This window comes from Phycisphaerae bacterium, from assembly GCA_024102815.1.
Taxonomy (GTDB): Bacteria; Planctomycetota; Phycisphaerae; order UBA1845; family UBA1845; genus JAGFJJ01.
This window is the reverse complement of record JAGFJJ010000072.1, coordinates 1-115,343: the sequence shown is the minus strand read 5'-3', so window position 1 is coordinate 115,343 and position 115,343 is coordinate 1. Positions and strand designations below refer to the sequence as shown.

At 62.2% G+C, this 115,343-nt stretch carries 80 protein-coding genes, 1 tRNA gene and 1 pseudogene (1 of these 82 running past the window's edge); 41 read left to right on the top strand and 41 right to left on the bottom strand.

The window, feature by feature from the left end; translation table 11 throughout:
• Positions 1 to 1,079 carry the 3' portion of a DUF2088 domain-containing protein gene (locus tag J5J06_18520; GenBank protein ID MCO6439092.1) on the top strand. Its footprint begins 490 nt before the window's first position, so 1,079 of the gene's 1,569 nt are visible here — the last part of the coding sequence; its start codon lies off the left edge, out of view; its stop codon occupies positions 1,077 to 1,079.
• 127 nt (positions 1,080 to 1,206) lie between these two features.
• Positions 1,207 to 1,359, top strand: coding sequence for a hypothetical protein (locus tag J5J06_18515; protein ID MCO6439091.1), 153 nt, complete (start codon positions 1,207 to 1,209; stop codon positions 1,357 to 1,359).
• Positions 1,360 to 1,431: 72 nt separating this feature from the next.
• Here the strand turns inward: J5J06_18515 and J5J06_18510 are convergent, their stop codons facing one another.
• From J5J06_18510 to J5J06_18490, 5 genes are all read right to left on the bottom strand, one after another.
• Positions 1,432 to 2,676, bottom strand: a complete 1,245-nt coding sequence (locus J5J06_18510; protein ID MCO6439090.1) for a SpoIIE family protein phosphatase — start codon at positions 2,674 to 2,676, stop codon at positions 1,432 to 1,434.
• Between the two features lie 78 nt (positions 2,677 to 2,754).
• Positions 2,755 to 3,258: a DUF192 domain-containing protein gene (locus tag J5J06_18505; GenBank protein MCO6439089.1), complete on the bottom strand. Its 504-nt coding sequence runs from the start codon at positions 3,256 to 3,258 to the stop codon at positions 2,755 to 2,757.
• A gap of 66 nt (positions 3,259 to 3,324) precedes the next feature.
• Positions 3,325 to 3,696, bottom strand: coding sequence for a hypothetical protein (locus J5J06_18500; GenBank protein MCO6439088.1), 372 nt, complete (start codon positions 3,694 to 3,696; stop codon positions 3,325 to 3,327).
• Positions 3,697 to 3,819: 123 nt separating this feature from the next.
• Positions 3,820 to 5,295: an Asp-tRNA(Asn)/Glu-tRNA(Gln) amidotransferase subunit GatB gene (gene gatB, locus J5J06_18495; GenBank protein ID MCO6439087.1), complete on the bottom strand. Its 1,476-nt coding sequence runs from the start codon at positions 5,293 to 5,295 to the stop codon at positions 3,820 to 3,822.
• Between the two features lie 74 nt (positions 5,296 to 5,369).
• The gene (locus J5J06_18490; GenBank protein MCO6439086.1) at positions 5,370 to 6,125 is read right to left on the bottom strand and encodes a hypothetical protein; all 756 of its coding nucleotides are present in this window, start codon (positions 6,123 to 6,125) and stop codon (positions 5,370 to 5,372) included.
• Between the two features lie 488 nt (positions 6,126 to 6,613).
• On the opposite strand from J5J06_18490, the gene J5J06_18485 reads away from it, so the two are divergent.
• The gene (locus J5J06_18485; protein MCO6439085.1) at positions 6,614 to 6,973 is read left to right on the top strand and encodes a hypothetical protein; all 360 of its coding nucleotides are present in this window, start codon (positions 6,614 to 6,616) and stop codon (positions 6,971 to 6,973) included.
• Positions 6,974 to 6,980: 7 nt separating this feature from the next.
• On the opposite strand, the gene J5J06_18480 is transcribed toward J5J06_18485, so the two are convergent.
• Positions 6,981 to 7,538, bottom strand: coding sequence for a shikimate kinase (locus tag J5J06_18480; protein MCO6439084.1), 558 nt, complete (start codon positions 7,536 to 7,538; stop codon positions 6,981 to 6,983).
• A complete protein-coding gene (locus J5J06_18475) occupies positions 7,535 to 9,109 on the bottom strand; it encodes a type I 3-dehydroquinate dehydratase (protein ID MCO6439083.1) in 1,575 nt (524 codons plus the stop codon). Before J5J06_18475 ends, J5J06_18480 begins: the two co-directional genes overlap by 4 nt.
• Positions 9,110 to 9,324: 215 nt before the next feature.
• Between J5J06_18475 and J5J06_18470 the strand changes: the two genes are divergently transcribed.
• The 5 genes from J5J06_18470 to J5J06_18450 all read left to right on the top strand — a co-directional run bounded on the left by J5J06_18470 (position 9,325) and on the right by J5J06_18450 (position 15,189).
• Positions 9,325 to 10,002 carry an HAD family hydrolase gene (locus J5J06_18470; protein ID MCO6439082.1) on the top strand — a complete coding sequence of 226 codons (678 nt, stop codon included), beginning with the start codon at positions 9,325 to 9,327 and terminating at the stop codon, positions 10,000 to 10,002.
• A 239-nt stretch (positions 10,003 to 10,241) separates the two neighbouring features.
• Positions 10,242 to 11,471: a UDP-N-acetylglucosamine 2-epimerase (non-hydrolyzing) gene (gene wecB, locus J5J06_18465; protein ID MCO6439081.1), complete on the top strand. Its 1,230-nt coding sequence runs from the start codon at positions 10,242 to 10,244 to the stop codon at positions 11,469 to 11,471.
• Entirely contained in the window at positions 11,468 to 12,790 is a 1,323-nt protein-coding gene (locus J5J06_18460) for a UDP-glucose/GDP-mannose dehydrogenase family protein (GenBank protein ID MCO6439080.1), read from the top strand. The genes wecB and J5J06_18460 overlap by 4 nt, the downstream gene beginning before the upstream one ends.
• A gap of 50 nt (positions 12,791 to 12,840) precedes the next feature.
• Positions 12,841 to 13,794: a GDP-mannose 4,6-dehydratase gene (locus J5J06_18455; protein ID MCO6439079.1), complete on the top strand. Its 954-nt coding sequence runs from the start codon at positions 12,841 to 12,843 to the stop codon at positions 13,792 to 13,794.
• Between the two features lie 432 nt (positions 13,795 to 14,226).
• Complete coding sequence (locus J5J06_18450; GenBank protein ID MCO6439078.1) at positions 14,227 to 15,189, top strand: DNA-3-methyladenine glycosylase 2 family protein; 963 nt, start codon at positions 14,227 to 14,229, stop codon at positions 15,187 to 15,189.
• A gap of 33 nt (positions 15,190 to 15,222) precedes the next feature.
• Here J5J06_18450 and J5J06_18445 read toward each other — a convergent pair whose 3' ends face one another.
• From J5J06_18445 to J5J06_18420, 6 genes are all read right to left on the bottom strand, one after another.
• Complete coding sequence (locus J5J06_18445; protein MCO6439077.1) at positions 15,223 to 16,698, bottom strand: hypothetical protein; 1,476 nt, start codon at positions 16,696 to 16,698, stop codon at positions 15,223 to 15,225.
• 174 nt (positions 16,699 to 16,872) lie between these two features.
• A complete protein-coding gene (locus tag J5J06_18440; protein MCO6439076.1) occupies positions 16,873 to 18,258 on the bottom strand; it encodes a hypothetical protein in 1,386 nt (461 codons plus the stop codon).
• Between the two features lie 177 nt (positions 18,259 to 18,435).
• A complete protein-coding gene (locus J5J06_18435) occupies positions 18,436 to 18,882 on the bottom strand; it encodes an NUDIX domain-containing protein (protein ID MCO6439075.1) in 447 nt (148 codons plus the stop codon).
• Between the two features lie 146 nt (positions 18,883 to 19,028).
• Positions 19,029 to 19,979, bottom strand: coding sequence for a prepilin-type N-terminal cleavage/methylation domain-containing protein (locus J5J06_18430; GenBank protein MCO6439074.1), 951 nt, complete (start codon positions 19,977 to 19,979; stop codon positions 19,029 to 19,031).
• Positions 19,980 to 20,791: 812 nt separating this feature from the next.
• Positions 20,792 to 21,805 carry a DUF362 domain-containing protein gene (locus J5J06_18425; protein MCO6439073.1) on the bottom strand — a complete coding sequence of 338 codons (1,014 nt, stop codon included), beginning with the start codon at positions 21,803 to 21,805 and terminating at the stop codon, positions 20,792 to 20,794.
• Positions 21,806 to 21,870: 65 nt separating this feature from the next.
• Positions 21,871 to 22,437 (bottom strand): DUF2617 family protein, encoded by a 567-nt coding sequence (locus tag J5J06_18420; protein ID MCO6439072.1) that lies wholly within the window; start codon positions 22,435 to 22,437, stop codon positions 21,871 to 21,873.
• 290 nt (positions 22,438 to 22,727) lie between these two features.
• On the opposite strand from J5J06_18420, the gene J5J06_18415 reads away from it, so the two are divergent.
• From J5J06_18415 to J5J06_18375, 9 genes are all read left to right on the top strand, one after another.
• Positions 22,728 to 23,207 carry a hypothetical protein gene (locus J5J06_18415; GenBank protein MCO6439071.1) on the top strand — a complete coding sequence of 160 codons (480 nt, stop codon included), beginning with the start codon at positions 22,728 to 22,730 and terminating at the stop codon, positions 23,205 to 23,207.
• Positions 23,208 to 23,459: 252 nt separating this feature from the next.
• Positions 23,460 to 27,236: a protein translocase subunit SecD gene (gene secD, locus J5J06_18410; protein MCO6439070.1), complete on the top strand. Its 3,777-nt coding sequence runs from the start codon at positions 23,460 to 23,462 to the stop codon at positions 27,234 to 27,236.
• Between the two features lie 373 nt (positions 27,237 to 27,609).
• Positions 27,610 to 28,722 (top strand): LysM peptidoglycan-binding domain-containing protein, encoded by a 1,113-nt coding sequence (locus J5J06_18405; GenBank protein ID MCO6439069.1) that lies wholly within the window; start codon positions 27,610 to 27,612, stop codon positions 28,720 to 28,722.
• Between the two features lie 477 nt (positions 28,723 to 29,199).
• A complete protein-coding gene (locus J5J06_18400; GenBank protein ID MCO6439068.1) occupies positions 29,200 to 29,799 on the top strand; it encodes a helix-turn-helix domain-containing protein in 600 nt (199 codons plus the stop codon).
• Between the two features lie 280 nt (positions 29,800 to 30,079).
• Positions 30,080 to 32,401 (top strand): outer membrane protein assembly factor BamA, encoded by a 2,322-nt coding sequence (bamA, locus tag J5J06_18395; GenBank protein MCO6439067.1) that lies wholly within the window; start codon positions 30,080 to 30,082, stop codon positions 32,399 to 32,401.
• An 88-nt stretch (positions 32,402 to 32,489) separates the two neighbouring features.
• Positions 32,490 to 33,065, top strand: coding sequence for an OmpH family outer membrane protein (locus J5J06_18390; GenBank protein MCO6439066.1), 576 nt, complete (start codon positions 32,490 to 32,492; stop codon positions 33,063 to 33,065).
• Positions 33,066 to 33,173: 108 nt separating this feature from the next.
• The gene (locus J5J06_18385; GenBank protein ID MCO6439065.1) at positions 33,174 to 34,883 is read left to right on the top strand and encodes a glycosyltransferase family 39 protein; all 1,710 of its coding nucleotides are present in this window, start codon (positions 33,174 to 33,176) and stop codon (positions 34,881 to 34,883) included.
• Between the two features lie 116 nt (positions 34,884 to 34,999).
• Positions 35,000 to 36,139 (top strand): quinolinate synthase NadA, encoded by a 1,140-nt coding sequence (nadA, locus tag J5J06_18380; GenBank protein MCO6439064.1) that lies wholly within the window; start codon positions 35,000 to 35,002, stop codon positions 36,137 to 36,139.
• 45 nt (positions 36,140 to 36,184) lie between these two features.
• Positions 36,185 to 36,826 (top strand): PH domain-containing protein, encoded by a 642-nt coding sequence (locus J5J06_18375; GenBank protein ID MCO6439063.1) that lies wholly within the window; start codon positions 36,185 to 36,187, stop codon positions 36,824 to 36,826.
• Between the two features lie 36 nt (positions 36,827 to 36,862).
• Here J5J06_18375 and J5J06_18370 read toward each other — a convergent pair whose 3' ends face one another.
• The 3 genes from J5J06_18370 to rsmH all read right to left on the bottom strand — a co-directional run bounded on the left by J5J06_18370 (position 36,863) and on the right by rsmH (position 40,133).
• A complete protein-coding gene (locus tag J5J06_18370; GenBank protein ID MCO6439062.1) occupies positions 36,863 to 38,218 on the bottom strand; it encodes a PQQ-binding-like beta-propeller repeat protein in 1,356 nt (451 codons plus the stop codon).
• 456 nt (positions 38,219 to 38,674) lie between these two features.
• Entirely contained in the window at positions 38,675 to 39,022 is a 348-nt protein-coding gene (locus tag J5J06_18365; protein MCO6439061.1) for a winged helix-turn-helix transcriptional regulator, read from the bottom strand.
• 67 nt (positions 39,023 to 39,089) lie between these two features.
• Positions 39,090 to 40,133 carry a 16S rRNA (cytosine(1402)-N(4))-methyltransferase RsmH gene (gene rsmH, locus J5J06_18360; GenBank protein ID MCO6439060.1) on the bottom strand — a complete coding sequence of 348 codons (1,044 nt, stop codon included), beginning with the start codon at positions 40,131 to 40,133 and terminating at the stop codon, positions 39,090 to 39,092.
• A 339-nt stretch (positions 40,134 to 40,472) separates the two neighbouring features.
• On the opposite strand from rsmH, the gene J5J06_18355 reads away from it, so the two are divergent.
• The 4 genes from J5J06_18355 to J5J06_18340 all read left to right on the top strand — a co-directional run bounded on the left by J5J06_18355 (position 40,473) and on the right by J5J06_18340 (position 44,220).
• The gene (locus J5J06_18355) at positions 40,473 to 41,618 is read left to right on the top strand and encodes a DegT/DnrJ/EryC1/StrS family aminotransferase (GenBank protein ID MCO6439059.1); all 1,146 of its coding nucleotides are present in this window, start codon (positions 40,473 to 40,475) and stop codon (positions 41,616 to 41,618) included.
• 41 nt (positions 41,619 to 41,659) lie between these two features.
• Positions 41,660 to 42,610, top strand: coding sequence for an SDR family oxidoreductase (locus J5J06_18350; protein ID MCO6439058.1), 951 nt, complete (start codon positions 41,660 to 41,662; stop codon positions 42,608 to 42,610).
• A 115-nt stretch (positions 42,611 to 42,725) separates the two neighbouring features.
• The gene (locus J5J06_18345) at positions 42,726 to 43,265 is read left to right on the top strand and encodes a hypothetical protein (protein ID MCO6439057.1); all 540 of its coding nucleotides are present in this window, start codon (positions 42,726 to 42,728) and stop codon (positions 43,263 to 43,265) included.
• Between the two features lie 199 nt (positions 43,266 to 43,464).
• Positions 43,465 to 44,220 carry a carbonic anhydrase gene (locus J5J06_18340; GenBank protein ID MCO6439056.1) on the top strand — a complete coding sequence of 252 codons (756 nt, stop codon included), beginning with the start codon at positions 43,465 to 43,467 and terminating at the stop codon, positions 44,218 to 44,220.
• Positions 44,221 to 44,321: 101 nt separating this feature from the next.
• Here J5J06_18340 and J5J06_18335 read toward each other — a convergent pair whose 3' ends face one another.
• The 4 genes from J5J06_18335 to J5J06_18320 all read right to left on the bottom strand — a co-directional run bounded on the left by J5J06_18335 (position 44,322) and on the right by J5J06_18320 (position 50,384).
• On the bottom strand, positions 44,322 to 46,010 hold the full coding sequence (locus J5J06_18335; GenBank protein ID MCO6439055.1) for an AMP-binding protein: 1,689 nt from the start codon (positions 46,008 to 46,010) through the stop codon (positions 44,322 to 44,324).
• Between the two features lie 58 nt (positions 46,011 to 46,068).
• Positions 46,069 to 47,379 carry a PQQ-like beta-propeller repeat protein gene (locus J5J06_18330; protein MCO6439054.1) on the bottom strand — a complete coding sequence of 437 codons (1,311 nt, stop codon included), beginning with the start codon at positions 47,377 to 47,379 and terminating at the stop codon, positions 46,069 to 46,071.
• 93 nt (positions 47,380 to 47,472) lie between these two features.
• Complete coding sequence (locus tag J5J06_18325; protein ID MCO6439053.1) at positions 47,473 to 48,606, bottom strand: tetratricopeptide repeat protein; 1,134 nt, start codon at positions 48,604 to 48,606, stop codon at positions 47,473 to 47,475.
• Positions 48,607 to 48,896: 290 nt separating this feature from the next.
• On the bottom strand, positions 48,897 to 50,384 hold the full coding sequence (locus J5J06_18320; GenBank protein MCO6439052.1) for a hypothetical protein: 1,488 nt from the start codon (positions 50,382 to 50,384) through the stop codon (positions 48,897 to 48,899).
• A 615-nt stretch (positions 50,385 to 50,999) separates the two neighbouring features.
• On the opposite strand from J5J06_18320, the gene J5J06_18315 reads away from it, so the two are divergent.
• The 3 genes from J5J06_18315 to J5J06_18305 are packed head-to-tail and all read left to right on the top strand — an operon-like array spanning position 51,000 to position 57,441.
• On the top strand, positions 51,000 to 54,947 hold the full coding sequence (locus J5J06_18315; protein ID MCO6439051.1) for an alpha-mannosidase: 3,948 nt from the start codon (positions 51,000 to 51,002) through the stop codon (positions 54,945 to 54,947).
• Positions 54,944 to 56,047 carry a hypothetical protein gene (locus J5J06_18310; protein ID MCO6439050.1) on the top strand — a complete coding sequence of 368 codons (1,104 nt, stop codon included), beginning with the start codon at positions 54,944 to 54,946 and terminating at the stop codon, positions 56,045 to 56,047. The genes J5J06_18315 and J5J06_18310 overlap by 4 nt, the downstream gene beginning before the upstream one ends.
• Positions 56,044 to 57,441: a sugar porter family MFS transporter gene (locus J5J06_18305; GenBank protein MCO6439049.1), complete on the top strand. Its 1,398-nt coding sequence runs from the start codon at positions 56,044 to 56,046 to the stop codon at positions 57,439 to 57,441. Before J5J06_18310 ends, J5J06_18305 begins: the two co-directional genes overlap by 4 nt.
• 382 nt (positions 57,442 to 57,823) lie before the next feature.
• Here J5J06_18305 and J5J06_18300 read toward each other — a convergent pair whose 3' ends face one another.
• The 3 genes from J5J06_18300 to J5J06_18290 all read right to left on the bottom strand — a co-directional run bounded on the left by J5J06_18300 (position 57,824) and on the right by J5J06_18290 (position 60,638).
• On the bottom strand, positions 57,824 to 58,306 hold the full coding sequence (locus J5J06_18300; GenBank protein MCO6439048.1) for a hypothetical protein: 483 nt from the start codon (positions 58,304 to 58,306) through the stop codon (positions 57,824 to 57,826).
• A 491-nt stretch (positions 58,307 to 58,797) separates the two neighbouring features.
• On the bottom strand, positions 58,798 to 59,430 hold the full coding sequence (locus tag J5J06_18295) for a response regulator transcription factor (protein MCO6439047.1): 633 nt from the start codon (positions 59,428 to 59,430) through the stop codon (positions 58,798 to 58,800).
• Entirely contained in the window at positions 59,427 to 60,638 is a 1,212-nt protein-coding gene (locus J5J06_18290; GenBank protein MCO6439046.1) for a PAS domain S-box protein, read from the bottom strand. Before J5J06_18290 ends, J5J06_18295 begins: the two co-directional genes overlap by 4 nt.
• 422 nt (positions 60,639 to 61,060) lie before the next feature.
• On the opposite strand from J5J06_18290, the gene J5J06_18285 reads away from it, so the two are divergent.
• Both J5J06_18285 and J5J06_18280 read left to right on the top strand, forming a co-directional pair.
• Entirely contained in the window at positions 61,061 to 64,993 is a 3,933-nt protein-coding gene (locus tag J5J06_18285) for a hypothetical protein (protein MCO6439045.1), read from the top strand.
• A 39-nt stretch (positions 64,994 to 65,032) separates the two neighbouring features.
• A complete protein-coding gene (locus tag J5J06_18280; protein MCO6439044.1) occupies positions 65,033 to 67,231 on the top strand; it encodes a hypothetical protein in 2,199 nt (732 codons plus the stop codon).
• 26 nt (positions 67,232 to 67,257) lie between these two features.
• Here J5J06_18280 and J5J06_18275 read toward each other — a convergent pair whose 3' ends face one another.
• The 5 genes from J5J06_18275 to J5J06_18255 form a co-directional block, all read right to left on the bottom strand.
• On the bottom strand, positions 67,258 to 68,550 hold the full coding sequence (locus J5J06_18275) for an IS66 family transposase (GenBank protein ID MCO6439043.1): 1,293 nt from the start codon (positions 68,548 to 68,550) through the stop codon (positions 67,258 to 67,260).
• On the bottom strand, positions 68,505 to 68,927 hold the full coding sequence (locus J5J06_18270; GenBank protein ID MCO6439042.1) for a hypothetical protein: 423 nt from the start codon (positions 68,925 to 68,927) through the stop codon (positions 68,505 to 68,507). Before J5J06_18270 ends, J5J06_18275 begins: the two co-directional genes overlap by 46 nt.
• A 59-nt stretch (positions 68,928 to 68,986) precedes the next feature.
• Positions 68,987 to 69,427, bottom strand: a complete 441-nt coding sequence (gene tnpB, locus J5J06_18265; protein ID MCO6439041.1) for an IS66 family insertion sequence element accessory protein TnpB — start codon at positions 69,425 to 69,427, stop codon at positions 68,987 to 68,989.
• Positions 69,382 to 70,671 (bottom strand): group II intron reverse transcriptase/maturase, encoded by a 1,290-nt coding sequence (ltrA, locus tag J5J06_18260; GenBank protein ID MCO6439040.1) that lies wholly within the window; start codon positions 70,669 to 70,671, stop codon positions 69,382 to 69,384. Before ltrA ends, tnpB begins: the two co-directional genes overlap by 46 nt.
• Positions 70,672 to 71,268: 597 nt before the next feature.
• Positions 71,269 to 71,670: a hypothetical protein gene (locus J5J06_18255; protein MCO6439039.1), complete on the bottom strand. Its 402-nt coding sequence runs from the start codon at positions 71,668 to 71,670 to the stop codon at positions 71,269 to 71,271.
• 65 nt (positions 71,671 to 71,735) lie between these two features.
• Here J5J06_18255 and J5J06_18250 point away from each other — a divergent pair, with 65 nt between their 5' ends.
• The gene (locus tag J5J06_18250) at positions 71,736 to 72,176 is read left to right on the top strand and encodes a hypothetical protein (GenBank protein MCO6439038.1); all 441 of its coding nucleotides are present in this window, start codon (positions 71,736 to 71,738) and stop codon (positions 72,174 to 72,176) included.
• 189 nt (positions 72,177 to 72,365) lie between these two features.
• On the opposite strand, the gene J5J06_18245 is transcribed toward J5J06_18250, so the two are convergent.
• Positions 72,366 to 73,709: a hypothetical protein gene (locus J5J06_18245; protein MCO6439037.1), complete on the bottom strand. Its 1,344-nt coding sequence runs from the start codon at positions 73,707 to 73,709 to the stop codon at positions 72,366 to 72,368.
• A gap of 907 nt (positions 73,710 to 74,616) precedes the next feature.
• On the opposite strand from J5J06_18245, the gene J5J06_18240 reads away from it, so the two are divergent.
• A complete protein-coding gene (locus tag J5J06_18240; protein MCO6439036.1) occupies positions 74,617 to 75,573 on the top strand; it encodes a transposase in 957 nt (318 codons plus the stop codon).
• 591 nt (positions 75,574 to 76,164) lie between these two features.
• A tRNA-Val gene (locus J5J06_18235) sits at positions 76,165 to 76,238 on the top strand.
• 382 nt (positions 76,239 to 76,620) lie between these two features.
• Here J5J06_18235 and J5J06_18230 read toward each other — a convergent pair.
• Complete coding sequence (locus J5J06_18230) at positions 76,621 to 77,031, bottom strand: tetratricopeptide repeat protein (GenBank protein ID MCO6439035.1); 411 nt, start codon at positions 77,029 to 77,031, stop codon at positions 76,621 to 76,623.
• A 916-nt stretch (positions 77,032 to 77,947) separates the two neighbouring features.
• On the opposite strand from J5J06_18230, the pseudogene J5J06_18225 reads away from it, so the two are divergent.
• The 6 genes and pseudogenes from J5J06_18225 (at position 77,948) to J5J06_18200 (ending at position 88,327) form a co-directional block, all read left to right on the top strand.
• Positions 77,948 to 78,370: pseudogene (locus tag J5J06_18225) on the top strand (hypothetical protein).
• The gene (locus J5J06_18220; GenBank protein ID MCO6439034.1) at positions 78,354 to 78,842 is read left to right on the top strand and encodes a M4 family metallopeptidase; all 489 of its coding nucleotides are present in this window, start codon (positions 78,354 to 78,356) and stop codon (positions 78,840 to 78,842) included. The pseudogene J5J06_18225 and the gene J5J06_18220 overlap by 17 nt, the downstream one beginning before the upstream one ends.
• Before the next feature lie 313 nt (positions 78,843 to 79,155).
• Complete coding sequence (locus tag J5J06_18215; GenBank protein MCO6439033.1) at positions 79,156 to 79,728, top strand: hypothetical protein; 573 nt, start codon at positions 79,156 to 79,158, stop codon at positions 79,726 to 79,728.
• Between the two features lie 327 nt (positions 79,729 to 80,055).
• The gene (locus J5J06_18210) at positions 80,056 to 80,247 is read left to right on the top strand and encodes a hypothetical protein (GenBank protein ID MCO6439032.1); all 192 of its coding nucleotides are present in this window, start codon (positions 80,056 to 80,058) and stop codon (positions 80,245 to 80,247) included.
• Between the two features lie 835 nt (positions 80,248 to 81,082).
• On the top strand, positions 81,083 to 86,797 hold the full coding sequence (locus J5J06_18205) for a S8 family serine peptidase (protein ID MCO6439031.1): 5,715 nt from the start codon (positions 81,083 to 81,085) through the stop codon (positions 86,795 to 86,797).
• A 291-nt stretch (positions 86,798 to 87,088) separates the two neighbouring features.
• A complete protein-coding gene (locus J5J06_18200; protein MCO6439030.1) occupies positions 87,089 to 88,327 on the top strand; it encodes an aminotransferase class V-fold PLP-dependent enzyme in 1,239 nt (412 codons plus the stop codon).
• A gap of 203 nt (positions 88,328 to 88,530) precedes the next feature.
• Here J5J06_18200 and J5J06_18195 read toward each other — a convergent pair whose 3' ends face one another.
• Together J5J06_18195 and J5J06_18190 are read right to left on the bottom strand one after the other, a co-directional pair.
• Positions 88,531 to 88,998 (bottom strand): DUF1905 domain-containing protein, encoded by a 468-nt coding sequence (locus tag J5J06_18195; GenBank protein ID MCO6439029.1) that lies wholly within the window; start codon positions 88,996 to 88,998, stop codon positions 88,531 to 88,533.
• Positions 88,999 to 89,236: 238 nt separating this feature from the next.
• Complete coding sequence (locus J5J06_18190) at positions 89,237 to 90,736, bottom strand: aldehyde dehydrogenase family protein (protein MCO6439028.1); 1,500 nt, start codon at positions 90,734 to 90,736, stop codon at positions 89,237 to 89,239.
• A 545-nt stretch (positions 90,737 to 91,281) separates the two neighbouring features.
• Between J5J06_18190 and J5J06_18185 the strand changes: the two genes are divergently transcribed.
• Both J5J06_18185 and J5J06_18180 read left to right on the top strand, forming a co-directional pair.
• A complete protein-coding gene (locus J5J06_18185; GenBank protein MCO6439027.1) occupies positions 91,282 to 91,911 on the top strand; it encodes a sigma-70 family RNA polymerase sigma factor in 630 nt (209 codons plus the stop codon).
• Positions 91,912 to 92,217: 306 nt separating this feature from the next.
• Entirely contained in the window at positions 92,218 to 92,475 is a 258-nt protein-coding gene (locus J5J06_18180) for a hypothetical protein (GenBank protein MCO6439026.1), read from the top strand.
• Between the two features lie 127 nt (positions 92,476 to 92,602).
• Here J5J06_18180 and J5J06_18175 read toward each other — a convergent pair whose 3' ends face one another.
• The 3 genes from J5J06_18175 to J5J06_18165 all read right to left on the bottom strand — a co-directional run bounded on the left by J5J06_18175 (position 92,603) and on the right by J5J06_18165 (position 98,532).
• Complete coding sequence (locus tag J5J06_18175) at positions 92,603 to 94,849, bottom strand: serine/threonine protein kinase (GenBank protein MCO6439025.1); 2,247 nt, start codon at positions 94,847 to 94,849, stop codon at positions 92,603 to 92,605.
• 151 nt (positions 94,850 to 95,000) lie between these two features.
• Complete coding sequence (locus J5J06_18170; GenBank protein MCO6439024.1) at positions 95,001 to 96,851, bottom strand: CRTAC1 family protein; 1,851 nt, start codon at positions 96,849 to 96,851, stop codon at positions 95,001 to 95,003.
• 100 nt (positions 96,852 to 96,951) lie between these two features.
• On the bottom strand, positions 96,952 to 98,532 hold the full coding sequence (locus J5J06_18165; protein MCO6439023.1) for a glycosyltransferase family 39 protein: 1,581 nt from the start codon (positions 98,530 to 98,532) through the stop codon (positions 96,952 to 96,954).
• A 535-nt stretch (positions 98,533 to 99,067) separates the two neighbouring features.
• Here J5J06_18165 and J5J06_18160 point away from each other — a divergent pair.
• Complete coding sequence (locus J5J06_18160; protein ID MCO6439022.1) at positions 99,068 to 99,430, top strand: HU family DNA-binding protein; 363 nt, start codon at positions 99,068 to 99,070, stop codon at positions 99,428 to 99,430.
• Positions 99,431 to 99,628: 198 nt separating this feature from the next.
• Here J5J06_18160 and J5J06_18155 read toward each other — a convergent pair whose 3' ends face one another.
• From J5J06_18155 to J5J06_18145, 3 genes are all read right to left on the bottom strand, one after another.
• A complete protein-coding gene (locus tag J5J06_18155; GenBank protein ID MCO6439021.1) occupies positions 99,629 to 101,374 on the bottom strand; it encodes a peroxidase family protein in 1,746 nt (581 codons plus the stop codon).
• A gap of 429 nt (positions 101,375 to 101,803) precedes the next feature.
• Positions 101,804 to 104,827, bottom strand: coding sequence for a proline dehydrogenase family protein (locus J5J06_18150; GenBank protein MCO6439020.1), 3,024 nt, complete (start codon positions 104,825 to 104,827; stop codon positions 101,804 to 101,806).
• A complete protein-coding gene (locus J5J06_18145; protein ID MCO6439019.1) occupies positions 104,824 to 108,747 on the bottom strand; it encodes a UvrD-helicase domain-containing protein in 3,924 nt (1,307 codons plus the stop codon). Before J5J06_18145 ends, J5J06_18150 begins: the two co-directional genes overlap by 4 nt.
• 310 nt (positions 108,748 to 109,057) lie before the next feature.
• Between J5J06_18145 and J5J06_18140 the strand changes: the two genes are divergently transcribed.
• The 3 genes from J5J06_18140 to J5J06_18130 all read left to right on the top strand — a co-directional run bounded on the left by J5J06_18140 (position 109,058) and on the right by J5J06_18130 (position 112,190).
• The gene (locus J5J06_18140; protein ID MCO6439018.1) at positions 109,058 to 110,311 is read left to right on the top strand and encodes a matrixin family metalloprotease; all 1,254 of its coding nucleotides are present in this window, start codon (positions 109,058 to 109,060) and stop codon (positions 110,309 to 110,311) included.
• Positions 110,312 to 110,488: 177 nt separating this feature from the next.
• On the top strand, positions 110,489 to 111,715 hold the full coding sequence (locus J5J06_18135; GenBank protein MCO6439017.1) for a matrixin family metalloprotease: 1,227 nt from the start codon (positions 110,489 to 110,491) through the stop codon (positions 111,713 to 111,715).
• Between the two features lie 241 nt (positions 111,716 to 111,956).
• Positions 111,957 to 112,190 carry a hypothetical protein gene (locus J5J06_18130; protein MCO6439016.1) on the top strand — a complete coding sequence of 78 codons (234 nt, stop codon included), beginning with the start codon at positions 111,957 to 111,959 and terminating at the stop codon, positions 112,188 to 112,190.
• Between the two features lie 295 nt (positions 112,191 to 112,485).
• Here the strand turns inward: J5J06_18130 and J5J06_18125 are convergent, their stop codons facing one another.
• The 3 genes from J5J06_18125 to J5J06_18115 all read right to left on the bottom strand — a co-directional run bounded on the left by J5J06_18125 (position 112,486) and on the right by J5J06_18115 (position 114,932).
• Complete coding sequence (locus J5J06_18125; protein ID MCO6439015.1) at positions 112,486 to 112,968, bottom strand: hypothetical protein; 483 nt, start codon at positions 112,966 to 112,968, stop codon at positions 112,486 to 112,488.
• A 48-nt stretch (positions 112,969 to 113,016) separates the two neighbouring features.
• Positions 113,017 to 113,505 (bottom strand): hypothetical protein, encoded by a 489-nt coding sequence (locus tag J5J06_18120; GenBank protein ID MCO6439014.1) that lies wholly within the window; start codon positions 113,503 to 113,505, stop codon positions 113,017 to 113,019.
• A gap of 986 nt (positions 113,506 to 114,491) precedes the next feature.
• Entirely contained in the window at positions 114,492 to 114,932 is a 441-nt protein-coding gene (locus tag J5J06_18115; GenBank protein MCO6439013.1) for a hypothetical protein, read from the bottom strand.
• Positions 114,933 to 115,343: the final 411 nt, after the last annotated feature.

Sequence of the window (115,343 nt, the reverse complement as noted above, 5' to 3'; positions counted from 1 at the left end):
ACCACGGTGAGCCCGTGCAGGTCTGTCGAGGCGTGGTCGAAAGCGATCTCGTCATCTACGTCGACACCGTGCAGATTCCCCTCAATGGCGGGCACAAGTCCGTGGCCGTGGGTCTCGGAACCTACGAGTCCATCGCCAACCACCACGCTCCGAAGATGACGGCCGACTCCCCTCACGTCATGCAGCCCCAGGGCTCGTGCATGCACGACTGCATCGAGCGCCTCAGCCGGGTCATCCTCAAGCAAAGCCGCATCATGGTCATGGAGGCGGCCATGAACAATGCCACCTACCCGGCCCACGTTTCCTACCTTGGCAAGCCTCCCGCCAAGTGCAACGGCGTCGAGAAGACGATGCGGGCGCTGACGCCGCTCTCGATGAAACTGCTGCCCGAGCCCGTGCGCAAGTCCGTGCTTCGCGGCGTGCGCAGCGCCTACGATCCCATCGCCATCCATGCCGGATCAATCGACGCCGTCCACGCCCGAACCCTCCAGTCCATGCGCGATCAACTTACGCTCTCGGCACCGCGCCAATATGACACAGTCGTCTTCGGACTGGCCGACCTGAGCCCCTACGCCGTCGGGGCGCGGATCAATCCCGTGCTCGTCGTGAGCGATGTCCTCGGATATGTCTTCAACTGGTTCTACAATCGCCCGCTGGTGAAGCGCGGCGGCGTGGTCATCATTCTCAACCCCGTGTTCGAGATCTTCCACCCCGAGTACCACGTGGCCTATCAACGCTTCTACGAAGAAGTGCTTGCGGAAACATCCGACCCCTTCGCAATGCAGGAGCGCTTCCAGGAGTCCTTCGCCCGGGATCCGCACTTAATCGACTGTTATCGCAACCGATATGCCCATCACGGGTTTCACCCGTTTACCGTCTGGTACTGGGCAACCTACGCCCTGAAATACCTGTCGAAAGTGATACTGGTGGGTCCGCCGGACGACCGCGCCGCCAGGCGCCTCGGCGTGGGCTGGGCCCCGAACATCGGCCGCGCCCTGGATGAGGCACAAGCGCTTTCTGGCGGTAACGACGTGGCCGCGCTCACCATTCCGCCTTTTTTCTACGTGGACGTGAAATAGAATCTGCACAGAGGTCGCCCCCGTCTGGACGCACCTCCACCGCTCTCACGATTCGACCAGAACAATCGAAAGCGAAGATGCGGCTTCCTTTTCGGGAGGTCTTTCCTGGCATTTGCGGAGGACAATCATGAGCCCCACATTTGATCTGCTCGGCCTCGTCTCCATCCTCGCCATTCCCCTTCAGATCGTCTATCACGTGGTCTGGGGCCTCGGCGACTTCCTGGTCTTTAACGTGCTCCACCTGGGCCCGTACCTGCCCATCCCGACGCCGTTCGCATAAACGGAGACGGCGGCGCGCAGCGGAGAGCGCTTTTTTCTCACCTGGAGCAATCTGCGGAGGGGGATGCTGTCGCTATTGTGGGAGAACTTCCAACCCCACCACGGTGACGTCATCCTGGGGGTTGAGCGAACCGGTCTCGTTATCCAGCCAGCCCTCGATGCGCTGCATGGCCTCGTGGATCGTCCCCGCGCCCAGCGGGGCCAGTGACTGCAGGAAGGCGCTGCCGTCGCTGGGTGCCGACGGTGTCGACTGGCGGACCAGTTCCAGCCCGTCGGTGTAGAGCAGCAGCTTGTCGCCCGGACGAAGCCGCGCCTCGCCCGTGGGAAATTCCTCTTCCTTGAAAATGCCCAGCAATCCGCCCGCACACTTCAACTCGCTGACCGACCCCTCGGGCGAAATCAGCACAGGGTACGGGTGCCCGCCACGGGCGAATCGCAGCGTCAACGTGCGATGGTTGAGCAGCGCGTAGCAGGCCGTCACGAACTGGCAGTTGGGCAGTCCCTGCTCGGCCAGGGCGGCGTTGAGCTCCGCCATCGTGTCCGTTGGATTGACCACTTCGTAGTCGCTGCCGCGAACGCGTTTGGAGACAATCGCCCGCTTGATGAAGATCGTCAGCAGGCTCGCCGCCATGCCGTGTCCCACGGCGTCGGCCACGTAAAACGCTGTGTGGTCCTCGTCCACGCGGCAGATGTCGAAGATATCCCCCGAGACCCACGTCGCGGGTCGATAGATGCTGGCGAACTGCACGCCGTTGATCGGCTCGTGGATCTGCGGCAGGAAGTCCCGCTGCAAACGCGCCGCCAAGCGCATCTCCTGATCCACTTCGCGAAGGTGCTGGTTGAGCCGCTTGCCCAGCCGCTCCATCGCCCGCACTTCCTGGTCCATGCGCCGGAAGTGGTCGTGGTAACGCTCGATCATGGCGAACCGGCCCCGAAGTTCGTCAGGCTGGATCGATCGCCGAACCACTTCGACGAGTCCGCCCCGCTCGGCCAGTGCCCGGTGATCCCCGTCGGCCAGAATCACCGTCGCGATGCGCTGGTTTTCCACCAGACGCAGCAGGTCATCAAAATCGGCCTGCGGGGGCGCCAGAACCGCCGCACCGCCCGCCCCCATCGCATTCGCCTCAAACGTGGCCACACCGGAAACGTCCGCTTTCGGGGCAGGGAGCACGATTGCGTCAGGCGGGTTCAACCGCGCCGCCTTGAGCGCCTCGTGGTAGTCACGGGCCACGATCACTTCCCACCCGTCCTGCATGAGCAGGCCGCGCGTCTCCCGTGTGGGGGTCTCCGGGCTTGAATCGACCAGAAGGGCTTTCATGGTCCGTGGAGGCTCCGTGCGGCGCTCTCCCACGGGTCGTGCCGAGGCAAAGAGTCCGCTAAAGGAACCTTCGACGAATCAGGAGCCCCGGTTTAGCAGCGATTCAGGCAGGTCGATGTGGTCGCCGGGACGAATGCCCAGCTCATGGAAGACCCCGCCCCGCACCTCAATGGCCACGTGAAAAGGACCGGAAGGCAGGTAGCGGTACGGGCGGTCGTCCAGCGGGACCATCGTATAGAGGTTCAGCACTTCGCCCTCGGCCGACAGGTAGACGATGTCCAGCGGCACGACCGTGTTCTTCATCCAGAAGCTCGTCCGCGTGGACCCCGGAAAGACGAAAACCATGCCCCGCTCGGTGCCGTCCGCCAGTGGTGCCATCTGCTCTTCTTTCTGGAACATCAGCCCCCGGACCCGCTCCGGCTCGTCGTCGGCCACCCAAAGGCGGAACCTGTGACCTTTGATGGTCACGTCGACGGTACCCATTTCCTCATCGTACACGTGATGCGGCTCACGGGAGCAGGTGGGCATGGCCAGCAACATCCAGGCAAGTAGAAATACACCGAAGGTCAGCTTCGTGGTCATGGAGAATTCCGCCGAACGCGAGGCCCGGATCGCGGGCGTCGCGGCAGCGTAACCGATGTGCGGCGATCAGTCATCGCCCTCGCCCGAGGTGAGCGGAACGCCTTTGAGATCCGTCCGCCCGGCGCGGTAATCATCCAAAACCCGGCGCGTGTAGAGCACGTCCCGGACCGCCAGCACGCACAGCCAGAGGACCATGCCCAGCATTACCGCCCAGTAGGCGGCGTAGGGTCGAGGCCGGTCGGGGATGTCTACCACATAGATGCCGACGACGAACATCACGGAGATCACCAGCATGATCCCTGCGCCAAGCCGCCGCCAGGGACGATCACCCCCGATGGGCGCCCGGCCGGTCCACCCGCCGGACCACGGACTCAGGTAGCGCCAAGCAAACGCGGCGCCGCTCAAGATGAGCGCTATGGAAAACAGAAGCTTGGGCATCGGCGGGCGTCTCAGGAGAGAGACAAAACGTTGCCTTCGGGTCCCGATCCTGTCGGATTCTATCCCGTTTTCAGTGTCCCGCCCACCGAATCGACCGGATTCGTCGGTCCACCACGCTGAGAATCAGCGCATCTGCTCCAATCGCCGCTCGATCATCTCCCCGATCTGCCGGGGATCGGCTTTCCCCTGGGAGAGCTTCATCACCTGCCCGCGCAGAAAGGCCACCGCCCGCGTGGCCTTCTTGGGGTTCTCCAGGGCGTCGCGGATGGCCGCGTCGTTCTCGGCAAAAGCCTGATCCACCCACGCCTGTGCCGCCGAGGCATCCCGCACCTGCACGAGTCCCATCGACTCCGCAAGCCGCGACGGTGATTCGCCATGTTCGAGCATCGCTTCCGCCACCTGGTTGGCCGCCGTGCGACTGATCGTTCCCTCTTCGACGATGCGCGCCAGCTCGGCCAGTGATGCGGCACTGACACCCAATTCCGTTACGGGCACGTTGCGGTCGTTGGCCAGACGCAGCCAGACGTTGACGAACTGCTTACCGAGCAGCGCGGCCGGTGCTCCGGCGGAAACGGCGGACTCGAACAGATCGGCCGTGGGTCGATGATCCACGATCGTATCCGCGTCCTTGGGATCGAGCCCGAACTCGGCAACCAGACGCCGCCGTCGGGCCACCGACCGCTCGGGAAGTGCCGCCATCATGTCATGCAGCGCGGCCTCGTCGAAAGTCACCGGAACCAGGTCAGGATCGGGGAAGTAGCGGTAATCGTGGGCCGCCTCCTTGGGACGCTGGTATTCCGTCACGCCGCGGTCATCGTTCCACCCGCGATTCTCATTCGGCGCCACGCCGAGAACAAAATCGGGATCATCCCGCCACGCGGCGATGTGCCGTTCCATTTCATAGTGAATCGCGTTGCGCACCGAGCGGAAGCTGTTAAGGTTTTTGATCTCCACGATGGGCGTGCGGAATTCCTTGCCGTCCTTCTCGATCACCACGTTGACGTTGGGCTCGAAGCGCATCTGCCCGCGCTGCATGATGCCCTCGCTTACGCCCAGGTGCCGCACCAGCCGCTGCAACTCGACGCAGAACGCGTAGGCCTCCTCCGGCGAGGTGATGTCCGGCTCGGTGACGATTTCCAGCAGCGGCGTGCCGGCCCGGTTGAGGTCCACCAGCGTGCAGTCCCCCGCGTCGTGAATGTTCTTCCCCGCGTCCTCTTCCAGGTGAGCCCGCTTGATCCGCACCGTCCGTGATCCGCCGTCCACGTCGATCTCCATCCGCCCGTGCTCCGCGAGCGGCAGATCGTACTGGCTGATCTGGTAGTTCTTGGGCATGTCCGGGTAGTAGTAGCTCTTGCGGTCCCATTTCGAGCGGCGGGCGATGCGACACCCCAAGGCAAGCCCCGTGCGCACGGAGAATTCCACAGCTTGGCGATTGATCACCGGCAGCGTCCCCGGATGCCCCAGGCACACCGGACATACGCACGAATTCGGCGGCGCCTCATACCTCACCGGACAAGCGCAGAACATCTTCGTGGCCGTCTGGAGTTGAACGTGAATCTCCAGACCGACGATGAGGCGAATATCAGCGTTGGGAATCATACGGCATATCCTGTATCAGCATTCGTCGCGCGCAGGATGCTACCGTATTAGATTGGCGCAATCGACGCCATAAATCACGACCGGCTGGCAATCGCCGCGGCCAGGGGATTGACGAAATTGGGAACGACGGCGTCCGCCGCAAGCTGCTCGCCGATTTCGAAGAGCCGCTCCAGGGCGTCGCCCGGCGCGGCCGGCGGCTGCACGCCCCAGTACTTACGGACCGTCAGGTACACGGTCATGGGCACGACCTCGTGGGCCTCCCGCCGGACCTCGAACGTCGTGGTCCGCGACTTAACCTCCACGTAGGCCTGGAGATCGCACTCCGGCGTGAGGGCGATGCCGTAGTACGGCTGGGCATCGATGACGTGCGCGGCGTGCTCGCCGAAGAGCATCGCCGACGCGGCGTTCTCCCCCAGCAGCGTCTCGGCCACGAGTTGATCGTGATTGCCGCGATAGGCCAGATCGAATGCAAAGACAAGTTCGATGTGATCGTAGTCCAGGTCGCCGAGCGTGAAATGGTACGGCGCCTGGGAAAAGACCAGCTTGCCGAACTCGTGAACTTCGTCGAGGCTCTCGGGAGCAAATTGCCCGAAGCGAAGGTTATTGGCCTCCACCCGCACCCAGCGCCGCGAGCCGCCGTCCTCCGAGTCTTCCTCGACGATAACCCCCCCGCCTTCGCGGCGGCGGAGCTTGCGCAGGCCGGTGTATTTCTTCCGCAGGCGGTCGAAAAAGTGCAGCACCGTCTCCCGTTCGGGTCGGATGTCCATCTTCAGGTAGAGCCGACCGCTGACGTAGAAGTCGTCGCACACCGCCCCTAGGTTGTTGTGCATGGTAGGCCTCTATGGAAAGTGCCTTGTCTCCGGAGCGCCACTCCATTATTGAGCATTTCGACGACGAATTCAACGAGGAGCCGTCCAATCTCGTCCGGAAGCCCCCGTGGGAACCCGGTTGACGGTTCGGCTGTAAAATCGTTCGTATTCGTTCATCCGGCGCGTCTCTCCTGCCGGTGCCCCGCCGGGCACTCGCTGCCCACAGGATACATCGGCAAGTCGGTGCCGATATTGTTCAGGCGGCCGTCCCCGGCACCGATGACGAAACCGGGAGCGGCGACAGCACGACAACCGTTGTAGCAGCGGAGATCATGATGGCGGACGATCCAACCGCACGACAGGCCGGGGCCAGGAACACGTTGGCCGGGCTCGTATTCCCTTTTCTTGTGGCCGCATTCGGTGCGTGGTTTCTTTGGGATGGATACATCAACTACCCGCGGGAGAACGTCGCGGAGCTTTTTCGCCGTCAGGGAAAACCAACGGCGGGCATGCCGAGCGCCGACGCCGAGCTCACCCAGGCGGCCGCCATGCACCGCGCCGCCGCGCTGTCTGGCGTTTCAAGCACGGCCGACGTCCTTGATCGGCTGGGCGAACCCGCCTTGAAAACGGATGACCAGTTTTTCTACCCCGGCTTCGGCGGCGGCCTCCGCATCGACTTCAAGAACGGCTTCTTCCACACCGCGGAGTGGGAAGACGCTCCGCACAACGCGACCGATCTGGTGGTGCAGCGCTGGATCGGCATCGCGCTCGCCGCCGTGGCCGTCGGATTGCTGATCCGCCATGTGCTGGCCTCGGCCCTGAAATCCCGAACGACCGACGAAACAACCTCGGCGACAGCGGACACGTAACGCCGGCTCAAAGGGATACGGGCAGCAAAGCGACGATTTCTCCTGCAATTTCCGCGGGGGATTTGTCCGTCGTGCTCACCGTTTGATGAGCACAGGCACCATACAGCGACACGCGCTCCGGAGGGAAGTCCGCATCCGGCGCGCCTCCTGAGTTACGAAGGTGTGGTCGAAAGGTCTCCGTATCCGGATCAGCCGCCAGTCTCCGGGCGAGCGCCGCGCGATCCGCCTCCAGCCACACGACAAAACCGAGCCGCCGCAGCGTCTCGCGGCTCTCCGGATCGACCACGGCACCACCACCGACACTGAGAATCATGCCGCTCCGAAGCATATCGTCATTGCCGGCGATCTCTCGGATCACCCCGCGTTCGTGGCCGCGAAAGCCCGGCTCCCCCTCTTCGGCGAAGATCTGTGCGATTGTCCGCCCGGTACGTCGGACAATCATCTCATCCGTGTCAATCAACGGAAGATTCAGCAACCGGGCCAGCTCTTGCCCGACCGTTGTCTTGCCCGCTCCGCGGTATCCGATCAGCACGATGGGTCGCGCGTTGGGACTTGGAACCTTCATCCCCCTGCCGCCTCGGGTTCCGCCGCCGCCTTCGAGCGCGCCAGCTCGGCCATGACGCACGACCGTCCGCTTTCCTTGCTCGGCGACTTGCCCAACCAGAGGGCAAACTGCGCCATGGCTTGACGAACGAACATGTCCAGCCCGTCCAGCGTCGGTACGCCGGCCTCACGTGCCGTTCGCAGCAGTTTTGTTTCCAGCGGATGATAGACCAGGTCAAACACGAGACGGCAGTTCGATAGCGATCCTTCCGGCATGGGCGATGCGTCCACATCCGGAGCCATGCCCACGTTCGTGCAATTCACAAGAACCTCGCCCTCGCGAAGCTCCCGATCTTCCCAAGAGCGCGATTTGCACCCGAACGTCGCCGCCAACTCCTCGCGCCGCTCGGCCGAACGACCGTAGACCGTTGCTGTTGCGCCGAATTCACTCAAGCCGGCCAGCAGTGCCCGCGCCGCTCCGCCGGTACCCAGCACATCGACGCGCAGCCCGACGAGCTGGGTACGCTTGCGCCCCAGTGCCTCACACAGCGAGTCGATTGCCGCGTAGCAATCGGTATTGAAACCCTTGGCTTCACCGTCGCGGAGCACAACGGTGTTCACCGCGCCGATCGCCGCTGCCTGGCGGTCCGCACGATCGCCGAGCCAGCGCAGGGTCAGTTCCTTGTGCGGAAGCGTTACGCTGAATCCGCCAACGTTCAGCCAGTCGCGCTCCAGGCATCCGTCGAGAAAGCGGCGCAGATTCCCGGGGGTCGGGCGTACCAGCACCGGCACATACACCGCATCGATCCGCTCCTCGGCAAACCAGTGATTGAACAGCACCGGCCCCATCGAGTGCATCACCGGATCGGCCAGTACGCCGAAGACCTTCGTCTCGCGCGTCATCGCCGACCAGCGGAAGCGCTGCGTCATCTCCTCCAGGGTGAATTGGCCCTCGGCCGTGCGCCATTCGGGTCGCAACGCACAATAGGTTGCAAACGAGTTCAACTTGCGGGCCAGTAACCGTGTCCAGAGCCCCGCCTCCCCTTTGGCAATGGCCACGACCATGGGTCCGTTCTGCCGCATCAGATCCAGGGCGAGGAAGCTGTCATGAACCGAATCGCAGTTGTAGGCCATCTTGGCGGCGAGAACCTCCGGATCGAGCAGTGCCCGGCGGATGACGCCCGCCGCCTGATCCGGCGTGGTCATGCGGTCGTGCATGGAGAGGATCAGGCGCCGCTGGTGTCCGTTTGCAGATCGCTCTTTCCGATAGCTCTCCCGCGCCTCCGCGCTCCGCTCCCATTCCGCCAACTCGAAATCAATGAGCGCATCCGTGTCTCTCGTCGCATCGAGCAACCGCTTCATCCGCGTGGGCTGGTCGTCCGAGCAGCGCCCGCCTTCGCTGCTGGCGCGGCAGGTCACAATCCAATGCCGCCCCGGAAGGGTTCGCAGGTAATCCGCCAGCGCCATGGCGTCCCCTTGGTAGGAATCGATGCGCAGCTCGACAAGTTGCGCCCCAGCGGAGAACGCCCGCTCCGCCCGGCGGCGCAGCGCATCCAGATCATCGCCGGCAACTGATACAACAAGTTCCGTCATTGCAAATTACCCATCCAGAATCTGTATCGGCCGACCGGCAAGCCGGCATCTCCCAGGCCGTGACGTATCGCTCTGTATTTTAGTTCGCCGGGAAGGTTCAAGCGGTCCGATGGGGAAATACCGCAGGGCGAATCGCGAGACAATAGCTCCTCACTTCGGCCTGCGGCAACCCTCTCCTGGCACATTCGAATTTCAGGGGGTATCGTTCACTGATCATGATCAAGAATCCCCGGACGACCCCCGGCGTGATCTTCGACCTCGATGGCACGCTTCTCGATACCCTTGAAGATATTACGGCGTCGCTGAACGCTGTTCTGACCCGAATTGGTCGCCCCACCAAACAGGCCGGGGAGGTCCGCGACCTGGTCGGGGAAGGACTTGCCCGCATGCTCAGTCTTGCTTCGGGTCGGAACGAACAGACTGAGATCGACAGGCTTATCGAACTCTACCGCCCGGAGTATGCCCGACGAATGTTCGACGAAACCCGCTTCTATCCGGGGGCAGAGACCGCCCTGACGGAACTCGCCCAGGCCGGCGTGCCCATGTGCGTTCTTTCCAACAAGACGCACGATTTCACGGAGTCGCTCTGCCGCAGATTTCTCAACCCTTGGCCATTCGTCCGTTTCCTGGGGCAGCTTCCCGGCGGACCTCGAAAGCCGGATCCGACCACGGCGCTCGAACTCGCCGCGGCCATGGACCGCCCACCCGAGCTGGTCTGTTTCGTCGGCGACTCCGACGTGGACATCGAAACGGCGCACAATGCGGGCATGGCTGCGCTGGCGGTAACCTGGGGCTACCGCAATGTAGACATTCTCAAGAGCACCCGGCCCACCTGGATCATCGACGACCCGAGGGAAATCCCTCGCGTGATTCTAGGCCACGATTGGCACTGACCACGCGTGGCGACGCCTTTCTTCCGCCCAGTCAGCGGCCACAAGATACTGAGAACTCTGCTCTCGCCGCCCACCACGGCCCGATTCAGCGCGACTCCGTTGTGGTCGATAAAACCGCAACGGCGAGCCCCGTAAGAGGCAGGGAGTCCAATTGTCGTGGTTATAGGACCCTCTCCCGGCCCGCCAAATCACTGGAGCACGCGGTGGATAATCTTGTTTCACAGCAATCCGGGAGTGCGATGCGTGTCGTTTGCGTCTGCGGCGCTCGGCCGAACTTCATGAAAGTAGCCCCCCTCGTGGACGCCCTGCACCACGCGGACATCCACCCTACCCTGGTTCACACCGGCCAGCACTACGACGAGCACATGAGCCGCTGCTTCTTCGAGGAACTGGGCATCCCGCGTCCGGATATCAACCTCGGCGTGGGCAGCGGTTCCCACGCGGTCCAAACGGCCGAGGTCATGCGCCGCTTTGAGCCGGTCTGCCTCGAAACCCGCCCGGACTGGGTCGTGGTCGTGGGCGACGTCAACAGCACCATGGCTTGCGCGCTCGTCGCTGCCAAACTGAACATTCCCGTAGCCCACGTCGAAGCGGGACTTCGCAGCTTCGACCGCACCATGCCCGAGGAGATCAACCGAATCGTGGCTGACTCCATCAGCGATCTGCTGTTCGTCAGTGAACCCAGCGGCGTCGAGAATCTGCGTCGCGAGGGCATTCCCGATGAACGGATCCGCTTCGTCGGCAACGTCATGATTGATACGCTTCTCCGCCATAGAGAAGCCGCCGAGCAGTCCGCGATTCGCGAGAGACTCGGCCTCGAGCCACGCGGGTACGTCGCCGTCACCCTGCACCGGCCGTCCAATGTGGACGATCCCACTGCACTGGGCTCCATCCTGAACGCCCTGGAGAACATCTCCGCGGAACTCCCCATAGTATTCCCCTTGCACCCGCGCACGGCCGCCAACTTCAAGCGGTTCGGCCTGGGCGCCCGGCTCGCCGGCCTGCCACGGCTCATCCGCACCGAACCCCTCGGCTACCTCGATTTCCTCTCCTTGATGGCCGGTGCGGCGGCCATGCTGACGGACTCGGGCGGAATCCAGGAGGAGACGACCATACTCGGCGTGCCGTGCCTCACCCTGCGGGACAACACCGAAAGGCCGATCACGCTGACCAGTGGAACAAATCGCCTCGCTGGGACCCGGGCCGAGACCATTCTCGCGGCATGGGCCGACATGCGTGCCAATCCGCTTTCGGCGCGTATGATGCCCGAATTGTGGGATGGCCGAGCCGCCCAGCGGATCGTCCGCGAACTTATGGCGTGTCGCCAAGCACGGACTGCGACGTCTCGCGGCGCGCCGCGGATGGGGCCTGTTGCGGAACGGAGCGTGCCACCCACGATGACCGGCGTCCATGGCGGGTCGCCGGACGCAATGGCCGCGGTAGTGGCGGCCGGTGGAGTTGAATCATGAAGCTTTGCGTGGTCGGCACGGGGTATGTCGGGTTGGTCGCGGGCACCGGTTTCGCCGAATCCGGAAACCACGTCGTCTGCGTGGACATCGATGACATCAAGATCGCCGCCTTGAAATCCGGCAAGATCCCCATCTACGAGCCCGGGCTCAAGGAGCTTGTCGACCGCAACACCGCCCGTGGGCGGCTCGAATTCAGTACCGATCTCGACGAAGCCGTCAAACGCTCGCGGATCATCTTCCTCGCCGTGGGCACGCCTCCCGCACCCGACGGCTCGGCCGATCTCACAGCCGCCCTCGACGTCGCCCGCACCATCGGAAAGTCCATGGACGGCTACCGCATCGTGGTCATGAAGAGCACCGTCCCCGTCGGTACACACCGGTTGATCTCCGAAGCCATCGCCTCGCAGACCGATCATCCCTTTGATTACGTCAGCAATCCCGAATTCATGAAAGAAGGCGCGGCCGTAGAGGACTTCCTCCGACCGGACCGGGTGGTCATTGGGGCCAACAACCCCGCCGTCATCGAGATCATGCGCGAACTCTACACGCCGTTCCTGCGGCGCAACGAGCGTATCCTCATCATGGACCCGGCCAGCGCCGAGATGACCAAGTACGCCGCCAACGCCCTGCTGGCCACGAAAATCTCCTTCATGAACGAAATCGCCTGCCTGTGCGAGCACCTCGGGGCCGACGTGGAGTCCGTTCGCCGAGGCGTGGGCTCCGACCCGCGTATCGGCGACGCGTTCCTCTTTCCCGGCGTGGGATTCGGCGGGTCCTGCTTCCCCAAGGACGTGTCCGCGCTGGTCTCGATGGGGCAGGTTGCGGGAAGCCGCATGCACATCGTCGAAGCCGTCAACGACGTGAACACCCGCCAGCGGCAGCGCTTCGCCCGACGGGTCATCGACCACTTCGGCGAAAAATGCCCGAGGACGACCCTCGCCGTTTGGGGGTTGGCATTCAAGGCCCGTACCGACGACGTGCGCGAATCGCCGGCGCTCTCGGCCGTGCAGATGTTCCGCGAACGCGGCATGATGGTCCGTGCCCACGATCCCGAGGCCATGGCCAACGCCGCAAGGGAAATCGGTTCTGACAAGGGCATTGAAATGTGCGAAGACGAGTACGTCGCGCTGAAGGGCGCCGACGCCCTCGTCATCTTCACCGACTGGCCGGTCTACCGCACCCCCGATTTCGACCGCATTGAAGAGCTCCTGACTTCCAAGATCGTCTTCGACGGACGAAACCTGTATGATCCCGCTACGCTCGCTCGGCGCGGCTTCCATTACGTCTGTGTTGGACGACCGCGGGCGGAAGCTCGATAGGCGCGTGGACTACCGCCTGAACGCCATCCTCGCGAGCGCGGGAACCTCGCATGCCTCCTCGAATTCTCGTCACTGGCGGAGCCGGCTTCATCGGCTCGCACGTTTGCGAAGCCCTGATCGCCCGCGGCGATTCGGTCGTCGCCCTCGATAACTTCGACGACTTCTACGCCCTCGACGTCAAGCGCCGCAACATCGCGGATCTCATTTCCCACGACCGCTTCCGAATCATCGAAGGTGACATCCGCGACGCCGCGCTGATGGGCTCGATCTTCTCCGAGGGAATCGACGGCGTTGTTCACCTGGCCGCCCGCGCCGGCGTCCGTCCATCCATTGAGCAACCGCTGCTCTACGAAGACGTCAACGTGCGCGGAACGCTGGTCCTGCTCGAAGCCTGTCGAACGAGGCCGAAGTGCCGGTTCGTCTTCGCCAGCAGCTCCAGCGTTTACGGCAACCGCCGCGACGTCCCCTTCCGCGAGAGCGACCGCGTCGACGACCCCATCTCCCCCTACGCCGCCACGAAGAAAGCCGGCGAGCTGATCTGCCACACCTACCACCACCTCTACGGCATCCCCATCACCTGCCTGCGCTTCTTCACCGTCTACGGACCAAGGCAGCGCCCCGACCTTGCGATTCACAAGTTCGCCCGGCTGATCGAGTCGGGAAAGCCCGTCCCCGTATTCGGCGACGGCTCCATGACCCGCGACTTCACCTTCATTGCCGACACCGTCGACGGCGTGCTCCGCGCCTTGGATCGCTGCGACGAATACCGAATCTATAACCTGGGCAACGAACATCCCGTTTCGGTAATGGAATTGATCCGGGCTCTCGAAAACGCCCTGGGACGCTCCGCCCGCATTGAGCACCTTCCTCTCCAACCCGGCGACGTCGACCGAACCTACGCCGACGTATCCGTCGCTCGGGCCGAACTGGGCTACGACCCGGCCACCAACCTGGCCGACGGCCTTGCCTGTTTTGCCAATTGGATGCGAAAGCAGAAACTGTAACTCGATTATCCTCAGCGGATTACAAGTTCTTACGTGCAAATGCACCAAAACCTGTGTTCCTTCATTGCCCCCTAACGAGCGGGACGCATAATCCCGGCCCGCGGGATCGGAAGCGGCGTCGGACCCCAAGAGGAGCCCCGATCGAATTCGGCGCAGAGCTTAACGCCGCCGCGCTTCCCCTGAGTCGAATCCCCCGTTAGACGCTATCTGCCGCAGTGCGATGGCGGGGCGCGCTTCGTTCTTCGGACTCCATCCTGGGCCGGTACCCAGACCGGTTCAGACCAGACCCCAAGCCGATGACCGAACGACGCCCTCCTTCGCCTGCGGCAGAATCCTTGCCTCTGGCGTTACTTGCCCGGACCGATCACCATAGCCCCCTCGCGAGCCGGACGCCGCCGACATCGAACTTTGAGTGAACACCAGGAATCTCGCTTGGACCGCAAGTCCTTCGACATCCGCACGCCGAAGCCGTTCTCACTCGCCGCCACGGTCCTGGGCCATGGCTGGCACGAATGCGCCCCCATGAGCTGGAGCGAGGGAGGGCGGTGCTTCCAGATCATCCTCCGCAACGGCAAGGGCGCCATGCGCGTCTCTGTGGTCGAGGGCAAGCCGACTCGCCGCGACGCCGTTCTGAATGTCTCCGTCGACGGCGACGAACTCAGTGACGCCACCGTGGCACACATCGAATCCGGCGTCCGCCACATGCTCGGCCTGGACGAGAACCTCGACGAGTTCTACGACCTCTGCCGCGACCACCCCACGCTTCACGTGCTCCCGCGGATCGGCGCCGGGCGGACGCCTCGCAGCGTCTCCCTGACCGAGGACATCATCAAGACCATCCTCGGCACCAACGTGAACTGGAGCCAGGCCGTGAAGATGATCAACCGCCTCGCCCAGCTCGGCCCGATCGTCCGCCACTTCCGCTCGCTCAACGCCTGGCCCACGCCCCGCGAAATCCTCCGCGCCGGCCCGCACTACCTCAACGATGTCTGCCGCGCGGGCTACCGCACCGAGTCCATCCTCGAGCTCTGCAAAGACGTGGCCGAGAAACGCACCGATCCCGACGAACTCACCCGCCTCGCCACTGACCCGAACGTCAGCAGTCATGAACTTCTGTCACGACTCCGATCCATTCGTGGTATCGGCCCGACCAGCGCCAACTATCTGCTCGGCTTCCTCGGCCGCCATGACCGCCTGGCCATCGACACCTCGACCGTCGCCCACGTCTCCCGCACGCATCTCAAGGGAAAGAAAGCCACGCCGAAGCAGATCGAGGAAATCTACGACCGCTACGGCCGGTGGAAGAACAAGGTCTGGTGGTTCGAGCTCTGGCTGGAATGGGATACGGCAAGAAGGATTGTCGAAGAGGCAACGAGCAATGGGCGATCCTCCTAAGGTAAGCCCTACCTGATCACCGCCGCAATTCCTTTATTCCCCATCGCTTCGAATCGAAAACCGCAGCCGCGCCCACGGCGGATGTTGAAACTCCCAGTCGCGGTACGCTTCCTCGAGCATCGCGGCGATGTCCGGCTCGACGACGCTGTCGTGCCGACGGGCCCCGTTGATCCGCACGGTCACCGGCTTCGACCAGTCGACGTCGCCGGGTCGAAGCAGCACGTCGATCCCCCCGCAGTGATGCGTACGGATTTCAAATGACTGATCCCCTCGTTCCCCGACAATGCTCGCCAGCTTGTCCAGCAGGACGCGGTACGCATAGGGAACCGAATCGGTCGCCTGCGAACGCGCCTCGATTGAAATGACCTCCGCCTCCCACACGTCCCCCAGGAACTTAGTCTGCCGCACCCAGCCGGCATCACCCTGCGAAGGATAGCGAAACACCCTGGACACGTTGTCCGTCTGCATCTCCCGCGATCGACCCAGAAACGACGCCAGGGCCGCGGCACTTTCGCTCTCGGCTGCGGTCGATTCCAACGTCAATCCCAAGGGATAGTGCAGCACTTTCCACGGCGAACCGGTCTCTGCGGCCAGGAGTTCGATAGCACGTCCCGCGGCGGTCAAGCGGCCAAGCGAGGCATTTGGTGGCGGCGAGTCCGGTCCATCTTTGGTGCCCGAATCCGGCGTCTCCGCGCGAGCCGAAGCTCGCGGATCGCCTGGATCTGACAGCCCTCTTGCAACCGGCGTCGCAACCAACAGCGGTAGTCGATTCAGATTCGAGCCGGCCATCATCCGATACATCGTCGCTGGATACGGCAGGTCCGGGATCGATGCCACGAGGATGGCACCGGCAAACAGGTGCGGCTGGAACATCGCCACCTGCCACGCCGCCTCCCCGCCCTCCCACTCGCCGTGCAGAAAGATGCGATCGCTGTCGATGCGAAACCGCCGCCGCGCCTCGCGCACCACCGCCCGAAACTCCGCCCCCAACGTCCCCGACGCCGCGAACGTCGCCTCCGTCGGCGTGAAATAGGAAACATGAACGAACCGTTCCGTCGCCGACGCCGGCAACCACTGGGGAAACGCCGGCCGCATCGCCCAACCACTGCCCACGAAGAGCCGCCGCGACGACTTCTGAATCGTCACCAACAACGGAAACCGTCGTTCGATCGAATAGTCCTTTGGCAGCCTGTAGCTAACGTGAAGCGGCGAACCTCCGGCAATGGGAGCCTCGAACTTACCCTCGCTCGCCTCAGGTTCGGACCAAAGCTCGAGCTCAGCAAGCGCCGCCGCCACCTCATCCACGGCCCCATCCGCCACCCGGCGCACATCCTCAACCAGCGCCTTCCGCGCCCGCGCATCCTCCGTTTGAAAATACCGCGCAAGAACGTCGGCAAGCTTGGGGGTACCCTCATCGCCCGGGGCGCGCAAAGCGTCAGCCGACACTGTCGCCGCCCGCGAAGAAGGAAGCGGAATGATGCAAAGGAAAAGGAGGGAGAATCGGACCATCCACGGGCCTCCTGGAATTGACGGCGACACCTCGGCCTGGGAGCTGAATCGCCCGGCCGCTCTTCATTCTACCGAAGAGTGCGTGTTGCGGCCGCACAACCCCGAAACGCCGTCCGAAACCGAATTGGATGGGTGGATTCTTCGCGAGAGAACCTGCCTGCCGACGCCGACGCCTCAGGCAGCACGCGCGCCGACCGGTCGCCTGTAGATTCCAAACGCGACCTTCGCGCCAACAAGCAGAACAAGCGTCAGGACCACGAGCCCCCAGTCGCTCGTCGTCGGGACGGGAATGCACCCCAGATCGCAGGCAATGATCGGCGGTCCCTGGTCCGTCGGGCAGATCAGGCCGTTGTAGATCGGAACGCTCTCGCCATCACGATCGATCAGTCTGGCCGTAAACGGGTTGTTTCCCGAAAACAGGCAGATCTCGTCGCGGCGCGGACCGGCCAGGCGAAACGTAATACAGGCAAGCGTCGTCGTTTCCAGCGTGGCCGAATCCAGATCGAAAGGATTCACACTGACCGAATAAAAGACCTCCCCCAGGCTCTCGTTGACCTGCTCCGCCGCCTGGAAGGCGAAGGGCGAACTGGAATCGCACGCCCCCCCCGGCCGCATCTCCACGAACGTGTACCGTGTCGGGTCGTAACTCACGGAGAACTGAGCCGCCGCGATGGGCACGACCCCCGGGTGCACAACCACCCGCGCCGTCATCAGTCCCGACGGATACTCGCAGTCATCCTCAATATCCAGGCACAAGCTCGGACAACCGATGTTCTCTCCGACGCAATGACCCGACTCGCATACCTCGTTCGTCGTGCACGCTTGCCCGTCATCGCACGTCTGGCCCTCGTTCTGAGGATCGATCGCGCACTTGGCCGGAGCCGGATCTGACTGGCAGACGCCGGTCCCGCACGTCGAATCCAGGTGTGAGCAATCGACCGTCCCGGCCGGACACGTGCAACTGGCGCCAACCTCAATCGTCTGGCACGACAATTCGTCCGAGTTTCCCGACGGGCAATCTGCGCTGTTATCAATGGGAATGCTGTCCCCGAACTGGTTGGCCAGGACGGTGACCTGCGGGCTCAACCCGGCCAGCAGGCAAAGGTCGCCGCTCTGATTGGATTCCGGAACCAGCAAAAAACACGCCAGCGTCGCCGGCCCGCGCGCCGCCGCACCAATTCCGTTCGGATCGACCGTAACGGCCAGGAAGACTTCCCCGGTTATCGAGTTGATCTGTCGACCGATCAGATTCACGAAGGGAGATTCCGGATCGCACGAATTCCCCGGCAGCACCGAAATCAACTTGAATTTCGTCGGCTCATACGACAACGACATTTGCGCACCGGCGATCAGTGTCGAGCCGAAACCCAGGCGCACGGCCACGCGAACCGCGCTGCCTTCCACGTGACATTCCGTGGTGGCATCAAGGCATACGCTGTGCGCTGGACTCTGGCCCATGGCCGGAACATTGAGAGCGAGGACGAGCAGGAGTGCACAACAGACGACGGGAACGCCCGTGCGTGCGGACAAAAAGTCGCAGTCGCAATCTCCAATTCTCATGATCCCCCCCGTCGACATGCGAATAAACTGCCCTGCGGAATCGTACCGGCCGTATCGCCCGGTGTAAAGACTTGTGAACGCGGACGCTACGCTGGCACGGCTGGGCACGAATCGAGCGATTGTTAAAACGGGGTACTTAGTTGGATCATACCGATACTTCCACCCGGCCCGACGCCCTCAGGCCCGCAGCATCTCGGCCACAATTCGATTGGACGGTAGCCCGGGCGCGACCGCTTCGATTCCTCGAACGGCAACCCATTGCGTATCAGCCACTTCCGCCGGTGCAGGCCGCAAGATGCCGCCCGCTCGGGCGATCTCCCAAACGACCAGAATGTAACCTGCCTCCGGCAGGCGGACCGCCCCCAGACGCCGCCGCGGCTCCACGACAAGTCCCAGTTCCTCCAGGAATTCGCGGACGACCGCCTGCCGGGGCGTTTCATTCCGCTCGACATGCCCGCCCGGAAAACACCAACGCCCCCCACGAGGGATTCCCTCGGCCCGCCGGATCATCAGCACATGGTCGGTTTCAGGCGCGCGCAAAACGCCGATAACGCCGCGCCGGGGCAGGAAACTGCGCGGTTCGGTTTGCTGGGAAGAGCCCAAGGTTGTGTCGTAATGGGACATGCACGTTTCCGGCAGCTCGCCCAGGCAATCATGGGCCAATGTTCGAATTCGGCACAATGCCGGTCAAAGCAGAAAGGCGGCGGGACCTCTCTTGAAGCCCCGCCGCCTCGAGTTCATCTGAGACGATGATGATCTTCGATCGGACCTTACGGATAAATCAGCGTGTCCGTCGAAGCATAATCGTTGATGCCCGTTCCGTACGCACCCTGTCCCGGATACGGATTCGGATCCGCCTCACCCGGCGCTTCGCCGTGGATCATGTTGAACTTGTCGGCATCCCAATCGTTCGTCATCAGCGTGTAGATGTTGTCGCTGTCGATACCCACCGTCGGGAACCGCTCGAACGAAGCGTGGCCGTCTGCATAGAGGCAGTTCTGGCCTTCGCCGTTATTGCGGCCGCCGTGGTTGATCGAGTTGAACGGACGCCACAGCTTCGGGCTGTCCTTCAGCGTGATCGGCTTATTGTCCGAACCCGCGTTGCTCCAGATCGAATCCAGTGGGCTCTCCTGGTTATAGAACGGACCCTTGTCCGCCATGATCACCTGGCGGTTGTCCATGCCCTCGCGCGGCTGCGTGTCACGCGGGCCGAATGGCACCTGGTACCCGTAGCTGACGTTATCGTACGTCTCGAAATCGTAGTACAGCTCGATGTTCTCGGTGTCGTCCGGCGAGTCGGTGCTGCTCGGGCAGATGAACTGCTTCACCTGCACGTCGCCGGAGCGGACCATCATCCAGAAGGAACGCGTCACCGATAGTTGCGTGCTGGCATTCGGCTGGATCGAGAAGCTGCGGAATTCCCGCTTGAACCCGACCGGCACCTTGTTGTTGTTCTGTCCGGCGAAGTAATCAACCGCCTCGTTGCTCTGCGACAGAAGCCTGCTGTCGTACGGCGGAACCGGCCAACGCTCCTGGTTATCGTTGGCGTAGATCTTCGCCGAGGTGCCGAATCCCTTCACGTTCGACTGGCAGACCAGTCGCTTGCTCAGCTCCCGCGCCCGCGAAAGGCTGGGAAGCAGAATCGAGATCAAGAGCGCGATGATCGCAATCACGACCAGCAGCTCAATCAGCGTAAACCCGCCCAATTTCCTTTTTCTCACCGTCGTCTCTCCCACTTGAGTCAGTACCTTAAAGAAACAACAAGACCGAAATTTCGGAGAAACCCTATCGTAATCCGGTCTACCCGGCAATCCCCCGAAACGGCGATTGCCCGCTCCCCGATTCGATAGAGCGCTTAACGACCGCCCGACGCCTGCCAAGCGGCCGGTGTAACGACCAGCGAGACCTCGACTCGCGCAGCCGATGTCAAAGCTCGCTCGTGCGAGAGGCCAAGCCTCCGCAGCCCTTGATTGAAAAGACAATAACAACCGAGCCCGCTGTCCTCTGCGATGCTTCGACCCCGCGAATTCGGACCGGTCCCATCAAGGCCGAATAGCGGCAGCAAGCCCGACACGATACTCAGGATTTCGCCAGCGTTTTAATAGACTCCGCCGTGCCTACCACACGAACATCATCACGCCGGCGAGAGCGAGGAGTGAATCAACAAAAAAGGAATGATGGCGGCAAATCGAAATAATCTAAATCAAATTATGAAAATCAATGATATCGATGCAATCGACACCCCGCCGCCGAAGCGGGCTCTCCTGCACTTTCGCCATTAAGAAGTCTACTCGGACTCCTCGGGCTTGTCAACGATCTCGAGCCAAAACAAGTGTATTCCGGTCCAACCACCGTTCGACGGAAGCTTTGCATGGCGCGTCATCTGGTACCGTTCGCTGAGTTAAGGAAAGGACCGCCTCCCAGTTTCACACAGAGCGCCCAATCGATTTGTCAGGAATTGTCGGGGGAAAGAGAATCCGGTCCATGCGGGGAAGCCTCACGATTTCCCTCGGGGCGGAGTCGCATCGACCAACTACAGCCTGATACGTTGAAGATTGATGTTGTGAAGAAACGCTGTCCCCAGCCCCCTTGCCTCCGCCGGCTCCAGATACCGGACACCCTCGCTGCCCGTCGAAATCGGCGAGACCCCCCGCTCCGCGCGGATCTTGTTCAGAAGGGTCAGGGCCACCGCGTCCGCCGCCACGGGATCGGTCGATGCCATCATGCACCCGGTGTCAGCCACGTTCATTCCGGTCGCTTCCGGGCCGCCTTCATATACGACGCGCAGGCCGTCGACCAGGTTCAGCCGCAGCTTTGAGCGGATCTCCGGAAGGGAGACAATGTCGGCAATGTAGGGCGAACATCCGTTCCCGTGATAACGGGCGGGATGCTTCACCAGCGCGTGCGAGAGGTTCTTCAATGCGCAGGTCATGCCCGCGATGTTGTGCGATTTGATAAATGGAATGTTGATAAGAGCGGTAATTTGATTCAGGACGCGGGCAAGCTCATCGGCCCCGCTGCCAAAGTCTCTCGACTCGACCTCGAAACCACCGGCCGGTGTTAACAGCCCAAACTCCCGGATCAGGAACTCCGGTGCTTCGATGGCCACGAGCTGGCGAGGAGGCCATCCGGCTGCCATGAGCGAGCGAACGATCGTCGGACCGACGACCGCCGTCGTCCCCAGGGCTTGTTGTGCCGATCGATTGAATTTCAGCCCGATGATGTCGTCCTTGGCGAAAAGGCTCTCCCAGCACTGTCGCATGGACTCCCGCCCGGTAAGCGTTTTCAGCGACGCCGCGAGCATTTCTTCAATCAAGACAGGATGGACAATCGGGCCGGCGACCACCTGGTCGGATTGGACGAAGACAACCGTCGATCCGCCTGCACTCTGGGTGCTTTTCTGTAACGGGGGGTCGTCGCCCCGCGCCGTTCGCGGCCAAGGCAATCCGGATCCGACCAGACCTCCGAGGGCGGCGGCGGCCGTGCCACGGAGAAAAACACGGCGTGAAAAATCGGCGCGGTCCTTATCGGGCTGAGGTGCCTCCATGCATTGCGTATCGACGCCGCGGGCGCACCAGTCGAGAGCTCTCCCCGGGTTCCGGTTCGCGGGTGCTATTCGAGGGCGATCTTCCGCTCCCCAATCTCAAAAATAGACTGAGTCTTTAGAAGAGTAAGCTCCTCTGGAAAGGCGTGGAAGGCGTGAACGTGGAATTCGTGGTCTCGCGCGTCGTAGTCCACGAACGTGAATGGCGCCAGGCCGTCGTGGGACCACTGCGGGAACAGCTCAAAGAGCCCGCGATTCTGCGCGTAGTGGATGTAATCGCGGTGTGTCGCGGGGAAAAGCTGTGGCGACATCCGCTCGACCTGGGTCGACAGGATGTACCGCAAGTTCTTTCCAAAGCTCTGGTTATGGTCGCGCTCACCGCGGAATCGAAATGACGTAGCCAACCCGATTTTGGGCAAGACGTCCGGGTCTTCCGTGAGCACCTCCGTGAGAATGCGGTCCCCTGCCTGCACCGTCACGATATGGCTGAGCCCGACGATCCAGATTTCCGCAGAATAGCGTTCCTGTTCAACGCGCTTGACCCGCTCGATGTGGAAAAGCTCGGGGTGAAGGGCCCTCTGGAAAAGGCAGAATTGAAGGTCCTCAACGCGCTGTTGAATCTGTCCACGTTCCACGGAATCGTCACTTAGAAATAAAGCCTCATTGACCGTTAACTTCTGCAATTATAGGGGTTGGAAACGGCAAATCCATGAAATTCTCGCACAATCCCGTCAGTTACAGGAATGTAATAATCTCATCATTGCAACCATTTTTATCGGACGGCAAGCGCCGCGGGCCGCAGTCGATTGTCTCCGATTCGGACGATGTACGTCCGGTTGTAAACGGAGGATATCCTCGAGTAACGCCGCTTGTTGGGAGGGCGACCTCGCTTATAATGCCGCCTCGCCTTGGAAGGAGCGGCCGCTTGCGAGAACAACTCACAGCTATCCTGCTGGCCGGAGCACTTGCTCTGGTCGGAGCCATCGGCGGCAGCCGCCCGATCCAGGATGAGGCTGAATCTCCCGAAAGGAACCCGAAGGGCGCCGCAGAGTCGGACGCCGGCGATTCGGGTGCGGCGCCAGAAGATGCGGCATCTTCTCATTCTCCGGAGGCGAAGCAGCAATCGAGCCCGGAGAAGTCCAGCGATCCGGAACAGCAGAAGCAACCCATCCCTTCAATAAAGCTGGTCGTGGGCTCGTTCGACCGGATCGAGCGGCCGCAGCGCATTCCCACACAGCTCGACCCGTGTCCTCGCCCCCCGCACAAACTGGCCGGAGCGGTGCCGCACGATTTCCCGTTCACATCGTGCCTGTCCACAGACCAGCTCATGACGGCGCGGGTGCGTTCGTCGTCGGTTGTGCGACTTCGAGGCGAACTCCGGCCTCAGGCGCCGCCGGTGGTGTAATCCCGCGCCGCGCGGCCTTGTTCGCCGCGCACTTCGTCGAATGAGCAACGAAATACTCTCGTCCTCTTGATCCGAATTCGGTCAGCATTCACGTCCGGCGTTGCATGCCGGTACAGGTTAATTCGATCGGCGAAAACACGGTGAGCCAAATTTGTCGCAATTCCGATACGGCCGCGAGCGCACCGGCAGTGCCGACGTTTTGACACCACCTACAAACACCCGCAGGAGCGGGTGATCCAGGAGTGATAAGCGATGAACGATCCGAACCGTACGATGAAATGGCTGCTGGTCATCGGGCTGGTAGTCCTTTCCATTGTGATTCTCTATCCGCCCCAGGAGAAGCTGAAGGGCGGCATCGACCTCGTGGGCGGGACGAGCCTGCTGTTTGAGATTGACACGTCCGGACTGAAGGGCGCCGAGCTGGACAATCTCTCGGCGCGGGTCATGGAGATTCTCAAGCAACGTGTCGATCCGCAGGGCCAACTCAACCTCGAGTGGCGCCCGGTGGGAAACACTCGACTCGAGATTCGCATGCCGCGCCCGCCGAAGGAGGCCCTGGAGCGCCGCGACGCGTACAACGAGACACTCGAGCAGATCCAGGATATGAACATCGCGCGGTTCGACGTGGAGTCGGCGCTGAACGAGCCGGTAGGAGAGCGTGACCAGGCGCTTGATGGTCTCGTCCGCGACGTGGACGAGCGTAAACCCCTTATCGATGAGCTCAAGACCGCGTTTGACGCTTATCGCGCCGCCCAGGCCACGGGCGATCCCGAAGCCACGGACGCCGCGTCCCAGAAGTATGAAGTCGCCATGGGACGCCTGCTGCGGACCTCCCTCCCGGTCAATCGACTGACGGATATTCTTCCCCTGCCCGAGGGCAAGCGTACCGAGGAACTCGATCGTCTTCGCGGTGACTTCGTCTCGTACGGCCCGGCCATCGAGAAGGTCGTTACGGCCTACGACCAATGGGCGAAGAACAAGGCCGAGCTGGAAGACCCGTCCGATTTGAAGCGGCGGATTCGCGGAGCGGGCGTTCTGGAGTTTCGCATTCTGGCGGATCGCGACCCGGCATCTCCACAGAACACGACGGCGCCGGTCGAGCCGATCAGCAAGTACGTTGAGCAACTTCAGCAGCGCGGCCCGCGCCCCCGGGCGGGTGACCTTTACGAATGGTTCCCGGTGGAGAACATCCTGCGCTTCACCCATCTCAACTCCCTGGATGAAGTCGAGCAGGCCAAGAATGATCCGGGTCGCCCCATTCTCGAGGAATACGCCGGCAAGTACTACGTCCTCATGAACGCCGGCTCGCAGTACAGCATGCTCCAGAGCGGGAAGGCCGGGGCACGATGGTCGCTGATCCGGGCGATTGCCGACCAGGACTACATGACCGGGCAGAACGTCGTGGTCTTCTCCCTGGACCCTCGCGGCGGACAGCTCTTCAGCGAGCTCACCGGCAACAACGTCGGGCGCCAGCTCTGCATCATGCTCGACGGGCAGGCGATGTCGCACGCCCGGATCAACGAGCGGATTTCCACGACGTGCCAGATCAGCGGACGATTCACGCCGGAGCAGGTGTTCGAGTTGAAGCGCATTCTCGAGGCCGGTTCGCTTCCGGCGCGCGTGAAGGAGACGCCGCTCAGCGAGAACACCATTGGCCCGAGCCTGGGCGAGACGAATCGGCAGAAGGGCATGACGGCGTCGGTCGTTGCCTTGATCTGCGTCGTGGTGTTCATGCTCATCTACTACGGGTTCGTCGGCGGTGGCATGGCTGACGTGGCCCTGGCGCTGAACCTGCTGTTCGTGCTGGCGGCGATGGCCCTGATGCAAGCGACATTCACGCTGCCGGGCATCGCGGGTCTGATTCTCACCGTCGGTATGGCCGTCGACGCCAACGTGCTCATCTTCGAGAGGTTCCGTGAGGAACGGGATCGTGGCGTGGTGTTCAAGAAGGCGCTGAATACGGGTTATGACAAGGCCTTCTCGACAATCTTCGACGCCAACATCACCACGCTCATCACCTGCTTCATCCTCGGATTCGTGGGCAGCGAAGAGGTCAAGGGTTTCGCGATCGTGCTGGGTATCGGTATCGCCACGAGCATGTTCACGGCACTGTTCGTCACCCGCCTGGTGTTCAACACGCTGATCTCCGCGGGCTGGCTGAACGATCTGCGCATGCTTCGCCTGATCGGCCATCCCCAGATCGACTGGATGGGCTGGTGGAAGGCCTTTGTTCCCTTCTCCCTCACGGCCGTCGGACTGGGTCTGTTTCTCTTCATCGGAGAAGCGGCCGAGAACCGGGAGGCGCTGTTCGACATCGAGTTCCTGGGCGGGACGAGCGTGCAGGTCGACCTGAAGCCCGGCCAGGAGATGAAGGACACCGCGATGGTCAAGGCGATCACATCCACGGAGGGTGACGGCGCGGCGGCCTGGCTGCGGGATACGGCACAGGCCGTCGAACAGGCCAACATCTCCGCGTCAGTGGAGCCGGGCGTTTTCGAAATCACCAGCGACAAGCTCAATGGTGACACGCTGCTGACCATGGCCCGTCCGGCACTCGAACCGCTCGCGGAGCGGGAAGGTCTGGTGGCCAACGGCAACACGCTCAGGCTGATCGCCAAGAACGCCACGATGGACGAGAGCGTCGTGCGCAGCGCCCTGAACACGGCGGCCCGCGACGTTCGCCTGGCCGTGGACCGGATTCGCACGGCCAAGGTGCAGAGCGTCGGCGAACTCGGAAAGGGCAACGTCGCTCACTCCTTCGAGATCGTGACCACCGAGACCAACCGGAATCTCGTCGAGGAGGCGATCTTCGCGGCAATCGGTCCCAAGCTGGATATCCAGCAGGCCCTGGATTTCCAGCTGGTGACGGACAAGGAGTTGACGCGCGAACCGTTCTTCGTGGTCGAATCCCAGGACCACTATCTCTCCGATGTCATCGGTGGCGACGCCCCCTATGACATTCGCCGTTTCCGGGGCGGTGTGGCCATCCAGGTTCAGCTCGATCCTCGGGGTCCGGCGCTGACCACGGACGAGTTCGAAAAGCGCGTCCGGCAGGTCGGACTCCAACCGGAGTTCGAGCAGTTCCGCACCCTGGAATCGGCCATCTTCCCGCTCGGGCCGGCGGTCGATACGCCGGAGGGCAAGGGCTACCACGAGTTCGCGACGCTGGCCGTGGACGACCAGCTCCTCTACGAAGACGCACCGGAACTCTGGACGGAGAATCTGGCGCGAACGCGGCTGGCCCAGATCGAGGCGGCGCTGGGCAGCGAGAAGTCGTTCAGCAAGATCGTGGCTTTTGCGCCGCAGATCGCCGTGCAGACCAAGAACCGGGCGATCTTCGCGGTGGTGCTGGCGCTGGTGGCGATCTCGGCCTACCTCTGGCTGCGGTTCGGTTCGAAGGAGTTCGGACTGGCGGCGTCCGTGTGCCTAGTGCACGACGTAAGCATAACGCTGGGCCTGCTGGCACTCAGCCAGTTCATTTACAAGACCTTCATCGGCGAAGCGCTGATGCTCTCCGATTTCAAGATCGACCTGCCCATGATCGCGTCGTTGCTGACCCTCATCGGGTACAGCCTCAACGACACGATCGTCGTTTTCGACCGCATTCGCGAGAACCGCGGCAAGTCGGGCACCATTACGGCCTCGCTGATCAACATGAGCATCAATCAGACGTTGTCGCGAACGTTGCTCACATCGGGTACGACATTGCTTGTCGTCCTTCTGCTCTACACGCTCGGCGGTGACGGCGTCCATGGCTTCGCGTTCGCCCTGCTTGCGGGCATCATCATCGGTACGTACAGCTCGATCGGCGTGGCCGCCCCGCTGCTGCTCGTGCCGGTGTTCCTGCGGCGGATTGTGATCGCCATCATTACATTGGCGGTGATCGGCATCATTGCCGCCGAGGCAGAGACCTTCACGGCGCGTACGACGCTCATCGTGATCGTCGCGGCGATCGGGCTCTTTCTGCTTTATCGCGATTGGGCCAAGGAACGGGCCGGCGGAGGAAGGCTCTCGGCGGGCACGGCGTAGTGCGCAGTCGGACGTGAAATGACGAAGGGCGACCGGGCGCGTGATTCTGGGAAAAGCTGGGGTCCGCAGGTTCGCCTGAAAGTCTCACATGTGAGTGGATTGGGGCGCGGCGGCTCGAACGTCGCGCCCCTTTTTTTGCCCGATTCCTCGGCCGAAGCGCAGGATCGTCGAAGTGCGGCGGGTACACGGGATTGTCCGCTTGACCGGCCGAAACCTCGCATTTAGACTCGCGGGCTGCCAGGTGAAGAAGCGTCCGCGGGACGAAGATCTCCCGTCGTGCGGCGCAAGATCCTACCGCGCCGGCGTGCATGGACGCATCCCACCTCGCCACGTGAATGGAAATCGACTCGTCGCTCACCGAAGGGGGTTCATCATGCGTCAGGACGTCAAACTGGGCGTGCTGGTCGCGGCGGCCATCGTGCTGTTGGCCGGCGGGTATTATCTGTTTCGCGGGCAGGAAGAGACGCCCATTCCCGTAACCACGGGCGGTCCGCTGGCGTCGCAGACACCCAAGGAAAAATCCACGAAACCGGCAGCGACACCGCCCCGGACGACCAATCAGCCGACTTCCCCGCGGACCGCCCAGGGTGGCAGCACGACGCCCGGTGGGGCGCAGCCTGATGCGAGTCGCCGCACGACGCCGGTGAAGCCGACGCCCCGGCCGCAGCCCGGGAGCACGCCGTCCCATTCAACCGGCGTAGCGACGAATATGCCATCGCGAACCACATCAACGACGACGCCCGACGCCGCACGGCGGACGATGCCCGCAACAGTGGGAGAGTCATCGGCGGAACCGCAGCCCAATCCCGCAACACGGCGCGCAGCCACGTCTCGAACGACACGTCCGTCCGGGACGGCCAACGTCGAGCCGCAGAGACCAACCGAAACGCCCACTCCTGCAGCGAATGAATCGGCCGCGCCGAATCGGGTCGCAAGCGCCGCTCCGAGTTCGACGCAGCCCGCGTCCCCGGCCGAGTCGGACACGCCGGCGGAGCCGTCAGCCTTGCGCAACGAGGTGATCGGCGAGGCGGCGGCAACGGAGTCACACCGCGTTCAGCCCGGCGACACCTACCAGTCGCTTTCCATGATGTACTACGGGGACGCTCGATTCGCGGTGTTCCTGATGCGGAGCAACCCGCAGATCAGCGGCGGGCGATTGCAGCCCGGCCAGGTTGTGAAGATCCCCCCGCGTCCGGGTCAGCCCGCGCCGACCTCGACGGTACCGCCGTCCGTCGCAACGCGTCGAACACCGCCCGCTTCAACGGCTACGTCGAGGCCTACGCCCTTGAGGGGCGAATCCGCGACGGCAGGGAATGCGGCGCGAAGCTATACCGTCCGCGAAGGTGACAGCTTTTATGCCATCGCCCGGGATGTACTGGGAAATGCGGCGCGCTGGCAGGAGCTGTTCGAACTGAACCGCGATGCGGTCAAGGGCGATCCCAAGCGCCTGCGAATCGGCCAGGTGATTCAACTGCCTGAATCCTAGTGCCCTTTCGGTGGTCGACGGAGCCGAGCGAAAGTCCCTGCGCAAGAGCAGTGCCCCGCCTTCGCTATGTGCTGACGCGCGCGTCTTCTCCTGGACCACGAGCGTTTTGGATCCCTTCCGCAAACGCAGTCACAAGAGGATTCGCCGAGGCATGGAATCGTTCGATGTCGGGCCGGCGTCACATACTGCGCAATCACAAGTCCACCTCTTCCCCCAGTTTGCCACGCCACGAATATCACAGGCCTTCGTGGAAACCGCATCGTACGCATTCTAAAATCGCATTGACTTATCAGACGTTCCCTCCCCCCGGGGTCGATCTGTAACGGGCGCATGGTCTGCGGCGGCAGAACCAGCTCGCTCGTGTCTGTCGGTTGTGCCGGACGCAACAGTCGCGAGGTCCAACTGCCGAGAGAGCAGTGAAGGGTCTCCGAACAGTGCCGCCTGGAGCGCTAATCGGAGCCGCGGGGGTAGGGCAATATGACACGTCCCAAGCAGGTGCTGACAACGGGCGAGGTGGCCAAGATCTGCAATGTGGCCCCGCGGACCGTCTCCAAGTGGTTCGACTCCGGCCAGCTTCGGGGTTATCGCATTCCCGGCAGCAAGGACCGCCGGATCCCGCTGGAACAGCTCGTGCGCTTCATGAAATCCCACGACATTCCCATGAACGGACTGTCGCGCGGCCGGAAGCGCGTTCTCGTCGTGCTCGGACAGCGGGAATTGCGGGATACCGTTCGGCAATCGCTGACGCAGCGCGGGGAGTACGACGTCGAGGCGACGGAGTCCGCGTTCGAGGCCGGCCTGGTGGCGGGGTCATTCCTGCCGGATGTGATATTGGTGGATGTGTCCCTTCCGCAGATCGAACCTGAGCGACTCCGCCGGGAGCTCCGCGCCCACGAAGGGTTGCAGGACACGGAACTCATCGGGCTGGTGCGCGAGGATGAGGATGGACGGGGACATGCTCTTCTGCAACAGGGATTCTCGGCTTTCCTCAAATCACCGTTTCATGCCAGGGACCTGATCCGGTTGCTCGAAGCTCCCGAGCCCGCCTCGGTCGTGCCCCATTCTATCGAGCATTGACCTTTGGTTATGGTGCTGCGCGTCGGAGAAGAAATTCTCCACGACACATGCCTCCGCTGGACGGAACCGGCCGGGCCTGATCTGCGTCGAGACTGCCCGTCCCCCACCCAGGGCTTCCGCCTGATGCCGTCGCTGCTGTTGGCTGACCCGCCGGGCGCGGTTAACATGCTCCGACTTGTTTTCGCAGCCTTGACGTCCTCTGCGCGGTCAGGACACGGCTTTGAGAAGACCACCATCGGCAGACAGAAGGCGCCTCTTCCACTTGGCGCGGGCTGCGTCCGTGAGCGGTACGCCGATCCGGAAGCCAGGCACCTGGGCCGTTCGCGCCTTCCTCGGCGTCGCCGCCATCATGCTGTCCACCGGTACGCTTCGGGCCCAGGAAACCGTCGGCATCGTCCGGGCGGTTGAATTCATCGGCCTGGTGCGCACGGATGAAGCTCTGGTGCGCGACGTGGCGGCGATTCAGATCGGCGAGCCGATCAGCAGGGAGGAGCTCGACGCGGCGGTCGTGCGCCTGCTCCGCACGGGGCGCTTCACCACCGCCCGATACGACATCCTCCCCGAGGAAGACGGCGTCCGCATCCGTTTCGATCTGACCGAGCGGACCTTCGTTTCCGCCATTCGTTTCCAGGGCAACTCGCGGTTCTCCGACAATCGGCTGCGGCGGGAGGTGCCGGTCCAGGTGGATCAGGCAGTCGATCCTTTCTCGGCCCGCGATGGTCAGGAGGCCATTCTCCGGCTGTACCGCGAAGAAGGCTTCGCAGACGCTTCGGTGGAGTTTGATCGCGAGCAGTTGCAGCGAACCGGGGAGCTCGTTTATGTGATTGAGGAAGGGCCGCGCACGCGGATTCGACGCATCGAGTTCGAGGGCAACACCGCCTTCTCCGACCGTGTCCTGCGGCGCCAGATTCAGACCAAGAAGGCCTTCTGGATCCTCCGCACCGGCGCCTTCGACGAGGACGTTGTCGATGGCGACGTGGCCGCGCTGCAGACCTACTACCGCGATCGGGGCTGGCTGGACGCGCGGGTGAGCTATCGTCGCGAGCCGGTGGAAAACGGCATTCGCCTGGTCTTCACCATCGTCGAGGGCACGCGCTACGTTATCGAGGGCCTAACCCTGACCGGCAACACGGTGTTCAGCACCGAGGAATTGATGGCGCTGATCGAATCGCGCGAGGGGCAGTTCGTGAACCGTCCCCGGCTGGACGATGACGCCCAGGCCATTCGCCGCCGTTACGGCGAAATCGGGCACATCTACACCGAGGTCCGCGTCATCCGCGTGTTCTCGGAGCAGCCCGGCGCCGTCCGCGTGACATTCCAGATCGAGGAAGGCGACGCCTATCGCGTGGGCGAGGTCGTCGTGCGGGGAAACTCGCGCACGAAGGACAAGGTCGTCCGCCGGGAGCTCAACCTTTGTCCGCCCGATGACTTGTGGAACATGACGGAAGTTCGCGATGCCGAGCGCAGCCTGGTGGACTCGCGCATTTTCCGTTCGGCCCGGGTGCTGCCCGTGGGCGATGAGCCCGGCGTGCGCGACGCGGTGATCGACGTGGTCGAGGCGGACCGGCTGGGCGATTTCATCTTCGGTGCCGGCATCACCAGCAACAGCGGCGTGGTGGGCCAGATCGTGCTCGACCTCCAGAATTTCGACCTGTTTGACACACCGCGATCGCTCTCGGAGCTGTTCCGGTTCCGCGCCTTCTCCGGCGCCGGGCAGCGCCTGCGGCTTGAGCTCCGCCCGGGAACGGAGACCAGCCGTTTCCGAGTGGATTTCACCGAGCCTTACCTGTTCGACCGCCCCATCCGGTTCGATTACGGCGCGTACCTGTTCACGCGGGATCGCGAGGCCTACGCGGAGACGCGGGTTGGGACGACGGTAAGCTTCGGACGGCGTTTCGAGCGCGGCTGGTTTCGCAACTGGACAGGCGAAGTAACCTTCCGCGTCGAGGAAATCGAGGTCGACAGCGTCGACCTGTTCGCCGGTGATCAGATCCACGACGACGAAGGTCAGAGCTTTCTGACCAGCGTTCGCTACACAATGGTTCGCGACCGGACCGACAATCGGTTCGTTCCCACCGTGGGCGACCGGCTCCGGCTCAGTTACGAACAAGTCGGGGCGCTCGGTGGCGACCACGTCTTTGGGGAAATCCGCTCGCGCTATTCGCGTTACTTCACCGTGGCGACCGATGCCGAGGAGCGAAAGAGCGTTTTGGAGCTGTGGGGAGAGGGCGGATACCAGATCGGCGACGCGCCGGTGTACGAACGTTTGTACGCGGGTGGAATCGGCTCCATTCGCGGGTTCGAATTTCGCGGCATCGGCCCGCGGGACGGCTTCGACGACACCAACGTCGGTGCCGATTACCTGATCCTGCTCGGGGGGGAGTACAGCTTTCCCGTCTATGGCAAGAATCTTCGCGGCCATGTTTTCCTGGACAGCGGGACGGCTGGTTCGGGATATCGCGCGGCCGTTGGGGCGGGCGTACGCTTTACGATTGATGTGCTCGGGCCGATTCCGCTGGAATTCAACCTCGCGGCACCCGTACTGCGCGATTCGGAAGATGAAGAGCAGATCCTCAGCTTCGTGATCGGCGGTATCTTCTAGGCTGAGCATCAGGCCGCGGCACCCCTGTACGCTCCGCGCGCCGCGGCAGTCCCCACACGAATTTCATTCTCCTTGAAAGGAACGGGTCATGATCGCATGGACAATGGCAATGGTTCTGGGTGTGGCAAGCGTCGGCCAGGCCGGCGAAGTGCGTGTAGCGGTGGTCAACATTCCCCAGGTCTCGGAGCGCTACCAGAAGCGCATTGACCTGGAAAGCCAGTTTGAAGCCAAGCGCAAAGAGACAAGCCAGAAGCGCGACGAACTTCGCGAGAGGATCGACCGCGCAACGCGTTCGCTCCAGGAAGAGCTCAAACCCGGCACCGATGCCTATCGGGACCGCGCCAAGGAGCTGGCCCTTCTGCGGGCCGAGATGGACTTCTTCATGGAATCGGAGAGCCAGCGCATCGAAATGGAACTGGCCAACTCGCTTCGCCTCATTTTCGACGACATCCTGGCCGCAACGAAGCAGGTCGCCGAGCAGCGGGGCATCGATATTGTCCTCTCGGCCGACACACTTCCGTCGGGCCAGGCGGAAAACCCCACGCAGATGCGTCAGCAGATCGTGCTCCAGAAAGTCCTTTACTGGAAACCTTCGCTGGACATGACGGCGGAAGTCGTCCAGCGGCTGAACGAACAGTACCGGGCACAATCCGGAAACCGCTAGACGTTGACCTGCAGCCGACTCGGGCCCCTCTTGCCCCAAATTGAACCAGGGCCGCTGCGCGTCCGATAAACGTGCATGCGCGCACCGGACGATTGCGGTAGAACAACGATGGGGACTGAAGCCGGCGAATGCCCCGCGCCGGATGCCTTCGCCCGGAAGATCCCCGCGACGGCCGGGGGCGAGAGTCCGCCGGAAGTTCGACGCGAGCGCGATCGCGCAGCGGAGCCGACCTCACGACATTACCCGCTGAGTTTGCTCGTCCTTGCCGCGATGCTCGCGACTGTCACCGCCGGATTTGTCGCCTCGGCGTCGCGCGTGGTGGTCACACCGGACTCCGCGGCCTACATCGATCTGGCCATCGGCATCATCGAACGGGGCGATCTCTCCGACGACCGATTCCAGTTCTACACGCCGGGGTATCCGCTCTTTCTGGCCAGCGTGTTCGCACTGTTCGGAAATTCGAGCGGGATAGCCCTGCTGCTGATCCAGCACGCCATGGTTGTGGGGTGTGCCATTCTGGCGACGTGTTTGGCATGGCTCGTTCGCCCCGGCCGGGCGCTCGCCCTCGCGACTGCTCTGTTCGTTGCGGCAAGTCCGTACCTTGGCGGCTACGCGAATGCTGTGCTCTCCGAAGTCCCTTATACGCTGCTGCTCACCGGTTCGATTCTGGCACTGGCGTGGCACCTTCAGAAGGGCGGAACGCGGGCGCTGCTCACGGGTTCCGTGCTCGCAGGGCTGGCGACGTGGTTGCGCCCGACGGGACAGCTCATGATTCTGGCGTGCGCCGGTGTCGCTGTGGGGCGGATCGTTAAGGAAACGGAGACGCTCGCGAGGATCGGCGCCGCCCTGCGCGCATTTTCGATTCGATTACTCGCCGCGACCGCGCCCGCAGCCACGCTGTTGCTCGCCATTGCGCTGAACAACTACCGCACGCAGGGTGTATTCGATCTGACCTGCAACGATGATATGTGCTATTACGTCCGGGCGTTCGCCGTGGAGCACTTGCCTCCGCCCGACAACGAGGCCATGATTTCGATTCGGAACGCCCTGGAAATCACAGGCGGATCAGGCGACGCGATCCGGGATGACTACCAACACCCTTGGGCGGTCATCGCCGCCTGCCGGCAAGTGTACGGCATGTCCTATCCGCAGGCCGGGCGGCTCATGCGCGAAGCGGCGACACCCGCCCTGTACTCCGAACCGCGACGACTGTTGCGGAACACACTCGTCTACAGTTACCGAAACCTGATGATCCCCGACGGCAGGTACCTCATGATTCCTGGCCTTTCGACGGAACCGTCCGAGCGAGGCACAGGCGGGCGTGCAGCGGTTCTTGACGCCGATCACTATCGCCCGTTTGTGGAAGAGCGCATCGGCGCCGAGCGGCTGGGAAGATACCTCGAACTTCGCTCCGATCCGACGCCGACCACCGCCATCTGGTCGAAGCTCGCGGCCGGGTACCACCGCCGCATTGAATCCGGTCCGCCTTGGCTCGGCCTGCTGGATACGCCGTTCGAAGAGCTTCGCCTGCTGATTGTCGCAGGCGTCGCCTGGCTGCTCTGGGCGAGACGGTGGGGTGTGATGGCGCTCCTTGGCTTTGTCATTTGTTACCACATTGTCCTGTCGTCCTTCTTCGGCGGCGTGGAGCCTCGGTACGCAATCCCGCTGCAACCACTTTGGGGCGTGCTTTCCGCGCTCGGCATCTTCGCAATGGCGGGGATGTTCACGCGAGTCTTGGCCTCAACGGGCTACTTGATTCGAAAGTCCCCGGCATTTTCGCCCTCCGGGGCACCGCGCGGACATGCCGCCGCTGAATGAAGCCTCCCCACCGATTGGAGCCCCACACCCTCTTTTTTTGCAGATTCTCGGCCCCGCGCTATACTCTGGTACGGGTTGTGCATCGACGTTTCGGGCGTCGTAGGGAGTCACTCTAAATGCTGTTTCAGCCCTCTCTGCCTGCAAAATACCGCGAACGGACGGATGAGGAACTGCGCGAGGCGATCGCCCATCGCAAACGGCAACTCGGCTCGCGACTGGTCATCCTCGGCCATCATTACCAACAGCAGGATGTGATCGACTTCGCCGATTTCACCGGCGACAGCCTCAAGCTCGCCCAGGTCGGCGCCGCCCAGAGGGATGCGGAGTTCATCGTCTTCTGCGGCGTGCACTTCATGGCGGAGTCGGCCGACATCCTGACCGAGGACCGCGTCAAGATCATTCTTCCCGATCTTACCGCGGGGTGCAGCATGGCGGATATGGCCGCCATCGACGATCTGGAGGACGCCTGGACCTTCATCGAGGAGTGCCAGGCTGATGTCATTCCGGTGACCTACGTCAATTCCGCGGCATCGATCAAGGCATTCTGCGGTCGGCACGGCGGCGCCTGCTGCACGAGCAGCAATGCCTCGTCGATTCTTCGTTGGGCGCTGGAGCGGGGCGAAAAGGTGCTCTTCCTTCCCGATCAGCACCTGGGCCGCAACACCGCTTACGCGATGGGCATCCCCCTGTCCGACATGGCCGTCTACGATCCCAAGCTTCCGCAGGGCGGTCTCACGCGCGGCCAGCTTTCCGCGGCGCGAATCCTGCTCTGGAAAGGCCATTGCAGCGTACACACGCTGTTTACCCCGCAGCAGTGCGACGAGATCCGCAAGGTCGATCCACAATGCAGGATTCTCGTGCATCCGGAATGCACGTGGGAGGTGGTGCAGAAGGCCGACCTGGCAGGCAGTACGGAGTTCATCATCAAGACCGTACGCGAGTCGCCGCCGGGCAGCCATTGGGCCATCGGCACGGAGATCCATCTTGTCGATCGCGTGATTCGCTCGAATCCCGACAAAGCGGTTCGTTCGCTGGCCGGTGTGCAGTGCCTCTGTACAACGATGTTCCGTATCGATTTGCGACACCTGTGTTGGTGCCTGGATGAACTCGCCGAAGGGCACGTCGTGAATCAGATCAAGGTCGACCCAAGGACGCGAGCGGAGGCGCTGGTCGCCCTCGAGCGCATGCTTGCCAACGTTCCGGCGCATCCTGTAGCCATCAAGGCGGATCGGCCGATGCAGACCATAGAGGCGTAGGCCACGTTTCCTTCTCGGGACCGCCGTGGCGGATGAAGGGATGCCATGTCACAGAAAGACAACCACGACGTCCCGGAGAAGCTCGGCGGCAAACCACAGGCCGAGCTGGCCCGACACTTCTCAGCGACCATGACCGACTCTCCCACTGGCGCGGGCGAGCTTGATGCACGACCCTGGACGGAGCTTCCCGGCGGGGTCGTGGACGGCGGAGAGATCATCCTGCTGGCCATCAAGCCATCCATGTGGCGACCGGCGACCAGCGCCGGCGGCTGGGTCATTGCGGCCTGCCTCCTGGCCGCGTTGTGCGCCTGGTTCGATCAGCCGCTGCCGGGATTCTCCGTGATCGTGACCATTCAGGTCGCCATGCTGCTCGGGGCGCTGCCGCTGGGGATCGCCATCTTGCGCTGGATCGCCACGTGGTACGTGCTGACCAACCGCCGCGTGCTGACCGTCGAGGGCGTGCGCTCACCGAGCATCCGCGCGTGCCTGCTTGTCGAGCTTCGCAATACCTACCTGCACGCCGAGCCAATCGAGCGGCAGCTGGGTCTCGGGACCATCACACTCGTGACGAACCGCGAACACGAACCCCCGCAGCGCTGGCGCTCGATTTCCTCACCGGAGGAAGTTCACGAGCGCATTCGCCGGGCGATCGAGAACGCGATCGATCATCAAGGCTCGGGAACGTAGCACAAACTGTCAAAGTCCTCCCGGTGCCCTTCGCGATTATTTGGCTATGCAGAACACATGGTCGCGCCCGCGGATTAACAGCAGACCTTCCGAGATCGCAGGCGTAGCCATACAGACCTCCCCCATCTGATTTGACGCCAGGACATCAAAGGTGCGAGAGGCCGCCATGACGTCCACCTGGCCGTCTTCGTTTGTCACGTAGATTCTCCCATCCGCCGAGACAGGGGAAGCTGAGTAGGTTGCTTTCCCTCCACCGGGCAGGCGCTTACGCAGCAATTGCTCCCCTGTCTTGGCCTCGAACCCAGTGAACGCCCCGTTGTCGGCGGCCACGTAGAGCACGTCGTTGACGACGATCGGGGTGGGCATGTAGGAGCCCTTGTTGGGTCGGTACCAGAGCATTCCTTCCGGCGTCTCTTCGCCGCTTTCCTTGGGCGTAATGTCACCCGTCGCCTCCGCGCGAATGGCGTAGATTGGACTTCGTCCGTGGCCGTTGGTGATGAAGACTTTCGCGCCCGCCACAACAGGTCGCGGGACGGGAACATCCCCGCCGCCGCTGAGGTACCAGAGTTCCTTGCCGGTCTTGAGGTCATACCCGGCGATCTTCTTGAATCCGTTGCAGACGACTTGCGTTCGCTCTCCCGTTGTCACGAGCGACGGCGTGCACCAGGAAGGATCGTCCCCTCGATCCACGTGAAGGAGTTCCCTGCCATCCGCGGCATCGAAGACCGCCCAATAGGATTCACCGTGCACGTCGCACTGGACAATGATCTTGTCGTCATGCAGAACCGGCGAAGCGGCGTATCCCCATTGCATGTCAGGCATGCCGACAGGACCGGCGTTAAGCGGACCAAGGTCCTTGCTCCAAAGCAGTTTGCCATCCATGTCATACGCGAAGAGTCCCTCGGCACCGAACAGGGCAACGACCCGCTTTCCGTCGGTCGTCGGCGTGCTGTTGGCGTGCGAGGACTTGAGGTGCCGCTTGAACTTGGGAACACCTCGATGGGCCGTTCGATCCCATAGCACCTTGCCCGTGCGCTTGTCCAGGCAGAAAACTCTCCACTCCCATTCGCCTGCGTCCTTCGCCGAATCTCCTGTTCCGCCAAGCCAGCCCGTATCAAGGCTTGCTTCTCCATCGACGGGCACGGCCGTTGTCACGAACATGCGATCGCCCCAGACGATCGGCGAAGAGTGGCCCAGTCCGGGGATCCGTGTCTTCCATTTCACGTTCTCGCCGGTATCGACGTTCCACGTGACTGGAGGGCTCCCCGTGCCGATGCCTGAGCCGTTCTCCCCGCGGAAGGAGGGCCAATTCTGTGCCGCAGCGCTCCATGTAAAGACAACAATGGGGAGTGCCCCGAAAAAGGCTGCCCAGCGCGTGTGATTGCCACCCATAATCACTCTCCGTGAACTGAAACAGTTGTCCCCCGGCCGAACGTATTTCTCCGCGGGCAAGCCTATGTGGTGGCAGAGTGGGTGTCCAGAAATCGGCCGGACCTGTTCGCATCGTTACAGCGCGGGAGCGCGAGCGAATCCGGAGCACGATCGAGAGCGCGATTGCCCAGCAAGATGTTCATGGCCGGGATGCCCGCGGCTGCGCGAGTTGTGCTCAGGCTGAGTTCTGCGCAATCCACTCTTTGACCTTGGCTTCGATTTCGTCGCGGACGCGGCTTTTGGGGAGACTTCGAGGCCAGGTGCGTGCGTTATGCTTCGTTACGAGGGGCCAACGCCGCGTCGTCGTCCTTGCACCCGCATCGACAGCCGCCCGCGAGCGTGAGCCCGGCGATAAACGCCGATACCATGAAATAGCCCAACATGACAATAACCGATATCCTCCTCCATTCTCCAAGATCAGCAGCAACCCGTCCCTCGGACCTCCTTGAGCCGCGCGAGGTCGCTCTGGAGCACGTCGATTTCCCGCAGGCACCTCCGAACGCAATTGAGCAGCGTACGCTCTATTCCCGCCGCCCCGCGCGCGGCACGGTAATATTTCCACCGCCCATCCGACCGCACGCGGACGAGCTTCGCTCGGCGCAGCGCGGCCAGGTGCCGGGAAACGGTGGGTTGTGGCTGATCGAGCACCGCGACCAGATCGCATACGCAGACCTCCCCCTCAAGCATGAGGTTGAGCAATCGAATGCGTGTCGGATCGGCAAAGGCCCGAAACAAGGCGCTCGTGGATTCCATCGTCGCAGACATATTCGCTTAGGCGAATATATATGGGCCCGTACATTGCGTCAACAGAACGCTCGTCTCCGCACCGCTTTCACGCGCGCTTGGCGCACCGCAATTGTGCCGAGCGGCTGCGGGGGTTCGATCCGCGTTCGGCGGACGATGGGCGGAGGGGCTCGAGTTGCGCAGACGCGTAGAGCCCCGCTGTAAGACCCTCTTTGAAAAACCGCTCCACGCGGGCGTGCTCGCCGCTGTGAAAGCTCAGGATGCCGATTCGACCGCCTGATCGCGACGCGTAGGGCACAGCACGCAGGAACTGCTCCAGTCCGTTGAACTCGTCATTGACCAGGATACGCAATGCCTGAAACGTCCGCGCGGCCGGGTGCAGCGTGCCCGGATTCTCGGCCGCAATCTGCTTCCACTGCCTGGGCGTGAGCCCCTTCACGGCGAGAACCAACCGTGACAGTTGCCGGGTCCGCTGGAGCGGCTCGCGGATGCGACCGTCGGCGATACGCCGGGCAATCGCCTCCGCGTCGGGCTCATCCGCGCATTCCACGAGTGCTGAGGCCAACTCCTCGGCAGGCAGGTCTCGCAGCAGGTCGGCCGCCGTTCGCTTCAGGCGCAGGTCCATACGCATGTCGAGCGGCCCGTCGGACTTGAAACTGAAACCCCGAGCCGGATCATCGATCTGCATGCTCGAGACGCCGAGGTCGGCGAAGACCACGTCAAAACCGTCAAGGCTCTCGGATCGCATGACCTTGCCCAGCCCGGCGAAGTGAGAACGATAAAGTCGCACGGGAGGGGACATTGGTTGGCTCTCGGCCGAAGCAGGCGCTGCATCATTGGCGTTTGCGGGCGCTTCGCTCGAATCCGCCGCCTTGCCGCCCGGTGTCACGATCTCGGCCGCCAGCCGACGCGCGGTGCGTTCCAGCTCCGCTTGGTCGACGTCCAGTCCGACCAGACGGCCGGTCGGGCCGATCCGTTCCAGGAAGCGTTCGGCGTGCCCGCCGTGGCCCACGGTGCAATCGGCGATCGCATCTCCGGGCTGGGGATCCAGCGCCGCGAGCACTTCCTCGACCATGATGGGCACATGTCCCCCGGCCGGGGTTCGACCCTGGGCGCGGATATGCTCCTGCATCTCAGGATAGCGCCGCGGGTCGAGCTCCTTGTAGCGCTGCTCGAAGCGCCGGGGATGCGTCCCACCGTACCGGGGTCGGCGACGGCGGAGGGGCTGGTCGGCGGATTCGTCGGGACGCGGCGACACAACGGGGCTCCTACAGGTAATAACGCGCTGGGGCGCTCAGTCCGGAAGGCGATTTTCTGTGATCACGCCGCGCGTTATAGTAAATTTGGGGGATTGCGCCCTGAGAGCGGGCGGCGGTCAAGCCCGCGCCAAAGTGTTCGATCCCGAGACAACGATTGCGCCGACCGGATTCGACGCGGCGACACCCGGACATTGGACCTGAGGACGTTTTCGATGCAACAAGTTTCGATGCTCGATCTTCGCGGAGAGTACCTGCTTTTTGCCGAGGAACTGCGTCCGGTGGTGGACGACGTCCTGTCGGGGGCGGCGTATATCAACGGCCCGCAGGTAACGCAGTTGGAGGAGGCGTTGGCCCGATTCTGCGGTGTCGGGCACGGCGTCGCGGTCAGCAGCGGAACGGATGCACTGCTGTGCGCCCTGATGGCATTGGACATCGGCGCCGGAGACGAGGTCATCGTCCCGTCGTTCACGTTTTTCGCCACGGCCGGGGTCGTTCACCGGCTCGGTGCCAGGCCGGTTTTCGCCGACATCGACGCCCGAACGTTCAACCTCGATCCGAAAAGCGTGGAGAACGCGGTCACGCCGAGAACAAGAGCGATTATCGCGGTCCACCTGTTCGGCCAGTGTGCCGATATGGACGCGATCAATGACGTCGCCCGGCGCCATGGACTGCGGGTCATCGAGGACGCCTGCCAGGCGATCGGCTCGACATATCACGATCGTTCAGCGTGTTCGCTGGGCGACGCAGCCTGCCTGTCTTTCTACCCGACGAAGAATCTGGGCGGGTTCGGCGAAGGAGGCATGATCCTGACGGATAACGCTGAACTGGCGGGACTTGCCCGCCGCCTGCGCAACCACGGCGAGGTTCAGCGCTACCACCACGACCGCGTCGGAGGGAACTTCCGGCTGGATACGCTCAAGGCAGCGATCCTGCTGGTGAAGCTCCAACGACTGGAAGAATTCAACGAACTGCGGCGAAGCAACGCCGCCCGGTACGACGAGCTTCTGAAGGGCCGTGAGGTCGTCACGCCGTACGTCGCGGCGGGAAGCAAGCACGTCTACCACCAGTATTCGATTCTCAGCGACCGGCGCGACGCTCTGGCGAATTACCTCAAGGAGCGGGGTATCGGCTCCGGCGTGTATTATCCGGTCCCGCTGCATCGGCAGGCGTGCTTTGCCGATTTAGGATATCGGACGGGCGACCTGCCCGTGACGGAAGCGATCTGCGAGCGGATTCTTTCGCTGCCCTGCCACCCGCTGCTGTCGGCGGGTGATGTGGCGTACGTCGCCGAGGCGGTTCGGGCATTTTGCGATTCCGCCGCTACGGAGCGCGTGGAAGCCGTGGGACGCGCCGGCTGAATTTGCCGAACGCATTCAGTAGTGCCAAGGGGATGACATCAATGCGCGTGCTGGTTACAGGTGGTGCCGGGTTTCTGGGAAGTCATCTGTGCGACCGGCTGCTCGAGGACGGGCACGAGGTCGTCGCCGTGGACAATCTGTTCACCGGATCGAAGCGCAACATCAAGCACCTGCTGGGCCGGACAGACTTTGAGTTCATCCGCCACGACGTGGTCCAGCCGATCCTGCTGGAGGTGGACTGGATCTTCAATCTGGCCTGCCCGGCTTCGCCCATTCACTACCAGTACAATCCCGTCAAGACGGTCAAGACGAGCGTGATGGGCACGCTGAACATGCTGGGTCTGGCCAAGCGTGTCAGGGCCCGTGTGCTTCAGGCCTCGACCAGCGAGGTCTACGGAGATCCTACAATCCATCCCCAGCCGGAGAGCTACTGGGGGAACGTGAATCCGATCGGGCCGCGGAGCTGCTACGACGAGGGCAAGCGCGTGGCCGAGACGCTGATGATGGATTATCACCGTCAGAACGAAGTCGAAACGCGCATCGTGCGGATTTTCAATACGTATGGTCCGCGCATGGCAGTGGGCGACGGTCGCGTGGCATCCAATTTCATCGTGCAGGCCTTGCAGAACCAGCCGCTGACCGTCTACGGCGACGGCACGCAGACGCGCTGCTTCTGCTACGTCGATGATCTGGTGGCGGGGATGATCGCCCTCATGAAATATGAGGGCCCGGACGCGCACGAGCCGGTGAACCTGGGCAGCACGGAAGAGCGGTCCATGAATGACCTGGTGGCATGTATCGGAGAATTGCTGGGGCGCAAGCTGGAGGTTGCTCGGAAATCCCTGCCGGAAAACGACCCCGTGCGACGCCGTCCGGACGTGACGCGCGCCCGGAAGATTCTGGGCTGGGAAGCTCGAACGCCGCTGGGGGAGGGGCTGCTGCGCACCATGGAGTTCTTCCGGGAACAGCTTTCCCGTCCGGCGAGCAAGTGACGGGCGATTGCAGGCTCCCGGAAGCGTGATAAGCTAAATGGTGTCGATACCGCGGGTGTTGCCGCGGTCGGCGATCTATCCATGCACTTCAGTCGAGGGGATTACCATGTTCACGATGATTCGCAGAAGTTTGGTCGTTTCAGGACTTGTGGCGGGATTTCTGTCGTGGGTCGGCGCGGCCCGGGCGAACGACATGGAAGTCGCCAAGAAGATGGATGAAGTCAAACTGACGCTGGGACAGGCGGTCGAGGCGGCCGAGAAATCCATGGAAGCACAGGCGACGGCCGCAACCGCGCACCTGCAGGACGGAAAGCTGATCGTTGACGTTCACCTGATGGTCAACGGGATGTGCAAGATCGTCCCCGTGGATGCCGAGGGGAAGGTGGGCGAGGCGACTGATCCGGAACAGAAGATCGAGCGCGCCGCTCATGGACGGGACCCGGGAACGCTTGCCAAACTGATGGCCGATTCCAAGGTCACGCTGGTTGACGCCATCAAGGCGGCGGAAGAGTACAAGAAAGGGCGCGCTGTTCTCATCAAGGCACGCTGGCATGGGAGCCTGGTACAGCTCCAGGCCATTGTCATTACGGACCGGATCGAGACGGTCATTATCGATCCTAAGACCGGCAAGGTGAAAGTGCCGGCCGCGGGCTGAGTTACTTTTCCGTCTCGAAAAGGCCAAATTGGCGGCAATAACCGAGAGATCCAGGGGTTTCCCTCGGTTCACATTCTGTACCGAGTAGGTCTCCTACTGCCTGGGTTTCCCTCGGTTCCCCACAACGAACCTGCCGCCGAATCCTGCCGATGAATCAGCAAGCGGCATTCGTTTGCTACTCAATAGGGAGAATCCATCCATGATTCGACGTCTGAGCCTGACAGCAATCATCGCAGTGTGTATGGCGATGCCGGCATATGCCGGCGGCGGCGCAACGACAACCCTCAACGCCGACGAGGCGATGGCCCAACTCAAGGAGGGAAATCAGCGTTTCGTTTCCGGCCAATCGAAGAACCCCAACACGGATGCGGAGCGAATTGAGCAGACCGGAAAGCATGGTCAGGCACCGTTCGTAACCGTGATTACGTGTTCGGATTCGCGTGTTCCCGTGGAGCGCTTATTTGACCAGGGGGTCGGGGACGTCTTCGTGATTCGCGTCGCGGGCAATGTCTGCGGCGTGCACGAAGCCGGTTCGATCGAGTATGGACTGCACCATCTGAACACGCCGCTGCTGGTCGTGTTGGGACATACGCATTGCGGTGCGGTATCGGCCGTCGTGCAGGGCGCGGAGGTGCATGACAACATCCCGGCGCTCGTATCCGGGATCAAGCCGGCCGTGGAGTCCGCCCGCAAGGAGAATCCGGGAGCCAGCGGCGATAAGCTCATTGCCGCAGCGGTCACGGCCAACGTGTGGCAATCCATCGAGGATCTGCTCCGCATCAGTCCGCAAACGCGAGAGAAAGCCCTACAGGGCAAGACGAAGATCGTCGGCGCGATCTATGACATCGAAACGGGCAAGGTGGAGTGGCTCGGCGAACACCCCCGGCTGGCAGAGCTTGTGCGCGGGCAGCGCGAACACTACTCGTCGAAGGTAGAGTCGCACGGAAATCACTGAGGAAGATGCGCGACGTCCGCGAAAGTGAGGCGCCGCGTGATTATCCGATGTGACGATTCTCGGGAGGTCGAGGGCTTTTCCTCGGCCTCCCGTTTTCTTGATTATTCCGCGCGGCGCGCCGCCCACGCCGCAAGTGTTTCACGATGGATCTTGGCATTGTGGCGAACATCCACCGGGAGATCGCGGTGGAAGAGGACCGCGGTCATGTCACGGGTCCGCGGATTCTCCCGGGCGAGCGCGAGCAGTTCTGCCTTCCACTTCGATTTCTCAGTGGCCGATTTTCGACGGGCTCGGGGTTCGACGATGAGGACAGGTTTCTGCCGGCCTCGCTCGCCGATACCCACGAGTGCCGAGCGGTGAACATCCGGATGCTCGTTGAATATCGCCTCACACTGGTCGGCGTAGAGTGTACCGGTGGGCGTTACCACGCGCTGAGATTTTCGCCCGCAGAACCAGAGCCGGCCCTCGGTGTCGCGATAGCCGACGTCGCCAATCCGATGCCAAACGCGATCACCGTCGATGATCTTGGACAAGGCATCAGCACGCGGATGACCGAAGTAGTGCCGCGTGACCATGGGGCCGGCCACGACGATCTCGCCGAGTTCGCCTTCGGGAACGACAAGACCATCAGTCCATGTCTCGATCGGTTCGTCAACGACCCTGATGATCTTTACGTCGACTTCAGCGAGCTCGCGACCTACGCAGATACCCGCACCTCGGCGCGTGCGGTCGGCGCAATCTGCGAGAATCTCCCTTCCGCCGATCGAGCTGACGGGCAGCGACTCGGTGGCACCGTAGGGCGTGAAGACGTCGGCATCGGGTGAGAGCATGCGGTGTAGGGCGGCGATGGTCGCGGGAGGTACGGGCGCGCCGGCGATCAGGATACGTCGCAGTGACGGCAGTTTGGCACCGGCGGCGGACCCGTAGGCGGCGACCTTTTTCCAGACAGCCGGCGATCCGAAGGTGCTGGTGACGTTCCAATCGAGGAGCGTGCGGACGATCTTCGCGGGATCGGCGCGGCCGGGGCGGGATGGATCCATCGGCGGAATCACGCTGGTCATGCCCATGGCGGTCGAGAACAGCGCGAAGAGCGGGAACGCGGGGAGGTCGATTTCCCCCGGCTCGATTCCGTAGCAAGATTGAATCATGCGCACCTGGGCATCGAACATGCCGTGTTCGTAAACCACGCCCTTGGCCGGTCCGGTGCTGCCGGAGGTGAAGAGAATCGCGGCTGTGTCGGTCGGCGCGGTTCTGAGCAAATCGAACCGGTCGTCACAACGACTTGCGATCCGAGAGAGTGACGCTGCGCCGGGGAGCCCATGGGCAGCGACGGTTACCATTGCGCGGACGCTACGAAAGACCTCGGGGCGGAGTCCGCGCATGACGTGGGCCAGAGAAATGCCGACGAAGCCGTGTATGTCGACGGAGCGCAGGCAGTCGAACATGCGGCGAAGACCCATGCCGGGGTCGATCATGACCGGGACGGCTCCGATCTTGAACAAGGCGAACGTGACGGCGATGAAGTCGAAGCCGGGACGGATCATGACCAGGACGCGCCCGCCGGGCTCGAAGCCGCGCACAACAAGGGCATTGGCATAGCGGTTGGAAAGCGATTCGAGCTCGGCGAATGTAAGCTGCTCGTACCGGCCTCTTGCGGAGCCCGTGGACTTGCGGCCAATGACGACCGCCGACTGATCCGGAACGAGCTGCGCCATGCGCGGAAGATGGGCGGCGATGTTGCAGGTGAGGCCCGGCGAGGCCTTTGTCGCGAGCTCTTGTTCGACGACCATGCCTGATTCAAAACGGACTTGGTCGAGCCGTCAATTCCCCCGAGAGCGAGATTCCGGACTAGCGCCCGATGCAGTACAGGCTCTTCATCCCGCGCAGGAAGATCGTATCGGCAACAATCGCCGGGGAAGCGGAAAAGGAGTCGTCGAGGCGATTCGTGGCGAGCACCTCGAACGACTTGCCGTGCCGAAGCACGACGGCAGTCCCGTTACGCCCCACGACATAAATGCGATCGGCCGCGCCGACGAGGGAAGCGTACACGCCGGTGATGTCGTCGAGGCGTTGGGGTTCGTAGTGGGGCTTGCCCGTTCGGGGATCGACGCAGGACAGTACGCCGTTGTTCTTCTTCAGGTAGTAGAGCAACTCTCCGTGGAGAAGACCGGAGGGGACGTACGACGTGTCCTTGTCCGTGCGCCAGACGATGCGATCGCTGTCGGTGATGTCGCCGCGGGCGCCGCGATAGCGAATGGCCAGCAATTGGGGATCGCGGAAACCGGTCATGGCGAAGAGAAGTTCGTCGTTGAATAACGACGTAGGTATGGCGTTCAGGCCGAGTCCGCCGCACTCCCACACGACCTCTCCGGTGTCGATGTCGTAGGCGCGGATCCGCCTCGTGGCGCTGATCACGACGAGCGTGCGACCCGCATCACGGAGAATCACCGGCGTCGACCACGACGTGACTTCATCGCGTGGGCGGCGCCACTTCTCAGCGCCCGTCCGCTTGTCCAAGGCCACTACGAACGAATCACCCTCGTGATCCCAGTTGATGACGAGCGTATTTTCATGGAGAGCCGGCGAGCTGCCCTCGCCGAACCCGTTACGCGTCTGCATGTTGCCGAGGTCCTTCTCCCAGACAACTTCACCAGTCTTGTGGAGGGCGTAAACTCCGCGCGAACCGAACATAGCGTAGAGATACTCTCCGTCGGTCATGGGAGAAGCAGACGCCAGGCTGCCGTCCATATGGCTGCCTTCGTGGGGAACCTGCTCGCGGACGACGCGGCGCCAGACTTCGCGGCCGTTGGAGCGGTTGTACGCCAGGACTGTAAATCGAAACGGCGTATCGGGCTTGGAAACGCGTTGATCCCGATCGCTTTGCGATTCTTCGGAGTCCGCGGGAATTGCGGCCTGGATGATGACGAGATCATCCCAGACGATCGGCGTGGAGAGTCCCTGCCCGGGAAGGGCCGTCTTCCAGCGAACGTTACGGGATTCGCTCCAGGTAACGGGCGGATCGGCCGAGGGCGCCAATCCATTGCCCGAGGGACCTCTCCACTGGGGCCAAGAGGGAGATGTCTCTCCGGCCGGCGCGAAACCCGCAAGAATCAGGACGAGCGGAAGACTCCGCGCTGACGTTCGTAATTCGATTCGCATTCAATCGGCTCCTGGATCGTTTTCGTCTGCAAGGGTAGACGATTGTTCCGCACATCGGATGCAGCGCAGTTTGCCGTCGAGTTCTCTTGCCGGTCATTTGGTTGAAGGCGAGGCGTTCAAGCGAACCTCGAGGCCCTCGAGTGACTCCCGAGCCAACTTGAATTCAGGATCGCGCCGAAGGCTCTCTTCATACGCGGCGCGTGCTTCCTCATCTCGACCCAGTTGCTCCAGCGCGTTCCCCTTCCGCCAGTTGGCGTGGGCCATGGTGGGCATGTTTTCGCCCCTCGGATCGCCCGCGATAAATTGGTCGAGAAGTTCTATGGCCCGCTCCGGCTCGAACTTGTTCTGGATGCGCATCCTGGCCTGATTGTAGAGGGAGCGATAGTAATCGTCGCCCCGCGGGCCGTGGCGTGCGGATTCGTACTCGGCGTCGGCGGCGTCGAACTGCTTCTCTTCCGCGTAGATGTCCGCGAGCGAGGCGTGCAGGCCGGGTTCTTGGGGGGATTCCTGGATACCGGCCAGTAGAATCTCCTTGGCGCGCTTCGTATCCTCCTGGCGCTGGTAGCACATGGCCAGAAGGCGCTTTCCGGCAACGGGGTCAAGGGACTCGATCTCGCGGGCCGTCTCAATGGCGCGATCAATGTCACCGATGGGTTTGGGCGCGAGATTGAAAAAGACCAGCATCGTTCTGGCTTCGATATCGTCCGGATCAAGATCAATGGCGTGCTGGAGCGCTTCCTTGAACGGGCGTATCCTCTTCATAGCGCTGAACATGCCGCCAATGCTCTGCATGTCCGCGAACATCTGTGCTCCGAGCGCTTTGGCATAGGCAAGGTGGGCCTGCGGACTGCCCGGCAGGAGCTTAACGGCCTTGAGCCCGTAGTCGGCCGCTGCGTCGGCTTCCTTGAGTTCGCGCAGGACATCGCACAGGAGCACGCAGGCCTCTCCATCGCGGTCGGAGTCCTCGATGATGCGAAGCAGCTCTTGCTTTGCCTCGGAGAATTGCCCCGTTTCAATCAACGCTCGTGCGTCGGCAAAATAGGGTCCGCCGAAACCCTCAGCCGGTGCGACCGAAGGCGCCCCAGCCGTGAGTTGCCGGCCCGACGCGTCCACAAGTTCGGTCGTCGGCGCGCGCATGATCCAGTAAGCTAACAGGACCAGCGCGAGCACGAAGCCGACGGCAAATGCCCCCAGGAGCTTTAGAATTCGCTTGTTGCGCGTTTTCACGCGTGGACTGTAGAAGCAGCTACTCGCGGGTTCAAGCCGGACCACGGTCTCGCACGCCGGGCATCGACCGGATGACCGACGCAGCAGGCCCCGTCATGGAAAAGCAGATCGCGCGCGGGTGCTTTGCTCTACCGACCAGAGGGTATGCCCGGCACCACGATTCCCAGCCTGTAAGTCGCTTTGCTTCCGACGGTTATCGTCATTCTTCAATTTCAGAGCCGGGCTCGGACTGGAAGACTTGGTTCGCACCCGTTCTTGCACCCGGGGAAGCGAGTGACGCCGGCGCCGCATCAAAGTGACCAGACGTGCACGACAACGGCATTCGTATCACTTCCGCCAAGGCCGCGCTCCACCATGAACAGGCGCCCGCCGACCGAATCAAAGGTCATGCCGCCCGCGTTTTCACACGGAGCACCCTGTAAATAGAACTCTGTCGGCCGCCACGTTTCATAAGGAAGGACGACCCATGGATCCTGCTCGCCCTGGGCGCTGTAGCCGAGTTCGTGCACATCGTAGAAGATGACCTGCCGCTCGTAGGGGTAGCAGTGATATCCGTGAGAGTCACTGCAAGGATCGTTGCAGACCACGGGAGGTTCGTCGTAGCAGTTGGTGCCGAGCCCCTTGAAGCCGAGCAGCATAATCGCCCGCCCCGTGTCGCCCTCGACGAAGGCGCCGCCGGACCAGTCGTCACACATCGTGTACGCCGGGTAGTCGCACGCGGCCGGCTCACCGACGTTCGGTCCCGCACAACCGGGGAACTTCACGCGGTAGTAGAGCATCGCCAGCGCGTCCAGATTGCCCGCCGGGTCTTCGCTTTCCCAGGGCCGAAACGCGAACAGCGAAGGCCCCTGTGAGCCGCCAAAGACGGTCACGGGCTCGAAGGCGTCGCGCGGCGTGCCTCGGGCGCGACCCGTCACGAGCGTGCGGCCGCCAAGGTACATGTCTGCGTACCACTCGGGTACCGAAAACAGATAGGCGCCCATCTTGCGACCGTGGTAGATGCCGTCGTCCGGTCCGACGTAAAACATCCCCCGTGCGTTCGTTCCATCCAGATTCGCGAACCAGATGGTGGGGAAGCTCTCTTCGCCGGCAACGCCCTCCGCGTACCAGAGGTTGATCGAGCCATAAAGCTTGTCGCCGGTCTGAGAGCCTCGCCGAGGCACGTACTCCAGATCGCTGACAAAGAGATATTCATTATGGACGGTCGAAGCAAGACCGCCATCAAAGGCTGTCGGCCCGGCGACGAGCGTCGCTTCGGGCAGGTCCATCCAGTCCGCGGCACGGAGCGGCGTGGGGATCGAGACCTCGCCGAAGTATGCGTAGCAATCCCAACTGGGATCCCAGCATGTGCCGGAGTGAGCCTCGTCAGTCAGAGATTGGAACTCGGTGACCAGCAACGACCCGGTCCCTCCGTCACCCTCGGCGTAGTAGGACAGCCCGAGCGCACCCCAGTTGAAGTTTTCGGGCAGACGGAATGCGCCCAGGTAGGTCAGATCCGTGGCGTGCAATCTCTCCTCCGGCCGTCCTCCCTGGGCGGGCTCCGATTCTCCATCCGGCGGGACAACGTCTGAGTCGCCGGCCGCCTGACATGCCCCGCCAACACACGAGAGCCCATCGCAGCAGTCGCCATCTATCTCGCAATCCTCTCCGCGAGCATGGCACACCTGCGGGTTTCCATCGCCGTCTGCCGCGGGCTGGCTCGACGGACAGCCGCCGATGCAAACCGCGGCCAGAACCGAAACAAGACCGATCGATTCGTGAGAAATGGAACGGGACATCACACCGTCCTCCCCTAAGAAATGGGATTCTTGACGCGACGCGAACCTTGCATCCGCTCGCAACCGTTTTTCGGCCCGGCGGCCCGACAGGTACGCGCCCTCGGATTGCGGGAGCCGGCCGTTCGATCCAAACATGGCATGAACCGTCGTCGGCGTGCGCCCTCCGACAACGGGTCCCAATGCACTTAGTATCGTACCAAGACTGTTAAGGCTCCACAATGAATCGACGGTTTTCTCCGATCACTTCATTCGCCGGTACGGGCCTATACCGCCGTTGGCGGCGATGCCAAGACCGAGACGCCGGACGCTTCTTGCAACGCAACACGTTCGGACTCGACGCCAGCACCTGCTGGTCCTTTCCCGGGCAATCTGTGGTCCGACCGGGGAGCGACATGGCGGGCAGGACATTCCCAGGCACACCAATCGCTGCTGGCTTCTGCGGTAACGTTCTGAAGCGAGTAGACCCCGAGCGGGAATACCAACGAGAGGTTGACATCATTCAATGCGATGATGATAACACCAACGCACTTTTCATCATCTGCGATGCGTCGCCTATCGAGTCGTCGCCGGCGCCGCACGGAGCGTAATGGCCGACGCCCGGCCTCTGAGGTTCACATGCATCCTATCATTCGCAATCGGTCGATGCGGCGCCGAAACGGCATAGGATCGGCTCTCCTTGTCTGGTTGACGCTCATGCCAGCCCCGGCCGTTGGAGGAGAAAACGCCGCGCAACTCCTTTCCCGGAACCGACCTCCGCAACGCGATCTCGCAACATCCGATGGGCAGGCGCTCTACTGCGTCGGATACGCCCACCTGGATACGCAGTGGCGCTGGGACTTCTCGACAACGATCGACGAATACATCCGGGCTACACTGGACGACAACTTCCACCTGATCGATCGCTATCCCGAGTACACTTTCAATTTCACCGGTTCGGTCCGGTACGAGATGATGAAGGAATACTATCCCGAGCGATATGCGCGGCTGAAAGGCTACATCGAGGACGGACGATGGTTCGTGTCCGGCTCCAGCGTGGACGAGGGCGATGTGAACGTACCTTCTGCCGAGTCCATCGTCCGCCAGGTTCTCTATGGCAACCTGTTCTTCGAGCGCGAGTTCGGCCAAACGAGCGTAGACTACATGCTGCCCGATTGTTTCGGCTTTCCGGCCTCCATGCCGACAATATGGGCCCATTGCGGACTGTTGGGATTCTCGACACAGAAGCTCACGTGGGGTTCCGCGGTTGGCATCCCCTTCAAGGTCGGCGTGTGGGAAGGACCGGATGGCTCGGGCGTCATTGCGGCTCTCGACCCCGGACCGTACGTCGGCGCAATTGAGGGACCGGTTCATGAAAATCCCGAGTGGCGCGAGCGCGTCGCGCGCAACGGCCGGGATTTCGGCGTTTGGGCGGACTACCACTACTACGGTACGGGAGACCAGGGCGGCGCACCACGCGAGAGCGACGTCCAGAACTACCTGGCGAGCGCGACCGCCGCGAATGCGGACCTGTCCGTCGTGCTCGCCTCGTCTGGCCAGATGTTCCGCGATATCACCCCGGGGCTCCGGGTGCAACTTCCACGTTACCAAGGCGATATGCTGCTCACGGAGCACTCGGCGGGGACCCTCACATCTCAAAGCTACATGAAGCGCTGGAACCGTCAGGCGGAGCAGCTGGCCGACGCCGCCGAGCGTGCCGCAACCTGTGCCTGGCGTCTCGGTGCGATGGCTTATCCGCGCGAGCGGCTTGAGCGCGCCTGGGTGCGCGTTCTGGCCAATCAGATGCACGACATTCTGCCCGGCACGAGCATTCCTCGGGCGTACCGGTTCTCCTGGAATGACGACCTCGTCGCTCTCAACATTTTCGCAGACATCCTCCGCTACGCCGTCGGACGTGTTGCGGAACTCCTCGACACGGATGTGATGGGTCGGCCCGTCGTCATCTATAATCCGCTTGCGATCGATCGTGAAGACGTCGTCGAGGTCGAAGTTCCGAGGGATGGCGCCTCCTTCGTACGTGTCTATGGACCGGACGGACGAGAGGTTCCTTCACAACTGCTCTCGTCCGACGCGGTGTCGCTACGGGTACTCTTCCTGGGTCGCGCTCCGGCGAACGGATTTGCGGTGTTCGATGTACGCCGTGCTGATCGTCCGTTCGACGATGAGAATGGGCCACGCATTTCGGCCAGGAGCCTGGAAAACGACCGGTATCGCGTGACGCTCAACGATGCGGGAGACATCGCCGGCATCCACGACAAGCTGGCTGGAAGGGAGTTACTCGCCGAGCCGGCCACGCTCGTCTTCACCCGCGAGAGGCCGCGCCACTATCCCGCCTGGAACATGGATTGGGCGGATCGAAAAACGCCGCCGATCGGACGGGTGGACGGGGTGGCACAATGGCGCATCGTGGAGTCGGGTCCGGTACGGGCGGCACTCGCGGTGACGCGTCGGGCTCGCAATTCCGAATTCACCCAGGTGTTCCGCCTGACCCGAGGGGATGCCGGAAATGTCGTCGAAGTGGCGGCGGAGATCGACTGGCAATCTACGGAATGCGCGCTGAAGGCCGCATTTCCCCTGACCGTGTCGAACCCGGAAGCGGTCTACAACTGGGGCGTTGGGACAATCCGCCGGGGGAACAATGAACCTGTCAAGTATGAGGTGCCCTCGCACGAGTGGTTTGACCTGACCGACAGGGAAGGAAATTACGGCGTCACGGTCCTCGAGGATTCCAAGTTCGGTTCCGACAAGCCCGAGGACAATGAACTCCGCCTGACGCTGCTGTACACCCCCGGGGTACGCTCATCCTTTCTGGATCAGCACAGCCAGGACTGGGGCGTTCACCATGTGCGGTATGGCCTTTATGGGCACGAGGGCGACTGGCGGGCGGCGCAGAGCGAATGGCGCGGCAGACGGTTCAACCAGCCGATGCGCGCGTTCCTGGTGCCCAAGCACTCCGGACGGCTCGGTCGAACCTTCTCTCTGCTAAACGTCGACACACCCCGGGTGGACGTTCGGACGGTCAAGCGCGCCGAACGGCGGGACGTACTGATCGTCCGGTTGCAGGAGCTGTGGGGCCAGCCCGCAGAAGACGTTCGCCTGACCTTCCCGTTCGAGGTTCTTCGCGCCGAAGAGGTGGACGGTCAGGAGCGCCGTCTCGGCCCACAACCAGTGTCGGAAGGACAGCTCGCCTTCGACCTTCAACCCTACGAATTGCGAGCGTTCGCCGTCGAACTTGCACCGCCTGGCGCCCCTGCCCAGAACGTCGCCTCGGTGCCCGTATCGCTTTCACTTGATACGGACGTCGTCAGCAGCGACGGCAATCGCGCCGACGGGGCCATGGATCTGTCACAGCATACTTACCCGGCCGAGCAGTTCCCCGCTCGTATTCGTCATAACGATGTTGTTTTCGAATTGGGCCCAATGGGGGAAGGTGCCAACCAGGCACTGACCTGTCGTGGGCAGACGATCACCCTCGGCAGTGCCGGCGGGAACCGCATACATCTGCTGGCGGCGGCAACCGAGGACGCTACCGCAACTTTCCGCGTCGGCGATGCCGCACATCTCTTGGACGTTCAATCCTGGACGGGATTTGTGGGGCAGTGGTGGGACCGGGTCTTTGATCGCGAGTTCGGCAAGGTCGACTACACGTGCGCCGGCCGGGTCACAGCGCTCTTGCCGGGCTTTATCAAGCGCGATCCGATCGCCTGGTTCAGCACCCATCGCCATAGTCCGGATCGTGGTAACGAGGCCTATCGATTCACCTATCTGTTTCATTACGAACTGCCGCGGCTAGACGGCGCAACAACGCTGACCCTGCCGTTCGATGAGCGAATTCGCGTCTTTGCCGTATCGGTCGCCGACGACGTGCCCGTTTCAGCCGCGGCACCGTTGTACGATGAGCTGACCGGCGGCCGACCGATTGAGATCCGCCATTCCTACGACGAAGAGAAGGCCGCAGTATTTCAGGGGCGTGAGCCCGAGGGTCGAGTGCTGCGGGAGCGTGCTCGCCAATTCGAGCTCCTGGAAACGGGACCGCCTCGCAACGATGACGACATCGATGCGTCGCGAGAGAAGGGCTACACGTTCCGCGTATTCGCACCCGACGAACGCGATCGTCCGCACCCCGACTCCGGAGTCGTCGGGGATCATCTCGTCCGTCTCAACGACGGCCTTGCAGCGGAGAACAACGACGATACGAAGCGATGTGTCTGGTTTGACGGCCCCGGCCGGTTCACCCTCGATCTGCTGCAGTCGCGTCCCATTGCCTCCGTGACCACATACACTTGGCATCGCAGCAATCGCGCGCCGCAATACTACTCCCTCTGGGGCACGGACGCCGAGCCCATGCCGGACCCCGGCTTCGGTCAGGGCAAGTCGGACGCGTGGTCTCTGATCGCCGTGGTCGATACACGCGACTTGGGCGACGGACAGATTCATGCCAGCCGCATCGTCGGCGATGGCAGACCGCTGGGGCCTTACCGGTATCTGCTGTGGGTTGCCGAAGACGTAGGACAAGGCTCGTTCTTCACCGAGATCGACATCGACTTCACGGAGACCGCGCCGTGATGCGCAAGAGTCGGCGATTCGCGCTGCTCGCGTTCATAGCCGCGGCAAATTCGGTGGCGGCGCACCCCGTTGTGATTTATCCCGGTGTCATTTCCTGGGACCGGGAACGACTGCTCGTAACACTGGAAGTCAACTCCCATGCGTTGCAGCACGCAGCCGTGGCACTGGCACCGGGCGCATCCCCACAGGAGCTTGCGGAGGCGCTTGCCCGATCCTTGGAAGTACATACACCACCGGGAGAAGTCCTGGTGCCTGACGAGGCGCGTTGGGCCGATTCCGAACGGGTTGAGATCGATGTAAAGGTCCCCGACTCCCCGAGTGCGTTGGCGTTGCGATTGCGTAGCGATACCGACTTGGCCGCTCTGCACCAACAGTGGCAGCTTCAGTGGACTACGGAATATTCAGTGCCGCGTCTTATCCGGCTCACGACGGGCGGGAATGTCGAGATCATCCGCCGTGCCGCAAAGACGAGGACATATTCGACGTCGCTTACGGAGCCACTGCTAAAGCTCGAAATTCGTTGCCCGGGCCCTGCCTTGCCGGCCGATTCAACGGATTCACCGGATCTGCGTGTGGTAGTCGTCGAACTCGATGTGCCATGCGCCTTATTGCCGGTTTGGACGGGCGTCGTCGTGGCTGATTCGCCAGTTATCACGGCGGGCGGACTTGCGGAGAGCGAGGGGCCATTGGCAACCTGGCTAGAGAGTCATCTCGCCATTGGCGGCCCGGAAGGCGGGGTGCGGCAATTGGCGATTCGGGGAGTGCAACTGGTGACGGTTGAGGATGAAGTTGTCCCGTCGTTCAGCAACGCACCGCACAGTGCATTCACCTCACGCGTACGCATCACCGCGTCGTCGATGCTGCCATCCGATCAGCGTGAAATGGTCCTTTCCTGGGACGGCTTGAACGGGCTTGTGAAGCGACTGCCCGCCGCGTTCCGAGTGAACGACGCATTCGACCATATCACGGACCTGACTGCCTCAAATTCGAGGATCGCCGTTCGAATCAGCGAGGATGAGCGTGTCCTGTTCCTGTCCCCCACTCATCGACAGGTCGGCAAGAAACTGGAGATTCCGCTTTGCGGAGAGGAAGCACCATGAAAGGACTGGCCTACGTCCGCCTCTGCGCCGCGATCGCCGCGTTGGGCGGCCTCCTGTTTGGCTTCGACACCGCGGTCATCTCCGGAACGACCGATGCGCTGGCGGCAGAGTTCGATCTCGGCTCGGCTACGTTGGGTTTTACCGTTGCGTCAGCGCTCATCGGTACGCTGATTGGCTCAATCGCCGTGGGACGGCCGGCGGACGTCTGGGGGCGCCGGGCCGTCATGTTCGTGCTAGCGATCCTGTTCCTGGTCTCCGCGATCGGTTGCGCATTGGCGTGGAGCTGGTCGTCACTGGTGATCTTTCGTCTCATTGGAGGCTTGGCCGTCGGCGGCGCGTCGGTTGTTTCGCCGATGTACATCGCTGAAATATCTCCTGCGGCGCGGCGAGGCCGACTGGTCGCGGTTGCCCAATTCAACATCGTGCTGGGCATTCTGCTGGCCTATTTCTCGAATTACGTGGTCTCCCTTTTCGAATTGGGACCGCTGACGTGGCGGTGGATGTTGGGCGTGGAGGCCCTTCCGGCGGCGGCCTACTTTCTGTTATTGCTCTTGACGCCGCGGAGCCCGCGTTGGCTCTTGGCACGGGGGCTCGAGGCGGAGGCACGCCTGGTCCTGGAGCGTCTGACGCCGGGCACCGGCGAATCGACCGATGCGCTCGTGGTCCGCATCAAGGAAGCCATTGACTCGGAGCGCCGGCGATCGGGTACCGCATTCTTCAGGCGGGCGCACGCGAGGCCGATTCTGCTCGCGGTGGCCATCGCGGTCTTCAATCAGTTGTCCGGGATCAACGCGGTCTTGTATTACGCACCGGCCATATTCCGTTCCGCCGGGGCAGGAGACAACGCGGCGCTGCTGCAATCCGCCGGACTCGGTTCAGTCAACCTTCTTTTCACGATTGCCGCCTTGATGGTCATTGACCGTGTGGGACGCCGCCCGCTCATGTTGCTTGGATCGATCGGCTACATTGTAAGCCTGCTCGCGACCGCATGGGCGTTTTACACACAGGGCGTCGCCGGCGAGGGCGGGCAAGGCTTCTCTCCTTTGGGAAGCTGGGTGGTGACGATCAGCCTCGTTCTGTTCATTGCCTCCCACGCTTTCGGGCAAGGGGCGGTCATCTGGGTATTCATCAGTGAGGTGTTCCCCAACGAGTTGCGGGCGCGGGGCCAGGCGCTGGGCAGCTTTACGCACTGGGTCATGGCTGCCTTGATTTCCCAGACCTTTCCCATGATCGCGGAATGGTCAGGCGGACATGTCTTCGCGTTCTATGCGGTTTGCATGGTCGGGCAGTTGATCTGGGTGCTGATGGTCATGCCGGAGACGAAAGGCATTCCCCTTGAGGAGATTCAGCGCCGCCTGCTTTCACCGGGCGCGTCATCTGGCCGCGACGGTTAGCAGCAACAGCCTCACCGTCCTCCATACCGTCAACGGCATGGGAAACTCGGGAGGAGACCTTCTCTTGGTCGCAGGCGCGCCCAAGCAGAATGATTGTACCGACCGGGTAGCCGATCCCCAAAAATGATCTTGCCCGCCTCGCATGCAAGTGCTTGGCGAACCCATCATGAAGGCAGTCGCCCAAGTCTCGCAACACGAACTGCATCGTGATGGCCGCGATCCGTTCAAACCCGTGCAGACTCATGATAAGACAAGGGCATGAAGATGGTGCGAATACGGCGTCGACACCCTCATGAGCCGCCCCCGATCCGACCGGCCGCGAGCCCAATGGCCAGCGGGCCGGTGCGAACCGGGAGACAGACAACCGTCTCGGTCGAAACTATCAGTCGTTCGGCGCCATCTCGACCTCGGCGATGACTTCGGCCGGCGACAGATCGTCGCCGTAGATCAGCCGATGAAACGCACGGTTGTAACGGTTCATCGTGTCCAGCGCGCAATGGGCCAGTCCACGGAATTGATCCGGTCCCACAACACCGTCAGCAACAGGCATGCCGACACAGAACAGAAGCCTTCCGCTGCTCATGTCCAGCTGGAAGCAGCCAAGGCTGAGTCCGAAGTTGGCGCGCGCGACTGCCTCTGCCATCGTCGGGCGGGCGTCCTCCGGAACGATCAGCGCGTTCCGTACCGCCACGTGCGGCACAGAATACGGTGACTCACCGAGGACAGCGACACGCACTGCGCAGAAGACGCTCTCAAGGGAGACATCGAGTTCGACCGCAGGCAGGTCCTCGAGCAGACGACACCTGCAACCGTCTGCGTCGAGGCACTCACGCACCAGGTTGAGAATCTGGTTTTCTGCGTTCATGTTGAGCCTTCCCTTTGATGGACATGGGCCATTGCACGCGTTCCGTTGAGAGCGCCGAGGCTTCATCAGAAAGAGTAGAAATCGCTCGATCAACCGAACTGCCGGCCCCACGCCATGCATCCTCCGCAAACACACCTCGACAAGGTTCAAGCTGTCTGAATCGACACAAACCGACCGCGCGTTCCGGGGCACGGTAGCGTGCGCGCAGCTTGGCAGTAGAGCTCGACGCCGCCGGGAACATTAAACCCTTGAAGTAGAATAGCACCGAACGTATCGACGGGACCGTCGCTACGACCATGGACTGGGGACGGGCCTGTGAGTATCCGACCTCTCGTCGCCACCAGTTCTGGACGTCGGGAGGCGCTGATTTCACCGCATCCTATCGGGTTGAATCCAGCAGATTCGCTTGCTTCCGCCTCCTGTATCCGCAATCTAATGCCGACCTTGAGTGATCCATAACCCGAATCCGAGTGATGTTTCGCTCGGCGACACTACTCGATAAGCGCATGCTCAATGGCGTATCGCGTGATCTCGGCATTCTGGATCAAGTTGAGCTTCTCTAGGATTCGGCGGCGGTATGTGCTGACGGTTTTGACGCTTAAGCCGAGGGAATCGGCGATTTCGCTTGCGCTGCGGCCGCGCGCGATCAAACACATGACCTCATACTCCCGGTTGGAAAGGCCGTTGTGTGGGTTACGTGCCGCACTTCGGTCGAGATGCATGGCAAGGCTCTCTGCCACGTCCGGGCTGATGTAGCGGTGGCCGACCGCGACCGCGCGCAAGGCCGCGAGCAACTCGGACGGCGGACTTGCCTTGTTGATGTAGCCCGCCGCTCCGGCCTGGATCGCCCGAACGGCGTACTGTTCGGCCGGGTACATGCTCAGAACGAGAACGGGCAGCGAAGGATTGCGTCGTCGTAACTCTTCGAGGAGCTCTAGTCCGGGTGTTCCCGGCATGGCCAGATCCAGCAAGACGACATCCGCCGGATTTCGGGTCAAGGCGGCCAGAAGCGCTCGACCGTCACCGGCCTCGCCCGTTACCTGGATATCCGGCGTGTCGGCGAGTGTGCGTCTAATCCCTTCGCGAACAATGGCATGATCGTCGGCGATGACGACTCGAATCACCGGTCATCCTCCGTTCCATTGGGTGCAACGGGCATCCGCAGGGAGACTGTGGAGCCCTTTGACGGCGAAGCGGTGAACTCCACGTGGCCACGCCAAGCAAGAGCGCGTTCTCTCATCCCGATCAGCCCAAGGGATTCGGTACTGGAAATCTGATCCGCCCGCGTACCGACGCCGTTGTCAGATACGGACATCGTGACCTGCCCATTCTTGATCCTGAGAATAACATTAACTTCCGTCGCATGGGCATGCCGCCCGACATTGGTAAGGCTCTTCTGGAAAATCCGGAAGACTGACGTGGCCTGGTCGCTAGGCAATGGGCACCGATTCTTGCGAGGCAATCGAACGCGGCAAAGGACGCCCGTGCGCCGCTGGAACTGCTTGGCTCCCCAGTCGATCGCAGCGATCAAACCGAAGTCATCCAGGACGGTAGGACGCAAGTCGGTGCAGATGCGCTGTAGTGTCTCCGTAGTGCTCGCGACAAGGCGCGTCATTGCCCTGATCCGCAAGCCAACCTCGGATGAATCGTTGCTTGACCGGGTTGCGAGCCAGTGCAGATCCATATTCAGGGCTGTCAGGGCCTGCCCGAATTCATCGTGCAATTCGCGGGCAATGCGCGCTCGCTCGCCTTCACGCACCTTCTCCTGATGATCCGCAAGCCGACGGAGTTCGTTGGCCATCGTTCGATGGCGACGCTCGCTTTCCCGCAAGGCGTCCTCGGCCCGCTTCCGATCGGTGATATCAACCATGTTGCCGTGGATGATGCTGGGGCTGCCCTGCTCGTCTGGGACCAGCGCAACATTCTCAAGTACATGGATTGGCGCGCCGTCGCTGCATCGGAGCACACACTCGGAATTGACAAGCTTGCCCTTGCGGCGCAACCGCCGAAGAAACGCTCGGCGATCAACGTCCCCAAAGTACAGATCGGATGCGGCCCTGGCCATCAACCCCTCGCGGGAATCGTACCGCAGCATCGAGGCCATTGCATCGTTGCAATCCACGATAACTCCGTCGATCGTTGTCGTGTAGATTCCGGCCAGACTCTGCTGAAAAAGGAGGCAATACCGTTGCTCGGCCGTGGACAACGTCAGGTCATGGCAAAGTCGGTTGTTCTCGGACATGCAGAATTGTGCCATCCGCTTGCCCTTTTCATCACTCCTGAGCTTCTCAGCCTTCACTTTCGCTGATGCCTCTCGGCTGCTGCTTGCCACGTTGCTCCTCCAAAGCACACCTCAATCCGAACAAGCGTGATCTTGACAAACGTGTTTTGCCCGGCCAAACGCTATTCCCCGAGTTGAATACCGCAGTGAGAGAGAGGGCTGGTAGAAGAGTCGCGCGACGCGACCGACGGTCCTGCTATTTCGGCCGCCTTGGTCACCGAACCGGGGACCCAGGTGAGCACCGCTTGCCTTGCGGCGGGGGCATCCTACAGACCCTTCTGTTTGTCCTACAGCTCTTCTCGCACAGTCCCACATGGCTTTGCTCCTGGCGCTGCTACCGCAAGCCGGTAGGGCGGGATAACGTGATTCCCGTGGGGGCGAGTCGCGCGCCGCTGTGGGTTGATAGGGCCGCCCGCAGCTTACGGCAGGGCCGGGAATGGAATTCACCTCACCAATTCAAAGGAGGCAGCACAATGATTCGCTCATTGCACCAAACAGATCGGTGCCGGGCGGTCGCTCACGCCGTGTTCGTATTGCTTTGTTACCTTGGCTTCAGCGCAGATTGGGCATTTGCGAGGCCGAAGTTCCGCGACGCCTTTTTCACTGTCTATCCAAGCGCAGTCGGAACCGTGTTGGATGACGTGCCCAGCAACAGCGGTCATTGCGGTGTCTGCCATTTTGACTTCAACGGAGGTGGCACGCGAAACCCGCATGGTATCGATGTAGGGAACGCGCTCCCGCTGTACCCGAATAACGCGCAGGGGTACCAGGATGCGATCTGGTCGATTCGAAATAACGACCCGGACGGCGACGGATACAGCACGTTTGTGGAAGTCACCGATATAACGAACTATACAAATACGCCGACATTCCCTGGGCTAACGCCTGGCAACGTCGGAAGCGCCACGAACGTATCCATCGCCGACATTCAGGATTTCCTGGTGCCTAGCAGCGGTGGAGATACCACCCCGCCCGTTGTAACCGTGATTGCACCGAACGGGGGAGAGGTGCTCACGGCCAATACCGCCACGACTGTTCAGTGGACCGCCACCGATGACAGCGGGATCTCCGGTGTCAGCCTTTACGTGTCTCTGGATAATGGCGCCACCTACAGCCCTGTGGCGCTGGGTATCTCCAATTCCGGTAGCCATCAGTGGTTTCCAGCGAATCGACCGACGACCACCGCGCTTTTCCTCGTGGAGGCCATCGATAATGCCTTCAACACGGGGCAAGACACGAGTAATAGCGCGTTTACCATCCAATCTCCGCCCGGCGGGATCGTGCCCACCACGCTGCGCGATTTCGACATGCCCGGCAGCCAGCCCTTCGACGCCGGCATCCTGAATCCTCCCGAAGCATGTGCGGTTTGTCACGGCAATTACGACGCCAACGTGGAGCCCTATTACAACTGGCAGGGCAGTATGATGGCGCACGCCTCGCGGGACCTCCTGTTTGAGGCGGCACTGGCCATCGCCAATCAGGACGCGCCGGACTCCGGCGACCTTTGCCTGCGGTGTCATCTTGCCCGGGGATGGTTGCGGGGCCGCTCCGTGCCGACGGATGGCAGCGAGATGCTGGCCACGGATGCTATCGGCGTTGCGTGTGATCTTTGCCACCGCCTCGTGGACCCCATCCCTAATCCGGCGAACCCGAGTGAGGACACGGCAATCCTGAACGCCCTGGCGCTCGTACCGCTCACCTTCGGAACCGGCATGTATGTCATCGACCCTACGGGCGCACGGCGCGGACCTTTCGCGGACGCGGACAGCGGGCACCCGATCCTGGTCTCGCCATTCCATCGCGAGGCCGCATTGTGCGGGACATGCCACAACGTGAGCAACCCAGCATTCGAGAAGGATGTCAACGGGAACTATGTACCCAACGCACTCGATGCCCCCGCCAGCGACTTCTCGGCCAACATCATTGCCCCGGTTGAGCGCACCTACAGCGAATGGCTGAATAGCGAATACAACACGCCCACTGGCGTCTATGCTCCCGAATTCGGTGGCAACAAGGATTACGTCGCCACTTGTCAGGATTGCCACATGCGGGACGTCACCGGGCAGGGTTGCAATCTCGCACCGCCGGTTCGAAACGATTTGCCCTTGCACGACATGACCGGTGGAAGCACCTGGTTCCCCGGCCTGCTGAGTACCCTCTTTCCCGGAGAGGTAAACGACGCAGCCATTCAGGCGGGCATCGCCCGGGCAAGGTACATGCTTCAAAACGCGGCCGAAATGGATATTGCCCAGAACGGTCCGGAACTCATTGTTACCATAACGAACAACACCGGGCACAAGCTGCCGACTGGTTACCCGGAAGGCCGGCGCGCATGGCTCAATATCAAGTTTTTTGACAATGCAATGGCATTGGTTGGAGAATCCGGCGCGTATGACTCAGCAACCGGCGTGCTCTCTCATGACCCCGAGGCGAAGATCTACGAGATTCTGCCGGCAACATCGGGAATCCCCGGCGTGCCGGACGAAACGGAGTTCCACTTCGTTCTCAACAACTCGGTCCTGAAGGACAATCGAATTCCTCCGAGAGGCTTTACGAACGCGGCGTTCGCGAATTTCGGCGGCCCTCCGGTAGCCTACTCGTATGCCGACGGTCAGTATTGGGATGATACTGTGCACACCATACCCCCGACGGCCACGTCGGCCGAGGTAACCCTCTACTATCAAAGCACGAGTAAAGAGTTCGTTGAGTTCCTGTTGGCCGAGAACTCGACCAACAGCAAAGGCCAGGAACTCTACGATTTGTGGAACAACAACGGCAAATGTCCGCCGGAGCCCATGAGTGCCGCGTCCTTCACGCTGCAGACCTGCACTGTCGGCGGCGATTGCGACGACGGGCTGTACTGCAACGGATTGGAGGTATGCACGACAGGATTTTGCGCCCCCGGCATCGACCCCTGTCCCGGCCAAGGTTGCGACGAGGTTAGCGATACCTGCTATTCACTCGGATGCAACGACAACGGCACGTGTGAACGGGGTGAGGACTGCGTCACCTGTCCGAACGATTGCTTCAGCGCTCCCGGGGGAACCTGCGGTGACGGAATCTGCGCTGGCAGCGGCGAGGATTGCTTTACTTGTCCAACCGACTGCCGGTGCACGGGTGGGGGGTGCTCCAACGGATGCTGTGGCGACGGAATCTGCTCCGGCGAGAACGCGAGCAACTGCCCGGTTGACTGTGATCCCACGTTCGTTCCGCCGTCTCCTACCTGCTGCGGCGACGGTACTTGTGAAGGCACCGAAAGCGATGTCAACTGCGCCGTCGACTGTGCTACGTGCACCGTCGATGCCGAATGCGACGATGGGTTTTATTGCAACGGCCCAGAAACGTGCGACATCGGCACCGGCAATTGCCTGCCGGGCATTCCAGTTGACTGCACAGACGGCGTCGCCTGCACGATCGACGCATGCAACGAATCCACGGACACGTGCGATCACACGCCCAACCATACCCTCTGTGACAACGGACTTTTCTGCGACGGTGTCGAGACCTGCGACGGAGTGCAGGGTTGCTTGGCCGGTACCATCCCCTGTACGACCGAGTGCGAGCACTGCGACGAAGATTTGGATTCCTGTGTATGGTGCATGCTCGATATCGATGGCAGTACTTCTATCGGAACAGGCGATTTCGCCATGTTCTCCGCGTGCTTCGGGAATTGCTACGCTCCCGGCGATCCCTGCTGGGACTCGAATTTCAGCGGAGATCCGGAGGGTTGCGTGGGCACCGCCGACTTCGCCATATTCGCGAACTGCTTCGGTGCCACATGTGGCGAGTGTGCCAGCTGCGCCGGACCACCCTTGAGTAGGCCTTCCGATCAGGCACGGGTCACTTCCTCATCGGGACCCATGGTTTCGCTGCGCGTTGTCGTGGTCGACACGCCGACCGCAACCGAGTTTCTGTTCGAGCCGCCGCAGTCCCTGCGGTCGCTTCGTCGTGGCGACGATTTTTATGTGGAAATCTGGGCAACAAGGTCGCATGCGCTTGGCGAAGGGCGCGAAGGCATCGCCGGCCTTTACGTAGACGTCACCTATGACCAAGAGCGGGCGTCGGTCGTTCAGGTCGCGCCCAGCACCCTGCTCCCGCTTTTCTCGAGCAGGGCAGAGGTTGATGTCGCGAGGGGGCGCATCAGCCGCGCCGGAGGCTGTGCATCCATGAGTGACAGGTCGCTTGGTCTGAATGGAAACTGGGTTCGTGTGTCCACTATCCATGCACAGGCGGATCGCACCGGGCCTCTTGCCGTCAACTTGGTCCTGAGCGCCGCTCCCTTTGGGATCGTCCTTCATGGCGAAGCCGACGACCTGGATTCAACGCTGATCCGGTTTGAGGGCACGAGAGTGTTGGTCTTGGGGAAGTCGAATCGGTCCGCCAATCTTCGGGCGGCAACGCGTTAAATTGACGAGAACGAATATGCCTTGCTCGGAGGACGCAAGATGAGACCATCGAAGAGATTGCAATCGAGCGGTTGGTACTCCTTGGCGGTCAACATCGTCGTGCTGGTCTGTACGTTGGCGAGCATCCAGGCCGCTCAGGGGCAAACGGTTAGTTTGGAATTGGCGGCACTTGGCGCTCCCAGTTCCTCGGATATTGCTTCGGCTCCACCAGAGTCGGAGAGCCTGTTTCTCGACGATGCGACGTTTGTCGTTGAACTTTGGGTCCAGACCGCCAACGCCAATGGACTCTCTTCGGTTTCGGCCGATATCAGCTTCGATGCTCTGCTAGCCGATGTGACCGCCATAACGCATTCGGCAACGTTCGACGTTCTGACGCACGGCACGATCGAGAATTCGGCGGGCCTGGTTGAAGACCTGAGCGGTTCTCATCTTGGTCCTTGCTCGGACGGCATCGGCGCCTCGCCCGACTGGGTGCGCGTGGCGATCCTGGACGTAATCGCGCAATCGATCGGTTCCTTAACGTTTCAGTCGGGAAGCTCCGGTTCCGCGATTTACGGCACGGCGATCTGTGGGTCCGGAGACGTTTCCGCCGGGCAGATCAGCTTCGGTTCCGTTGGTGTTACGCTCGTCGAATGTCTTGCGGATACGGACTGCGATGATGGACAGTTCTGCAACGGGGCGGAGACCTGCGATCCGGTCACAAACACCTGCCAGCCGGGATCGGCCCCGAGTTGCAATGATCTGATTGATTGCACGGATGATTCGTGCGACCCAGCGGCGGGTGGTGGCGCCGGTGCCTGCGTCAGTTCCCCCAATAACGCGAATTGCAGCGACTCCGTCAATTGCACAATTGATGCCTGTGATCAACTCGGCGCCCCCGGTACGGGCTGCTCATACACGCCGAACGACGCCTTTTGTGATAACACGCTTTACTGCGATGGCGTCGAGACTTGTGATAGCGTTCAGGGCTGCTTGCCCGGTGCCGCCCCCTGTACGGCGGAGTGCGAACATTGCATAGAAAGCACACTTAGCTGTGCATGGTGTATCTTCGATCTGGACTCAAGCGAAACCATCGGTACGGGAGATTTCAGCGCCTTTGCTCCCTGCTTCGGTTCCTGTTATCAGCCCGGTGCCCCATGCCTCGATGCCAACTTCGAAGGGGACCCGGGCGGATGCGTCGGTACTTCAGATTTCGCAGCCTTCGTGGGATGCTTTGGGGAGACATGCGGTACGTGTGCGTCCTGTACAGGGTTCGACAAAACCACTTCTGAATCCGGCAGGGCCTCTGAGTCTACTCCTTCGATTACCGCTTCGGAACGTGTCGGCGTGAAAGTGATAGATCTCGGAGGTCTAGATACGGAGTCTGTCCTCGCTGGTCCGGCCGAGTTTCGTTTGGCGGCTCTCGCGTCACCGAGCCCAAGCGATTCGGCCGCCTCCGTGCCGATTTCGCAAACCAATTTCGACGTGTCCGCCGTCGTGTTCCTGGAAGTTTGGGTCCAAACCGATAATCCGAACGGACTTTCGTCCGCCTCGCTGGACCTGCAATTTGATTCCTCGCGCGTGACGGCCGCAAGCGTTACTGCATCCTCGATATTTGCCGAACTCGTCCACGGAGTGATCGATAATCCCGGCGGGGTAATCGACGACCTCAGCGGCTCGCACCTCGGGGCCTGTGCGGACGTCATCGCCGTCGCGCCGATGTGGGCGAGAGTCGCCATAGTGGAGTTCATCGCCGATGCGGAAGGAGGCGTGTTGTTTGAAGCGGGCGCGACGGGCTCGGATATCTATGGTTCGGCGATCTGCGGCGTCGGTGACGTTGATCCCATCGATATACTCTACGATACCGTCAGCATCACCGTTGGAAATGCGGAAGTTCCCGAGCCCGTGGCGATCCCAACCTACCCGCACGGCGCAGCCAAGCAGCGTTATATCTCGTTTGCACCGGATGCGTTGCATACCGCCACGGGTTTCGAGGTCGTGGACGTCGGCTCCGGCGCAGCCTATTACATCAGCACGCCACGGACGATACCGGCGTCGGTGGTGGGACAGGGCCTGACTTTCGTCGTGTCTGATGCCGCGCCGGTTCTCCACGACTGGTCTTCATTGCCTGCCATCCATGTCGGAGGTTGCATGATCGCCCCTGGCGACGCAGACACGGCAATGGGCCGAGCATATGAGATCCGCGCTACTCCAGATGGATTGTGTCCGCTGAACGAACGGCGCCCCGGGCCGGGTTGAGGAATTGGCTGCGAGCGTCGGCGTGATCAGGTTGGGCGGGGATCGGATTCGGCGGGTTGGTTGGCCATCCGCTTTTTCCATTCGTCGGGCAGCCACTGGTCGATGTCGTTCACCGGCGTGTCGGGCAGGTTAGCCAGGAGTTGTGTCAGGTAGGCCTGCGGGTTGACGCCGTGCCGGCGGCAGGTGCTGGTCAGGCTACTGAGGATGGCGGCGGTCTCGCCCCCGCGGGGTGTGGCCACGAACAAGGCATTCTTGCGAAGGAGCGCGATCCGCTTCATCTCCTGCTCGGCCAGGTTGTTGTGGATGGGCACGGCCGGGTCGGTGACGAACAGGGTCAACGCCGACCATTGGTTCAGCGTGTACTGGATCGCCTCGCTGAGTGGATGCTTGGGCAATAGCTTCGCCTTCTGCTCGGTCAGCAGAGCGTGCAGTGATTCCAACAAGGGCACGGCCTCGGCCTGCCGACGGCGCAGGCGTTCGTCTAGTGCCCTATCCTTGGCGCGCCGCTCCACCGCGAACAGTCCCTTGATCAAATGCAGGATAGCTTGCGTCACCTGCGGAGCCGCCGCCTGGCAGTCGATGAACTTGCGCCGCGCGTGGGCCCAGCAGCCGGCGCGCGGAAGCTCCTGAGTCAGGACGATCCCGTCATAACCACCATAGGCATCCGCCAGCAAGGTACTGCGGAAGTTCTCGAGGAACCGGGCCGGGCCGTCACGCGAGTGACTGACGGTGAAGTCGAGGACGTTGTACGGTTGTGACTCGTCTCCCTGGTAGATCCACATCCGGGCCTTCCTGGTCTTGCCCGGATGCTGCATGGGCATGACCGTGTCGTCGGTGGCCAGGACGTGGGATTGCAGCACGCGCTGCACCATGCGGTCGTACAGTGGTCGCACCAGCCGGGCGACGTCCGCCATCCACACGCACAGGGTCGACCGGTCGAGCTCGAAGCCCTCCCGGGCAAAGATGGTCTGCAGACGGTGCAGGGGCAGGTAGTCGCTGAACTTCGAAGTGGCTACGAAGGCCAGCAGGCCGGGGCCCGGCATCCCCTTGTCGATCGGCGAGCCGTTCGTCTTGGGCGCCAGGGTGATGCGGGGATTCTCTCCGTTCTGCTCGCAGTGGCGGCAGGCGTACTTGTGCTGCACGTGCTTGATGCGAACCAGCGAGCCCGGGAGGTACTCGATGGTGTAGCTGACGGCCGCGCCGATCTTCTCCCGCTCGGCCTGGCAGTTCGGGCAACGACAGAGTTCGTCGGTCAATTCGTAGACCTGCTCGATCAGCGGCAGGTGGTCGAGCGTCCCGATGTCCCGCCGGCCGCGCATGCGCAGCCGGCGAGAGCGCGATGGTGCTTGCGCCGTGGCTTCGTCGTCACCAGCGATATCGTCCGGAAGATCCGTGGCGATCGGCAAGGCATCGACTTGTTGGGCGAAGCCCAGCAAGAGCTGGCCGAGGCTCGCACCCGGTCGGCCCGCGGACCGTAGGCCTGCTTCAATGCCTTGGCCAGTCGTACCTCCAGCCGCAGCTTCTCGATGTAGTATTCGTCGCGTTGTTGCGTGAGCGTGGCGATCGTGTTCTCGTGACCAGCGATTGTCACTCGGTGCTGTTCTTCGCGCGCGACCAGCAGCCGCTTCAGTTCGTTGATATCATCGGGCAGGGATGCAAGGAAGGAAGCGTCCTCCATGACAATGGAAGTATACACGCGCTTCGTTGATTGCGCACGAAGATTCCCGCAAAAATCTGCGAAGTTCTTGCCGCAGGCTACGCGTTAGCGCATGCACGCTTGTAACGCTTCACGCGCTTGACGCTCGACAGGTCGATGCCGTCGAGCAGCATGGCCAGTTCGCTGGCTTTTAATTCGACCGATTCCTGATCCGCGGCGAGCTTGGGAAGTTTGAATGTGCCTTCTTCCAAACGCTTGTACACCAGAACGTATCCGTCCTTGTCCCAATAGAGTGCCTTCAGTCTGTCACCACGGCGTGAGCGGAAAACGAAGAGATGCCCGGACTGCGGATCCCGGCGTGTGACCTGCTGCGACTGCTCGGCCAGGCGATGTCGGGTAGACCTGGGTGGTCGCCCACCCAGGCCCCCCACAGAACCCGCCGTGCAGATTTCCCGCAACGGGCTCTTCAGGACGCATCCGCCTGAAGGCCCCGTCAGACCGTCGGGTGAAGGCTCACCGGCGTCGGCAGTCTGAACCATGCCTGCTTACGCAAGTAGCTCCAGTGTGCCCTGCTGCGTTGACTGCGACGAAGTAGCGTTCGTCGCCACTGACGCGTAACTGTCGAGTAGACGGCAAACAGCTTGGCACCGCAGTGCGGCAGCGCGAAGTACTGGTAGTAGCCGCGTAGCATCTGACTCAACCGCTTCTGCTGGTCTCGCACCTTCCAATGGTTGTGGGCGCGTAGCCATTGGCGAACCCGGTCGAGGAATCTCCGGCAACTCTTCTGACTGGGCAGCCGGATGACCGCGAATCGTCCCTGGCGATCCACGCCGCACACGTGTTTGAACCCGAGGAAGTCGAAGGTGTCGGGTCGCTTGCCTTGAGCGGCAAGCCGCTCTCTGGCGAAGCGCCCGAACAGGAGACGCCGCGTCTTCTCCGGAGAGAGTTCCAAACCGAACATCTCCATGCGAGCACGCAGTTCTGCGCCAAACCTGTCCGCATCCGATCCGTATTGAAAAGTCGCTACGAAATCGTCCGCAAACCGCACCAGACAGGCCTGTCCCCGGCAGTGTTTCTTGAACCGACGCTCGAACCAGAGGTCCAGCGCGTAGTGCAAGTAAACATTGGCCAAGATGGGACTGATGGGACCCCCCTGAGGGACTCCCCCTTCCTGGCGTATCGTCACGCCGTCTTCCATCACACCCGCGCGCAACCATTTGTTGATCAGGCGCATGATGACAGGGTCGGCGATCCGCTGGGCCAGCATCCGGCGCAGCCATTCGTGATTTACTCGATCGAAATACGAGCGGATGTCTGCCTCGTACACGTGCATGACCTTGCCACCAATGAGATGACTTCTCAGGCGGCGCAGTGCATCGTGCGCGCTGCAACCGGGTCGATATCCAAACGAGCAATCACAAAACACCGGCTCGAAGACCGCGCTCAAGATGCGAGCGACGGCGGCTTGTACCAGCCGGTCCTCCACGGTCGGAATCCCCAGCGGCCGAGTCTTACCCGGGCCTTTGGGGATATGCACGCGGCGGACTGCCGGCGCTCGATACCTTCCTGCCTTCAGACGTTGGTGGAGGTCTTCCAGCCGCGCCTTCAGGTTCTCCTCGAACTCCTTGACGGTCTCGCCGTCAACGCCGTGCGCCCCGCGCTTGTTCACCAGCGCCCAGGTCTCCGCGAGGAATTCCAGGGTCAGCAGGTGAGCCAGGGACGTGAAACGCACATGATGATCGGCTTGGGCCCTATCGACTACCTTCCTCAGTTCCGTTGTCATGGCGGTCCTCCCTCTGAGTGGAGGCCATGTATCCGTGAATGAAGGAACTCGTCCTGCTCGCCGCTTCCCCATGTACACGGTTCTCCCGTGCTCCGAGTACTATCAGCGAGTCCGACTTCCACTGTGGCGTCTGCTTGCCTTCGGATGTGCCTCGTGCTCCGCATACTCCGGCCGTTACGGCCGGAGACCGCAGTGGATCTCCCAGGTTCCTGACGCTTCCGTTTCCATCCGTGCCGTGCGCTCAGACCCCGCCGAGGTCTCCAGCGACCTGGCCATTGGTGGTCGCCTACTTGTGCCTTCCGGAGGTTCGATTCCGTCGGCCCTCGGTTGTTGTTGTCACGAGGCTCAACCGCTTCACTTGCGTTACGGCCCAGATGTCGCTCTGTCTACACTTAACTCATGTCGTTGCCTCCATGAGCCCAAGACTCGATTCCTGGTGGGGTGGCTCCTCCCCTTGCCAGGGCGGGAATCTCACCCGCTGAAAGCGCCAAGCTTGGCCTGGCGTACCAAATCCCCGCCGCATGTCCGTCGGCCCGGTGCACAGCCAGATCCGGGTCTTGGCGGCGCGGTCCAGCTGGGCCAGGGACGGGAGGTGAATCACGCGCCGGACTCCGCATCGGCGCTTACGGCACGCCGCGAACCGACCTTCACAAAATCATCCTCGGTGGTACCGCGCTCCAACACGCTGACCAGCGCCAGCAGCGTCGCCGCGTCGAAGCCCGGCCGAACCACGACGCTGCGACCGCCAAGGAGAACCAGTTCGAGCGGACGCTGGGTCGGGGAAGGTACGGAAGGCACCTTCGTCGAACGCGGATCTGGAGTTACGTGCACCTCGGCGAAGAACGGGGTCGCCCCGTCTCGGAGCCTCCGACGCCAGGTGTAGAACGAGGCCTGCGAAATGCGCGACCGCCGACAGAACGCGGCCACCGACAACCCGCTGCTGGACTGCCGCTGGAGAATCTCACGCCACCGCCCGGCCGCATCGTTTGCTCTGCTCATGAGCGACAGCATGCCAGGCCAAAACGCCGGCGCGTAGACGTGGATTATTCAGCGGACACGATGGATTGAGTTTTTCTCCGGCACTGACGGTACACACCGCCGCGCTTCCGACCACAGCCAACGCCCGACTGTGGGCAGATGTCGTGGGTTTGTTTTCGGCCGGCGGCGACGGTTCAACGACGCCGCCTACGCCAGCGAACTCTTGGACACCGCCGAACAGGAACGTAAGCGGGTTTGACATTTCCGCGGCACTGCAAGCCGTATCATCGCTCCCGACGGCGCCGCACTTTACCTGGGTGGACGTAAACCCCGAGCCGACGGACCGCGTGGTCATCGGACCGGACGTGCTACGTGTGGCGAACGCGTTCAGCGTGGGATCAGGCAAGGAGTTCTATCCGTACGCGTATCCGGAACCAACGCCGTTCCCCACGGGTATTCACGGGCCGACGCCACCGTCGCCGGCGTTGTGTCCGACGCCGCCGCTTATGGCGGCGCTGAATCCATAAATGCGAAGTTTCGGAAATCCTCTGGATCGTCAACGCGTTCAGCTTGAAGCCGTATCCATTCGCGGCACCGCAGGATTGCCCGTAGGCTGCTGCAAAAAAGGGCGAATCACTGACGCGTACGACGCTGGAAGCATTGCGTTCGCGTCGTGCGATCGCGGCCGATCCCGCGGAGGGGGCTCCGCCAGGTGCTCACCTGCCCGCCGACTTCGCCCGCACGCCGTCGTCGATCAGAACGCCGTCACCGTCCGCCACCTCGAACACGTACGCGGAACCCGCCGCGCGCTGCCCGCCCACGTCGGCCGAGCGCGCCCCGATCACCAGCGTTCCGTCCTGCAGGGCCATGGCGTTGCCGAACGAGTCGAGCACGAATACCTCATTGCCAGATGAGACCCGGTCGACCTCGACCCATTGTCCATCCTGCTTCTCGAGGATCACGGCCTCGGACTTGGAGGGAACTGCGATGACCAGCACGCCATCCCGGAGGGCCACGGAATCTCCGAAGATGCCGGCGTCACGGTCATTGGGCACGATAGTCTGGGAGATTTCCCAAGCTCCATTGAAACGCTCGTAAACGTAAACGACGCCCGCCTGAAGTAGTTCGTCACCCGGCCGTTTCTTGGAAGGCGCGGCGATGACCAGCGTGTCGCCGTCAAGGGCGACCGCGGCGCCGAACTTGTCGGATTGATCCGCGTCCGGCGCCAGGATCTTCTGATGCTCCACCCAGTCGGCTTCACGCTCGAAGACGTAGACCGCCCCGGTGCCGAAGTTCTGATTGGACGCGCCCACCACTATCGTCTGTCCCTCGGTCGCCACGGCGTCTCCGAAGTCCTCGAAGTTGATGCCGTCAGAAGCCGTGAGTCTGGCCTCCTGGGTGAAGATGGATCCATTGGTGACGAAGACGTACGCGGCGCCCTGCGAGTTACCTCGTCCCACGCCGCCGACGACGAGCCGGCCCTGATCCGGCTCGAACGCCAGGCTGTTCCCGAAATACTCGAAATCATCACTGTCGACGACGGTCAACAACTGCGCCTGCTCCCAGGACGGGCCGAGGTTTCGAAACACGTACACGGCGCCGTTTTGAATCCCGAAGGAACCTTCGATGGAGTGCTTCAAAGCACCGACGAACACGAACTGATTGCTCACCGCGACCGCACAGCCGAAGCCCTGCTCGGGAAATCGGGCGGCGCCCCGGGGCAGCCGCTGGCTGTAACGCCACTCTCCCCCGAATCGGACGTAGAGGTCGACGACGCCGGCGAGCGTCTCTTTGTGCTGGGTGCCGACGGCCACGACGTCGCCCGAGGTTCCTACGGCATCGCCGTAGAGATCGTCCCCTTGCGGGTCGAAGGCATCGAGTCTGGCGACCTCCTGCCAACCCTCTTGCGGCCCGCCGGCGTCACCCGCGTTGTCATTGCTTACGTTGTCGTTGCTCGCGTTATCGTTGCCCGAAGTGTCGCCGCCGCCCGCCGGGACCCCGGCACATCCCACGTGCGTCAGCAAACACAAACCACATAGCAACAGCATTGCGGTGCGCATATTGAGTCCCCTTACCGTTTCGGCGCCGCCCGATCGGCCACGCCTTATGCCGAGGTCAAATTCATCGCGCTCAATAACAACTGTGCCCGAACGAACTCAAGGGTAGCGATGGGACTCGAGAAAGGCAATTTTCAATAGGCGTGCTCGGATTATCGGTCATCGCTGAACGAAAGCAGGCCCTGGGCACAGCGACCCAGTTGGATTTGCGCAGCCAATCAGATTCGCAAAACGCATAATACCCCCCACGCGTCCGTTCGTCCCTGGCGCACTTGACTTTCAATTCCCCGGCTGCGCGAGCTCCTGGGCCACTTGATCCATCGGGCGATGCTTGAAGGCATTTACCGCACTCGGCTTGGCGTTGGTGCTGCCGTGAGAAAGCAACATATGCGCTGCTTCGGCACCCTGTTCTATGAAGAGGAATGACGCGGATGGTGGGAGATGGTTCCGGCCCCGCATGGACCTACCCTCGCTTGCTTCAAAACTGTATCTCTTTCGTGCAGCTCAGTAACGAACTCTCCCTGATCGGTGTGATCCCCGGGTTGTATACAATGAAAAGCGAATCGACGTGAATCCCACGGCCCCCTACATGAACTCGTTCGAAATCGCATGGGACCAACGTCACGCCTCGATTCGAGGAACCAGTCTCCAGAGCCGAGCGAAGACGCCTATCAGCGAGCCCGAATTGGTGCACAGCATGCGACGCGATTACGCATCGGAGCAGTGCATTCCGCCCCCGACAGAACCCCTCCCCCGCGCCCCGAATTCGATACGCATTACGACCGCTTCTCAGCATGGTTGTGAATAAAGCAACACAGTCAGGCCATGATTTTTGCTGCTATTTTGAGTTGAACGCTCAACTAAATGACCGCGCCACATTTCGGGGCGCTCACTCGGCGCGCGTAATTCAGTGAGCGCCCTTGCGCGTTATTACCTATGGAGGGCCCGTGGCATATCCAAGCCGCGCGGGAACCTGAAGAACCGCATCAAGGAGCAGCAGCTTATGCTCTTCGCCGATCGGGCCAGTTGCCACTCTTTTGTGGCCAACCAGTTGCGGCTGTTGCTCAGCAGCGCGGCCTGCGCGCTGGTGAAGACCCCGCGACGTACCGCCCTTGCGTCGTGGTGCACCATCCGTAACCGACAATCAAGATCAACCAGGGAAAAAAGGGGGCGGTGTGTCCGGGCTCGCTCACGGGCCCGACCGCAGCGAATCGGCCCGTTTCACTCGACGTCTCAAGAAATATGGCGGTTAACTGCTCTCGAAGGCGAGTCCACGCTTGCCGCGGAAAGGAAGGGCACCAGAGCAGCGTGCTCCATGCCGGATTGTACTGCGTCCGTGCTAATCCTGTTTCTTGAGGCTCCAGGAGATCGTCGCATTGGGTTGGTCAGCCCCAGCTTCTTGGATTACCGTCACCGTGGCTTGTACTTTCTCCGACTCGCCAAAGAGCATGACCATCTGGGCTTCATCGCTCGTCTGCTCATTGCGAGTCACCTTGAGGCCCTTATCCCTGAACGCTTTCTCATAAAACTCGGCGAGCTGCTTGACAGGGGTCGGCACAGCGATGCTCAACTGGAATACTTCGCCGCCGTCCGGCGAGGTCATGTGGGCGCCGTGCTCCACCTTGGCGCCGCTTATGACCGGAAGCGGGAAGCCGTCCGGAACATCGCTGTCGCCAACACTGATCGTCCCCTCGTCCGTTTGAATCCGGGTCGAGTTTCCTTTCGACTCGATGGTGGCCTTGCCCTTGTCCGTTTGTATGGTGACCTTCTCTCCCTCGACCTTGACCGTTCCTCCGCGCGTCTTCACGGTCGTCTTCTCCTCCGACCTGCCGCATCCCACGACGGACAGGAACATGAGTACGAGTAGGATCCGCATGAGATATCCTTCTTTCTGAAATCGAGGTTGAGGCTCCGTCTCCGCCCAACAAAGTCTGGATATGATACCGAATCTGTCGGGCCAACAAGAGCGCTTTCAGCTGAGGGATTCTTGCGCACCGCGCGACGACCCCGCGTGGCCCTTCGTTCCGCGACAGGCCGGCCTCCGCGGGGGAAACTGGGGCTTCGCCGCGGGCCCCCGCTGTCGAGGCCTTGTTAAAACTCGTGGGCACCGCGACTGGCTGAATCGCCTTGCACCAAGAACCTGGTCAAGTCGGCCGAATTGCGTTCGCCACGGCAGGTTGATGGCCGAATCTGGCGCTGCGAGCGCGGTTTCGAGGAGATCGCAGTGTTCGAGGTCCGGCTGGTGATTGCCTTGGCGCAGGTTGCGTATTCGTTCCACTAACCTCGGCGTCTTGCCGGGAAGGACGGTTATCGCCAGATACGAGGAGCTTTTGGAGGCGCCAGGAACTGTGTCTGAAGGCAAAGCCAGCAACACGACTGACGCCCGAGGCCCCCAGGAGGTGAGTGCGATGCGCGTTGACAACCGGGAGTTCTTGATTTTCAATAACTTACGATCGCCGGGCGATTAGCTCAATTGGCCAGAGCGCCTGCCTTACACGCAGGAGGTCACAGGTTCGAGTCCTGTATCGCCCATTTCCAACTCTTTGTCAGAAAATCGTTTACGACTCGCCACCCTCCTTGCTGCCCAACGCCTTGGCTTGGCACTGCACTCAGGTCCGCGCTATTGGAGGAAAACTGGTGCCGAGGAGCCGTCCAGCGACTTACTCTCACCTGTGAGGCTGATCCAGCCAGAACGAGAGCAATCGGGCAGATTTCGGCCCTCAGATCGTGCGCTCGGCCCTCATTGAAACGAGAGAGAAGGTCCCTGCGTAGCGCCATCGAGTCGGAACGGTTGACTCCATCAAACATAATCGCTCCGTAGCAGCTCCAACGGCAAATGCACGTTGGTGCGATTCGCGCGTTCGGCCTTCGGTCCCGTGAACCACATGAACGTTGCCTGCCCACCCAATGCCACTCAATGACCGGCCGATTCGCCCGTGGATTTCCAACGGGCGGCGGCGTCTGACTTTCCCCAAGCCTCGTAGAGTACCACAAGTCGATCGCGTGCGTCGTTCAGGCAAATGCCTCCGCCGACCTGCGGAATGACATCGCGTTGCGCGAGGAGAGCCGTGTAGCTATCCGGTAGCAGGCGCTCCGCTTGCTCGAAACGGCCGAGCGCCGTTATGGATTGCCTCAAGAGGCCTCCTGCCCGATACGTTAGCCAGTGCTCGGTGGATATTCCCTGTCGTAAGGCCACGCATTCCTGCCAGGCGTCGTGCGCCGCCTCGTACCTCCCTTGCACGTAAAGGGCATGCCCCAGTTGCTCAAGCGTCTGCGCTACCAGAACCTGAGTCGACGGATTCAGATCTCGACGTACCAGGAGCAATTCGTGGCAATGCGATTATGCCTCGAGCGGTTCCCTTTCCAAGAACAATGCATCGATGAGATTACTTATGGACTTCATCCGGATTTCGTTGATCGGATTGAATTATGAACGACTGCTCTTTACGGAATCGCGAAATAGGACCTCCGCTTCCTTGACGCGGCCTTCATTCAAGAGCACGACGCCCAGATTGGTGCATGCCAATTGGGTCGTGGGATGAGAGATATAGCCCAAAGTTATGGATGGCGTGAGAAGAAAGGCGGCGTACCCTCGGTGTGGAATTTTGAGCATCGAAACGACCCACGTGGGCCGCGGAGTGCGCCGAATGGACGAGGGTATCGCATCTTCGCCGGCTGTGCCAGCCGAGACATCAGGCGATGTATTGAGCGGGATTCTGCGGAGCGGCGCCCAGCGTTTGCTGGGCCAGGCCGTCGAAGCGGAAGTGCAGGCCTGTTTGGAATCTCCCAGTCACATCGTGGATGAAAATGGTCATCTTTTGGTGGTGGGCAACGGCTCGAACGTGCGCGAGTTCGTGTACGTCGACGCGCACAAGGGCGCCATCGTCGACCAGATCACCGGAATTCACGACGCCATCGATCGCATCGTCTACGACCAGTTCGTGGATCCGGGCAACATCCTCTGGCAGGAAGGGGACACGCTGCCTTTCGGCGATGCGGAAGTCGACAACATCATCGAGTACTCGGAGGACATCTACAACCTGATCGCCAGTGCGACGAACGGCACGATCCTTTCGTGGGACAACGCCGACGGCCAAATGCCGGCCATACATGACGACAACGACATCACCTGCCCGAACGCCCACTGGACGGGTTCGCACGTGGGATTCTGCATTGGGTCGACCAGCGACAACACCGTCGCCCACGAATGGACGCACGCCTACACACAAAGCACGCACGGCTTGATCTACCAATGGCAACCGGGAGCGTTGAACGAGTCGTATTCCGATATCTTCAGCGAAGTCGTCGACCTGCTGAACGGCTCCGGTACGGACACGCCGGATGTGGTGCGAACGCCCGGCGACTGCTCGGTGTTCGGAGGTTCCATTCCGCCGACGTTTACTGTCGATTCGCCGCCGGCCATTGCCGGCCAATACCCGGCCGGCGGAGCGGCTTTCAATCCAGTGCCACCGGTGACGGTGTCCGCTGACGTAGAACTGGTGAACGACGGCACCGCGAGTGTGACGGACGGTTGTGAGTCACTGATCGGGTTCACGGCCGGCAACATCGCCCTCATCGATCGCGGCACGTGTGCGTTTACTCAGAAAGTCCTGAATGCGGCGGCGGCCGGCGCCGTCGACGTGATCGTTGCCAATACGGACGACAGCATCTTCACCATGTCGGGTACGGGCCCGTTGGCGATCCCAAGCGTCATCATCCGCCAAAGCGCCGGCGCGGACATCGAGGCCGAGCTCCCGGGCGTATCGGCCACGATCACTCTCCAGACAGGCACGGCGAATTCCGTGCGGTGGCTTTACCCCCGAGGATGGCGCGGGCGGGGTCTATCGGGACCTGTGGAATCCGAACTGCAAGGGGCACCCCGGCAAGGTCTCCGATACGGCGCAGTACTGGTGCGCCGAGAGCGACCAGGGCGGCGTGCACACAAATTCCGGTGTGCCCAATCACGGCTTCGCGCTGCTGGTGGACGGGGGCACGTACAACGGCCAGACGATCTCCGGTCGTCGGGAGAATCGCGTTCCGATACTACGTCACGGGCGGCGGCCCCAACGGCGCCAATTCGAACTACATCGGCATCGACTCCCTGTTGGTCCTTCAGGCGGGCGATTGCAACGGTGATGGCATTCCGAATGAATGCGAACCGGACGCCGACGCCGATACGGTGCCGGACGACTGCGATCAGTGCCCCGGCTTCGATGATAGCATCGATACCAACGGCAACGGCGTGCCGGACGGATACGACATCACGGCTCCCCTGCCCGTTACGACATATCCTCACGGCGCTCCCAAACAGCGCTACGTCTCGTTCGCACCGGACGCCGCGCACACGGCCACAGCGTACCGACTGACCGACGTCGGGTCGGGGACGTCCTACTACATCAGCACGCCGCGCACTACGCCGCCGTCTGTGGCCGGCCAGGGCATCACCTTCGTGGTCTTGGACACGTCCCCGATCCTCCACGACTGGAGCGCGCTGCCCGTCGTGCACGTCGGCGGATGTATGATCGCCCCCGGCGATGACGCCGCTTCAGGTTTGGGACGTGCCTATGAGGTCACCGCCACAACAGACGGCGTGAACTTCTCGGGAGCCCTGAAGGTCTACACCGCGGCCCGTCCGACGGCGTCCAACGCCCGCTTCTGGGCGGACGTGGTCGGCTCGTTCTCGGCCGGCGGTGACGGCTCGACCACGCCGCCTACACCGGCAAATTCCTGGACGCCCACAAATCGGAATGTGAGCGGGTTCGACATCTCGGCCACGTTGCAGGCGGTATCCGCGGCTCCGACCGCGCCGCACTTCACGTGGTGCGACGTAAACCCCGAACCCACGGACCGCGTGGTCATCGGTCCGGACGTTCTGCGTGTGGTGAACGCGTTCAGCGTGGGATCAGGCAAGGAGTTCTATCCGTACGCCTATCCGCAGGCGCCGACTTCGATTCACGCACCGACGCCTCCGTCACCGGCGTTGTGTCCAACGCCGCCGTTGATGGCGACGCTGAGTCCATGAATTGCGAAGCCTCGGAGATCCGCCAGATCGTGAACACGTTCAGCTTGAAGCCGTTTCCATTCATGGCTCCGGCGGGTCGCCCGTAAGCTGCTACAGGTGCTGGGGGAATCGCGGAATCGCACGAGATTGAGACCGTTGCGCTCGACCAAGTGAACGCAACATTAGAAAGGTCGCTCCTGGGCGCATATGGCCGTCCGGAGGATCGCACGTTTTCTTCTCGTTGGCAGGTCGTTCAATAGCCGCCGGCCCGGAGGCTACGGCTTGGTGCCTGGACTGATCCTAATGCGCGCATTGCGTTCTTTGAGCGGCGCGGCGGAGGCATGCGTCATGCGTTCTGACAACCGCGGCGCCAACGACACCGGCGCCCGCGCCATCATTACACATCCGTTTTTCCATCGGCTGCCCGTTCCGGAAAAACGCCGGAGCGGGAACGCATTCGAGGACCGGTTTCCACCAAAGTGGGCCGCCGGAAATGATTCGACTGGGGCTACGATTCGCGTCGAGGCGGAGATCGACTGATCGCTGCAGTGCGCTTCAGAAGCGGTAAGCGGTGTCGCAAGCTACGCACAGGACTGCGCTCTCGGAGGAAAAGGGCGTCGAGGATGCCTCCTCCTTGCGTGCCCGTCGCAGCCGCGGGCGATAGGCTCCCCCCGAAAATCTCGTCAACTCCAGAATCCATTGGAGCCTACTCCCGTCCGGCGAGACACTCCTTGCCTGACGCTTGCGAACGCAGTTCTCGGTACGACATGGATCTTGAATAGTCCGCCGCATCGGCCGGAGCGAATCGCGTCCCGGCAGAGACGATAGAGTCCCGGCCAATCGGCAACGAGACCGCTCCCGTCCTCGGCGCTCGGGTCAAGCTTGGCGCGACGCACGCTGCGCCCCATCGAGTGTCCTCAACGAGTGGCAAGGGTGCCCCGTGTACCTCTTGACGCCACTCGGACTTCGTGAATGGGACCACAGAGCGCGGCCACATTGATCCAGACCATTGTCATGTATCCGAGAAAAATCCTTGACGATTCGTCAAGAGTTCGGCTAGCCTTGGCGCGGCGACTCGTGAATTGATAGCTGCGTGGGGGTTGGAAAACTCAGCCGGAGCACAGGACGGTTCCGATACTGCAACGGTTCGGCCCCGGAACGACTCGCCAAAACCAATTCCGCGGGATGGGATGCCCGGAGCAACTCGTTGCCGACGGCGCGCCTTGGCTTTGGGGGCCATCATCCTGCGATTCTGAACCGGCAAATCAAGCCATGCGATCATCGTGGCGTCGCGGTGAGGTATGGCAGGAAGACGTAGGGAGGTCACTTCATGTTGTTCGGGAAACATCTCATTTACTCGTTAAGTGCAGTCGCAATGGCGACAAGCTTTGCGTGGGCGGGGTCCGCGGCCAATGCGGAAGATGCCCGCAAGGCGCAAGAGGCCGCTTCGAAGCGCGTCACGCCGATCTGGGGATTCACTCCGGATGCCGACCGATTCGCGGAGCCGCTCACCGATCAGGAGATCGAAGCCCGGATGATGGACGAAGCCGCGGACCACGAAATCGTTCGGGCCCGAGCAAAGGGCCGGGTGAGTGTGCTCGTGTACACCGAACGCATCCAGGCGCGCGGTGCCGACGTCAAGGCGGAAGTACGGCAATTCGCCGCACTGAAGCAGGCTCGCGTCAAGTATGAGTACAGCGCCGTACTTCCCAACGTCGTGAACATCCGCGACCTGCCAGCGGACCAGATTGAGGCGCTGAAACAACTTCCCGGCGTAACGAAGGTCGAGCTGGACCAGTATCACCCGAATGCGATTCGACTGCATGACTCGGTACCCCTTGTCCGCGGTCTTCAGAGTCAGATCAGTGCCGCCGGACTTACTGCTGACGGCGCAGGCATTCGCATCTGCATTGTGGACACCGGTATCGATTCGGATCATGTCATGTATTCGACCCGGATCGACACAGCCGCCGGTTACGACTTTTATAACGACGATTCCAACCCGGAGGACGACAATGGACACGGGTCCCACGTTTCGGGCATTGCAGCCGGAGGGACGGGGCTGAGCGTGGACTTCGGGTGCGGTGCGGGCTCGCAGGCGTTTCAGGGAATGGCCCCGGCCGCCACGCTGATCGGCGCCAAGGTGCTCAACGCCTCGGGCGGTGGATTCGACAGCGACATTATTGCCGGCATCAACTACTGTGCCGATCAGTCACCTTCAGGTGGTCGGGCTGATGTCATCAACATGAGCATCGGCACTGGCAATTACACCGGACCCTGCACACACAGCTGGGCCGTCGCCGCCAACAACGCCGTCGCAAATGGTGTTGTCGCCGTCGCGGCCTCGGGGAATGAGAACAACAGCAATTCCATGGGTTCCCCGGCATGCGGCGTCGACGTCATCGCCGTCGGCGCGACTTGGAAAGCTGATTATCCCACCTGTGAAGATTCTACGTCCACCTGGAGTTGGGGCATCTGCACAGATGTGTCCCCACAGACGGACGAGGTCGGGTGCTTCAGCAACGAGAGTGACTATCTCGACGTGACGGCGCCGGGTCTGAACATCTGGTCGGCCAGCAATGCGGCCGGAGGAGGGTCGATCGTCGGCCAATCCGGAACAAGCATGGCCTCACCGCACGTCGCCGGCCTTGCCGCGCTGATCCTCAGCGCGGACCCCACGCTCACACCGGCGGAGGTTCGCCAGGTGATTCGGGACGGGGCCATTGATATGGGTACGCCCGGATTCGATCGCGCCTACGGCTACGGCCGAATCGACGTGATCAACTCGCTGAATCTGCTGGCGCCCTGCATGGGCGATCCCGATTGTGATGACGGTCTCTGGTGCAATGGCGCCGAAACCTGCTCCGGAGGGTCCTGTTTCCAGGGCACGCCACCGTGCGGGGGCGATCCATGTGATGAGGCTACCGATTCCTGCGTGTCGCTGGTTTACGAATGGAATCTCAATACGAATCCCGGCTGGACGATGCAAGGGCAATGGGCGTACGGCCAGCCGACCGGCGGCGGGGGAGAGCACGGCGGTCCCGATCCCACCAGCGGCGCTACTGGATCTAACGTCCTCGGGTACAACCTGAGCGGCGACTACGGGGCCAACCTTCCTGAAACGCATCTGACCACGACGGCGATCAATTGCACCGGTCTTTCCGGTGTGACGCTTCGCTTCGAGCGGTGGCTGGGTGTCGAGCAACCCACGTACGACCACGCCTACGTCCGCGTCAGTACGAACGGCAGTTCTTGGACAACGATCTGGGAGAATACGGCTGAGATCGCGGATAGTTCCTGGACGCAACAGGAATTCGACATCTCCTCCATCGCCGACAATCAGCCTACGGTCTACATCCGCTGGACGATGGGAACGACCGATGGATCTTGGTTCTATTGCGGTTGGAACATCGATGACATCGAGATTTGGGCGGCCGGGGGTGGACCACAGTGTGTCGTGCCTGCGGATTGCGACGACGGCCTGTTCTGCAACGGTGCGGAGGATTGCATCGGCGGAAGCTGCGTCGCCGGTACACCGGTCGATTGCGACGACGGCGTTTCCTGCACGAATGACTCCTGCAATGAGGGAACGGATTCTTGTGACAACGTGCCCAACGACGGTCTGTGCGACGACGGCCAGTACTGCGACGGTATCGAGACGTGTCACGCTACGCTTGGTTGCCAGACCGGTACGCCGGTGAGCTGCAACGACGGCGTCGCCTGTACGAACGACTCCTGCAATGAAGCCACGGATTCGTGTGACTATTCGCCAAACGATGCCAACTGCGACGACGGGCAATTCTGCAACGGGGCGGAAACGTGCAATGCCACCCTCGGATGTCAGGCGGGTGGCGACCCGTGCCCGGGGCAGACTTGTGACGAGTTGAACGACGTGTGCACGGAATGCAGCACCGACCCGGACTGCGATGACGGACTCTATTGCAACGGAGTAGAGACCTGCTCGGGCGCCGTCTGCCAGGCGGGTACGCCCGTCGATTGCAGTGACGGCGTCGCGTGCACGGACGATTCGTGCAACGAGGCCACCGACTCGTGCGACAATACGCCGAACGACGCCAACTGCAACGACGGACTGTACTGCAATGGCACGGAGACTTGCAGCGCAACGCTCGATTGTCAGGCCGGAACGCCCGTGAATTGCGACGATGCCGTCGGTTGCACCGACGACTCGTGTAACGAAGGCACCGACTCCTGCGATCACGCGCCAAACCATGGGCTCTGTGACGACGGCCTATTCTGCAACGGAGCAGAAGTGTGTAGTGTGTCGTTGGATTGCCAGCCCGGCACGGCGGTGGATTGCGATGACGGCGTGGGCTGCACGGATGACTCCTGCAATGAGGGAACGGATTCGTGCGACAATGTTCCCAACGACGCCAATTGCCCGGACGACGGCCTGTTCTGCAACGGCACAGAATTCTGTCATGTGGTCAACGACTGTGACAGTACGGGCGATCCCTGCGGGGGCCTGTCGTGCAATGAAGCGACGGACACCTGCGAGTCGGTCGAGTGCACTGTTCCGGCCGATTGCGACGACGGCAACGCCTGCACGGTGGACGATTGCGTCGGCAACGTCTGCGTGAACGAATGCCCGGGCGCCGTTTCGACGTTCCCGTACGCGGAGAACTTCGATGCGAGCCAGGGGGCTTGGTCCAATGTGGGCGGCGACGTGTTCGACTGGACACGGGACGCGGCAGGCACGCCGTCGTCCAGCACCGGGCCGTCGGGAGATCACACCACTGGATCCGGCTACTACATGTACATCGAGACGTCCAGCCCGCGCGTACTGGGAGACTACGCGATTCTGGAAGGGCCGTGCCTCGATCTGACTGGAACGAGCACGGTGGACTTCTCCTTCTGGTATCACATGTACGGCGCCACGATCGGCGCGCTGGACGTCGAAGTTTCCGATGATTGCACGAACTGGACCAATGTTTGGAGCTTGTCCGGAAATCAGGGCAACACTTGGTATCAGGCCAATATCAGCCTGGACGCCTACGCCGGTTCCACCATTCGGGTGCGCTTCATCGGCACGCGCGGAAGCAGCTACACGGGCGACATCGCCATTGACGACATCGCCGTCGACGCCAGTGGCATGCCCTGCACGAGCGATCCCGAGTGCGATGACGGCGACGCCTGTACGGTTGACGCCTGCGTGGGCAACGTCTGCCAGAACGCGCCGATTTCCTGCGACGACGGCAACGACTGCACGATCGATTCGTGCGTCGGCGGCGTCTGCGTGAACGAGTGCCCGGTCAGCGTTGCGGCTTTCCCGGACGCGGAAGACTTCGAGGCCGGGTTCGGCGATTGGTCCAATACGATCAGCGACGACATTGACTGGACGAGGAACTCCGGCGGCACGCCCTCCTCGGGAACAGGCCCCTCGGGCGACCACACCACGGGATCGGGCTGGTACATGTATGTGGAAGCCTCCAGCCCGAACTACCCATCCATGATCGCGATCCTCGACGGTCCCTGCGTAGACCTGACCGGCTCGACTGGCGCCAGCTTGTCGTTCTGGTACCACATGCTGGGCAGCGCCGTGGGCACGCTCTCGCTCGAGGCGTCGGAAGATTGCAACTCCTGGACAACCTTGTGGAGTCTGTCCGGCGACCAGGGCAGCCTGTGGCAGCAAGCCAACGTGGACCTGTCCGCCTACGCCGGATCCGTGGTAAGTCTGCGATTCCGAGGCGTCACGGGTTCCAGCTACCAGGGCGATATGTGCATTGATGATCTGCTCATCGATGCCAGTGGCGGGCCGGAGTGCACCATCCCGGCCGACTGCGACGACGGGCTCTACTGCAACGGCGCGGAGGACTGCGCTGGCGGAAGTTGCGTGGCCGGCACGCCGGTCAATTGCAGCGACGGCGTGTCCTGCACGGATGATTCCTGCAACGAAGGAACGGACTCCTGCGATCACGCGCCCAACGACGCGCTGTGCAATAACGGCCAGTACTGCGACGGTGTCGAAACCTGCCACGTTACACTCGGCTGCCAGGCCGGATCACCGGTCACCTGCGACGACGGGGTAGGCTGCACGGACGACGTGTGCAACGAGGGCACCGACTCCTGTGACTATGTGGCCAATGACGCGAACTGCCCGGACAACGGACTGTTCTGCGACGGCTCCGAGTATTGCGATGCGCTAAGCGATTGCTCGTCCACCGGCGATCCCTGCACCGGGGGTCAGACCTGCAATGAGTCAACCGACACCTGCGAAGGCCCTGTCGGTGCTCAGTTGGAGGCCGGAACGGTAACGGTTGGAGGCACGCCGATGACCGTCAATCTGGCCAACACCTACGCGAGTCCGGTGATCGTCTGCTCGATCAACTACCGCAACAACTCGACGCCGGTCGTCACGCGAATCAGCAACGTGACATCGACCAGCTTCGACCTTCGTTTGCAGAATCCGTCTGGCGGGGCGGTATCGGCCGAGAGCGTGAGTTGCCTGGTCGTGGAAGAGGGAATCTGGACCATCGATGGCGTGAATATCGAGGCCCAGATCTACACCTCGACCGTCACGGATGAGAACAACAGCTGGGTCGGCCAGGCTCAGACCTGCGGCCAGAGCTACACCAGCCCGGTCATACTCGGCCAAGTGATGAGCGTGCTCGATCCCGAATGGTCGGTGTTCTGGTGCCGTGGGAATTCCCAGACCAATCCGCCGACAGCGACCGTGCTGTACACCGGAAAGACGGTCTGCGAGGACACGATCGTGGCGCGAGCCAACGAGACGATCGGTTTCATCGTGATCGAGTCGGGTCACGGGACGATCGGCGGCGTGGCCTATGAGGCCGCCCTCGGCCCCGACACCGTCTTGGGCATTACGAACAGCCCGCCCTACAGCTATTCCTTCGGGACCCCGTTCGCGACGGTTCCTTCGGTGGCGGTGGTCACCATGGCAGCGATGGACGGCGGCAACGGTGGTTGGGCGTATACGTATGGTTCCACCTCGACGACAACCACGCAGTTGCGCCTTGCAATTGACGAGGACCAGATTGCGGACACGGAACGTAACCACGTGAATGAACAGGTGGGTTACATCGTGTTCGAGTCGGCCTTGGTCTATCCGTAGCGACTTGGGTCTGATCTTCGGGAGTTAATGAAGCGGCGGGCGGTTTCGTTGGATCGGAACCGCCCGCCGCGAGCTTTGAAGCTCCGCGCGGGGCGCGACGACGCGTGCAGGAATGCCACCCCGCCATTCACGGCATGATCGGATCTCAGAAAACGACGCCCCATTCCGGCCATTCCCGGGGCGCGGCGGATGACTCGGACACTTGCGTCTTGTATCCCCATCCCACCCGAGTACTCTGACTCTCTGTTTCTTCTCCGATTGCCGTTCGCGAGTTTCGATGAGGCCGTGACCATGCTGACCACAGACAGAATTCGCCGGTTCTTTCCCGCGCTTCAGACCTCCAAGGACGTGCTCCTTGATAACGCCGGCGGGTCCCAGGTGCCGGTTCAGGTCGCTGATGCCGTGCGAAACTACATGCTCACGACCTACACGCAGGTGGGCGCCGACTACGAAATCTCACGCCGTTCCACGGAGACAGTCGAGCGAGCCCATGCCTTCGTGGAGTTGTTCATGAATGTGCAGGGCAAGGGCAAAGTAGCCTTCGGGTCGTCGACCACGGTCCTGTGCGCCATGCTTGCAGACTGTTACGCGAACGCCGGAGCCGGCGTCCGAAACGAAATCATCGTGGCGGAAACCGCGCACGAGGCGAATGCCGGTCCGTGGTATCGGCTGGCGGAGCGCGGATTTCGCGTTCTGCCCTGGCGCTTTGAGGACGAGGACCAGCGACTGACTCCGGAAAGCTTGGCCGCCCTTCTGTCCGATCGAACCCGCATCGTGGCATTTCCACACGCTTCGAATCTCCTGGGCCGGATCGAGGACGCGGCGGCGTTCATCCGGCTGGCCCACAATGCGGGCGCCCGTGTCGTGATTGACGCCGTAGCGTATGCACCCCATCGGGCAATGGACGTATCCGGCCTGCGGGCGGACTGGTACGTCTACTCGACCTATAAGGTCTTCGGGCCGCATATGGCCGCGATGTACGGATCGCACGAGGCCTTTGCCGACGTGGACGGACCGAACCACTTCTTTATCCCCCACGATGCCGTGCCTTACAAGTTCGAGCCGGGCGGACCGTCGCACGAAGGCTGCGCGGGGATACTTGCACTCTGGCCGTATCTGGCGGCGATGGCCGGCGCGGATCCGGACCGACTACCTTACCGAAGGGCGATCGATGCGGCCTACGCACACATCACCGACCTCGAGGCTGCACTGCTGGAGCGCGTGGTCGCATTCCTGCGAACGAAGCCGGCCGTGCGATTCGTTGGACCCGCCTCAACCGGCAAAGAGCGAGTGAGCACGATCAGCTTTGTTCACCGTAGCCGACGGTCCGAAGAAGTCGCCAAGGCCGCGAATGCACAAGGGCTTGGCATCCGCTACGGCCACTTCTACGCCTTCCGTCTCTGCAAAGCGCTCGTCGAGACGGGCGTCCTGCATGACGTTGAAGACGGTGTCGTGCGGATTAGCATGCTCCACTACAACTCGATGGAAGAGGTCGATCGGCTGATAGAATGCCTCGACAGACTACTGTAAGAATCGACCGCCGATGATTGCGGGCGAGCTTGCCGGGAACGAGTCGGGCGGGGTGCAATCCGCACGGCAACTCCCGCGCCTCGTGTCGCGCCATCACGTCCCATCAAGTTGTTCAAAAATCCATCGGCACAGAAGCCGCTTACCGCTCCCTTCGCCTGGGGCGAGAGGACTCGCGGGCGATCTTCCAAGGCAAGGGAAGAAGCTCACGCTCCCGGGAAGCTCTTGTTGCGGATGCCGGCGGCCGCCTTGGCGGCCCGCCGAATTCGCGTCTCAGCGCGCTTGGCGTCGGCGATATGAGCCGCCCACGCGCGGCGGTGCGCTGGTGGAAGGCCCTGGAATCGCTTGGCAAGATCCGGATTTGAGCTGAATACCTCTTCAAGTTCGCGGGGGATGTCGATCGGGCGCGGTTCGGCGTCGACCTCCATGAAAACACGTACTCTGTCACCACGGGCTATTTTTGCCTGCTTCTGGAGTTCCCGCGGCACGGGCATCCGATACATGCCCTCCCCCCGGCTGACCGTTCCCCGGAATCCGACTCCTTTGATCGTGCCCCGAACTGACGCTCGCTTGGAGCCAAGTTCGACCACTACGTGATCCGGAACTACGACAAAGGTCCATGAGTCGTATGGACGCTTGGTGCCGGATATCAGCAGTGCTGAGAACGAGGGCAACGGACACTCTCCTCCGACACGTTCTCCCGTTTCAAATGGCCTTCACAGATGAGGCAAGGCCGTACGCGCGACTTGTCTCATGGGTCTTGAGTCATGCGGGCTGATCCCGACGCAATTGCCCCTTTCCACGGCGCTCACGAATCTCGACCCCCGATCATGTAGTACGCCGGGGGAAGAATTCGACCGTGACTGGTTCATGAAGGGGCGCATCGGGCGTATCACTGCACCACGGCAGAGGCTACTTGCCCAAATCAACCCAAACAGTCTTGATTTCGCTGTAGTGGTTTAGGGCGTCCTTGCCGTTTTCGCGGCCGTGACCACTGAACTTGTACCCTCCGAACGGGGCTGCCGGATCAAACGTGTTGTAGCAATTAACCCATATGGTCCCGGCACGAACGCCGTCGGCGATGGCGAACGCCTTGGTGATGTCGCGAGTCCATACCGCGGCTGCAAGCCCGTACATCGTCGTATTGGCCTGCTTCACGACATCATTCATGTCCTTGAATTTCAGGACGGCCGCGACTGGGCCAAAAATCTCCTCTTGGGCGATGCGCATGTTGTTGCGCACGTTGGTGAAAATCGTTGGCTTTACAAACCAGCCCTTGTCCCCGAAACGCTCGCCTCCGGAGACACAGGTAGCACCGTCCTCGTTCTTGCCGATTTCAATGTACTTGAGAATCTTGTCGAACTGCTCCTTGGACACCTGGGCACCCTGATGCGTCTTGGGGTCCAGAGGGTCGCCAAGGCGCCGCTTCTCGGCCGCCGCTTTGAACCGCTCCACGAACTCATCGTGAATCTTCTCCTCCACGAAGAGACGGGAACCGGCGCAACACACTTCCCCCTGGTTGAAGAAGATGCCGGTCATGGCGCCCCGGACGGCCAAGTCCAGATCCGCGTCTGCGAAAACGACGTTGGGACTCTTCCCGCCGAGTTCGAAGGACAACCGCTTGAGCGTGTCAGCGGCGTTCCGCATGATGATCTGTGCGGTCTTGTACTCCCCGGTGAAGGCGATCTTGTCGACATCGGGATGCTTGACCAGCGCGTCGCCGGCCGTTTCGCCCAGGCCGTTGACAATGTTAATGACACCGGCCGGAAATCCCGCCTCCATGGCGAGTTCGCCCAGACGCAGGGCAGAAAGGGGAGTCTGTTCCGCCGGCTTCAGCACCAGCGTATTGCCACACGCGAGCGCCGGACCCCATTTCCATGCCGCCATCAGCATGGGAAAATTCCAGGGAATGATCTGGCCGCAAACGCCCACCGGCTCGCGTTTGGTATAACAGAAGAAGTTGCCCATCTTTCTGTCGACGGGCAATGTTTCGCCCGTGAGCTTGTCACACCAGCCGGCAAAGTAGCGAAACGTCTCCGCCACGAGCGGTACGTCCGCGAACTTCACTTCATTGATGGGCTTGCCGTTGTTAAGCACTTCAAGCGAGGCCAGCTCGTCGGCATTCTTCTCGACAAGTTCAGCCAGTTTGAAGAGACATTTGCCGCGATCGCGAGCGCTCATCTTGGACCATGGTCCATCCTCGAGCGCCTTGCGAGCGGCCAGCACAGCGTTGTCGATGTCGGCCTTGTCGCTGGCACAGGGCTTGGCGACGACCTCCCCGGTCGCGGGGTTAAACGTGTCAAACGTCTCCCCGGAAACAGCCTCGCGCCATTGTCCGTCGATAAGGTTCTTCGTAAGCCTGATTCGTGCGGCATTGGTTGCGTTCGGTGCAGTCGCTGTTGCGCTCGTCATGGTCTCTCCTCCCATTTCGCGGAAATGCGCATACTGATGACCCAAGTCCGGCCAGAGGACGTGGCGGGTTGCGAAACGAGATTCTTGTCTTTGAATCGAAGATGTCAAGTTTTCTCACCGTTGCAGTACGACCCGTCGGCCGTACGCGCATTTGGAGGTCGCGGATCGGCAGGCGGCCGCGATGGACCTGTGCGTCGGCTCGGTCGAGAGTCCAGGACGCTTGCCGAGACGCGGGCGCAGCGCGCGATCCAGCGGCCCCAGCGAATCGGCTTCCCTGTTTGTCGTGGCAATGCCATCCGGTGGAAGTCGTTCACCACACACATCTGCACCGTGCGCCTAAAGAGATCCACAAAACCAACAAGCCATGGATCTCGGCCCTATAGAGGCTTGCGCTGGGACATCATCCAGGGACCAAACGCTGCAATGCTGAACTTGACCTGTCCACGGGTTCGAGTAGGCCGCACGTTCGCCAAACCCTGCTGAGTCCGGGAGGGGCGAAGCCACCTGTTGAACCACGATCATCGGCGTGGGTAGAATAGCGATGCGTGCACACCCCCATCGACCAGTCCGTTCTCCGACGCGCCGGCGAAGGCGATGGCGATGCGATTCAAGTACTACTAATCCGTCTGCATAAACCCTTGCTTCAGGCCATTTCCCGGCAGATGGAACCACCCTTAGCCCGACACGTCGATGCGGAGGACATTCTTCAAGATGCGTTCATTGCCGCGTTTGAGGGAACACGGGATCATCAATTCCATTCGGAGAGTGCTTTCTATGCCTGGATGGAGACAATCGCCCGAAACACGCTGCACGACTGTCGGCGAAAAAGCTATGCCCAGCGCCGCGACGTTCGTCGAAATGTCGACGGAGCGCCTTTCGCCTCAGATCACAGCGGGGATTGGACCGCGCTCTTCTCGTGCACAGGAACCACCCCCAGCAGACCGCTAAAAAGCGAAGAGGCCCGCGCGGCCGTCCTCACCGCTCTGGCACGCCTGAAGCCCGCGCATCGGACACTGATTCGCTTGCGGTTTCTCAAGGAGTATTCCGTTGCGGAAACAGCGGCCGAAATGAACCGCACCGAGGACGCTATCCACGCCCTCACGCGGCGGGCGCTCAACGAAATCCGACAGTACCTCGAAACGGCCAGCCATTATCTGTCACGCTCGGCGATGTGAAATGGCTCGATTCTCAAACCTGACGCCCGCCCGGTGCCAATTCGCAGCCGGGGAGCAATCGCGGTCCCAAAGTCCTGAGGCGGCAGACGGCAGGTCGCCAATCTTTGGACAGCCGACCCGGGCGCCGCAATTCCGGACACCATGGTGACATCGGTACGATCCCTGCTCGCGCCCTTCCCCCAGAAAATCGAGCCCATTGGCCACGCAAGAATTTTTCGCGTTGCGCGACAGAACCGATGTCGTTTTACGTTTAGAGAGTAGAGGGGGAACGAAACCGTGCCTGTTGCTGCTGAGGAAATAGCGAGAATGGATGACCGGCCCCAGAAGGAGCGGAATCTGCGGGACGGAGCGGAATCGCATGAATCGCCCGGCCAATGCGCCTGCGCCGTCTTTTATGCGGCGCCGGTGAGGCTGTCGAGCCGCTTCCTGTTACTGGAGTGTAGCCAGTGCGGAGCGCTCTGGGCCGTCAGGCAGGGGCAGGATCCGGTACGACTCGCGGCCGCCGATCTCGCAACCCTGGAGGAATTGGACGGTGACGATAACAGCGAGACCCGCGCCTCCTGAAGTCCGCCGGCGCCATGCAGAAACTGAAGAACCTGAAACCACCCAACACGCCCAGCTTCCGTACCGCCTCGAGCGCATTGCTTAATGCGATGCGCTCTTTTCTAATGGACGGCGGACTTGAAGTTCCTCAATCACCCACGTATTTCCCCTCCCGCATGACCACCTTCCACCGCTCGCGCCAGAATGCATCCGTCTCCGCTGCAGGCCGGGCTGCAATCGTGTAGTGAAAATCCAGATGGCGATCCAAGTAGAGGGAGGGGCTAAGCCCCGCGGTGCTATCCTCGAGAGTAACGCGGAACCAGGGTGCTACAGAGGAATCGGAAGGAACAGTTGAAGGAGTCACCGATTTCAAGTCGGCCAGTTCAGAATCAGCGGGATACCGTTCCACCTCCCAGGCGTGCATTGGCCGAATGCGGTGCTTGAGCGAGATCGGAGTATCCAGAAAGGCATAGGCGTAAGGCGTGGCGGCTGCCAGATCGGGCAGGCGGCGAGTCCGCGGCGGGCCGAGCCCACTCATTTCGAGCGGATCAACAATCATCACGAATTTCACAATGTCGTACCCGGTGCGCGGCGGATCATCCCCCGGCAGGGGATCACCATCGAAGCCGTCCAGCTTGTTGTTGTGACCCCAGGCGACGATGGCATGCCTGCCTGCGCCGAAGAAGTCAGTCGAGACAAACATGCCCGCAAAGCGTCCAAAATGCCAGAAGTTCGAGCGTACCTCGCGGGTACGCGGATCGATCACCGAAAGTCGTGACGGGTACTGGATAAGATCGGTGCAAGCCACGATCAGCTCGTCGCCCGGAACACCGTCCAGATCCGCGGAGAGTATTGCCTCACATGACCAGATGCTTGCTGGGCCGTTATCCGGCCACTGACGACCATCAGACATTGGTAACGACCAGAGTTGCTCGCCGCTCGTCGAGTACGCAAACAAGCAATCATCTCCCACGGGCGGTGCCGTCCCGACTACAACTATCTGACTGCCTTGACCGTTCAGATCGACTATCGCGGGATATACCCTGTCCTTGAACGACTTGAATACCTTCCATTCGGCATCATCCCCGAACCTCACAAGTACCGTGCTCGCAGCACCGCCCTCATCAGTCTTTTCCACCCGGATCGCGCTTATTCTCGATACCGATTGGCTCACCAGGCTGCGGCGCACGCCGAACGCCACGCCGATCGTCGCAATCACCATGGCCAAGAACCAATAAACGACCTTCCGCCGCACGCGACGTTTTCTCGGCGATCGAATCCGCGCGCCGGATTCCAGAATGTCGAGGACCTGCTCCGCCGACGACGGCCGATCCCACGGTTCTTTCTCCACGAGGTTGACTACAAGGTCCGCAAGAGCATCATCCACTTGAGATAGGAGCAATCGGGGGTCGTCCGGCCGTTCATTCTGGATGCGATGCAAGACCGCTGCGGCCGAGCCGGATCGGAATGGGTTCTTACCCGTGATCAATTCGTACAGGACGACTCCTGCGGAGTACAGGTCCGTGCGGTGGTCGAGGCCTTCTCCACCGCGCGCCTGTTCCGGGCTCATGTACTCGGGGGTTCCCAGTACATTGTCGCTGATCGTGAGCTGCGTTTGACTCTCCTGCCAACGCACAAGACCAAAGTCGGCGATCTTTACCCGATCCGGACCATCAACCTCCGTGTCCTCCGGCCCTATGCCCTCCAGAAGCAGGTTCGAAGACTTGATGTCCCGATGGACGATCCCGGCATCGTGTATCACGCGCAAACCCCTGAACATACCGACGGCGATCTTTCGAACGGACTCAGCCGGGCGGGGACCGTGTCGCCGTACCCATTGGGCCACGGTGGGTCCACGCACGAACTGCATGGCATACCATGGCAGACCGCCCGCCTCGCCCACGGCGTGAATCGATACCACGTTCGGGTGGGCGAGCGCAGCGATCGCACGGGCTTCCCGGAAAAACCGGGGTATGGCCGCGGGACTTCGGGCGACGTCAGGACGAAGTACCTTGATAGCGAGTTGCCGATGGAGCTTGGTATCCTCAGCTGCGAGCACGATCCCCATTCCACCCTCCCCGAGGAGGCCGAGGATCTTGTATTTGTCCAGACGTAGCTCCGACCCGTCAGTACAAGGTTGGACGATGCCCAGACGAACGAGATCAGCCAGCGGATCCCGGCCACCGCGTATCATCCCGGCGACTCGCAGGAGATCCGCAATCTCCGCTGGAGAGCCGGGCGAATCGATGCGCGAAACGGTGGAAGCTTCGCGATCATCGATCCCGGCGTCGATCTCCCGGTTGATCGCCTTCCCTACGCGAACATCGGAAGTATCCAACGAATCGTCTGTTGGCTCGGCCGGGGGATGGTCGGGTTGCTCGGAGTCCTTCGACACGGCCCGCCTCGAATTCACTCGATGACACGTAGGCGCTTGTCCGGTTCTTCGAGCGTAATTCTAACGGACGCGACAGCCAGAATACAAGCAAGGCTTTATCCGGCAATAGAGTTCGACTTTGGATTTCAAGTTGGTAGCGCCGGCTCAGGACTCAGTTCGTCGGCGCCGGCGGAGGCTCGTCGGGTTGATGAACCGTGATGACCCGGTTCACGTCGGGCTGAGCAAGTTCCGAGACCGAATCGTCGGGCCAGATTATCCGCACCAATTTCACAGATTGCATCTCGCCCAATCCAAAGGTAACGGTCGCCTCCACCTGGGCCAGGTAACTTCGCGTGGGCATAGCCCGCCGCCGCTGGGTCACGCCGCCCGCGATCACTTCGACCAGCGCGCCGATTGCCTCGGTGTTGCCTTCCCTTCCGACCAGCGCGACGCGAAGCCAGTTGTGCCCGAGGGACTGATCGTTACGAAGCAGAACCGCCCGGCGCCCGGGCTGAGTGATGATCACGTCGAGGTCGCCGTCGCCGTCAATATCGGCCGTGGCCGCGGCGCGACCCACGCGGGCCTCGGCGAGATCGCCGGTCAATTCCGGCGGAACCTGAATGAATGATCCGAGCGGCGACCGTCCCGCATTCCAGAAAAGCTGGCTGGGCTGTTCGTACACCTGCCCGGGCTCGATCTCGGCGATGTTGGGCTCGGTGTGTCCGTTGGCGAGAAGCACGTCCAATCGCCCGTCCAGATCGGCATCGAGAAACAGTGCCCCGAACGTATTGGCGGGGATCGTCGCCGAGCCCAAGCCCTCGAGCACCGCGTCATCACTGAAAAGCACGCGTTCCCCGCGGGAGACATTCAGGGCCACGGTTTCCCCCGCCGCGCGACCGACAAGCACGCCGATCGCCTCATCATCGCGATAGTACCCCGCGCTGACGCCGTGCGACTTCTTGGTCGCTTCGCCCGGATCACCAAGCCCGAAGAGCGCCCCCCGCTCCGCAAAGGTGCCGTCCCCCATGTTGAGAAATACGAAGTCGCGAACCCCATCGTTGGTGACGAAAATGTCCAGCCACCCGTCGCGACTGATGTCCAGGAACGTCACCGCCAGTGCCTTGCCCAGCGGAACTTTGGTTTCAGGATCGAACACGTCGATACCTGCCTCGCTCGAGACGTCGGTGAATTGACCACCGCCCTCATTGCGATACAGGTAACTGTTCCGGCCGGGCAGATCTGCCGCCCCGCCGTACGCGGCAACGTCTCTTGGCGATGCATGTTTCGATTGGCGATCGGCCTCCGGAGACCACCGGGCGTAATTCGCGACGAACAAGTCAAGGTCGCCGTCGCGATCGTAGTCGAAGAAACCGGCCGACGTACTCCACGCATCCGCTTCGCCCGCGACGCCGGCCGCATCGGTCACTTCCTCGAACCGGCCATGGCCGAGGTTATGAAGGAGATGATTGGGACCCAGTGCGGAAAGAAAGAGATCCACCTTCCCATCGCCGTCGAAATCGCCGCAGGCCACACCGGTGCCGAAGTAGTCCCGCGGCAGACCGGCCGAAGCGGATACATCGGTGAAGCGACCGGTACCGTCGTTTTGATACAGCGCCGGTCCGGGCGGCAGGCGATCGGCCGATGCACTCCACGGCCAAGCGGCACCGTTGACCAGCAGCAGATCAGGATCGCCATCGTTATCGTAATCGAAGAACGCCGCGCCGCCGCCCATGGTCTCGGGAAGGAGCATCTCGCCGGCGAACGCATTCTGGTGAACGAACGTCAGGCCGGCGGATTCGGTGATGTCCGTGAACGGGATCGCCGGAGCGGTAACGGGCGGCGTGACAATCTCCGGCGCGTCCGTGGGAACCTGCGCGATCCGCCGCATGCCTGCACCTCGCGTCAGCAGGAAGACGCTGATCGCGGAAACCAGCGCCAAACCACCAATGACCGCCACGACCCATCGAAGGGTATGGGGCGCCGGCCGCGCTGGCTGCAGGGTGTCTCGCTTCTCGATGGCCATGTCGTCCCGCTCACTTCAGACGCACAAGCCCAAGGATACTCCCGGCCGCGCGTTTTCGCGAGAGACCTGGTTTGAAACGGCATGATGACGGCAAGAGGGGTCAGGCCCACCCTTCCGGTCGTAGGCGCGACGCGGGAAGCACCTGTCCCGGCATCGACCAACGGGCGCGGTAGAGTTCCAGCGATTGGACAATGGGGGCGAACAACGCTGCAGCCAACGCAGTGTCCACCGCGACCCAGACGGATTGGAATCGTTCAAGCGAGGCGTCAGTCGCACCGAACACCGCGTAGACCAGCGCTTCGAGCAGGTAGGCCGTGGCAAGCAATGCACAAGTCCGCCGGTTCAGTCCCAGAATCACCGCAAGGAGAAGCGCGAACCCGGGCCAGATCAATCCGACGTTGGCAAGCGCCGAAATCGTATCGCTGATCGGCGATGTGCGGCTCCAGTAACGCAGGTGCTGCCACAGGCCGTCGCTACCGAACGGTGCTTTGGTTTGCGATTCCGAACGCATGCGCTCCGAAAGCGCCATCGCTTGCTGGGGCGTCCGATTCGGCAATGCCCAGTAAGCGTACCAGTTGTCCGGCCAGGCAGGATCATCGGCGGCTCCCGCCGGCGCAATCATCGGCGCTTCGTCCCCCTTCAGCGCAACGGCGAGCTGCACACCGTCGGTCCTCCGCAGCAGATGCCGAACGAAGATTTCCGTCGCCAGGCGTACCGTGCGAAGCGGATGCTCGTGGATCAACTGCTGCGCCGCGGTCGAAGCCAGATCGTCGAACCCCCATTCGCTCATACCGTGGTCGTGAATCGCCCGGTAGCGCCCCACCCACGTATCGAGCTTGTTGGCACGATAAGCTGATTCGGCGGAGCGCTCCGGCAGCAACTCGACAAGCGTCCGTCCTTCCGGCGTGTCAGGCAGCGACAAACCCTGCAAGTACGTCGCGCGCAGAATTAGCGCGCCGCCTCGAGTTCCCGTGCACGGCCCGAAATGATCGCTGTGGCGCCAGTTCGCCAGACTCTCCACCAGGATGGACGCACCAAAGGGAATGAGCAGCGCCGTAACCGCAACACATGCCTCGCGCGGCTTGCGACGAAACACGATGGGAAGAACAATCGCGGCCGCTGCGATCGGTACGACCGCAACGCTGCGAACCAGCCAGGCAAACCCCAGAAGCATCCCCCCCACCCACGCCCGGCGGGCGTGACCTTCACCGACCATGGCCGCCGCAACCGCCAGAAGTCCGAATGTCAGGAGCACGGCGTAGGTGGTTTCGGACATGACGCGTTCGGCCCAGATGAACTCGAAGAGCCGGGCGGTCGTCAGGATCGCCGCGAGCCATCCTACGCCTCGGGAATGCAGCAGCCGCCCGAACCCGTAGGCGCCCAACGGAAGAATGGCCAGCATGAGGTATTGCAGCACGGCCACGCCCCAGCTCATGCTTCCGAACACGGCCAGACTCGCCGCGAGAACAAGAGAATAGCCCGGCTTGCGGAAGGCGAAGTCGGGGGCGCGGTCGCCCGCCAGCAGGGCCTCGGCATTGTCCCGGTATTGGAGGGAGTCGGCGCTGACCAGGACCCGGCCCTGTTTCCAGGTGAAGTGCGCCGCCTGGGCGGTAAGCGAAAGGACGGCGATCAGCAGCAGATCGCAGAACACCCGAGCCCGAAATGACCGATCCGTTTCCATACCATCCCTGGTTCACCGCGCGCCCGAGCCGCGTACGCCCTACCCATCCGGAAAATCGAGCCCCGGCGCGCAGAGGACTCCCCTTCGAATCTTTTCGGATGACCGGGCGGCGAGGTTCAATGCCGGAACGCGAATGCAGAAAATCCCTTGTTTTCCAGCCTGAAAACGTGGTTTTCGGGGCATCTCGCGCAACTACAGGAAGCCGATTTCACAGGCGGGAAACCTCGGGATCAACGGTTTGCGGCGCGCGTCGGCGCGGTCACTTGCACCGACAGCTTGCGCCCCAAATCGCCGGCTGACCCCGACGAATCCTGTTCGAAATGAGCATGCCCGCGAGCCTCGTCGACCCCATCAAGGTCCCTCGGGGGCGCACGAACCCTTCGCATGTGCGCTTGAATGTCCATGCATTTCGTCGGGGAATCCGTGCGGAATCATCGCTTTTTCCCGGGAAAATAGCTTGATTTCGTCCGCCCTCGGCCGTAGATTTTCCCCGGACTTGTCCAAGGAATGGATGACGTTCATAAAGGAGTTTCACATGGCGAAAAAGAAGAAGAAAGCTGCTCCCAAGTCGAAGTCGGTGAAAGTGAAAGCGGCCTCCGCTCCGCGCTCCAAGTCGCAGGTCTACGGCGACCTGGCGGACGCGACGGAACTCAGCCGCAAGCAGGTCGCCAGCGTGTTCGACGGCCTGGCGGACATGATCGCCAGCGATCTGGGCAAGCGGGGGCCCGGGCTCTTCACCGTCCCCGGCTTGATGAAGATCAAGGTCGTACGCAAGCCCGCCACCAAGGCACGCAAGGGCGTCAACCCCTTCACTGGCGAGGAAATGATGTTCAAGGCCAAGCCCGCGCGCAACGTCGTAAAGGTGCTTGCGCTGAAAAACCTCAAGGGCATGGTCTAACGCTCAGGTTCGGAAAGTGCCAAGATTATGGCACTGCTCGAGCGGCTGACGATCGGACATCCTGCTGACGGGAGTTGTGCATGGCGGCATGCGGCACATGCTCCCGCAGCGCAAGAAAAGGCGGTGGGCCCGAAAAGCCCACCGCTTTTTTTGTACCCGCATGCGTGCGCCGCAATACCCTCGCGATCACCAACCGCGCTATCGCCGGCGCCGATGCGATCCGCGCATGCCCGCCAGGCCCAGCATCATCACGCCGACCATGGACATCGAGAACGCCCCGCAGAATCCCGCTGTGGGCGGAGGAGGAGGCGGCTCTTCCGCGGCCATGTGAAAAACGTCATCCTGAATTTTCTCGATGCTCGTGTTCCACCGGATCACATCCGACAGCCGTGTCGCGGTAAGTTCCTCGATCTGCCCGGCCGTAAACGCCGGATCACGCGCATACCAGAAGCGATCGCCATCACGCAATCGCGTGAACTGATTCACCGCCACCGCGGCGATGAGCTCCCCAACCCCCGAGTTGGGCATGTGGTCCTCGGACAACGCCCCGACCCACAGGTCGATGTCGTCCACCGTCCCGTAAACATCGCGCAGCCCCTCCCGCGTTTCCACGTTCGATGTGATCTCGTCGAAGTCCTCCACGCGATCGAGACCCATCACTTCCCGCATCGTGTTGTAGTCGGGCAGACCGTGATCCCGCCCGCGCTGCATGTTCAACGAGGGCAGATCCAGACCACCCTGCCCCGGAGCGCCGAACAGAAAATTCCGCACGTCGTCCACGACGCGGTTGTCGAACTCCTGGGCCCGCTTCTTGGCCAGTCCGCGCAGGATCGGCTCGATGCCCCCTTCGCTGACCAGTCGATCCGGCCGGAAGAACGCCTCACGCAGCGAGAGATTGCCTTCCGGAATCTCCCGGCCCGACTCGTCCAACCGCATCACCTCCGGCGAAAGCAACGTGTGCCCCAGCCGGTAGATCGCGTTGGCGAACTCGTTGGCGATCGTGGCATTGGCGGCCGGGTCATACGAACCGGCTTCCGGGTCCGGCGCCATCTCGCCGAGCAACGCCGGCAGGAATTCATAGAAGGTGATCACCTGTACGAGGGCCCCCACTTCCTTCCTCGCCCGCTGATAGATGCGCTCGTCGGTCCACGTGGGATGCGCCGCCGCGATCAGATCGCAACGGCGATTGTGCTCGCGAACGAAGAGCGTATGGATTGACGTCAGGCCGAGCTGCTCGTTGCAGCGGATATCACCGGCCGTGAACAGGTCCGTCGAAAACGAAGGCAGTCCGCCCGGACCGGCGTTGACGACCGTGCCGTCGCTGTAGGGCAGGAGCTCCCCTTCGCTCATCTTCAGCTTGCCGCCCTCGAACGTGCGCAACCACGCCGCACGCTCGACATCGGAACCATAGACGTTGCTGCCATCAATGTATGACGTGATCTCATTGATCTGCTGCCGGGGATTGTCGACGTCCGTGCCCGTATTCGGATCGTAAACAGACCGGTCCAGTGCGATCACCGCTTCACCGGTTCCGTCCGGATCAAACTGCGGATCGCCCATGGGAACCGCAATGTCGAATGGCTCCACCGGGACCATGAACTCGCTCAGACTGATGTCATGATCGAGAAACTGCCCCCACTGCCAGACCCAGTCGGTCATCTCGTAGCCGTTCTCCATCAGGCCGATCTGCACCACGACCTCGTTACTGACCTCGCGCGCGCTGGGACGGTTGGCTCCCGCCGGACTCGAAATCCCGTCGGCGTACATCACCGGCCCCAGGCGGATCAGCCGCGTGAACGCCGCCCCCCACTCGGGATTGGCCACGTTGTTTCCGGTACCGTCGATCGCGCGATCCTCCGCCTGAACGGACGCCGCGCTGACGGCAAGCACCGCCACCAGAGCAAATCCTGTCCTGATACCCAGCATGTTTCGTCTCATCATCATGGCCCCCATCCCCAGAACGTTCTGGCAATCTCACGTGGTGGCTGTTCGGGCGCAGCCCGATGACCGCACCTGACTCGAGACACACACCGACCCGCGAACTGCGCAGATTCTCACCGGCCCCGCTTGGGCGATTATATCGTCGGAGATTCACATACGGAAACGTAAGGAGAGCGCCGCCCAGGCCCGTTCTCGGGGCCATTATCGGCGAAAACAGAAGGAAGCGCCCCGCCGTGCGGCGTTCCGGCACGCTGGCTCGGAGGAACCGGCCCCCGGCAATGGCCTAAAACAGCCCCTGCGCGATGAGCAGCAGAAAAGCGATGATGACCGCGTTGATGATTGTCGAGAACGTAATGGGACCGAGATCCATAGCCCTTGCTCCTCGTTGGGTGCGGGCGGCGAATGCACCTTCTGGCGACGCACCAACCCGGTCTACGACACCCGCGAGCGGTTCTCACTGGGAACCAACCCGCTTCGCAGCGTATTCTCCGTGATACATCGGGCGTCCATGAAGTGCAACAGGTAGTCCGGCGAACCGGCCTTTACCCCCGTCCCGCTCAAACGGAAACCGCCGAACGGCTGGGCGTCCACCTGCGAGCCGGTGATGCGGCGATTGATGTACAGGTTGCCCACGGCAAACTCCCGCCGGGCCTGCTCGATCCGCGCCGGACTCCGCGAGAAAAGCCCGCCGGTAAGGGCATAACGGGTCCCGTTGGCCAGCTCCAGGGCGTGATCAAAATCCTTGGCCCGAAACACGCTCAGCACCGGCCCGAAGATCTCCTCCTGCGCCAGCCGACCGTTGCCGGGCACATCGGCAATGATCGTCGGCGGGACGAAGAACCCCTCACTGCAAGCGGAAGGCAATTCCGCCTGCACGAGCATCTGACCTTCGATGCGGCCGAGCTCGATGTACTGCCGGATGCGCTTCCGCGCCGCTTCGTCGATCACCGGCCCCACCAGTGTCGCGGGCTGCTCTGCCGGTCCGATGATCACGCTCTCCACGGCGTCACGCAGCCGCTCCGTCAGTTCCGCATAGGCGCCCTCGAGCACGATCAGCCGGCTGCAACTGCTGCACTTCTGCCCCGCGAACCCGAAGGCCGATTCGATCACCGCCTGCACGGCACCGTCCAGATCGGCGTCGTCATCCACGATGATGGCGTTCTTCCCGCCCATCTCCACGATGAGCTTCTTGATGAACGGCTGCCCGGCGCGAACCACCGCCCCGGAACGGATCACACCCGTGCCCACTTCGGCTGAGCCCGTGAACGCCACCACGTTCACATCGCCGTGTTCCACGAGATACCGCCCCACGACGCCGCCATCGCCCGGAAGAAAGTTCGCCACGCCCGGCGGAAAACCCACGTCGTGAATGATGTCCAGCAGCTTCGCCCCGAGCACCGACGCCTGCCGCGCCGGCTTGACCACGACCGTATTCCCCGCGGCAAGCGCGGCCGAGGTCATCCCCGTCAGAATTGCCAGTGGAAACGCCCACGGCGAGATCACCGCGCACACGCCCTTGGGCGAGTAAGTGAGCATGTTGTCCTCACCCGGGAGATTGCGGAGCCGCGGACGGGTCGCAATCCTTTCGATCTGCTGGGCATAATAGCGGCAGTGGTCCACCGCCTCGGTAACGTCCGCATCGGCCTCGCGCCAGGGCTTGCCCACCTCGAGGATCATCGTCGCGGCGAGCTCGAAGCGGCGCATCTCCAGGCGATCCGCCAGCTTGCGGAGCAGATCGGCCCGGACCGCCGCCGGCTGGTGGCTCCACGGTGCGAACGCCCGCCGCGCCGCTGCAACGGCACGATCGGCGTCGGTCGTCTGCGCCAGCGCCACCTTGCCCACCACCTCCGAAAATCGCGAAGGATTTACGGATTCGGTATAGCCGGTGCCGTTGCCGGCCTCGCCATCGATGACCATGGGCCAGGTGCGGCCCATCTCGCCGCGTACATACTGAATCGCCCCGAGCATCTTCCGGCGACTCTCCTCCGCGGCAAAGTTGGTGTTGGACGCGTTCGCAAAAGTGTCCATGGGTTCCTCGGGATTACTATCCTGATAATGGCGACGGGGCAGCGGCGCACTGGGCGGGCGCCGCTCGGCCGGATCCTGCAGCAGCGCATCGCGCGATACGCGATCCGAAAAACTCTGCCGCAGGAAGCTGTCGTTCGAAGTGTTCTCCAACAGGCGGCGGATCAGGTAGCCCATGCCCGGCAGCAGATCGCCGTAGGGGCAGTAAACGCGCAGCGCCCGCCCCATATCCACGACTGCCGTCTTCAGCGGGTCGCCCATGCCATAGAGCATCTGGATCTCGAAATCGAGCGGTGAAAGCCCATTCAGCTCTGCCAGAGCCATGATCACCGCAATCGAACGAACGTTGTGGCTGGCAAACGCGGGACGGACCAGATTCGTGTTCGAGAGCATGGTCCGCGCCATCCGTTCGAAACACGCATCCGATTCCCACTTCTGCGTCCAGACCGGCGGCTCCTTGTACGCCCGCACCGCCGCCGCGACCTCCGCATCCCAGTAGGCCCCCTTCACCAGTCGAACCGCGAACCGCGTTCCACGACGCTTCCCCCAATCCAGCAGGCGCCCCAGGTCGCTCTCCCCGCTTCGCAGGTACGCCTGAACGACGATGCCGACGTCGCTCCAGTCGCGGAACTCCGGCTCCATCAACAGCGATTCGAACAGATCCAGCGTAACCGCCCGGTGCTTGCTCGATTCCATGTCCACGTTGACGAAGACGCCCGCCTCCCGCGCCCGGCGAAGCACCGGCCGGAGCCGCCCGCACACTCGCTCAATCGATCGCTTGGGGTCAATCGCGTCAAAGTGCGGATCAAGCCCCGTCAGCTTGATGGACAGATTCACCCGCGGCATGGACCCGTTTCGATCGCGGTCGATCAACGGAATCTCATCCCAGGTTCGCGCGGCCGGGGCAAGCTGTTCAACCAGTCCCAGGTAACGCTCGGCATAGGCGTCCGCCAGCCGATCGCTCGTCGTCGATTCCCCCAATACGTCCAGCGTGAACCCCATCCGCAGCCCGCGGAGCCGTTGAATAGTGCGTATGGCACTGGGCGCGTCGTAGCCGGTGATGAACCGCCCCGCCATGAGGTTCGCTCCGAACCACGTCCCCCAGCCGATCAACTCCTCGCGGGAACGCTCCGCCCAACCCGGCTGGAGCAGGGCATGGGCAGCCGCGGGAAGATCCACGTAACGCGGATCCATGTACTCCCGCAGGTGCCGAAGGACATCGGCATTCGTCCGCAACGCGGGAAGGCAATCGACAAACTGAAACGCGCGCGTCTTGAGCTGCTCGTCGCGCTCGACGAGATGCATCATCTGCTCCAGCCACCACGCCTTCTGCCAGACGCGCGGCCGGGCGGCATCCGCCTGCTCGAAAATCTCCAGGCCGACGCGCCGCGCCCGTCCGTTCAGTCGTCGAGTGAATTCGGTTTCGGTCATGGGTCTTGGATTATCAGAGAATCGACCGCCGCTTCCGCCGGATTGTCCAGGCAGATGATACGGCGCGGATGGAGGAACACCAGCCACGCGGCGCGAACCGGACGCCGAAACAGCCGCTCCATCGCTCGGGCATAAAGAGCCATCTGCGGCCGGTAGCGAAGCGCCCGCTCTTCTACCTTTGCCCCCTCCACGGCGTCCGTCTTGAAGTCCACGATCTCCACCGCGCCTGATTCAACCAGCACGCCGTCGACCACGCCTCGAACCAGTACGCGGTCCTCCGCCGGAGCCTCAGCCGCCGCCTCGAACAGGCCCGCGGGCTCCAGCGCGATGAACGCCAGTTCCCGACGATAGTCGTCACCCGCACGGGCGATCCGCTGCGCAAGCTCGCCGGACAAGAACCAACGCAGGGCATCCTCATCGAGGAGCCCGCTTTCCTCCTCGCGCAGAAGCCCCGCCGCCTTCAGTCGGTGCAATTCGGATGCCAGACCGCCCTCCTCTCCGGCATCCCGAAAACGAACGTGTTGCAGGAACCGGTGATGCGCGATCCCCCGCGCCGCGGCTTCCTCCCGTCTTGCCGCACCCGATTCGAACGTCCAGTCCGCGGAATCCCCCGGACGGACGACCTCGGCCAGGCGCTGGTCCAGCGGTCGCGTGAAATCCAGCTCCCCCTTCACCTCGCTCGCCGCCAGCGCCGCGCGGGTCACCGCCGACGACAACGTCGGATAGACCCAATCGATTCGCTCCAGAGTCTGGGCAACCTCGGGATCGTCAAAACGGACGGGCTCATCCGGCGGCAGTGGCCTCCCATGCGCCACCGCTTCCCGCATGGCCGCATTCGAATCGCCCGCCGCCGGAACCGTCGTCCAGGATGACATCTCCTCGTCGCCATAACCACGGACCGTAACGATGCTATCACCAGACCCGCCGGACTCCTCGTTCGACCCGTCTCCCACGAGCCGACGCGGCGCGGACGCCAACGCCGGAATGATCCAATCCAGGGGCGTTTGCGCCGTCACAACATCCAGATCATTGGGCGGCGATTCGGCATCCGCGGCCGTGCCGATGGCCTCCGCTTTCCGCTTCGCGTCGACCACGGACCCGACCAGGAACAACCTCTCCTCCGCCCTCGTCATCGCGACGTAAAGCACGCGCATCTCCTCCTCGCGCGCCGCCTGCTCGATCTCCCCCGCCGCCAAACGATGCGCCGCCGACGGATACGCCAACATCCGCTGCGTATCCAGTACCTTCAGCCCGACGTGCGCCCGCCGCTCGAAAATCATCGCCCCGGAGCGGTCCTGAAGATTGAATTTCGTCCCCGTGCCGGCGACGAAAACGATCGGAAACTCGAGCCCCTTGCTCTGATGAATGCTGATGATGCGCACGACATCCTCGGCCGCGCCCAGCGCCGGCGCCGCCGCGACCTCGCTCCCCTCCTCCCGCAGCGCCTCCACGAAACGCAGGAACCGGTGCAGCCCCTGCCGGCGGAACGTACCGAACCGGCGGGCAAGATCGTGAAGCTTGAGCAGGTTGGCCCGGCGCTGCATCCCGTTGGACATCGCCCCGCAGCGCGTGAGATGTCCGTACGCCTCATACAAGTGCCAGACGATCTCCGCCAGCGGTCGGCGCCGCGCCTTTTCGCGTAGCAGGACAATCGTTCTCAGAAGCGAGTCCACGCGCCGACGCAGCGATTCATCAGCCCCGCCCTCGGCGTAGGCCGCAACACAAGCATGAAAAGGCCGCGATCGATCAACGCAGCGAATGGCCACAAGCTCATCCTCATCGAACGCAACCCCCAGTACGCCGCCGCGCATCACGGCCGCAAGCGGAATGTCCTGCTGCGGGTTGTCGAGAACCTCCAGCGCGGCCAGCACATCCCGGATCTCCAGCGCGTCGAACAGCGACCCGCCCACGTCGGCGAACGCGGGAATACCCATGCGCGCCAGCACGCCCGCCATCTGCTCCGCGTTCACACGGGCGGCGCGGAGCAGGATGGCAATGTCTCGGTACTCCGGCGGTGTCCCCCCCGATCGCGCCGCTTCGCTGCGCAGCGCATGGATACGCGTGCCAATCAAATAAGCCTCGCGCTCCATCGCCGACCACTGGCCGACGTCTTCGACAGTCTCCGCCCCATCCCCGTTGTCGTCAGCCGATCCGGAATCAAAACGACGCTCCAGCAGGTGCAGCTCCACGGGCAGCGGAGATTCATTCGCGTCGAACGTCCGCCCGACATGCAGCCGCGCCGCATCATCGTATGCAATGCCGCAGGTCGACGTGCGCATCAGTCGCTCGAAGACGAGGTTCACGGCCTCGAGGATCTCCGGCCGGCTCCGGAAGTTCTTCTGCAGCGGAATCACGCCTCCGCGCGCCGCGGCCGACTCCCCAAACGCCGCCTGCCGCGCCAAGAACAGCGCCGGCTCCGCCAGGCGAAAGCGATAGATACTTTGCTTGACATCTCCGACGGAGAATAGATTCGCCGGTCGATCAAGTTCCATCTCGCGGCTCACGCAGCGCAGAATCGCCTCCTGAATCGGATTGATGTCCTGGTACTCATCCACCAGCACGTGGGCGAAACGATTCCGCATCATCCGCGCCACGGCCGAACCCTCCTCGCCGTCTTCACCCAGCAGGCGATACGCAAGCCGTTCGAGATCGGCAAAGTCCAGCGCGTCCAGACGACGCTTGCGCTCCTCGTAAGCGCGATCGAATCGCCGGACCAACTCCACCAGCGTGCTTACGTACGGCTCCGTCTTGCGCAGTCCGTCGAGCTGCTCCCTGGCCGAAGAGAGAGCGAATCCGTCACGCAGCCGCTTCCGAAACAACCGGTCCCGCACGACATCGCGGCAGCGCTTGCTCGCTCGATCGCGAAGTTCTTTCAAATTCGGATCGGTGTCCCGCGAGAGCCTCGGTCCCGTTGGTATGTCGAACGGATCCTCAGCGATCTCCCCGCGAACCGCTTCCACCTCGCCAAGCAGCGCAACAACGGCCTCCCGCGACAGACTCCACAACGCCCCAATCTCATTCGACGGACCGACCCCGGCCGCGACAAACGCCTTTCGCAGCCGTACCGACCAATCTTCCAATCGCGCGACGTAATTCTCCACGCCCTGCGCATAGGCCGCGCACACCGCGGGCATCGCCCGAAGCTCCAACGCGATCTGCCGGCAACTCTCGAGCTGCAATTCGAGCTCCCGCCACATGCGCGCGAAAAGCTCGGCCGCAGTCCACTCGGCCCGCTCCCCAACGCCCGCCATCGCCCCATCCAGCCACGCATCCGGTTCGGGAAGCGATCCGGCGAAATCGCGCAGCCGCAGCACAAAGCGCTTGATGGCGCCATCCCGTCCCAGTCCGTAATCGTCCACGAGTCTTGCAAAGCGCTCCGCGAAGGCCGCGGGGGAATATTGGGGTTGCTCCTGCGCGTCGGCCCGCCTTCCCGCGCCCAGAACGTCGTCCTCGCGGGAAACGCTCCCATACAGGTCGCTGAACAACTCCTCCAGAACCTCGCTCCGCAGCAGCGCCGCCTCCTCCGCGTCGAGCAGCACCGCACCGGGATCGACGCCGAGCTCGCTGAATCCGCGCCGGACCAGCCACAGGCAGAACGCGTGGATCGTCGAGATCTGCGCCGCGTCGACAAGAACGAGTTGTTCGCGAAGGCGCGGATCGCCCGGCCGATCCAGGCTCCGCTGCCGGATCGCCTTCACGATCCGCTCGCGCATCTCCGCTGCGGCCGCCTCCGTAAACGTGAGAACCAGCAGTTGATCCACGTCGCAGCGAAACGGCGGCGGCGCGTCGCATACCAGGTAGGCGCAGCGCTCCGCAAGCACCGCCGTCTTGCCCGATCCCGCGGCGGCACTGACCAGCACGCTGCGATCGACGGTCTCGATGCCCCGCCGCTGCGCTTCCGTCCAGGAGATGGTGCTCATGACGGCCGCCATTATAGGTCCGGCGTGGCCTGCTCCGCCAATGACGGCGGATTCCACTTCTTTCAGGACGGTTCATTCCCTGTGCGCTGATTTCGCCCAACCACGACCGCCACGGCCACCAAGTATCGTACGCTCGCAGCGGAGGGGACGAAGGATGGCGGACCGCGGAGTCCGGCCCTGCTGCGATGTCATGAACGTGGCACTCGCCGCGCGGCCGGAGCCTTCGCGGTCCGTCCTTCCCTATTGGGGGTAACGCCGGTCAGGGGACCGGCGGGGGAAAGACCATGCCGCTTTCCGGGGGGGATTGTCCGTGCTCGTCCTCGATCGCCTCGCCGCGTACGCGGCGCCGTCCGCGGCGCTGCTCCTGATCTCTGGTTGTGGAACGAATCTGTTGCCCGGCACCGTCGGCCGCGCGCCGACCCTGACCCTCTCCTCGCTCGTCGAGGATGAGTCCACTTTCCACGAATCCGACGCCAACGACCTGCTCGACCTGGCCGAGTACGTCGCCTTCGCCGCCGATCCGCGGATCATCCGCGGCACCATCGACAGTCCCGACGACGTGGATGTCTTCGACCTCGGCCCGGTGGAAACCGGCGACCACATCGTGGTCCGCATGGCCACCGACGAGACCCTGGACGGCGCCATCGCCGCCTTCGATGACACCGATTCGGCACTCCTGGTCAACGACCATCGCAACGTCTATCTCGGCGTGCGCGATCCGTTCATCGACATCGTCGCCCGGCGCCCCTCCGACGCCCTGTACGTCGCCGTGGCCGCGACACCCGGATACAGCGCCAACGGCGACTACGGCCTCGTCGCCACGCGAACCACGGGCGCAGTCCCGCTGGCGCCTCAGCCCGACCGCGTCCTGCTGATCTTCAACGGGGGCGACGACGTGGTGGTGGGCGGACGGCCGGCCGTCGACGTGCCCGTTTTTGACGCCGCCACCATCGATCCCAATTTCACCGGCCGGACCGAAGATATCATTCGCGCCCTTGTTGCCGACGTGCGCGACGACTTCGCCGGATTCGACGTGGAGATCTACTCCACCAGCGAAGGCGCCTTCGACGACGGAACCATGACCCGCATCTACTTCGGCACCTTCGACGCCGCCCTGCTGGGAGTGGCCGAGGGCGTCGACGAGTTCAACAGCCGACAGCACCAGACCGCCATCGTCTTTACGGACACTTTCACCGCCTTCGGCATCCTGCGCCCCAACACGACGCAGATGGCCCAGGCCCTGGCCAATGTCGCCAGCCACGAAATCGGACACCTGCTCGGACTGGTCCACACGGCCGACCGCCGCGGACTCATGGACGTCACCGCCAGCCTCCGCGACCTCATGGAAAACCAGTCCTTCCGCAAGTCGCCGATCTACCGCGATGTATTCCCCGTGGGCCAGCAGGACGCCCCGAGATGCCTGCTCGATTCCCTTGGTGGCGACGAGGACTTCGTGCTCGCCCGGCAGCGCGCGGAAGCGAGCAAAGCCGTCTCGGCCAAGTCCGCAGGCCCGGCCTGTCGCACACAGCTCCTGTTCAGCACCTGCGGACTGGAGGAGCACTGAACTCGCTTCACCGCCGGCCAATGAACGGCAACGGGGTAGCGTGCCGTGGTCATTGGCAAGTACACCCGGTGAAGGCTAGGATGACGCCTCGGGGGATTCCCTCATGATCCTGGATAGCTCGGTGGGGAAAAGTCCGGCGACTGCACCCGCGCCCGGCCGTTGGACGATGATCCATTCGTGAAAACCACTTGCTCACTCCTCGCCCGTACATCATGCACCTTCGTGCTTGCCTCGACCCTTGTACTGGCGTTGGGCGGGTGCGGTTTCACCCCCAGCATATTGCCGCCTCCGGAGGTGAATCCCACCGACGGCAATCGCGGCCTCGATCCCGGCACGACCGGCCCGGGAAAATACTTCGGTGAACCCAACGACACGTTCGCTTCGCCCATCACGGCCTTTTTTAATGAAAACGGATTAGCTCGACTCCAGGGAACCGTGGAGTCCTCTGGCGATCTGGACGTGTTCGTCCTCGGTCCGATGAGCGCCGGCGACCGCATCAGCGTCGACGCGTCAACGCCGACGTCCGACCTGGATGTTTCCATCGCTCTCTTCGACAACCTCGGCCGGTTGGTTCTGGCCAACGACGACCGCGTCGATCTTCCGATAAGCGGCAACGACCTGGATTCGCTCATTTCTGACTTCGTCGTCCGGCATGAGGGAAGTCCCTACTACCTCGTCGTAACGGATTCCGCGTTCGCGGGAGTGGGCCAAAAGAACGGCGGCTACTACGCGGACGTTTCCGTCACGCGGGGTGCGGAAATCCCCGCGGCCGTCGGGCAAATTCTGCTGCTCGACTTCCGCGGCACCGTGCTGAATTCCGAGACCCTCGGCCGGCAGGTCGTGGATCCCTTCAGCGGAGCGGCTATCTCGGCCGTTTACGCCGGAAAAGACGACGATCTCAAGCAGCTCATCCTCGAGACCGTCCGGCAGAACTACCAGCGATTTAACGTGACCGTTCTGACTTCGGACGATCTGCCGTTGCCCGCGGGCACGGAATATTCGAGCATTTACCTGGGAGGGTACGACGCCGGCGTGTTCGGCATTGCCGAGGACGTCGACGATTACAACGTGGATTATTGCGACGATGGCATTATCTACACGGAGACGTTTCAGCCCTCCATTTTTTCTCGGACGCCCACGGTCGAGGAAATGGCCGTCGCCATTGGCAATGTCGCCGCGCACGAAGCCGGGCACCTGCTCGGGCTGAATCACGTGGACGATGACCGGGCCCTGATGGACGACCGTTCGGTGGCCGACGCCTTTATCGAGGACCAGGAATTCATGGAAGCGCCGCTCTCCGCCGACATCATGAGGATCGGCACCCAGGACGCGGCGCTGCTGCTCTACGAAATCGTCGGACCGGCAGGTCCGGCAAAGAGCTGGCGGCGAACCGGGGGGTATTAAGCCGCAACGCTCTTGGGGAACGGGGGAAGTCGGCGGCGACAACTCGCCACGCGCCGCCTTCTGACACAACACACAATTGACGCGCAGCGACCGAAACCGCGCAGGCCACGGGTTTGCGTCGGATCTTGTCGGCCACTGCCTATCGACCCGGCCGGGGGGCGAATCAACCCTCAGGCAGCGGGCATGCCGTCGGCGCGGCGTTGTGTCCTGTCCCGTTCCTCCGCGCGGAGGAGACAAGAGGATGTCACCGATTTACGCACAATGTCCCTACTGCACCTTTCCGGTGGTCGTGCCGGCCATCGAGCAGTCCGCGCCGCGCCATTGCCGCCAATGCCGCCGACGCTTCGTTCCCGAACATGCCGTCATCACCGGGCGCGAGCCGGCCGTGGAAAAAGCCGAGACCGGCGCCCGCCGCCGTCAACGCTTCATGGCCCTGCGCACCTTCCTCCAGCCGCGAAAACCCAAGCCGGTGTAACGGCGAGCGTGTCGCCCTCGCGGCACGGACTTGCCACTCGCCCTCCATAAGTAATAACGCGCAAGGGCGCTCACTGAATTGCGCGCGCCGAGTGAGCGCCCCGAAATGTGGCGCTGGTCATTAAGTTGAGCGTTCAACTTAAAATTGCAGCAAACATTGTCAATTGACTGTGTTGCTTTTTGCCTGATTTTGGTGCGACTGGTTGTTGTGCGTATCGAGTTCGGGGCGCGGGCTTGGGGCTCAGTCGGGGCAACCAACATCGACACGAGGCGCGGCCGTGGCACAAGCCGTCCGTCTACTCGGCCTCGCTGAAGGGCGTTTCTGCCCGGTTCTGGAGACAGGTTCCTCGAATTGAGGCGTAACGCTGGTCCCAGGCGATTTCGAACGAGTTCATGTCCGGCACCGTGAAACTCAGGTCGATTCGCTTCCCATTGTACAGCGCGGGGATCACACCGCTCAGCGGGAGTTCGTTGCTGAGCTGCGCGAGAGAGATGCATATCTGAAGAAACCGCGGGTAGGTCCGCGCGGGGGCCGGTACCATCTCCCACCATTCACGTTTGTCTTCTTCGTAGAACACGGGGCCGAAGTAGCGCAGATGGGGCTCCTTCGTGGCGGCGTCAACGCCAAGCTGGATGCGGTACATGCCGTCATGCATGGCCTGATGGATCAAGAGGCCCAGCAGCTCGCGCAGCCTCGGTCGCGGCCTGAACAGCTCCTCTTCGTGCAGCCTGAATGACTTGACGACCAGGAACTTGCGACGTTTGAAGAGGGTCAGCATTGTCGGATGGTTACTGTTTTGGTGCGTCGGGGGACGGGCGCTACCAGGCTACAACCCATCGTAAAATATCTGTTTACTAAAGAGCAATTGAATGATGATGATAACTACTGCCGTCCAGGCAAGTGACACTCCCACCTTGAAGGGCAAGTCTATCCGGAAGCGTCGAGTGAGCAGCACGCCACTGCCGATTAGTGCGGCGGCGAGAAGTCCAAAGAAACCCAACGGCCCCAACGAGTTACTAAGCCGAAGGACTGCCAAGCTCATGTCTTCGTCAACCAGAACCGTAGGCAGGTGCAACGTTGACAGAGACAGGATGCAGAAGCAAACAGCCATTAAGAACATGACCCCAGGGACCTTACGGCGCTTGTCCGAAACATCAATATACGTGCGGGGATCGTGGGGGTCGAAGGGTCTGCCGCACTCCGGGCAGCGATTATCCGCCAGCCCATCAAGGCAGTAGGCACATTTCACGCAACGTTTGGTCGCGCACTTTGGCGCATTGTCGCGCCGATCGGCTTGATCAGAAGGATTGCTCATATTGACGGCGTATTTCGTTCTCGCGTGAAATCAAGAGCAGGTCTTTTGCCGCAGGCGAACCGAACATCTGCCACGCACAGGTTTTTTCGTCTGCCGGAGGGATTACCTGTTTGAGGATCGTTGCTCGCATTGTCCTACCAGGGCTCCCTTATAATCCCGTTTCTCACGATGTCGTCACCCAATCCGTTTTCAAACTTCCTGTTGGGTCCGCAACTGATAACTTGAACGTGACGACAGTCAGTCGATACGGCGACAATGTAGAGGGGTAAATGCCATTCATCCAGTATCTTCCCCGTGACCCAGTCTATGGGTTCAGCGGATCCAATGAACACCTCATCAGCAAGATCGAGGCGCTCATCCAGAAAAAGGGCAACATCCGTTCGGGCCTGGCCCATGGGAAGGGCCGCGCACGGGGACGTCATGGGCCGTAGGTTATCCGCTACAATCAACATCATTAGGCTCGTATCCTGACTTCTTTTCTTGTCCAAGTACCACTTGTGTCTCGCATGGGCAACGATTGCCCACCAAAGCCACAGGCCGAACAAAACGACGCTAGGCAGGATGATCGCCGTAAAACGTACCCATGTGCGTGGCCTGCAATTTGCGAATTTCTGAATGTCATCGTCTGCCGGCATTGCCTCACGCCATCCAAATGCAACTATAAGCATGCGTTGCAGTCTTGTCATCATACAGACTGCGCGATGCGATCAACCCAGTACTTCCGATCATTCTGTGCATTGGAGATGGAATATCCACCATATTCCTACACACATGCACGATTAACCCATTAAGTCGGCCATCATCTGACTCGGACCGGCGAGTGCATGACCGGCTTTATCGACAGAAGACCGAGATGCGTCTCGTCGGGGCTGCATACGTATTTGACGCAAAGACGCCGGAGTTTTCATATGTATAAGCGTTATTCACCAGTCGGCATCCTGCACTCGGGGGACAGGCCGTTGGGCCCAAACGGCTTGCCATAATCTTCACAGACCCGGCGAATAGAGACCCCTGCCCAACAGCCACTCGATAACGACGAGAATTGTTGCCGTCCATGCGAGCAGGAGTGCGGTCAAGAACAGCGTACCAACCGCGAGACGTCGATTGATTGCATGCAGGCTGCCAACCGCCGTTGCCACCAAGACAAATATGCGCCCGAGTGACTGCAATTCGCGGCTAGCACTCAACAGCCATTTCTCAATCTCTGCGTCCATTGGAATCGCATCCATCAGATGACGTGCAAACGCTGCCAGGACAGCGATGAAGACGAATAGCACGTACGCAGAATCGCGAAACCAGCATCGTTGGCGCGGCATTACATCAAAAGTAGTCGGATCGCCGGGGTCGAATCGCTCGCCGCATTCCGGGCAGCGATTCTCCGGTAGTCCATCAATTATGTACTCACAGTTCTTGCAGATTCGCGTCATATTGTACGCACCTGGCGCCCGCCGAACCGCATCGGCGGGATCCGTGGCACTGGGTCATTCATTTTTGAGAGCCATTCCAGCTCCATCACGGCGGATACTTGAGGTCGGTGGACTGTACTTCGGCGTTTTGCGAAATATCGTCGCCTTGGCCATTCTCGTATCGTCGATTTGCGCCACTGCTGATAAACTGAATTTGGCGACAGTCATCGCTCTTGGCCACTACATGCAGTGGCTCCTTCCAGGAATCGAATGCCGAGCCGGTTCGCCAGTCCATGCGGGACGCATTATTGACCATTGATCGGGTAAATAAAGTGTATTGCTTGAACCGATATTGTCATGCATGAGACCCCTAGGCACAGCGGAGGAGTTGGAGCGGCGTCGCCTGCGAGCCATGACGCTGCTGGACAAAGG

Excerpts from the sequence above, each read along its gene's own strand:
- J5J06_18180 (MCO6439026.1), top strand. The coding sequence starts at position 92,218 with ATGGATGACCGGCCCCAGAAGGAGCGGAATCTGCGGGACGGAGCGGAA.
- wecB (MCO6439081.1), top strand. The coding sequence starts at position 10,242 with ATGCGTGTCGTTTGCGTCTGCGGCGCTCGGCCGAACTTCATGAAAGTA.
- J5J06_18340 (MCO6439056.1), top strand. The coding sequence starts at position 43,465 with ATGATTCGACGTCTGAGCCTGACAGCAATCATCGCAGTGTGTATGGCG.
- J5J06_18505 (MCO6439089.1), bottom strand. The coding sequence starts at position 3,258 with ATGACCACGAAGCTGACCTTCGGTGTATTTCTACTTGCCTGGATGTTG.
- J5J06_18255 (MCO6439039.1), bottom strand. The coding sequence starts at position 71,670 with ATGAGCAGAGCAAACGATGCGGCCGGGCGGTGGCGTGAGATTCTCCAG.
- J5J06_18515 (MCO6439091.1), top strand. The coding sequence starts at position 1,207 with ATGAGCCCCACATTTGATCTGCTCGGCCTCGTCTCCATCCTCGCCATT.
- J5J06_18155 (MCO6439021.1), bottom strand. The coding sequence starts at position 101,374 with ATGATGATGAGACGAAACATGCTGGGTATCAGGACAGGATTTGCTCTG.
- J5J06_18205 (MCO6439031.1), top strand. The coding sequence starts at position 81,083 with ATGGCGACAAGCTTTGCGTGGGCGGGGTCCGCGGCCAATGCGGAAGAT.
- J5J06_18375 (MCO6439063.1), top strand. The coding sequence starts at position 36,185 with ATGTCACAGAAAGACAACCACGACGTCCCGGAGAAGCTCGGCGGCAAA.
- J5J06_18190 (MCO6439028.1), bottom strand. The coding sequence starts at position 90,736 with ATGACGAGCGCAACAGCGACTGCACCGAACGCAACCAATGCCGCACGA.
- J5J06_18470 (MCO6439082.1), top strand. The coding sequence starts at position 9,325 with ATGATCAAGAATCCCCGGACGACCCCCGGCGTGATCTTCGACCTCGAT.
- J5J06_18405 (MCO6439069.1), top strand. The coding sequence starts at position 27,610 with ATGCGTCAGGACGTCAAACTGGGCGTGCTGGTCGCGGCGGCCATCGTG.
- J5J06_18440 (MCO6439076.1), bottom strand. The coding sequence starts at position 18,258 with ATGAGAATTGGAGATTGCGACTGCGACTTTTTGTCCGCACGCACGGGC.
- J5J06_18145 (MCO6439019.1), bottom strand. The coding sequence starts at position 108,747 with ATGAGCACCATCTCCTGGACGGAAGCGCAGCGGCGGGGCATCGAGACC.
- J5J06_18165 (MCO6439023.1), bottom strand. The coding sequence starts at position 98,532 with ATGGAAACGGATCGGTCATTTCGGGCTCGGGTGTTCTGCGATCTGCTG.
- ltrA (MCO6439040.1), bottom strand. The coding sequence starts at position 70,671 with ATGACAACGGAACTGAGGAAGGTAGTCGATAGGGCCCAAGCCGATCAT.
- J5J06_18210 (MCO6439032.1), top strand. The coding sequence starts at position 80,056 with ATGCGTTCTGACAACCGCGGCGCCAACGACACCGGCGCCCGCGCCATC.
- J5J06_18490 (MCO6439086.1), bottom strand. The coding sequence starts at position 6,125 with ATGCACAACAACCTAGGGGCGGTGTGCGACGACTTCTACGTCAGCGGT.
- nadA (MCO6439064.1), top strand. The coding sequence starts at position 35,000 with ATGCTGTTTCAGCCCTCTCTGCCTGCAAAATACCGCGAACGGACGGAT.
- J5J06_18425 (MCO6439073.1), bottom strand. The coding sequence starts at position 21,805 with ATGGAGGCACCTCAGCCCGATAAGGACCGCGCCGATTTTTCACGCCGT.
- J5J06_18305 (MCO6439049.1), top strand. The coding sequence starts at position 56,044 with ATGAAAGGACTGGCCTACGTCCGCCTCTGCGCCGCGATCGCCGCGTTG.
- J5J06_18500 (MCO6439088.1), bottom strand. The coding sequence starts at position 3,696 with ATGCCCAAGCTTCTGTTTTCCATAGCGCTCATCTTGAGCGGCGCCGCG.
- J5J06_18125 (MCO6439015.1), bottom strand. The coding sequence starts at position 112,968 with ATGCTGACCCTCTTCAAACGTCGCAAGTTCCTGGTCGTCAAGTCATTC.
- J5J06_18460 (MCO6439080.1), top strand. The coding sequence starts at position 11,468 with ATGAAGCTTTGCGTGGTCGGCACGGGGTATGTCGGGTTGGTCGCGGGC.
- J5J06_18345 (MCO6439057.1), top strand. The coding sequence starts at position 42,726 with ATGATTCGCAGAAGTTTGGTCGTTTCAGGACTTGTGGCGGGATTTCTG.
- J5J06_18445 (MCO6439077.1), bottom strand. The coding sequence starts at position 16,698 with ATGGTCCGATTCTCCCTCCTTTTCCTTTGCATCATTCCGCTTCCTTCT.
- J5J06_18245 (MCO6439037.1), bottom strand. The coding sequence starts at position 73,709 with ATGCGCACCGCAATGCTGTTGCTATGTGGTTTGTGTTTGCTGACGCAC.
- J5J06_18455 (MCO6439079.1), top strand. The coding sequence starts at position 12,841 with ATGCCTCCTCGAATTCTCGTCACTGGCGGAGCCGGCTTCATCGGCTCG.
- J5J06_18285 (MCO6439045.1), top strand. The coding sequence starts at position 61,061 with ATGATTCGCTCATTGCACCAAACAGATCGGTGCCGGGCGGTCGCTCAC.
- secD (MCO6439070.1), top strand. The coding sequence starts at position 23,460 with ATGAACGATCCGAACCGTACGATGAAATGGCTGCTGGTCATCGGGCTG.
- J5J06_18130 (MCO6439016.1), top strand. The coding sequence starts at position 111,957 with ATGTCACCGATTTACGCACAATGTCCCTACTGCACCTTTCCGGTGGTC.
- J5J06_18335 (MCO6439055.1), bottom strand. The coding sequence starts at position 46,010 with ATGGTCGTCGAACAAGAGCTCGCGACAAAGGCCTCGCCGGGCCTCACC.
- J5J06_18350 (MCO6439058.1), top strand. The coding sequence starts at position 41,660 with ATGCGCGTGCTGGTTACAGGTGGTGCCGGGTTTCTGGGAAGTCATCTG.
- J5J06_18435 (MCO6439075.1), bottom strand. The coding sequence starts at position 18,882 with ATGTCCCATTACGACACAACCTTGGGCTCTTCCCAGCAAACCGAACCG.
- J5J06_18300 (MCO6439048.1), bottom strand. The coding sequence starts at position 58,306 with ATGAACGCAGAAAACCAGATTCTCAACCTGGTGCGTGAGTGCCTCGAC.
- tnpB (MCO6439041.1), bottom strand. The coding sequence starts at position 69,427 with ATGGTTCAGACTGCCGACGCCGGTGAGCCTTCACCCGACGGTCTGACG.
- J5J06_18390 (MCO6439066.1), top strand. The coding sequence starts at position 32,490 with ATGATCGCATGGACAATGGCAATGGTTCTGGGTGTGGCAAGCGTCGGC.
- J5J06_18315 (MCO6439051.1), top strand. The coding sequence starts at position 51,000 with ATGCATCCTATCATTCGCAATCGGTCGATGCGGCGCCGAAACGGCATA.
- J5J06_18370 (MCO6439062.1), bottom strand. The coding sequence starts at position 38,218 with ATGGGTGGCAATCACACGCGCTGGGCAGCCTTTTTCGGGGCACTCCCC.
- J5J06_18275 (MCO6439043.1), bottom strand. The coding sequence starts at position 68,550 with ATGCGCGGCCGGCGGGACATCGGGACGCTCGACCACCTGCCGCTGATC.
- J5J06_18480 (MCO6439084.1), bottom strand. The coding sequence starts at position 7,538 with ATGAAGGTTCCAAGTCCCAACGCGCGACCCATCGTGCTGATCGGATAC.
- J5J06_18385 (MCO6439065.1), top strand. The coding sequence starts at position 33,174 with ATGGGGACTGAAGCCGGCGAATGCCCCGCGCCGGATGCCTTCGCCCGG.
- J5J06_18150 (MCO6439020.1), bottom strand. The coding sequence starts at position 104,827 with ATGACCGAAACCGAATTCACTCGACGACTGAACGGACGGGCGCGGCGC.
- J5J06_18120 (MCO6439014.1), bottom strand. The coding sequence starts at position 113,505 with ATGAGCAATCCTTCTGATCAAGCCGATCGGCGCGACAATGCGCCAAAG.
- J5J06_18400 (MCO6439068.1), top strand. The coding sequence starts at position 29,200 with ATGACACGTCCCAAGCAGGTGCTGACAACGGGCGAGGTGGCCAAGATC.
- J5J06_18200 (MCO6439030.1), top strand. The coding sequence starts at position 87,089 with ATGCTGACCACAGACAGAATTCGCCGGTTCTTTCCCGCGCTTCAGACC.
- gatB (MCO6439087.1), bottom strand. The coding sequence starts at position 5,295 with ATGATTCCCAACGCTGATATTCGCCTCATCGTCGGTCTGGAGATTCAC.
- J5J06_18510 (MCO6439090.1), bottom strand. The coding sequence starts at position 2,676 with ATGAAAGCCCTTCTGGTCGATTCAAGCCCGGAGACCCCCACACGGGAG.
- J5J06_18170 (MCO6439024.1), bottom strand. The coding sequence starts at position 96,851 with ATGGCCATCGAGAAGCGAGACACCCTGCAGCCAGCGCGGCCGGCGCCC.
- J5J06_18280 (MCO6439044.1), top strand. The coding sequence starts at position 65,033 with ATGAGACCATCGAAGAGATTGCAATCGAGCGGTTGGTACTCCTTGGCG.
- J5J06_18475 (MCO6439083.1), bottom strand. The coding sequence starts at position 9,109 with ATGACGGAACTTGTTGTATCAGTTGCCGGCGATGATCTGGATGCGCTG.
- J5J06_18320 (MCO6439052.1), bottom strand. The coding sequence starts at position 50,384 with ATGTCCCGTTCCATTTCTCACGAATCGATCGGTCTTGTTTCGGTTCTG.
- J5J06_18115 (MCO6439013.1), bottom strand. The coding sequence starts at position 114,932 with ATGACGCGAATCTGCAAGAACTGTGAGTACATAATTGATGGACTACCG.
- J5J06_18330 (MCO6439054.1), bottom strand. The coding sequence starts at position 47,379 with ATGCGAATCGAATTACGAACGTCAGCGCGGAGTCTTCCGCTCGTCCTG.
- J5J06_18355 (MCO6439059.1), top strand. The coding sequence starts at position 40,473 with ATGCAACAAGTTTCGATGCTCGATCTTCGCGGAGAGTACCTGCTTTTT.
- rsmH (MCO6439060.1), bottom strand. The coding sequence starts at position 40,133 with ATGCAGGAGCATATCCGCGCCCAGGGTCGAACCCCGGCCGGGGGACAT.
- J5J06_18485 (MCO6439085.1), top strand. The coding sequence starts at position 6,614 with ATGCCGAGCGCCGACGCCGAGCTCACCCAGGCGGCCGCCATGCACCGC.
- J5J06_18160 (MCO6439022.1), top strand. The coding sequence starts at position 99,068 with ATGGCGAAAAAGAAGAAGAAAGCTGCTCCCAAGTCGAAGTCGGTGAAA.
- J5J06_18365 (MCO6439061.1), bottom strand. The coding sequence starts at position 39,022 with ATGTCTGCGACGATGGAATCCACGAGCGCCTTGTTTCGGGCCTTTGCC.